112 protein-coding genes (2 of these 112 cut by a window edge) are annotated in these 113,037 nt (G+C 62.9%); 66 read left to right on the top strand and 46 right to left on the bottom strand.

Annotation, left to right across the window (positions count from 1 at the left end):
• The 13 genes from fliF to fliR form a co-directional block, all read left to right on the top strand.
• Nucleotides 1-552: the final stretch of a flagellar basal-body MS-ring/collar protein FliF gene (gene fliF / locus DOM56_RS12160; RefSeq protein ID WP_110709059.1), read on the top strand. 1,287 nt of this gene lie to the left of the window's left edge; 552 of the gene's 1,839 nt are visible here — the last part of the coding sequence; its start codon lies off the left edge, out of view; the stop codon is at nt 550-552.
• On the top strand, nt 549-1,547 hold the full coding sequence (gene fliG, locus DOM56_RS12165; RefSeq protein WP_110709061.1) for a flagellar motor switch protein FliG: 999 nt from the start codon (nt 549-551) through the stop codon (nt 1,545-1,547). Before fliF ends, fliG begins: the two co-directional genes overlap by 4 nt.
• Nucleotides 1,534-2,322 carry a flagellar assembly protein FliH gene (locus DOM56_RS12170; RefSeq protein WP_110709063.1) on the top strand — a complete coding sequence of 263 codons (789 nt, stop codon included), beginning with the start codon at nt 1,534-1,536 and terminating at the stop codon, nt 2,320-2,322. The genes fliG and DOM56_RS12170 overlap by 14 nt, the downstream gene beginning before the upstream one ends.
• Entirely contained in the window at nt 2,297-3,736 is a 1,440-nt protein-coding gene (gene fliI / locus DOM56_RS12175; protein ID WP_110709065.1) for a flagellar protein export ATPase FliI, read from the top strand. The genes DOM56_RS12170 and fliI overlap by 26 nt, the downstream gene beginning before the upstream one ends.
• A gap of 173 nt (nt 3,737-3,909) precedes the next feature.
• Nucleotides 3,910-4,365, top strand: coding sequence for a flagellar export protein FliJ (fliJ, locus tag DOM56_RS12180; RefSeq protein WP_232822285.1), 456 nt, complete (start codon nt 3,910-3,912; stop codon nt 4,363-4,365).
• Nucleotides 4,366-4,439: 74 nt separating this feature from the next.
• Nucleotides 4,440-5,852, top strand: coding sequence for a flagellar hook-length control protein FliK (locus DOM56_RS12185; protein ID WP_110709069.1), 1,413 nt, complete (start codon nt 4,440-4,442; stop codon nt 5,850-5,852).
• A 216-nt stretch (nt 5,853-6,068) separates the two neighbouring features.
• Nucleotides 6,069-6,539, top strand: coding sequence for a flagellar basal body-associated protein FliL (fliL, locus tag DOM56_RS12190; protein ID WP_110709071.1), 471 nt, complete (start codon nt 6,069-6,071; stop codon nt 6,537-6,539).
• Between the two features lie 18 nt (nt 6,540-6,557).
• Nucleotides 6,558-7,565, top strand: coding sequence for a flagellar motor switch protein FliM (gene fliM, locus DOM56_RS12195; RefSeq protein WP_110709073.1), 1,008 nt, complete (start codon nt 6,558-6,560; stop codon nt 7,563-7,565).
• Nucleotides 7,558-8,091: a flagellar motor switch protein FliN gene (gene fliN / locus DOM56_RS12200; protein WP_110709075.1), complete on the top strand. Its 534-nt coding sequence runs from the start codon at nt 7,558-7,560 to the stop codon at nt 8,089-8,091. The genes fliM and fliN overlap by 8 nt, the downstream gene beginning before the upstream one ends.
• Nucleotides 8,088-8,516: a flagellar biosynthetic protein FliO gene (gene fliO, locus DOM56_RS12205; RefSeq protein WP_110709077.1), complete on the top strand. Its 429-nt coding sequence runs from the start codon at nt 8,088-8,090 to the stop codon at nt 8,514-8,516. Before fliN ends, fliO begins: the two co-directional genes overlap by 4 nt.
• 62 nt (nt 8,517-8,578) lie before the next feature.
• Nucleotides 8,579-9,286 carry a flagellar type III secretion system pore protein FliP gene (fliP, locus tag DOM56_RS12210; protein ID WP_110709380.1) on the top strand — a complete coding sequence of 236 codons (708 nt, stop codon included), beginning with the start codon at nt 8,579-8,581 and terminating at the stop codon, nt 9,284-9,286.
• A gap of 57 nt (nt 9,287-9,343) precedes the next feature.
• The gene (fliQ, locus tag DOM56_RS12215; RefSeq protein WP_110599955.1) at nt 9,344-9,613 is read left to right on the top strand and encodes a flagellar biosynthesis protein FliQ; all 270 of its coding nucleotides are present in this window, start codon (nt 9,344-9,346) and stop codon (nt 9,611-9,613) included.
• Nucleotides 9,614-9,629: 16 nt separating this feature from the next.
• On the top strand, nt 9,630-10,421 hold the full coding sequence (gene fliR, locus DOM56_RS12220; protein WP_110709079.1) for a flagellar biosynthetic protein FliR: 792 nt from the start codon (nt 9,630-9,632) through the stop codon (nt 10,419-10,421).
• A gap of 166 nt (nt 10,422-10,587) precedes the next feature.
• Here the strand turns inward: fliR and flgL are convergent, their stop codons facing one another.
• The 11 genes from flgL to flgB all read right to left on the bottom strand — a co-directional run bounded on the left by flgL (nt 10,588) and on the right by flgB (nt 21,204).
• Nucleotides 10,588-11,799 (bottom strand): flagellar hook-associated protein FlgL, encoded by a 1,212-nt coding sequence (flgL, locus tag DOM56_RS12225; RefSeq protein ID WP_110709081.1) that lies wholly within the window; start codon nt 11,797-11,799, stop codon nt 10,588-10,590.
• An 85-nt stretch (nt 11,800-11,884) separates the two neighbouring features.
• On the bottom strand, nt 11,885-13,513 hold the full coding sequence (flgK, locus tag DOM56_RS12230) for a flagellar hook-associated protein FlgK (protein WP_110709084.1): 1,629 nt from the start codon (nt 13,511-13,513) through the stop codon (nt 11,885-11,887).
• A 146-nt stretch (nt 13,514-13,659) separates the two neighbouring features.
• Complete coding sequence (gene flgJ / locus DOM56_RS12235) at nt 13,660-14,751, bottom strand: flagellar assembly peptidoglycan hydrolase FlgJ (RefSeq protein ID WP_110709085.1); 1,092 nt, start codon at nt 14,749-14,751, stop codon at nt 13,660-13,662.
• Entirely contained in the window at nt 14,751-15,890 is a 1,140-nt protein-coding gene (locus DOM56_RS12240) for a flagellar basal body P-ring protein FlgI (protein WP_110709088.1), read from the bottom strand. The genes flgJ and DOM56_RS12240 overlap by 1 nt, the downstream gene beginning before the upstream one ends.
• Nucleotides 15,891-15,895: 5 nt before the next feature.
• Nucleotides 15,896-16,552, bottom strand: a complete 657-nt coding sequence (locus tag DOM56_RS12245) for a flagellar basal body L-ring protein FlgH (protein ID WP_110709090.1) — start codon at nt 16,550-16,552, stop codon at nt 15,896-15,898.
• A 56-nt stretch (nt 16,553-16,608) separates the two neighbouring features.
• Entirely contained in the window at nt 16,609-17,391 is a 783-nt protein-coding gene (flgG, locus tag DOM56_RS12250; protein WP_110599969.1) for a flagellar basal-body rod protein FlgG, read from the bottom strand.
• A 61-nt stretch (nt 17,392-17,452) separates the two neighbouring features.
• The gene (locus tag DOM56_RS12255) at nt 17,453-18,220 is read right to left on the bottom strand and encodes a flagellar basal body rod protein FlgF (RefSeq protein ID WP_110599971.1); all 768 of its coding nucleotides are present in this window, start codon (nt 18,218-18,220) and stop codon (nt 17,453-17,455) included.
• Between the two features lie 61 nt (nt 18,221-18,281).
• Nucleotides 18,282-19,574, bottom strand: a complete 1,293-nt coding sequence (gene flgE, locus DOM56_RS12260) for a flagellar hook protein FlgE (RefSeq protein WP_110709092.1) — start codon at nt 19,572-19,574, stop codon at nt 18,282-18,284.
• Nucleotides 19,575-19,638: 64 nt separating this feature from the next.
• Nucleotides 19,639-20,340 carry a flagellar hook assembly protein FlgD gene (locus DOM56_RS12265; protein WP_110709094.1) on the bottom strand — a complete coding sequence of 234 codons (702 nt, stop codon included), beginning with the start codon at nt 20,338-20,340 and terminating at the stop codon, nt 19,639-19,641.
• A 29-nt stretch (nt 20,341-20,369) separates the two neighbouring features.
• On the bottom strand, nt 20,370-20,780 hold the full coding sequence (gene flgC / locus DOM56_RS12270; RefSeq protein WP_110599977.1) for a flagellar basal body rod protein FlgC: 411 nt from the start codon (nt 20,778-20,780) through the stop codon (nt 20,370-20,372).
• A 4-nt stretch (nt 20,781-20,784) separates the two neighbouring features.
• A complete protein-coding gene (gene flgB, locus DOM56_RS12275; protein ID WP_110709096.1) occupies nt 20,785-21,204 on the bottom strand; it encodes a flagellar basal body rod protein FlgB in 420 nt (139 codons plus the stop codon).
• Between the two features lie 293 nt (nt 21,205-21,497).
• Between flgB and flgA the strand changes: the two genes are divergently transcribed.
• The 3 genes from flgA to DOM56_RS12290 all read left to right on the top strand — a co-directional run bounded on the left by flgA (nt 21,498) and on the right by DOM56_RS12290 (nt 23,070).
• The gene (gene flgA / locus DOM56_RS12280; protein ID WP_157958226.1) at nt 21,498-22,187 is read left to right on the top strand and encodes a flagellar basal body P-ring formation chaperone FlgA; all 690 of its coding nucleotides are present in this window, start codon (nt 21,498-21,500) and stop codon (nt 22,185-22,187) included.
• A gap of 115 nt (nt 22,188-22,302) precedes the next feature.
• Nucleotides 22,303-22,578: a flagellar biosynthesis anti-sigma factor FlgM gene (flgM, locus tag DOM56_RS12285; RefSeq protein WP_110709100.1), complete on the top strand. Its 276-nt coding sequence runs from the start codon at nt 22,303-22,305 to the stop codon at nt 22,576-22,578.
• Between the two features lie 39 nt (nt 22,579-22,617).
• The gene (locus DOM56_RS12290; RefSeq protein ID WP_110709102.1) at nt 22,618-23,070 is read left to right on the top strand and encodes a flagellar protein FlgN; all 453 of its coding nucleotides are present in this window, start codon (nt 22,618-22,620) and stop codon (nt 23,068-23,070) included.
• Between the two features lie 70 nt (nt 23,071-23,140).
• Here the strand turns inward: DOM56_RS12290 and DOM56_RS12295 are convergent, their stop codons facing one another.
• The gene (locus DOM56_RS12295; RefSeq protein ID WP_110709104.1) at nt 23,141-23,518 is read right to left on the bottom strand and encodes a histone-like nucleoid-structuring protein, MvaT/MvaU family; all 378 of its coding nucleotides are present in this window, start codon (nt 23,516-23,518) and stop codon (nt 23,141-23,143) included.
• 517 nt (nt 23,519-24,035) lie between these two features.
• Here DOM56_RS12295 and DOM56_RS12300 point away from each other — a divergent pair.
• The 4 genes from DOM56_RS12300 (at nt 24,036) to DOM56_RS12315 (ending at nt 27,459) form a co-directional block, all read left to right on the top strand.
• Nucleotides 24,036-24,977, top strand: a complete 942-nt coding sequence (locus DOM56_RS12300) for a sensor domain-containing diguanylate cyclase (RefSeq protein WP_157958227.1) — start codon at nt 24,036-24,038, stop codon at nt 24,975-24,977.
• 165 nt (nt 24,978-25,142) lie between these two features.
• Nucleotides 25,143-25,775 (top strand): hypothetical protein, encoded by a 633-nt coding sequence (locus DOM56_RS12305; RefSeq protein WP_110709108.1) that lies wholly within the window; start codon nt 25,143-25,145, stop codon nt 25,773-25,775.
• The gene (locus DOM56_RS12310; protein ID WP_110709110.1) at nt 25,772-26,518 is read left to right on the top strand and encodes a DUF3307 domain-containing protein; all 747 of its coding nucleotides are present in this window, start codon (nt 25,772-25,774) and stop codon (nt 26,516-26,518) included. Before DOM56_RS12305 ends, DOM56_RS12310 begins: the two co-directional genes overlap by 4 nt.
• Nucleotides 26,515-27,459 carry an N-acetylmuramoyl-L-alanine amidase gene (locus DOM56_RS12315; protein ID WP_110709112.1) on the top strand — a complete coding sequence of 315 codons (945 nt, stop codon included), beginning with the start codon at nt 26,515-26,517 and terminating at the stop codon, nt 27,457-27,459. Before DOM56_RS12310 ends, DOM56_RS12315 begins: the two co-directional genes overlap by 4 nt.
• Here DOM56_RS12315 and DOM56_RS12320 read toward each other — a convergent pair.
• Nucleotides 27,449-28,000, bottom strand: coding sequence for an XRE family transcriptional regulator (locus tag DOM56_RS12320; RefSeq protein WP_110709382.1), 552 nt, complete (start codon nt 27,998-28,000; stop codon nt 27,449-27,451). The two genes, DOM56_RS12315 and DOM56_RS12320, sit on opposite strands and share 11 nt — an antisense overlap.
• Before the next feature lie 157 nt (nt 28,001-28,157).
• On the opposite strand from DOM56_RS12320, the gene DOM56_RS12325 reads away from it, so the two are divergent.
• Nucleotides 28,158-29,351, top strand: coding sequence for a benzoate/H(+) symporter BenE family transporter (locus DOM56_RS12325; RefSeq protein WP_110709114.1), 1,194 nt, complete (start codon nt 28,158-28,160; stop codon nt 29,349-29,351).
• A gap of 2 nt (nt 29,352-29,353) precedes the next feature.
• On the opposite strand, the gene DOM56_RS12330 is transcribed toward DOM56_RS12325, so the two are convergent.
• The 3 genes from DOM56_RS12330 to DOM56_RS12340 form a co-directional block, all read right to left on the bottom strand.
• Complete coding sequence (locus DOM56_RS12330; protein ID WP_110709116.1) at nt 29,354-30,256, bottom strand: transglutaminase family protein; 903 nt, start codon at nt 30,254-30,256, stop codon at nt 29,354-29,356.
• A 28-nt stretch (nt 30,257-30,284) separates the two neighbouring features.
• The gene (locus tag DOM56_RS12335) at nt 30,285-32,813 is read right to left on the bottom strand and encodes a circularly permuted type 2 ATP-grasp protein (protein WP_110709118.1); all 2,529 of its coding nucleotides are present in this window, start codon (nt 32,811-32,813) and stop codon (nt 30,285-30,287) included.
• 175 nt (nt 32,814-32,988) lie between these two features.
• A complete protein-coding gene (locus tag DOM56_RS12340; RefSeq protein ID WP_110709120.1) occupies nt 32,989-36,363 on the bottom strand; it encodes a transglutaminase family protein in 3,375 nt (1,124 codons plus the stop codon).
• Nucleotides 36,364-36,582: 219 nt separating this feature from the next.
• On the opposite strand from DOM56_RS12340, the gene DOM56_RS12345 reads away from it, so the two are divergent.
• Nucleotides 36,583-38,037 carry a circularly permuted type 2 ATP-grasp protein gene (locus tag DOM56_RS12345; RefSeq protein ID WP_110709122.1) on the top strand — a complete coding sequence of 485 codons (1,455 nt, stop codon included), beginning with the start codon at nt 36,583-36,585 and terminating at the stop codon, nt 38,035-38,037.
• A gap of 4 nt (nt 38,038-38,041) precedes the next feature.
• Nucleotides 38,042-39,040 carry an alpha-E domain-containing protein gene (locus DOM56_RS12350; protein ID WP_110709125.1) on the top strand — a complete coding sequence of 333 codons (999 nt, stop codon included), beginning with the start codon at nt 38,042-38,044 and terminating at the stop codon, nt 39,038-39,040.
• 130 nt (nt 39,041-39,170) lie between these two features.
• Here DOM56_RS12350 and DOM56_RS12355 read toward each other — a convergent pair whose 3' ends face one another.
• The 3 genes from DOM56_RS12355 to DOM56_RS12365 all read right to left on the bottom strand — a co-directional run bounded on the left by DOM56_RS12355 (nt 39,171) and on the right by DOM56_RS12365 (nt 41,493).
• Nucleotides 39,171-40,238: a putative zinc-binding metallopeptidase gene (locus DOM56_RS12355; RefSeq protein ID WP_110709127.1), complete on the bottom strand. Its 1,068-nt coding sequence runs from the start codon at nt 40,236-40,238 to the stop codon at nt 39,171-39,173.
• An 88-nt stretch (nt 40,239-40,326) separates the two neighbouring features.
• Complete coding sequence (locus DOM56_RS12360; protein WP_110600009.1) at nt 40,327-40,746, bottom strand: hypothetical protein; 420 nt, start codon at nt 40,744-40,746, stop codon at nt 40,327-40,329.
• A gap of 141 nt (nt 40,747-40,887) precedes the next feature.
• The gene (locus DOM56_RS12365) at nt 40,888-41,493 is read right to left on the bottom strand and encodes a Yip1 family protein (protein ID WP_110709129.1); all 606 of its coding nucleotides are present in this window, start codon (nt 41,491-41,493) and stop codon (nt 40,888-40,890) included.
• Nucleotides 41,494-41,818: 325 nt separating this feature from the next.
• On the opposite strand from DOM56_RS12365, the gene DOM56_RS12370 reads away from it, so the two are divergent.
• Both DOM56_RS12370 and DOM56_RS12375 read left to right on the top strand, forming a co-directional pair.
• The gene (locus DOM56_RS12370; protein WP_110709130.1) at nt 41,819-43,528 is read left to right on the top strand and encodes a proline--tRNA ligase; all 1,710 of its coding nucleotides are present in this window, start codon (nt 41,819-41,821) and stop codon (nt 43,526-43,528) included.
• A gap of 146 nt (nt 43,529-43,674) precedes the next feature.
• Nucleotides 43,675-44,148 (top strand): transglycosylase SLT domain-containing protein, encoded by a 474-nt coding sequence (locus DOM56_RS12375; RefSeq protein ID WP_110709384.1) that lies wholly within the window; start codon nt 43,675-43,677, stop codon nt 44,146-44,148.
• 79 nt (nt 44,149-44,227) lie between these two features.
• On the opposite strand, the gene DOM56_RS12380 is transcribed toward DOM56_RS12375, so the two are convergent.
• Nucleotides 44,228-44,743, bottom strand: a complete 516-nt coding sequence (locus DOM56_RS12380) for a peptidylprolyl isomerase (RefSeq protein WP_110709386.1) — start codon at nt 44,741-44,743, stop codon at nt 44,228-44,230.
• 179 nt (nt 44,744-44,922) lie between these two features.
• Nucleotides 44,923-45,459: a transcription/translation regulatory transformer protein RfaH gene (gene rfaH / locus DOM56_RS12385; protein WP_110709132.1), complete on the bottom strand. Its 537-nt coding sequence runs from the start codon at nt 45,457-45,459 to the stop codon at nt 44,923-44,925.
• A 367-nt stretch (nt 45,460-45,826) separates the two neighbouring features.
• On the opposite strand from rfaH, the gene DOM56_RS12390 reads away from it, so the two are divergent.
• Complete coding sequence (locus DOM56_RS12390; RefSeq protein WP_110709134.1) at nt 45,827-47,281, top strand: MFS transporter; 1,455 nt, start codon at nt 45,827-45,829, stop codon at nt 47,279-47,281.
• A gap of 18 nt (nt 47,282-47,299) precedes the next feature.
• Here the strand turns inward: DOM56_RS12390 and DOM56_RS12395 are convergent, their stop codons facing one another.
• Nucleotides 47,300-49,120, bottom strand: coding sequence for an SEC-C domain-containing protein (locus DOM56_RS12395; RefSeq protein ID WP_110709136.1), 1,821 nt, complete (start codon nt 49,118-49,120; stop codon nt 47,300-47,302).
• Between the two features lie 120 nt (nt 49,121-49,240).
• Between DOM56_RS12395 and DOM56_RS12400 the strand changes: the two genes are divergently transcribed.
• From DOM56_RS12400 to DOM56_RS12410, 3 genes are all read left to right on the top strand, one after another.
• Nucleotides 49,241-51,154: a hypothetical protein gene (locus DOM56_RS12400; protein ID WP_110709138.1), complete on the top strand. Its 1,914-nt coding sequence runs from the start codon at nt 49,241-49,243 to the stop codon at nt 51,152-51,154.
• Between the two features lie 97 nt (nt 51,155-51,251).
• Nucleotides 51,252-53,264, top strand: coding sequence for a DNA topoisomerase III (locus DOM56_RS12405; protein WP_110709141.1), 2,013 nt, complete (start codon nt 51,252-51,254; stop codon nt 53,262-53,264).
• Nucleotides 53,261-54,214, top strand: a complete 954-nt coding sequence (locus DOM56_RS12410) for a 2-dehydropantoate 2-reductase (RefSeq protein WP_232822275.1) — start codon at nt 53,261-53,263, stop codon at nt 54,212-54,214. Before DOM56_RS12405 ends, DOM56_RS12410 begins: the two co-directional genes overlap by 4 nt.
• A gap of 74 nt (nt 54,215-54,288) precedes the next feature.
• On the opposite strand, the gene DOM56_RS12415 is transcribed toward DOM56_RS12410, so the two are convergent.
• The 9 genes from DOM56_RS12415 to cysM all read right to left on the bottom strand — a co-directional run bounded on the left by DOM56_RS12415 (nt 54,289) and on the right by cysM (nt 66,365).
• Complete coding sequence (locus DOM56_RS12415; RefSeq protein WP_110709145.1) at nt 54,289-55,719, bottom strand: sugar porter family MFS transporter; 1,431 nt, start codon at nt 55,717-55,719, stop codon at nt 54,289-54,291.
• A 69-nt stretch (nt 55,720-55,788) separates the two neighbouring features.
• Nucleotides 55,789-56,472: a nucleoside/nucleotide kinase family protein gene (locus DOM56_RS12420; protein WP_110709147.1), complete on the bottom strand. Its 684-nt coding sequence runs from the start codon at nt 56,470-56,472 to the stop codon at nt 55,789-55,791.
• 202 nt (nt 56,473-56,674) lie between these two features.
• The gene (locus DOM56_RS12425) at nt 56,675-56,980 is read right to left on the bottom strand and encodes a chaperone modulator CbpM (protein ID WP_110709148.1); all 306 of its coding nucleotides are present in this window, start codon (nt 56,978-56,980) and stop codon (nt 56,675-56,677) included.
• Nucleotides 56,977-57,966 (bottom strand): DnaJ C-terminal domain-containing protein, encoded by a 990-nt coding sequence (locus DOM56_RS12430; RefSeq protein WP_110709150.1) that lies wholly within the window; start codon nt 57,964-57,966, stop codon nt 56,977-56,979. Before DOM56_RS12430 ends, DOM56_RS12425 begins: the two co-directional genes overlap by 4 nt.
• A 92-nt stretch (nt 57,967-58,058) precedes the next feature.
• The gene (gene ppc, locus DOM56_RS12435; protein ID WP_110709152.1) at nt 58,059-60,722 is read right to left on the bottom strand and encodes a phosphoenolpyruvate carboxylase; all 2,664 of its coding nucleotides are present in this window, start codon (nt 60,720-60,722) and stop codon (nt 58,059-58,061) included.
• Nucleotides 60,723-60,870: 148 nt separating this feature from the next.
• Nucleotides 60,871-61,767: a nucleoside triphosphate pyrophosphohydrolase gene (gene mazG, locus DOM56_RS12440; protein WP_110709154.1), complete on the bottom strand. Its 897-nt coding sequence runs from the start codon at nt 61,765-61,767 to the stop codon at nt 60,871-60,873.
• Between the two features lie 8 nt (nt 61,768-61,775).
• Nucleotides 61,776-64,025 carry a GTP diphosphokinase gene (relA, locus tag DOM56_RS12445; RefSeq protein WP_110709156.1) on the bottom strand — a complete coding sequence of 750 codons (2,250 nt, stop codon included), beginning with the start codon at nt 64,023-64,025 and terminating at the stop codon, nt 61,776-61,778.
• A 1-nt stretch (nt 64,026) separates the two neighbouring features.
• Entirely contained in the window at nt 64,027-65,466 is a 1,440-nt protein-coding gene (gene rlmD / locus DOM56_RS12450) for a 23S rRNA (uracil(1939)-C(5))-methyltransferase RlmD (protein ID WP_110709158.1), read from the bottom strand.
• A gap of 2 nt (nt 65,467-65,468) precedes the next feature.
• Nucleotides 65,469-66,365, bottom strand: coding sequence for a cysteine synthase CysM (gene cysM / locus DOM56_RS12455; RefSeq protein WP_110600043.1), 897 nt, complete (start codon nt 66,363-66,365; stop codon nt 65,469-65,471).
• A 252-nt stretch (nt 66,366-66,617) separates the two neighbouring features.
• Here cysM and DOM56_RS12460 point away from each other — a divergent pair, with 252 nt between their 5' ends.
• Nucleotides 66,618-69,155: a response regulator gene (locus DOM56_RS12460; RefSeq protein WP_157958228.1), complete on the top strand. Its 2,538-nt coding sequence runs from the start codon at nt 66,618-66,620 to the stop codon at nt 69,153-69,155.
• 5 nt (nt 69,156-69,160) lie between these two features.
• On the opposite strand, the gene pdxJ is transcribed toward DOM56_RS12460, so the two are convergent.
• The 8 genes from pdxJ to DOM56_RS12505 all read right to left on the bottom strand — a co-directional run bounded on the left by pdxJ (nt 69,161) and on the right by DOM56_RS12505 (nt 78,929).
• A complete protein-coding gene (gene pdxJ / locus DOM56_RS12465) occupies nt 69,161-69,952 on the bottom strand; it encodes a pyridoxine 5'-phosphate synthase (protein WP_110709163.1) in 792 nt (263 codons plus the stop codon).
• An 84-nt stretch (nt 69,953-70,036) separates the two neighbouring features.
• Nucleotides 70,037-70,747, bottom strand: a complete 711-nt coding sequence (gene recO / locus DOM56_RS12470) for a DNA repair protein RecO (RefSeq protein WP_110709165.1) — start codon at nt 70,745-70,747, stop codon at nt 70,037-70,039.
• A gap of 70 nt (nt 70,748-70,817) precedes the next feature.
• Complete coding sequence (era, locus tag DOM56_RS12475; protein WP_110709167.1) at nt 70,818-71,717, bottom strand: GTPase Era; 900 nt, start codon at nt 71,715-71,717, stop codon at nt 70,818-70,820.
• On the bottom strand, nt 71,714-72,409 hold the full coding sequence (gene rnc / locus DOM56_RS12480) for a ribonuclease III (RefSeq protein ID WP_110600053.1): 696 nt from the start codon (nt 72,407-72,409) through the stop codon (nt 71,714-71,716). Before rnc ends, era begins: the two co-directional genes overlap by 4 nt.
• Before the next feature lie 168 nt (nt 72,410-72,577).
• Entirely contained in the window at nt 72,578-73,366 is a 789-nt protein-coding gene (gene lepB / locus DOM56_RS12485) for a signal peptidase I (RefSeq protein WP_110709170.1), read from the bottom strand.
• A gap of 12 nt (nt 73,367-73,378) precedes the next feature.
• Nucleotides 73,379-75,196: a translation elongation factor 4 gene (lepA, locus tag DOM56_RS12490; RefSeq protein ID WP_110709172.1), complete on the bottom strand. Its 1,818-nt coding sequence runs from the start codon at nt 75,194-75,196 to the stop codon at nt 73,379-73,381.
• Nucleotides 75,197-76,071: 875 nt separating this feature from the next.
• The gene (locus tag DOM56_RS12500) at nt 76,072-77,106 is read right to left on the bottom strand and encodes a phage portal protein (protein ID WP_110709176.1); all 1,035 of its coding nucleotides are present in this window, start codon (nt 77,104-77,106) and stop codon (nt 76,072-76,074) included.
• Complete coding sequence (locus DOM56_RS12505) at nt 77,103-78,929, bottom strand: terminase family protein (RefSeq protein ID WP_110709179.1); 1,827 nt, start codon at nt 78,927-78,929, stop codon at nt 77,103-77,105. The genes DOM56_RS12500 and DOM56_RS12505 overlap by 4 nt, the downstream gene beginning before the upstream one ends.
• A gap of 155 nt (nt 78,930-79,084) precedes the next feature.
• On the opposite strand from DOM56_RS12505, the gene DOM56_RS12510 reads away from it, so the two are divergent.
• The 16 genes from DOM56_RS12510 (at nt 79,085) to DOM56_RS12585 (ending at nt 90,011) form a co-directional block, all read left to right on the top strand.
• On the top strand, nt 79,085-79,903 hold the full coding sequence (locus DOM56_RS12510) for a GPO family capsid scaffolding protein (protein ID WP_110709181.1): 819 nt from the start codon (nt 79,085-79,087) through the stop codon (nt 79,901-79,903).
• A gap of 8 nt (nt 79,904-79,911) precedes the next feature.
• On the top strand, nt 79,912-80,916 hold the full coding sequence (locus DOM56_RS12515) for a phage major capsid protein, P2 family (protein WP_110709183.1): 1,005 nt from the start codon (nt 79,912-79,914) through the stop codon (nt 80,914-80,916).
• A 3-nt stretch (nt 80,917-80,919) separates the two neighbouring features.
• Nucleotides 80,920-81,642 carry a phage terminase small subunit gene (gene gpM, locus DOM56_RS12520; protein ID WP_110709185.1) on the top strand — a complete coding sequence of 241 codons (723 nt, stop codon included), beginning with the start codon at nt 80,920-80,922 and terminating at the stop codon, nt 81,640-81,642.
• Between the two features lie 135 nt (nt 81,643-81,777).
• A complete protein-coding gene (locus DOM56_RS12525) occupies nt 81,778-82,248 on the top strand; it encodes a head completion/stabilization protein (protein WP_110709187.1) in 471 nt (156 codons plus the stop codon).
• Nucleotides 82,249-82,321: 73 nt separating this feature from the next.
• Nucleotides 82,322-82,534, top strand: a complete 213-nt coding sequence (locus tag DOM56_RS12530) for a tail protein X (protein ID WP_110709189.1) — start codon at nt 82,322-82,324, stop codon at nt 82,532-82,534.
• 100 nt (nt 82,535-82,634) lie between these two features.
• A complete protein-coding gene (locus DOM56_RS12535) occupies nt 82,635-82,841 on the top strand; it encodes a hypothetical protein (RefSeq protein WP_157958229.1) in 207 nt (68 codons plus the stop codon).
• Nucleotides 82,838-83,341: a lysozyme gene (locus DOM56_RS12540; protein ID WP_110709193.1), complete on the top strand. Its 504-nt coding sequence runs from the start codon at nt 82,838-82,840 to the stop codon at nt 83,339-83,341. The genes DOM56_RS12535 and DOM56_RS12540 overlap by 4 nt, the downstream gene beginning before the upstream one ends.
• Nucleotides 83,338-83,712: a hypothetical protein gene (locus DOM56_RS12545; protein ID WP_110709195.1), complete on the top strand. Its 375-nt coding sequence runs from the start codon at nt 83,338-83,340 to the stop codon at nt 83,710-83,712. Before DOM56_RS12540 ends, DOM56_RS12545 begins: the two co-directional genes overlap by 4 nt.
• A 107-nt stretch (nt 83,713-83,819) precedes the next feature.
• Complete coding sequence (locus DOM56_RS12550) at nt 83,820-84,329, top strand: phage tail protein (protein ID WP_110709198.1); 510 nt, start codon at nt 83,820-83,822, stop codon at nt 84,327-84,329.
• Complete coding sequence (locus DOM56_RS12555) at nt 84,319-84,774, top strand: phage virion morphogenesis protein (protein WP_110709388.1); 456 nt, start codon at nt 84,319-84,321, stop codon at nt 84,772-84,774. Before DOM56_RS12550 ends, DOM56_RS12555 begins: the two co-directional genes overlap by 11 nt.
• Before the next feature lie 83 nt (nt 84,775-84,857).
• The gene (locus DOM56_RS12560) at nt 84,858-85,496 is read left to right on the top strand and encodes a phage baseplate assembly protein V (RefSeq protein ID WP_110709200.1); all 639 of its coding nucleotides are present in this window, start codon (nt 84,858-84,860) and stop codon (nt 85,494-85,496) included.
• Between the two features lie 8 nt (nt 85,497-85,504).
• The gene (locus tag DOM56_RS12565; protein WP_232822276.1) at nt 85,505-85,846 is read left to right on the top strand and encodes a GPW/gp25 family protein; all 342 of its coding nucleotides are present in this window, start codon (nt 85,505-85,507) and stop codon (nt 85,844-85,846) included.
• Nucleotide 85,847: 1 nt separating this feature from the next.
• Complete coding sequence (locus DOM56_RS12570) at nt 85,848-86,747, top strand: baseplate J/gp47 family protein (protein WP_110709204.1); 900 nt, start codon at nt 85,848-85,850, stop codon at nt 86,745-86,747.
• Nucleotides 86,740-87,303, top strand: a complete 564-nt coding sequence (locus DOM56_RS12575; protein ID WP_110709206.1) for a phage tail protein I — start codon at nt 86,740-86,742, stop codon at nt 87,301-87,303. The genes DOM56_RS12570 and DOM56_RS12575 overlap by 8 nt, the downstream gene beginning before the upstream one ends.
• A 9-nt stretch (nt 87,304-87,312) precedes the next feature.
• Nucleotides 87,313-89,418: a hypothetical protein gene (locus tag DOM56_RS12580; RefSeq protein WP_110709208.1), complete on the top strand. Its 2,106-nt coding sequence runs from the start codon at nt 87,313-87,315 to the stop codon at nt 89,416-89,418.
• Nucleotides 89,418-90,011, top strand: a complete 594-nt coding sequence (locus DOM56_RS12585) for a DUF4376 domain-containing protein (RefSeq protein ID WP_110709209.1) — start codon at nt 89,418-89,420, stop codon at nt 90,009-90,011. The genes DOM56_RS12580 and DOM56_RS12585 overlap by 1 nt, the downstream gene beginning before the upstream one ends.
• A 42-nt stretch (nt 90,012-90,053) precedes the next feature.
• On the opposite strand, the gene DOM56_RS12590 is transcribed toward DOM56_RS12585, so the two are convergent.
• Entirely contained in the window at nt 90,054-90,383 is a 330-nt protein-coding gene (locus DOM56_RS12590; protein WP_110709211.1) for a YegP family protein, read from the bottom strand.
• Between the two features lie 339 nt (nt 90,384-90,722).
• Nucleotides 90,723-91,538: a hypothetical protein gene (locus DOM56_RS19700; RefSeq protein ID WP_157958230.1), complete on the bottom strand. Its 816-nt coding sequence runs from the start codon at nt 91,536-91,538 to the stop codon at nt 90,723-90,725.
• A 144-nt stretch (nt 91,539-91,682) separates the two neighbouring features.
• Between DOM56_RS19700 and DOM56_RS12600 the strand changes: the two genes are divergently transcribed.
• The 9 genes from DOM56_RS12600 to DOM56_RS19705 all read left to right on the top strand — a co-directional run bounded on the left by DOM56_RS12600 (nt 91,683) and on the right by DOM56_RS19705 (nt 100,396).
• Nucleotides 91,683-92,867 carry a phage tail sheath protein gene (locus tag DOM56_RS12600; RefSeq protein ID WP_110709215.1) on the top strand — a complete coding sequence of 395 codons (1,185 nt, stop codon included), beginning with the start codon at nt 91,683-91,685 and terminating at the stop codon, nt 92,865-92,867.
• Between the two features lie 41 nt (nt 92,868-92,908).
• Entirely contained in the window at nt 92,909-93,421 is a 513-nt protein-coding gene (locus tag DOM56_RS12605; protein WP_110709217.1) for a phage major tail tube protein, read from the top strand.
• 139 nt (nt 93,422-93,560) lie between these two features.
• The gene (locus DOM56_RS12610; protein WP_110709219.1) at nt 93,561-93,863 is read left to right on the top strand and encodes a phage tail assembly protein; all 303 of its coding nucleotides are present in this window, start codon (nt 93,561-93,563) and stop codon (nt 93,861-93,863) included.
• 144 nt (nt 93,864-94,007) lie between these two features.
• Entirely contained in the window at nt 94,008-96,539 is a 2,532-nt protein-coding gene (locus DOM56_RS12620) for a phage tail tape measure protein (protein WP_110709224.1), read from the top strand.
• 442 nt (nt 96,540-96,981) lie between these two features.
• Nucleotides 96,982-97,425 (top strand): phage tail protein, encoded by a 444-nt coding sequence (locus DOM56_RS12625; protein WP_110709226.1) that lies wholly within the window; start codon nt 96,982-96,984, stop codon nt 97,423-97,425.
• Nucleotides 97,422-98,429 (top strand): contractile injection system protein, VgrG/Pvc8 family, encoded by a 1,008-nt coding sequence (locus DOM56_RS12630; RefSeq protein ID WP_110709228.1) that lies wholly within the window; start codon nt 97,422-97,424, stop codon nt 98,427-98,429. Before DOM56_RS12625 ends, DOM56_RS12630 begins: the two co-directional genes overlap by 4 nt.
• Before the next feature lie 115 nt (nt 98,430-98,544).
• The gene (locus DOM56_RS12635) at nt 98,545-98,778 is read left to right on the top strand and encodes a DUF2188 domain-containing protein (RefSeq protein ID WP_110709230.1); all 234 of its coding nucleotides are present in this window, start codon (nt 98,545-98,547) and stop codon (nt 98,776-98,778) included.
• A gap of 88 nt (nt 98,779-98,866) precedes the next feature.
• Nucleotides 98,867-99,745 (top strand): endonuclease, encoded by an 879-nt coding sequence (locus tag DOM56_RS12640; RefSeq protein ID WP_110709232.1) that lies wholly within the window; start codon nt 98,867-98,869, stop codon nt 99,743-99,745.
• Between the two features lie 30 nt (nt 99,746-99,775).
• Nucleotides 99,776-100,396 carry a hypothetical protein gene (locus DOM56_RS19705; RefSeq protein WP_157958231.1) on the top strand — a complete coding sequence of 207 codons (621 nt, stop codon included), beginning with the start codon at nt 99,776-99,778 and terminating at the stop codon, nt 100,394-100,396.
• Here the strand turns inward: DOM56_RS19705 and DOM56_RS12645 are convergent.
• On the bottom strand, nt 100,371-100,574 hold the full coding sequence (locus tag DOM56_RS12645) for a hypothetical protein (protein ID WP_110709235.1): 204 nt from the start codon (nt 100,572-100,574) through the stop codon (nt 100,371-100,373). The genes DOM56_RS19705 and DOM56_RS12645 overlap by 26 nt on opposite strands.
• A 306-nt stretch (nt 100,575-100,880) precedes the next feature.
• Between DOM56_RS12645 and DOM56_RS12650 the strand changes: the two genes are divergently transcribed.
• A complete protein-coding gene (locus tag DOM56_RS12650) occupies nt 100,881-101,648 on the top strand; it encodes an HNH endonuclease signature motif containing protein (RefSeq protein ID WP_110709237.1) in 768 nt (255 codons plus the stop codon).
• An 18-nt stretch (nt 101,649-101,666) separates the two neighbouring features.
• Here the strand turns inward: DOM56_RS12650 and DOM56_RS12655 are convergent, their stop codons facing one another.
• Nucleotides 101,667-102,017, bottom strand: coding sequence for a hypothetical protein (locus DOM56_RS12655; protein WP_110709239.1), 351 nt, complete (start codon nt 102,015-102,017; stop codon nt 101,667-101,669).
• A gap of 164 nt (nt 102,018-102,181) precedes the next feature.
• Here DOM56_RS12655 and umuD point away from each other — a divergent pair, with 164 nt between their 5' ends.
• From umuD to DOM56_RS12670, 3 genes are all read left to right on the top strand, one after another.
• Nucleotides 102,182-102,625 carry a translesion error-prone DNA polymerase V autoproteolytic subunit gene (gene umuD, locus DOM56_RS12660; RefSeq protein ID WP_110709242.1) on the top strand — a complete coding sequence of 148 codons (444 nt, stop codon included), beginning with the start codon at nt 102,182-102,184 and terminating at the stop codon, nt 102,623-102,625.
• The gene (locus DOM56_RS12665; protein WP_110709243.1) at nt 102,622-103,899 is read left to right on the top strand and encodes a Y-family DNA polymerase; all 1,278 of its coding nucleotides are present in this window, start codon (nt 102,622-102,624) and stop codon (nt 103,897-103,899) included. The genes umuD and DOM56_RS12665 overlap by 4 nt, the downstream gene beginning before the upstream one ends.
• Before the next feature lie 141 nt (nt 103,900-104,040).
• Entirely contained in the window at nt 104,041-105,117 is a 1,077-nt protein-coding gene (locus DOM56_RS12670) for a restriction endonuclease (RefSeq protein WP_110709245.1), read from the top strand.
• Nucleotides 105,118-105,243: 126 nt separating this feature from the next.
• On the opposite strand, the gene DOM56_RS12675 is transcribed toward DOM56_RS12670, so the two are convergent.
• The 3 genes from DOM56_RS12675 to DOM56_RS12685 all read right to left on the bottom strand — a co-directional run bounded on the left by DOM56_RS12675 (nt 105,244) and on the right by DOM56_RS12685 (nt 108,417).
• On the bottom strand, nt 105,244-105,903 hold the full coding sequence (locus tag DOM56_RS12675; RefSeq protein WP_110709248.1) for an SOS response-associated peptidase: 660 nt from the start codon (nt 105,901-105,903) through the stop codon (nt 105,244-105,246).
• 16 nt (nt 105,904-105,919) lie between these two features.
• The gene (locus DOM56_RS12680) at nt 105,920-107,596 is read right to left on the bottom strand and encodes an ATP-binding protein (protein WP_110709250.1); all 1,677 of its coding nucleotides are present in this window, start codon (nt 107,594-107,596) and stop codon (nt 105,920-105,922) included.
• Between the two features lie 170 nt (nt 107,597-107,766).
• Nucleotides 107,767-108,417, bottom strand: coding sequence for a S24 family peptidase (locus tag DOM56_RS12685; protein WP_198655759.1), 651 nt, complete (start codon nt 108,415-108,417; stop codon nt 107,767-107,769).
• Between the two features lie 85 nt (nt 108,418-108,502).
• Here DOM56_RS12685 and DOM56_RS12690 point away from each other — a divergent pair, with 85 nt between their 5' ends.
• The 7 genes from DOM56_RS12690 to DOM56_RS12715 all read left to right on the top strand — a co-directional run.
• Nucleotides 108,503-108,712 carry a hypothetical protein gene (locus DOM56_RS12690; RefSeq protein ID WP_110709253.1) on the top strand — a complete coding sequence of 70 codons (210 nt, stop codon included), beginning with the start codon at nt 108,503-108,505 and terminating at the stop codon, nt 108,710-108,712.
• 219 nt (nt 108,713-108,931) lie between these two features.
• Nucleotides 108,932-109,120 carry a hypothetical protein gene (locus tag DOM56_RS19710; RefSeq protein WP_157958232.1) on the top strand — a complete coding sequence of 63 codons (189 nt, stop codon included), beginning with the start codon at nt 108,932-108,934 and terminating at the stop codon, nt 109,118-109,120.
• Between the two features lie 18 nt (nt 109,121-109,138).
• Entirely contained in the window at nt 109,139-109,366 is a 228-nt protein-coding gene (locus tag DOM56_RS12695; RefSeq protein WP_110709255.1) for a hypothetical protein, read from the top strand.
• Nucleotides 109,367-109,406: 40 nt separating this feature from the next.
• A complete protein-coding gene (locus DOM56_RS12700; RefSeq protein WP_110709257.1) occupies nt 109,407-109,595 on the top strand; it encodes a hypothetical protein in 189 nt (62 codons plus the stop codon).
• Nucleotides 109,596-110,002: 407 nt separating this feature from the next.
• Nucleotides 110,003-110,389, top strand: a complete 387-nt coding sequence (locus DOM56_RS12705; RefSeq protein ID WP_110709259.1) for a hypothetical protein — start codon at nt 110,003-110,005, stop codon at nt 110,387-110,389.
• A 13-nt stretch (nt 110,390-110,402) separates the two neighbouring features.
• The gene (locus tag DOM56_RS12710) at nt 110,403-110,825 is read left to right on the top strand and encodes a hypothetical protein (protein ID WP_110709261.1); all 423 of its coding nucleotides are present in this window, start codon (nt 110,403-110,405) and stop codon (nt 110,823-110,825) included.
• On the top strand, nt 110,822-113,037 hold the 5' portion of the coding sequence (locus DOM56_RS12715) for a replication endonuclease (protein ID WP_110709263.1). The gene runs 124 nt beyond the window's last position; 2,216 of the gene's 2,340 nt are visible here — the first part of the coding sequence; its start codon is at nt 110,822-110,824; its stop codon lies beyond the right edge, outside the window. The genes DOM56_RS12710 and DOM56_RS12715 overlap by 4 nt, the downstream gene beginning before the upstream one ends.

Consider the following 113,037-nt stretch of genomic DNA (forward strand, 5'->3'; position numbering starts at 1 on the left):
GACGGCGTCGATGATGCCGGCAACCCGACCCGCGTCGCCCTGAGCGACACGGAGATGGACCAGATCCGTGGCCTCGTGCGACAGGCGATGGGCTTCTCGGAGGCACGTGGCGACGACCTCGCAGTCGTCAACAGCCCCTTCCAGGCCAATGCACCGGAGTTCGAGACGCAGCCGTGGTGGCAAACGCCGGAGATCTGGAGCCTCGCCAAGAGCGTGCTGAAGTACCTCGTCGTGGCGCTGGTCGCCCTGTTCCTGTGGTTCAAGCTGGTCAAGCCGCTGATTCGTCGCCAGACCCGCGAACCGGTTCCGGCCCAAGCGACTTCGCCGATGTCCGCCACCGATGCGGCGGCCGCGGCGGCAAGCTACCAGAGTGTCGGCGGGGGCGCCGGCGTCGACAGCTCGATCCGTGCCGGTGGTGCATCGCGTGGACGAGATCGCAATCGGCGTGGCGCCTCGAGTTACGAGCAGGATCTCAAGGACGTCCGTGAAATCGCCCAGGAAGACCCGCGCCTGGTCGCCATGGTCGTCAGAAGCTGGATGGACAAATCATGACGACGGCAATGACCGGCGCCCGACGTGGCGCCATCCTACTGCTCTCCTTGGACGAGGACAGCGCTGCCGAGGTATTCAAGTACCTCTCGAGCCGCGAGGTGCAGGACATCAGCCAGGAGATGGCCAAGTTGGGGCAGGTCTCCCACGAGGAGATGGCGCTCGTTCTGCGGGAGTTCCACGCCGAGACCGAGCAGTTCACCGCCATCAACCTACACTCCAACGACCATATCCGTGCGGTGCTGACCAAGGCGCTGGGCAGCGAGCGCGCCAGCAGTCTGATCGAGGACATTCTCGAGACCAGCAACACGGCATCGGGCATCGACTCTCTGAACCTGATGGAAGCGTCGATGGTCGCGGAGATGATTCGCGACGAGCACCCGCAGATCATCGCCACCATCCTGGTGCACCTGGAGCGCGGCCAGGCCGCCGACATCCTCGAGCTGTTCGACGAGAAACAGCGCGATGACGTCATGCTGCGCATCGCCACGTTCAGCGGCGTGCAGCCGGCGGCTCTGCAGGAGCTCACCGAAGTGCTCAGCTCGATGCTGGACGGCACCAACCTCAAGCGCAGCAAGATGGGCGGCGTGAGAACCGCGGCCGAAATTCTCAACCTGATGAATTCCGCCCAGGAAGAGCAGGTCATCAACGTGGTTCGCGCCCACAGCGAAGATCTGGCACAACGGATCATCGACGAGATGTTCCTGTTCGAAAACCTGCTGGATATCGACGATCGTGGCATCCAGCTGGTGCTACGCGAGATCGAGACCAACTCGCTGGTCATCGCGCTGCGAGGCGCGGAGGACGAGCTGATCGACAAGTTCACCCGCAACATGTCCCAGCGTGCGGCACAGCTGATGCGCGAAGACATGGAGAATCGTGGGCCGGTGCGCCTGTCCCAGGTGGAGAACGAACAGAAAGCGATCCTCGGCGTCGTGCGGCGACTGGCGGACTCCGGCGAAATCGCCCTGAGCGGTGGCGACGATGGCTACGTCTGATCGCGACGACCATTCCACGTCCGGCGATCGTGGCGAATGGCACCGGTGGCAGATGGAGGAACTGGGCTGCCCACCCGCTTCCGAGCCGTCCACCACGCATGCCGACGCCCGCCGGCGGCGCCAGCGTCAGGATGCGGAGGCCAAGGCGCGCCAGAGCATCGCCGAAAAGGCCCGGCTCGAGGGGCTCGAGCAGGGCTACCGCGAGGGACACGAGCAAGGCTATCAGGCTGGCTACAGCGAGGGCGTCAAGGAGGGTAACGCCGCTGCCGAGCTGGAGTTCAACAAGCGGCTGGACATGACGCTGGCCCCACTCGCCGGGCTGGCCGACAACTTTCGGCTGGCGCTGGCATCGCTCGACGCCGAGATCGCGGATCAGCTGGTCGAACTGGCGCTGATCGCCGGTCGCCAGCTGGCCGGCGAATCGCTGGCTGCCAAGCCCGAACACATCCTCAGCGTGGTGCGGGAACTGCTCGATGCCGACACCACGCTGAACGGCAAGCCTCGGCTCTGGCTGAACCCGCAGGATCTCGAACTGGTGAAGTCGACGATGAGCGACACGCTCGAGGCCAGCGGCTGGGAATGCCACGCCGATCCGACGCTGGAGCGTGGCGGCTGTCGTGCCACCAGCGCCGGCGGCGGCCTGGATGCGAGCCTCAGCACCCAGTGGAAGGCCATTCTCGATCAGCGCCGACGCTCGCGGACCGGTTCGGCCCCCGTGGAGTCAACGCCGCTGGCGAAGGGAAATGCCGATGACGGAGAAGCGCCCGGTGAGTGACATCGGCCAGTCGTCAGAGCCATCGGAGGTCGCCTCGCACCATCAACGCTGGCGCCTGGCGCTGGACAAGGTCACCCAGCGGGTCGAATCGCTTTCCCACTACCGTCACGAGGGGCGGGTCACCCGCGCCACCGGACTGGTGCTGGAGGCCGTCGGCATCCGTCTTCCCCTGGGCAGCGCCTGCCTGATAGAACTCTCTGCCGGCACGGGCAACGGCGATGGCGAACGGTTCGCCGAAGCCGAAGTCGTCGGTTTTTCCGGGGACAAGCTGTTTCTGATGCCGCTGGCCGACACCAGCGGCTTGCTCCCCGGCGCCCGCGTACTGGCACTCAGCGGCAATCGCCTCGACGTTGCCAGCGCGAGACGCTTTCCGCTCGGCGACGGGCTGCTCGGGCGCGTCGTCGACGGCAATGGCCGCCCTCTCGACGACCACGGCCCCCTCGAACAGCTGCCACACGCCCCGCTCGAGACGCCCCCCATCAATCCCCTGGCCCGAGCCCCCATCGATACCACCATCGACGTCGGGATTCGTGCCATCAACGGCCTGCTGACCGTGGGTCGCGGCCAGCGCATGGGCCTTTTCGCGGGCTCCGGGGTGGGCAAGAGCGTGCTGCTGGGCATGATGGCCCGCTACACCGACGCCGACGTCATCGTCGTCGGCCTGATCGGCGAGCGCGGGCGTGAAGTCCAGGATTTCATCGAGAACATCCTCGGCGAGGAGGGATTGGCCCGCGCCGTGGTGGTGGCGGCCCCCGCCGATACCTCGCCGCTGCAACGCATGCAGGGCGCCGCCTATGCCACGCGCCTGGCGGAGGATTTCCGCGACCAAGGCCGCAACGTGCTACTGATCATGGACTCGCTGACCCGATACGCCATGGCCGCTCGGGAGATCGCCCTGGCGATCGGCGAACCCCCGGCCACCAAGGGCTATCCCCCGTCGGTATTCGCCAAGTTGCCGGCGCTGGTCGAACGAGCCGGCAACGGCAAGCGCGGCGGCGGCTCGATCACCGCGTTCTATACCGTCTTGACGGAAGGCGACGACCAGCAGGATCCGATCGCCGATTCCGCCCGCGCCATCCTCGATGGCCATATCGTGCTCTCGCGGGCCCTGGCCGAGAGCGGCCACTATCCCGCGATCGATATCGAAGCCTCGATCAGCCGCGCCATGCCGGCAGTAGTCGACACCAGGCGCCTCCGTCAGGCCCAGGGATTCAAGCAGATGATCTCCCGCTATCAGCGCAATCGCGACCTGATCAATGTCGGCGCCTATGTCAGCGGACAGGATCCTCAACTCGACCGCGCCGTCGCCCTCTATCCGAGGCTGGAGACGTTCCTGCAGCAGCGGATGAACGAGACGGCGGGCATCGACCATACCCACACCGAACTCGACCGGCTCATCCCGATCGACGACTGAACCGTCACCCTGGCGCATTGCCCCCTATCCCCTGATCTCCAACGGGAATAGTGGCTTTTTTTGGCGCTTATCGAACCTTTGGGGTGGCATCGGCGCCGTCACAATGGGAGCCGTTGAATTCTCCCGTCGCCATGATGACGGACGAATGGATAGGAGGTAACGCTTTGGCCAACATGCAAGCCATGGAGATGCTTCGAGACCTGGCACAACGCAGCAGTGACAAGGCCGTGGAGAGTCTCGGCCAGTTACAGCGTCAGCAGCAGGAAGCCCAGACCCAGTTGGGTCAACTCCAGCGCTATCGGGAAGAGTACCAGCGCAAGCTGCACGACAGCCTGACGCAGGGCGTCTCCTCCAGCCAGTGGCGCGACTACCAGCAGTTCATCGGTTCTCTCGACAAGGCGATCGAACAGCAGCAGCGACGGCTCGGCGAGCATCAGACCCGGGTAGAAAGCGGAAGGCAGCATTGGCAAGGCGAACGCCGCAAGCTCAATGCCTACGAGACGCTGCATGCCCGTGGAGAGCGCGATGCCGCCTATCATCAGGCTCGCCAGGAGCAGCGTCACAGCGACGAGATGGCCGCGCAGCTGCTACGTCGCCAGCAAGACGCCCGACACTCGCAGCAAAGCTGAAATAGAGATTCGGCGCACCGAATCGAGGCCTGATCCGAAGCGTCACCCGACCACGAAACCGACGGCCCCCGCCCATGGAACTTTCTGCAATCACCGCCGTGACCTTGCCCCCGGATCGTAGCGCGAGTGCCAAAGGCAAGGCCTCCAGCGAGAGCGCCCCTTTCGCCGACTCCCTGCAGCGGGCGACGGCCGGAAACATAGCGCAACCGGCCGCACAGAACGGTACGACCGCCGCGAAGGCGCCGAATTCGGACGCCAATGGCCAGACCAGCAGTGAGCCAGCGAACGCCGTGGCGGCGCAACCGCCTGCCACCGATAGCGCCGAGGACGGCACCGGGCTTTCGGGCGCGCCAGCTGCTCCCGCTCTGCAGGCGCTCGACGAGGAAGACATGTCCAGTCTTCGGGCCATCCTGGCCAGCCTCTCGCCCGCCGCCGACGATCCATCAGGCACCCAAGCGGTCGGTGGGGAGTCGAGCTCCCTCGATGCCGACTCTCTCGCCGCCATGGTGGCCGGCTTGCCGCTCGCCATGGTGTCGCAACCCCCCAATGCCGCCAGCGGCACTGGCGCAAGCGCTGGCCCAGCCTTGTCGAACGTCGGGCAACGGGCACTGACGCAGCAGATCCTCAAGGCGACCGCCACGGCTCCGCCGGCCGATGGTGCCGCCGCGCTCGAGACATCACCCGCCGAAATCGATCAGGCCGGAACCCCGGAGCGCGCCAAGGCACCGGCCAGCCAGTCGGGATTCGGGGGGTTGCTGTCAGCCATCGATAGTCGACGCAGCGATGGCACCACGCCCGGGGCTAATTCCGGCATGACCGCCATGAATGGTCAAACGCCCGTCCTTCCCGGCGCTCCGGACAGCGCAGCCGTGACCGCGGCCAGCCAGATTGGCGATGCCGCATCGATCAGCCTGCCCGAGCGAAATGCGTCGGACGTCAGTTCCGTTCCGACGCCCCGCTCCGATATCGGCTCGTTGGCGACCGCCACCACGTCGCCGACCGGTGCGGCGGGCCCCGCATCGGCGGGTTCCTCGACGCCCGGTTTCATCAATGCCCCGGTACAGTCTCCCCAGTGGCCGGCCTCCTTCGGCCAGCAGGTACTGCAGATGCACCAGCGCGGCGACCAGCAGATGTCGCTTCGCCTCCATCCCCAGGAATTGGGACCGCTAAACGTCTCTCTGACGGTCCAGGATCAGCAGGCACAGCTCCAGATCCTGTCGGCGCACGCCCCGGTTCGCGCCGCCGTCGAGGCAGCGATCCCCCAACTGCGTCAGGCGTTGGCCGATAGCGGTATCGCGCTGGGCGAAGCGATGGTGAGCGATCAGGGCCATTTTCAGCAGGGGCACTCCTCCGGCGATGATCGTCCGCGCCACGGTGGCGGAACTGCCGGCTCCCTGTTGACGGCGACGGGCATCGAGCCGGTCGATGACGTCACGGCACGGAGCATCACGCTGACCGGCAATGGCAACATCAACCTTTACGCCTGACCGGCGCTGCCGATAACACGGATGACGGCTGGCTCACGCCAGCCGTGACACCACGTCGTGCGGCGAGTTGGCGACCGCAGCGTCACTTCTCGGTAGTAGCGTGACACGAAAGGGGAAGTTGACCGACCGGAAGGCGTCTTTTCCGTCGATCGCCAGGCCGCCCGCCACCGCATAATCCGCTGCAACTTCCAGAGATCACCCGTAATGGCAGAAGCAATGGCCGCACCCCGTAAAAGTCGATCCCTACTCGTGGTAGGGCTCTTGATCGTCCTGCTGGCGATCGCGAGTTCGATCGCCGTGTACTTCTTTCTCGATGCCCGTGGTGGTAGCGAGGCGACCGATGTCGTCGAGGAACAGCCGACCGAGCCCCCCGTGCCGATATTCGTGACCATCCAGCCGTTCACGGTCAACTTGCAGAGCGACTACGGCGACCGGCTGCTCTACGTGGGTCTGTCGCTGCGCGTCAACGACGATCAGACCCGTGAGTTTCTGACCCAGCACATGCCGGAAGTTCGCAGCCGTCTGCTGATGCTGCTGTCCGGCAAGAGCGCAGAAGAGCTGATCAAGCCCGAGGGCAAGATCAAGTTGAAGCAGCAGATTCTCGGTCTGTTCGACGACCCGATCACCACGCCACAGCCCACGTTAGCCATCAGTGACGTGCTGTTCTCCGACTTCATCGTGCAGTAAGCGGACGCCAGGCCAACCATGTCCCAAGACGACCTGTTATCGCAGGAAGAGATCGATGCCCTCCTCAACGGCGTCAGCGGCGATGACGACAAACCCGCCGACGATCCGAAAGGCGAGCGTCGCACCCGCCCCTTCGATCCGGCAAACCAGCATCGGGTCGTTCGCGAGCGCCTGCAGGCGCTGGATATCATCAACGAACGTTTCGCGCGCCTGTTTCGGGTCGCGCTATTCAACCTGATCCGGCGCAGTGCCGACATCACCGTCTCCGGCGTGCGCTACCAGAGCTACAGCGAATTCGCGCGCAACCTGCCGGTGCCGACCAACCTCAACCTGATCAGCCTCAAGCCGCTGAAGGGAACGGCCCTGCTGGTGTTCCCGCCGGGACTGGTCTTCATGGTGGTGGACAATCTGTTCGGCGGCGACGGGCGATTCCTGACCAAGTCGGACGGCCGCGAATTCACTGCCACCGAGCAGCGGATCATCCAGCGCCTGATGTCGTTGGCGCTGGAGGGCTACAGCGACGCCTGGAAATCGATCTACCCCCTGGAGATCGACTACATGCGCTCGGAGATGCAGGTACGTTTCGCCAACATCACCAATTCGCCGAACGAGATCGTCGTCAACAGCACGTTTCATCTCGAAGTCGGCAATCTGGCCAGTGACTTCAACATCTGCATACCGTTTTCCATGATCGAACCGATCCGGGACATTCTCTCCAGCCCGATCGGTACGCTCGACAGCGACGATACCCAGTGGGAATCGCGCATGGCCGGCGAGATCAAGCAGACCCAGGTCGAGCTGATCGCCGACTTCGTCAAGATCCCCTCGACCATTGGCGACGTGCTGTCGCTGGAGGTCGGGGACGTTCTTCCCATCGACATTCCCAAGGCCATCGACGTGCGCGTCGACGGTGTGCCGGTCATGACCTGCGAGTACGGTAACCGACAAGGCCAGCGCGCACTGCGGGTGAAACATCTCATCGACCATGGTACGTACTCCGCCATGAAGGACTTCGACAATGAGTGACGATCAAAAACCGGGATCCCAGAAGGGAGCCTCCGATACGGCCGGCGACAGCCAGCAGGAAGCCGAGGATCTGTGGGCCGCGGCGATGGCGGAACAGGGCGTGGAACCCGAGACCGAAGAGACTGAAGCGCAGGCCGCCGAGACAGAGCCTGCCCAGGCACCCGATATCGACGCCAAGGCGAAAGCGACGCCCGCGGCGGCGAGCTCGGTAGATGCCGGGATCTTCCAGTCCTTCGACCAAGGCGGAAGCGATACCCGCCAGCCCCGCGACCTGGGCGTGGTGATGGATATCCCGGTCAAGCTCTCGGTGGAGCTGGGCAGAACCCGCATCACCATCAAGCAGCTGCTGGAGCTTGCCCAGGGCTCGGTCGTGGAGCTGGACGGTCTCGCCGGCGAACCCATGGACATCCTGATCAACGGCTACCTCATCGCCCAGGGCGAAGTGGTGGTCGTGGATGACAAGTACGGGATTCGAATCACCGAGATCATCACGCCCTCCGAGCGCGTCCAGAAATTGAACCGATGAACGAAGCTACCCTACAGCAGGCTACCCAGGCCGGCGGCAGTGACAGCATCGGTCTGCTGATGATGGGCAAGACCGCGGTCTCCCTGCTGGTGGTCGTCGCGATCATCCTGGCCTGCGCCTGGCTGCTCAAGCGCCTCGGCCCCAATCGGCGGGCAGGCACCCAACACCTTCGGGTGGTGGCCAGCACGCCGGTGGGGCAGCGCGAGCGCGTGGTGATCGTCGCCGTCGCGGATCGTTGGCTGGTACTGGGTGTCGGTGGCGGACAGGTGACCAGGCTGGACACTCTCGAGCCACCGACGACGCCCGACGTCGAGCCGCCGGGATCAGCACCTGGCGGCTCCTTCGCCAGCCGCTTTGCCCAGGCGCTGAAGCAGAACGCCCGGGGCGCAGTCCGTGGCCGGCAGAACGGACGGGGCGGCAGCTAGTGGCGATGACGCTCCGACTCAACCCACGCCATGTCGCCGCCGGCCTGGTGGCGGTGCTGGCGATGACCGCAAGCCAGTGGGCGATGGCGCAGGCCCTGCCCGGCATCATCAGTGAGCCGATGCCCGACGGCGGCCAGCGCTGGTCCCTGAGCCTGCAGACTCTGCTGTTCCTGTCGTCGCTCGCCTTCCTGCCGGCGATGCTGCTGATGATGACCTGCTTCACCCGAATCATCATCGTCCTCGGGCTTCTGCGCACGGCCATGAGCACGCCGTCGGCGCCGCCGACCCAGGTTCTGCTGGGACTTGCGCTGTTTCTCACCTTCTTCGTCATGTCGCCGGTGCTCGACCGGGTCTACGACGAGGCCTGGCAGCCCTTCTCGGCCGAGCAGATTTCACTGGAGGAGGCACTCGATCGGGGTAGCCAGCCTTTCCGGGAATTCATGTTCGCGCAGACCCGCGAGGCCGACCTGGCGATGTTCGCCCGCATCGCCGACATCGGCGCAATGCAGGGCCCGGAGGACGTTCCGATGCGGATTCTGGTGCCCGCGTACGTCACCAGCGAGCTGAAGACGGCATTCCAGATCGGCTTCACGATCTTCATTCCGTTCCTGATCATCGATCTCGTCGTGGCCAGCGTGTTGATGGCGCTGGGGATGATGATGGTGCCGCCGGCGACGATCTCTCTGCCGTTCAAGTTGATGCTGTTCGTGCTGGTCGACGGCTGGCAGCTCCTGATCGGTTCGTTGACCCAGAGCTTCTATTTTTCCTGAGTTCCTGACATGAATTGCGTCCTGATGGCATGTCGCGGGACCACACGGAGGTGAGCAATGTCTCCCGAGATGGTAATGAGCCTCGCCTATCAGGGCATGAAGGTGACCCTGATGATGGCCGCGCCGCTACTGCTGACTGCGCTGCTGATCGGTCTGCTGGTGAGCCTGTTTCAGGCCGCGACGCAGATCAACGAGATGACCCTCTCCTTCATCCCCAAGATCCTCGGTGTCTTCGCCATGCTGATCGTGTCCGGCGCCTGGATCATCCAGCTGCTGGTCAACTTCACCCGGGAACTGCTGCAGAACATTCCCCAGATGGTCAGTTGAGACGCTGCCGCCGGCGATGATCGACATCACCTCCGACCAGTGGCTGGGCTGGCTGCAGCTGTTCTTCTGGCCCACCGTTCGCATCCTCGCGTTCTTCATGGCCTCTCCGCTATGGAGCCTGCCCAGCGTACCCACACCGGTCAAGGCCCTGTTCGGCGCCGCCATCGCCGTCGCTATCGCGCCGTCGCTGCCAGCGATGCCGGCGATCCCGCTGTTCTCGCTGGAAAGTTTCGGCATCCTGCTGCAGCAGATCCTGATTGGCATTGCCATGGGGCTGGTGCTGCGGATCATGATCGCCGTGGTGCAGACCGCCGGCGAATTCATCAGCATGCAGATGGGGCTGGGATTCGCGACGTTCTATCAGCCGGATGCCGGCACCAACACCATGGTGCTGTCGCGGATGCTGGAACTGCTGACGCTGTTGATGTTCCTGGCGATGAACGGACATCTGATCACCATCGAGATCCTGGCCTGGACCTTCGAGGTGCTGCCCATCGGCGCGACTTCGATCGATGCCAGCTTTGCCGAGACCCTGGCCCGCTGGGGAGGCACCATCTTCTCCTCGGGCCTGCTGATGGCCATCCCCATCGTCACTGCCCTGCTGCTGATCAACCTGTCGCTGGGCATCCTCAACCGAGCTTCTCCCCAGCTGTCGATCTTTTCCGTGGGTTTCCCGATGACGCTGACCGCCGGCCTGGTAATGATCACCGCCCTCATGCCGGATCTTGGCGGGTTCTGGAATGATCTGTTCACCCAGCAGCTGCGTTTCATGCAAGGCATGATCGAGCAGATGAGCGGCACGCCCTGAAACGGCGGGGTCGGCCCGAAAGTCCCTGCTCCCACAGGCACGATGCCACCGTCGGAGGGCACCAACGACAAGGGCGCACCCAATGGATGCGCCCTTCTTCCTGCTATCGCCCTGCCGCTCCCGCCTTCGACCGCTATCCCGGCTGGCCGCCGGAGCGCCATTACGTTCACATCATCTCGAACAACGACGTCCCCTGGAGGTCGACGAAGGCTTTCTGCGCCGCCTGCAGCCCCACCTGGCGCAGCACGTAATCGGAGATCGCGGTGGTGTAGTCGAGGTCGATCAAATCGCTTTGGGTCTGGGTGTAGGCGATCTTGCGATCGCTGCCCACGGTATCGAGCGTGTCCAGCTCGTTGAGGCGCGCGCCGACGGAAGCCCGCACGGTCAGCACGTTATCCAGCGCGTTATCCATCTCCCGACTGGAACTCGACAGCGTGTTGGCAAAGGCGGCCTTGTCGACATCCGAATCGAGCGGTTTCTCCAGCGCCGAGAGCATGTTCTCCAGCGTGGTGAATACGTCCGGATTCATGTTCTTGGCGGTGCCGACGTCCAGCGCATCGCCATCTGCCGGCGTCCCCTCCAGGGTGAGACGCACCCCGCCGAACTCCAGGGTAGCGCTGGTGCCGTCGTAGTTGCCGGTGGTGTCGCCATCCGGTCCGCTGATCGTGTAGTCGAAAGTACCATCGCCATTGGCACTGAACGAGATCGCGTAATCGTCACCGTATCCCGGCGCGGTGGTATCGGCGACTTGCGGACCGGTGAACGTCAGCGTGCCGGCGTTGTCGGCGTCGGCCCGGGCGAGGTAGCCGGCACCACCCGCCACGGTCTGGAACACGTCACGGCCGGTATTGCCCACTTCCATCAGACGCGAGGAGTCCACCTTCTGCTGGCGAACCTGATCGGAGCCGGCGTACTGGACTGCGCCGGTAGCATCCTTGACGAAAGGCTCGGCACCGTCCTGATAACCACCAAACAGATAGCTGCCGTTGCCGTCGGTCGAATTGGACTGGCCGAGAAGCGCTTCGTAGACACCGCGCATTTCGGTTGCCATCGACTGGCGATCCGCATCGCTCAAGGTGCCGTTACCGGCCTGGACCATGAGCTCCTTGGCCCGGGTCAGCGAGTCGGAGACACTGTTGAGAACGCTCTCTTCCTGGCTCAACGAGTTGCGTGCGGTGATCCGGCTGTCGCTCTGCTGGGCGTTGGACGCCAGCGACTGCGACACGCCGACCGCGCGCGAGGCGGCCTGGGGATCGTCGGAGGGACGCACCACGCGCTTGCCGGAGGCGATCTGTTCGCCCACCTGCATGAAGGCGCTCTGCTGGCGGTTCATCGAGCCGACACTGCGCTCGAACATCATCACGGTGCTGACACGCACGGCTCTCTCCTCGAAGGCGCCTCGACTCGGCGCACTCAATGGCTATTCAATAACGACGCGAGATCGGCTCTTTGCGATCCCCGGTTCAGGCCCGCAGGCCCAGGATCGTATCCAGGATGCTCGAACCCGCCTCGATGATCTTGGCGTTTGCCGAGTAGTATTGCTGGTACTTCAACAGGCTGGCGTACTCTTCATCCAAGTTCACGCCCGAATCGGCCTGCTGATAGGCGAAGAGCTGGTCGCTCAACCCCGTCTGCGTGGTGAGGTTGGCCTGGGTGATCGCGGCGCGATTACCGACATCGCTGACCAGCGAGGCGTAGCCTCCGCTGAATGTCTTGCTGCCGCCCACCAGCCTCTGATTCTGCAGGTCAAGCAGTGCCAAGGCGTTGCGGTTATCGCCGCTACCACCGCTGTCGGCATCCGCGGCGGCGATCTTGTCGGTATCGGTTACCGCAACTTCGAATATGCCCGCGGCGTTGCGCGTCGGCTGCAGCATGAAGACGTCGCCTTCGGCAGGCGTACCACTCGGTGTCAGGGTCACGCCACCGACGGATAGCGTGCCATCCCCCGCCGGCGATACCGACCGGGTCTCGCCGCTGCCGAGGTTCTCGACCGAATAGCTGCCGTCCGCCTGATAGGTGAGCCGGTAGTCGTCCGCCGTCAACTCGCCGACATCACCGTACTCGGCGGCCAGCGAACCGGTTCCGTTGTTGACCGCGCTGCTGACGACGGTCGGGCTACCGATGGCGAAGAACGCCTCGCCGGCATCCCCGTTCAGATCCACCCCGGCTTCATGCTGGGCGTTGAAGCTTCGCGCCAGCGTCACCGCCAACTGGCCGAGCTGGTTCTGCGTGCTATCGAGGGTCTCGCTGCGGAAACTGAGCAACCCGCCCAGCTCGCCTCCCTTGACGACGGACTCCTTGAGCGCAGAGCGCGTTCCGCCACCATCTTCATAACCGAGCGTGATGGACGAGGGATCTTCATTGCCCTTCATCGCCACCAGATCGAACGACTTGTTGCCCGCGACCAGCGGCATGCCGTTGGAGAGCGATACCTGGTAGGTGGACCCGTCCTGCACCTGGACATTGACGTCGACCAGATCGCCGAGATCGCTGACCAGCTTGTCGCGCTGATCGAGCAGGGCATTGGGCTCTTCACCGCTGCGGGCCCGGGCCAGCGTCACCTGCTTGTTGAGATCGGCGATCTGGTCGCTGAGGTTGTTGACCTGGGTGACCACGTCGCCGATCTGACCGTTGATGCCCTCGCGCATGTCGCTGAGATAGCCGTCATAGGCACGGAACTGCGCCGTCATGCTGCGAGACGTGCCCAGCACACCTTCCCGCGCCGCCGCGTCCGCTGGCGAACCGGTCAGATCCTCCACGCTGGAGAAAAAACCCTGCATCAGCGTCGTCAGGCCGGAGTCGCTGTCCGCCAGCAGATCGTTGATCTGACTGACCTGACTCTGGTAAGTCTCCAGCGCCGACTGCCGGCTGTTGACCTGGTTGAGCTGCGAGCTGATATAGCTGTTGTACTGGCGTTGGATACCGTCGACGCTGACGCCGGATCCGGCGCCGCCGCCACTGGCATTCTGGCCCAGTAGCGTCAGCTGCCGACTATAGCCATCGGTATAGACATTGCTGATGTTGTTGCTGGTGGTGGACAGCGCGTTCTGTGCCGCGCTCAACCCACTGAGACCAATCGAAAACAGGCTCATATCGCTATCCCGTGAAACGCCATCCAGAGTCCGGCGCGGATCCATGCAAAGTTATGATTTCTATCGGCTGTATCCGCCATTTCTTGAATCCCGGCCGGGGTGATTTCGCAACGTTTTGTTACTGCCCACCGCCATTCGGACAGGCCCTAGAAAATCGCGGAAGGTAGCGTATCCGGACCGAAGGGGTTGTCGTCATCGCTGGTAGCGGACGCCAGCAGCCCGCGGTCAGGAATCGCGTCCAATCCGCCCAACTGCGCCATGATCGCCTGGAGCTTGGTGGCATATCGCGGATCCGTGGCGTAGCCGCCCTGCTGCAACGCCCGGGCCGCCTCATCGGGCGACGAAGCCGCCACCACCCCTTGGTAGCGGGGATTGTCCCCGATCAACCTGGCGTAGTCGGCGAACGCCTCCGTATACGAGTCATAGACGCGGAACCGGTCGGCCATCTTGATCGGCCGGTCATTCACGTATTCGGTGGTGGTGATTTCCGTGGTGGTGCCCTGCCAGGACTGGCCGGCCTTGATACCGAACAGGTTGTGACTGTTCCCCCCTCCTGCCGTGGGGATCTCGCGCTGCCCCCAACCGGTCTCGAGCGCGGCCTGGGCAAGGATCAGTTCGGCAGGCACGCCAGAGGACTGCTCGGCACGTTGGGCCGGCCCAGCCAACTGCTCGAGGAAAGCGCGAACGTGGGCCGGTCGGTCGCCGAAATCGGCGCCCGACAGCCCTGTCGTCCCTGCGTCAGCCGACTCGCCGGCGGTCGTACCGCTGGCGGACGGCCCGGACATCGCCAGACCATGCCGGGAGACGTCCGGCGCGAATCCGGGGGTGCGCAGGCCACCATGCAGCAGCCGCGGCGTGCCACGGGGGATCCCGGCAATCAAGGTCGAGGTGTCCTCACTCTCGCTGGCAGCCGGTAGTGCCGATGTCCCGGATAGACCGCTGCCCTCGAGTTGCTGCACGAGCTGATCGGCCAGGCCCAGCCCCTTTCCCGCCAACTGCTGGGCCCACTGCTGATCCTGCATCGAGCGCATCATGTCCATCTGATGGCTCTGCAGCAGCCCGGACTTGGGACTGGCATCGCGCATGCTCTTGAGCATCATCTGCAGAAACACGGCCTCGAACTGGCGCGAAGCTTCCTTGAGGCTGCCCTGCGGCGAGTTCGCCGCGCTGTACTTGAGCCGCTGGACGCTCTGGACGTCGAGCGCGAACTGGCCGGAGAGATCGTTACCCAGTGCCATCAGATGATATCCAGTTCAGCGTTGAGCGAGCCTGCGGACTTCAGCGCCTGCAGGATCGACATCAGATCCTGTGGCGAGGCCCCCAGGGCATTCAGTGCGTTGACGACATCCATCAGGTCGGCGCTGGTCTGGACCACCTGCAGTGCACCGCCTTCCTGCTGCACGCTGATATCGGCATTCGGCACCACCACCGTGTCGCCGCCGGCCAGCGCGTTGGGCTGGCTGACCTGGGGGTTGGAGTCGATGACGATCGACAGGTTGCCGTGGGCGACCGCCGCGCGATTCAACGTGACGGTATCCGACAGCACCACGGAGCCGGTGCGGGCATTGACGATCACCTTGGCCGGGCCGCGCTCGGTGGTGACGTCGACACCCTGTACCCGGGCCAGGAAGGTGACGCGATCGTTGCTGTTGGCCGGCAGCTTGAGCTGCACCGTCCGCCCATCGAGCGCGGCCGCCACCGGCGCACCGAACTCCTGGTTGATGGCCGCCACCATCCGGCGCGCATTCTCGAAATCGGACTGCTTGAGGAACAGGTCCAGGGTGCCGCTGGCGTCGCCCAGGCGCATCGGCACCTCCTGCTCGACCAGCCCGCCTCCGGGAATTCGACCCGCCGCCAGGTGGTTGACGGACACACTGCTGCCGGCCGCCTGGGCGCCGGCGCCCCCCACGTAGACGTTGCCCTGGGCCAGGGCGTAGACACGGCCGTCCGCGCCCTTGAGCGGCGTCATCAACAGCGTGCCGCCCCGCAGGCTGTCGGCGTTGCCGACGGAAGAGACGGTGACGTCGATCTCTTGCCCCTGGCGCGAGAACGGTGGCAACTTCGCGGTCACCATGACCGCGGCCACATTGCGCAGCTGCATGTTGGTGCCAGCCGGGATCGTCACCCCCAGTTGCGACAGCAGGTTGGTAATGCTCTGGCCGGTGAATGGCGCCTGGGTGGTCTGGTCTCCCGTGCCGTCGAGGCCGACCACCAGTCCATAGCCGACCAGCGGGTTGTCACGTACGCCCGAGAAGTTGGCGAGATCCTGGATGCGTTGGGCCTGCGCACCGAGGCTGAACAGCAGCATCGTCACCAGCGCCAGTGTTTGTACCAGCGACAGGCGGCACGACCGGATCGAACGGAACAGGCGGATCATAGGCATCAGAAAGGCGAGACGTTGAGGAAGAAGCGCTGCAGCCAACCCATGTTCTGCGCTTCGTTGATGTAGCCGTCACCGATGTACTCGATGCGAGCATCGGCGACCTGGGTCGACTGCACGGTATTGGCGCCGGTAATCGCCCGGGGATTGACCACGCCGGAGAACCGGATGTATTCGGTGCCCTGGTTTATCGCGATCTGTTTCTCACCCCGCACCTTGAGGTTGCCGTTGGCCAGCAGGTCGTAAACGGTCACGGTGATCGTCCCGGTGAAGGTATTATTGGCGTTCGCCCCCCCGGAACCGTTGAACACGTTCTCGCCCGCCAGATCCGTACCGTACTTCTCGAGGAAGTCGATCGGGTTGGGTACCACCCCCGGTGTAAAGGTGGTGGAGCCGTTGCGAGTGGCGTTCGCGGCGGAGTTCTTGCTGGCGCTGACCTGCTCGTCGAGCACGATGGTGATGATGTCGCCGACCTGGCGCGGACGCCGATCCTCGAACAGCGGCTGGAAACCGAAGCGCGCCTGATAGATGGAGCCGTTGGCCTGGGCCGGCGGCGTCGAGGGGATTTCCACTGGTGCGGAATTCTCGACCACGGAGTGCCTGGGAATCTGCGCACAGCCCGTCACGACCAGCGCCAGCCCCAGGCCGATCAGCATCATCACTCTGCGCCACGTCGTGGCTAGTTCTGCGGTCAGCAACACGCGACTTCCCCGGTTTATAGCTGCGTCAGACGCTGAAGCATCTGATCGGACGTTTCGACGGCCTTGCTGTTGATCTCGTAGGCACGCTGCGTCTCGATCATGCTGACCATCTCCTCGACCACATTGACGTTGGAGGTCTCGACATAGCCCTGGTAGAGCTTGCCGGCACCATCCAGCCCCGGGTTGAGATCGGTACGCGGACCCGAGGCATCGGTCTCCAGGTACAGGTTCTGGCCGATGCTCTGAAGTCCTGTCGGGTTGATGAAGGTTGAGAGCATGATCTGCCCCACCGCATTGCTCTGGGACGTTCCCGGCTGGGTGACCGATACGGCACCGTCCTGGCTGACGGTGATCGAGAGCGCGTTCTGCGGGATCACGATCGGCGGATCGACGGGATAGCCACTGGCGGTGACCAACTGGCCGTTCTCGTTGACCTGAAAACTGCCGTCGCGAGTGTAGCCGGTGGTGCCGTCCGGCATCTGTACGGCAAAGAACCCCTTGCCGTTGATCGCCAGATCGCGGGAGTTCTCGGTATTCTGCAAGCCGCCCTGCGTATGCAGTCGTTCGGTCGCCACGGGGCGAACACCGGTACCCACCTGCATGCCGGAAGGCAAGTTATCGACCACCGACGACTGAGCGCCGGGCTGACGCACGTTCTGGTAGAGCAGATCCTCGAACACCGCGCGGGATCGCTTGAAGCCGTTGGTCGAGACGTTGGCCAGGTTGTTGGAGATCACATCCAGTTTGACCTGTTGCGACTCCAGACCGGTCTTGGCCGTCCATAGAGATTTGATCATGACAGGAACCTCACTATCGGTGCGCTCGCGCTGTGGCTGGCACCGCTGGTCGAAATTGGCATCAGCTGGTCAGTGAAAGCAGACTGTTGGCGCGCTGCTCGTTCTCATCCGCGCTTTCGATCACTTTCATATGCATGTCGTAGCGCCGGGCGCTGTCGATCATCGAGATCATCGCGTCGGTCGGAGTGACGTTGCTGCCCTCGAGCGCGCCGGGAACCAGTCGCCGGGTGTCATCGGCCGGCAACGGGGCCGCGACGTCCTCGCCTTCCGCCGGCACTCTGCGGAATAGGCCATCTTCCCCGCGCACCAGATTGTCGTTGCCCGGAACCACCATCTTCAGACGCGCCAGCGGCGCCACGGCGTCGGGATTCTGGCCCGGCTCCAGCACGCTGATCGAACCGTCCGCTGCGATCGTCACGTCGCCCCCGAGCGGTACCACGATCGCCTGGCCGTTGTCGGAAAGAACCGGATTGCCGAGCGACGTCAGCAGGCCGGTGGCGTCGACCTGGAGATCACCGCGCCGCGTGTAGGCCTCCCCGCCGTCCGGCGACTGCAACGCCAGCCAGGTGTCGTCGCCCTGCAGCGCGACGTCGAGGCTGCGCCCGGTGGTACTGATGGTGCCCGGCGTGAAATCGGCGCCGGGCGTGGTCATCATCGAAGCGATGCGCGTCGGCAGGCGCGCGTCGCCCTCCACCGGCACCGCGCGAAAAGCCATCAGCTCGCCACGAAACCCGGGGGTACTGACGTTGGCCAGGTTGTTGTTGACCACCGACTGCTGAGCCATGGTCTGGCTTGCGCCACCCCCGGCGGTATAAAGAATCCGGTCCATGCTGAAACCCTTTGGAAGCGAGGTGGCTGCCGGTCACGACTTGACCGGCAGCGTGCCGTTGTCAGCGCAGCTGGGCGATCTGATCCATGACTTCGGACTGCGTACGGATCGAGTTGGTATTGGCCTGATAGTTGCGTTGCGCAATGATCAGGTTGACCAGTTCCTGGGTCAGGTCGACGTTGGAAGCTTCCAGCGTCTCGGCCTCGATCGATCCCAGCGTGCCCGTCCCGGCAATGCCCAGCAGCTCGTTGCCGGAGGTGGCGGTCGCCGCGAACAGGTTGCCGCCGGAGGGCGACAGCCCTTCGGGGTTGCGGAAGGTGGCCAGCGCGATCTGTCCGAGATCGATGGTTTTCTCGTTCGAGTAGCTGCCGACGACGGAGCCGTCATCAGCGAAGCTGACGCCCACCAGGGCGCCGGACGCATAACCATCCTGCGCCAGGCTCTTGACCGTGGAGTCGTTGGAGAACTGGGTACTGCCCGCCATGTTGAAGGTCGCACTGATCGGATCGACGCCGTCGCCCAGTTCGTTGTCGGTGAACGCCAGGTTCGGCCAGTTGACCGGATTGGCGGTGGCGTCTTCACCGTCGATGGTGGCCAGCTTGCCGGCGCTATCGAAGGTCGCGGTGAGCGTCTGATCGGTAAGCACGCCGTCCAGCGCCGTACGGGCGCTCCAGGCATTGTCGCCGGTCTTCTGGAAGTACAGCGTGGCATTGTGCTGCGCGCCCTGCGAGTCGTAGACCGTGAAGCTGGTGGAGTAGTTGTAGGCGACGTTCGTCTGCTGGGTAGTGTCTCCCGCCGTCTTGGCCGCAAGATTGTCATAGAGCACGGCGGTCGAGGAGTCGTCGGCCACGGTAGAGGCATCCAGGTTGAGCTGAATGTTGATCCCCGTTCCGGTGGCACCGGTAGCACTGGCCGGCATGTCCGCCGCCGGCACGTTGAGCACCTGCGGCTGGCCGCCGACGACGACACCGGAGTTGACGTTGGTGGCATCCGCCAGGCCGTAGCCCATCAGTCGGGCGCCCTGGGCGTTTTCCAGAAATCCGTCGGCGGTCAGCGTCAACTGGCCGTTGCGCGAGTAGCCGACCTCGCCCTCCTGCTGGAAGCGCAGGAAGCCATCGCCGCTGATGGCGATGTCCAGATTGCGTCCGGTAGCTTCCAGGCTGCCATTGCTGAAGTCCTGGAGTACGCCGGAGACCCGGGTACCCAGGCCCACGGCGCTATTGGCGAATACGTCCGAGAACTGGACCGATCCGCTCTTGAACCCCTTGGTCTGGGAGTTTGAAATATTGTTGCCGATTACATCCAACTGCTGGGAAGCGGCGTTGACGCCACTCAATGCCTGCGAAAAGCCCATGACTGATCCCCTACGTTTATCGGTTGCGTCCGCTAGAACGGTTGATGTCGTTGCTGAATCTCACTCAGAGAATCTGACGTACTTCCGAGAGCGCCACGGGATCCTGAGCGTATCCCAAGTCGAGCTGGGCGCCGTTCGCCCCCTGAATCACCCCGTTGACCAGGGCGTAGTTCAGCGCAGCCGGCGCGTAGGTTTCATCCCCTACGGTGCCGGTCAGGGAAGCCGTGTAGGTGCTGTCGACGGCAGCGTTGGAGCCATCGGCCAGCTTGCCATCCCAGGTAAAGCTGTGGACGCCTGCGGACAAGGGCCCGGTGGAGAAGCTGTCGATGATCTCGCCGCTGGCACCGCGAATATCGATCTGCAGATCCTCGACGGCACTATCCAGCTCCACACCGATAGGCGTGGTGACCACACCGTTGGCGTCATCGGAAGTTCCCACCAGGATTCTGTTGCCCGGCACCATCACGCCCTGACCGATCAACGCCGTGGCCTGTAACGCCTGGCCCGCGTCGATCTGGTCGGTGATCGCGGACAGACTGTCGTTGAGCTTCTCGATACCGCTGACGGTGTTGATCTGAGCCAGTTGCGCCGTCATGTCCGAGTTTTCCATCGGGCTGGTCGGGTCCTGGTTCTTCAACTGCGTCACCAGCAGCGTCATGAAACGCTCGTTGAGCTCGCTGCCGGAGTCGACTCCCGTGGTAGAGCTCTTGGCGGCCGCGCCATTGATGTTGGCCAGGGTACTGTTGCCGATCACCGGACTGGACATGACATCTCCTCGCTATGGACCGACACCGATCAGCCTTCGCCGATGGTGAGTGTTTTCGTCATCAGCGTCTTGGCGGTGTTCATGACCTCGACGTTGGCTTGGTAAGAGCGTGAGGCGGCGATCATGTCCACCATCTCGTTGACCGGGTCGACATTGGGCATCGTCACGTAGCCCTCGTCGTTCGCCAACGGGTGCCCCGGCCGATACTCCATTCGCATTGGCGTGGTGTTGTCCTCGATCACACCGTTGACGCGAACACCGCCTGCGCTGCCGCCCTGCTGGCTCATCGCCTGGAACATCACCTGCCTGGCGTGATAAGGCTGCCCGTCAGGACCGGCGACACTGTCCGCATTGGCCAGATTGCTGGCCGTCACGTTCATCCGCTGTGAATTGGCGGACAGCGCCGAGCCGGAAATTTCGAATACGCTGAACATCGACATCGTGTTACTCCGATTGCATGGCTTTCTTCAGCCCTTGGATCTTGCGACTGACGAAAGTGACATCCGCCTGATAACGCAGCGAATTGTCGGCAAAGGCCGAACGCTCCCGATCCATGTCGACCGTATTGCCATCGAGACTGGGCTGATCCGGCACCCGATAGAGCAGATCCCGTACGCCCGTCCCGCCACCGGCCTGCCCGGGAATGTGCCGGGCCGAGGTCCGCGCCAGTGACAGCCCACCGGAAGCCTCGCTGCGACCCTGCTCCATCACCCGGTTCAACTCGGCGCGAAAATCGAAATCCCGGGCCTTGAAGTTGGGCGTATCGGCATTGGCGATGTTATTGGCCAGAACCTGCTGGCGCTCCGCACGCAGATTGATGGCCTCCTGCTGGAAGCGCACCGCGTTATCCAACTTGTCGAACATGCCGTGCACCTCGAATGGCGTTCGCTGGAAAATTGACAGAGTGGAGAATAGCGGCGGGATGTTCGTGGCAAACGTGTAAACAGACCCGTAATTGCGCGCCATTTTTATCAATGCCTGGCTGCGGGTCCGTTTAAAATCGCTTCCACTATGGGGAATTCCGTCGATCGACGCGGTACACCGCGAGCCTGCCAGCCACCGAGGTCCACGACATGCGAGCAGATCCGCCCGACACGTTTCAGCGCGCCAGGTCGAAGTGCCGCCCCGGTCTGCGACGGGTCGCCTGGACCGGAGCCATGACGCTGATGGCGTTGCTGTTCGCGCTGTCGCTGTTACCGATACCTTCGATATCGCAAGCGGATACCGAGATTCCGACGGACGATGCGATCAGCGCGAGCGTCACGCGCTTTCTTCAGCAGCAGACCGCTTCACTCGGGGATCAGGTCAAGATAGCGGTTCAGGATCGTGCAGCCGATCTCGGGGATTGTCCGACACCCCAACCTTTCCTGCCTCGACCGGGGGTTCCCCAAGGCCGGGTGACCGTGGGCGTGCACTGCGGCAACGACAGCAGCCGCACCCGCTACGTGCAGGCAACGGTTTCCGCGGTCGTCCGTCATCTGGTGGCCAGCCAGCCAATCGAGCCGGGGCAGAGGATCGATGCGAGGACGCTGGACTGGCAGCAGACGGACATTTCCCGACTCCGCCGTGGCTATCTGGACGATCCCGCCCAGGTGGACGGCATGGTTGCCACCCGGCGTATTCCGCCGGGCACCACCCTGACCGAGAGCATGGTGCGCAAGCCCTGGATGGTAAAACGTGGCGACACGGTGGTACTCACCGCCGTTGGCCAGGGCTTTCGTGTCAGTCGCAACGTCGAGGCGCTGGACAACGGTGGGCTGGGGAGTACGATTCGACTCAAGACGGAGAACAACCAGATCCTTCAAGGGAGAGTGACAGGACAGGATCGACTGCGGGTGGACTTCTAGCCCACTCGGATAAATTTCTTAACAAAACTCTTCCTTAATTGCTTTCAGCTTCCGCGGGCGCTGCCGATAACGTAGGAAACCCCGTCATCGTGCATCCAGCCATGAGGTAACGACTTTGAAAATCGACCAGACACAGCCGCTGACTCGTCCTACGCAGAACGAAGCCGCCGAGCAGCGCAAGAGTGTTGAATCGCTGGGAAACGCCAAGACGGCGGCCGGTTCGACCACGACGTTGAGCCAGATATCGACCGCTGACGATAGTGGCGACATCGACACTGCTCGCGTCAACGACATTCGCCAGGCCATCTCCGAGGGCCGGCTCGAACTCGATACCGGCAAGATCGCCGACGGCCTGATCCAGAGCGTCCGCGACATGCTGGGTGAGCGTTAATCATCTGACTGACTTCAGGTCCGGATTCAGGAATCTTCCATGACGCCAGCCGAATTGCTCCGCGAACAACAGGCCCTGCTGCAAGCTTTCGCCGAAACGCTGGATGCCGAGGCCAATTGCCTTGGCTCGGGTAATGCCGATGGAGAGCGTCTCAGCACGCTGGCGGCGTCGAAACAAAAGCAACTGAGCGAGCTTGATCGACTCGAAGGTCTACGCAGGGAGCATCAACGGTCGCAGGGATTTGGCGTCGGCAGCCAAGGCGCGGCCCAGTTCGCCAATGCCACCGGCATGGAGGAGACCTGGCAGCGTATTCGCCGGTTGGCGGAACAGGTTCGTCAAACCAACCGTCTCAACGGCCACATTATCTCCCAGCGGCTGGAGCATAACCAACAGGCTATCGATTTTCTGAATCGTGCCATTGGTGGCAGCGTCTACGGGCCAAGCGGTCAATCCCGACATGGCGGCTTCGGCGGGATCAGTTCCAAGGCTTGAAAAGCAAAACCCTCCGCCAAAACGATGGCAGAGGGCTCTTTCGACCAAGCGAAGTAACAGTAGTAAATGCTCAGTCTTCCGTTCTGACGACCCAAGATTCGACGGTATCGCCGCCGTGCTCGTCTTTCCAGGCCTTCAAGGTCTTGTGATTGCCGCCACGCGTCTCGACGACTTCACCAGTCTTGGGGTTCTTGTAGATTTTCAGCTTGCGCTTGCGGCGTCCTCCAGCGGAGCTCGCCGGCGCTGCCGAGGCCTGGGAGCCCTCAGCCGGACTCAACAATTCCATGACGTCCCGCGTCGTCTTACCGTATTCCGCCATCAGTGCCTCGAGCTTCTCCTTGAACTCGAGTTCGGATTTCAGGCGCTGATCACCCTCCATGCGCTTCAGCTCTTCTTCAAGCTGCTTCAGGAGCTGTTCTTTCTTGACATAATCGCTGAGTAGAGACATTCGTCGTTCCGTTGCGGATTGGTTTAAGCGAAGACATTATTGCCGATATTTACAGAGTTGCAAGGCTTGTCGGGATGATTTTTTTAAAGCATACCAATTACCGCTATTTATTAACTCACGATCCCTTTCACTTCATATTCGCGAACCGGCTCCAAGCGATGACCGCCCGACATTTGCCACAGGGGCAAACCGCCATCGCCGAACTGAGAGCAATGTTCGTCTCGGCAAAAAAACAGCACCAAGGATAGTCCGATGCCGATTTGATTGTTAAGACTTTATTCGAACAGGCGGCCTTTAAGATTATCAGTCTGCAAAATCTGGATAAGCGCACGCTAAATCAATGACATCTAATTACTTATGGTTCCGACGATAGCGCTACAGTTCGCCCACGGAACGTCGATATTGAACTGGAGACCACGCGTATCCCCGTCTCGGCACGAATGGGTACGCGTTCCACTCATCCGACGACGGACTGCGGTCTTCGGCAACCAGGACATCGGTTCAAGACATGCCGAAAATGAAAAATTACTTGTCGGCCCGGACGCTGGGGGTCCTCGCCGGAATCTGGATAGGCAGCTCGCTGGCGATACTGACGGCGGCCTGGCTCGTGGTAATCGCTGGCGGTACCTTGGTGACGGTCATACTGGCCGGTCTGCCTATCGGACTCGCGGGGCTCGCAGCCACGCTGTGGCTGATAAACCGGCAACTACTGGTGCCAGTCAGACGCATGGCCGATCACGTCCGCCTCGAACATGACTTCAGTACCACGCCTCGTGAAATGCCCTTCGATCTCTCCAGCCGTGCCGATGCCGTCGGTTTACTGGCACGGCAACTCCAGCGGTTGATCGAGGAGTCCAGAAGCCACCACGCCGCGCTACTGGAGCAGACCCTCAACGACCCGCTGACGGGACTCGGTAATCGCCGAATGCTGGAAAAGCGCCTGGATATTCTGGTCCCGCTGAGTCGCCGGCTGAGCTGTACGGTATCGGCAATGATGATCGACGTGGATCATTTCAAGGCATACAACGACAACTATGGCCATCCGGCCGGCGACAGCTGTCTCGTGGATATCGCCGGGGTGTTGAGGGATACGTTCCGTCGAGACACCGATGTCGTGGTGCGACTCGGTGGTGAAGAGTTTCTCGTGCTGCTGATCAATACTGGCAATGAGGAAGCCCGGGCCCTGGCAGACGCGATGCGAGGCATGATCCAGGCGCTTGGGCTGCCGCATGAGTACTCTCCCGTCGCCCCAGTCGTCACCGTCAGCGTTGGCGTGGTAACGAGCCCCAACGGCCTGTTGATCGATATCGACGAAATGATCAACCACGCGGATCAGGCACTTTACGACTGCAAGGAACACGGCCGAAATCGGGTAGCGGTGAGACTGATCGGGGCCGACAACACGCCAGCAGCGCATACCACTGTCGTTGAGTCGGTCACCCGGACATCATCCGGATAACAAAATTTACAAGCATGAACTGGATGGATATCCAGTACTCGTTTACCTTCATCTTATCGATATCTTCAGCGCCCTGCCTTAATAGCTTTTTTTATGCATAAGCGTAAAAATAGCCTTTTTGTTCTATAATCCAGCTGTTTCATTTGGATATCGATAAGGAGTCTCATGAGATTGATCGGCGTGCTCAGTGGAGACATCGTTGCCTCCCGCGATATTGCCGACAAACGCAAGTTGCGCGGCGCGATCGATACCGGCATCGAACGTCTCGGCCAGACGCTGGATGCCGTGGGCACGCGGTTCCGTGGTGACGCCTTCCAGTTGGCCGTTCCCAGGATCGAGGACACTATCGTCGCGGCTGTCCTCATGCGTGCCAGCCTGCTCGAGCACTCTCCTTCTCGACGCCAGAGCTGGGACGCCCGAATCGCCATCGGGATCGGCGAGGGCGAAGTGCCCGCGCCGGAAGACTTCATCAATGCGGATGGGGAGGCATTCGTGCGCTCCGGTCAAGGCCTGGACGCATTGGGCCAAGGCCATCAACGCTTGGGCCTGTTCCTCCCGTCTCCCCAACCGGATCTGAATCTGCTGATTCAGTTCGCCGATGACATCATCAGCCACTGGAGCCACAACGCTGCGGAAGTGGTTCGACTGAGCCTTACCTCCGATCACTCCCAAAGTGAACTGGCCAAACGCCTGGAACGCTCGCAACCGACCATCAATCGCCGCCTGGGCGCGGCGCGCTGGTCGCTGATTCACGCCTTTCTCGAATTCACACGAGAACGCCTGGAGGCCATGAAATGAGCGAAACCGGCCTGTCGCTGCTCCTGGCGCTGCTGCTGTCGCACACGGTCGCCGATTTCATCCTGCAGAGCGACGCCTGGGCGCGCCAGAAGCAGCAACACCATTTCCGCGCGCGCTCGCTCTACTGGCATGTCGGCATTCACATGCTGCTGTGCCTGGCCATCCTGATCGCTTTTGGCATTCCCTTGCGCGAGGCCTTGATCGGCACGGGCGTCGTGGGTTTGACTCACTGGATGATCGACACGCTGAAAAGCTACATGCCGGCCCAGCGTGTCAGTTTTTTCGTCGTCGACCAACTTCTCCATCTACTGGTTCTGATCGTCGTCTGGTGGTGGGTGATCGATGGCAGCGCCCTGCCCCTCGCCATCGATGTCAGCCTGCTGTGGCAACCTCGGACGCTGCTGATCGCCCTGGCGTATCTGCTGGTCCTGCGCCCGGCTTCGGTCCTGATCGCGCTGATCATGCGTCGCTGGAGCAAAGGCGTCGATACCCGCGGTACCCTGGCCGACGCGGGCGCCCGAATCGGCATGCTGGAACGTTTTCTCATCCTGACATTCGTGCTGAGCAACCAGATGGCCGCGATCGGCTTTCTCCTGACCGCCAAGTCGGTGCTGCGTTTCGGCGACCTCTACGAAGATCGCGACCGGAAACTCACCGAATACGTGCTGCTGGGCACGATGTTGAGCTTCTCGATCACCCTTACGCTAGGACTACTGACACGTTATCTGCTGAGTGTGCTATGAAGCTCTCTTTCCCGCGGTCACTGCACCAACTCGTCGCCCTGCTAGCGGTGGCAGCGTTGGCCGGCTGCGCCGGTTCATCGAACATGGAGACCCGGCCGGGTTACGTGGCGGACCACACCTACCAGTCGCAGGCCTACAATCACCGCGTCCGCTACCTGGTCCTGCACTACACCGATTCCGAAGCGCCTCGAGCCCTTCGCACGCTGCTTGGCCCCCATGTCAGCTCGCACTACCTGGTGGTTCGGGACCCGAGGGCCGAAGGCGGCGCCCCCCGAGTGTGGCAGTTGGTCGACGAGAACGAGCGGGCCTGGCACGCCGGTCTCAGCGCCTGGGAGGACCGCACTCAGCTCAACGACACCTCCATCGGTGTCGAGATCGTCAATCGCGGACCTAGCGAAACGGCTTCGGGTAGACAGTGGCAGCCCTATCCGGCCCCGCAGATCGAGGCCGTCATCGCGTTGGCGAGAGATATCATCCAGCGCTATGACCTTCCGCCGACCTCGATTCTGGGCCATTCGGACATCGCGCCCTCGCGCAAGATCGACCCGGGCCCGCGCTTTCCGTGGAAAAGGCTTTACGAAGCCGGCGTGGGAGCCTGGCCCGACGAGGGAGACACCGACACCTATCGGCGTCGTTTCGCGCACTGCTCGCCAACCATGGCGCAATACCAACACGCGCTGAGCGCCTACGGTTATCGACTCGCGACGACGGGCATCCTTGACGAGGAGACCCGTGACGTCACCAGAGCATTCCAGATGCATTTTCGACCCGCCAACTACGCCGGCCAGCCGGACGACGAGACCGCCGCCATTCTCTGGGCACTGCTGGCCCGCTATCGGCCACAGACGCTGGTAGAGTCCGATCTGGCAGCGCCGAGGGGCTGTCTCGAGCCAAAGCAAGAGACAGTCGGCAGCACTGGACTACAACGAGTCACGCGCTGAAAGGATAGTGAATCAGATCGTGAACCTTCGCTGGCGCCGGCCCCCGGTTGCGATACCCGTGCGGCTGGTCCGCCGCGAAGCGCAGCACTTCCCCTGCCACCAGCGTTTGCCACTCCCCCTCGACGAAAAGCTCCATCTCGCCGTCCAGCACGACCACATGCTCGATCACCCCCGGAGCATGCGGCGATGACTCGCTCAGGCAGCCCTGAAGCAGCTCGATCGCGAACATCTCGAACCCCAGCACCGGATCGAACGCGAACAGCGGCGTAACGATCATGCCCGAGGCGTCTCGGTGCCTGGGAGGTGACGTCGGTCGATGCACCACACCGCTTTCACCGACCAGAAAACGCGACAACGGCGCCTGCAGGCCGCTGGCGATCTTCCATAGCGTCGCGATGGTCGGCGTCGACTCGCCACGCTCGATCTGACCCAGCATCGCCTTGCTGACACCGCAGAGCCCGGCGACCCGATCAAGGCTCAGGCCGCGCTCAGCACGGAACTGCTTCATGCGCTGCCCGATAGCCGCAAGATCTGGACTCATCATCCCTCCCAATGCTGACACTCCTGGCGCCAGGTATAGACCCACCCCGGACCGATTTCGTTGCGACACTCCGCCAGTATCGTGCGCGACAGCGGAGATTGTCGAAACCCGTAATGTGCGTTATAACGCACACTCCACTTCCATTTCGAGCATCGACATGGCACGCCTCCCGGCCGAGCGCCGACCCACTCCGCCTCTATTCACCGCCTCGTACATCACGGCGGGATTCGTCGCCGTGCTGGTTGGCTACACCAGCTCCGCGGTGATCATCTTCCAGGCAGCCGCTGCAGCAGGTGCGTCACCGGCGCAGATCGGTGGCTGGCTGAGCGCGCTCGGCCTCGCCATGGGACTCACCTCGATCGGCCTCTCCCTGCACTTTCGGCAACCGATCCTGACGGCCTGGTCAACGCCGGGCGCGGCCCTGCTGGCCACCAGCCTGCCCGGCCTGCCACTGAGCGAGGCCATCGGCATCTTCCTGTTCAGCGCCGCACTCGTCGTCGTGTGCGGCGTCACCGGGTGGTTTGCCAGGCTGATGCAGATCATCCCCCAGTCCATCGCCGCCGCCATGCTGGCAGGTGTTCTACTGCGCTTCGGCCTCGACGCCTTTGCGTCGATGGAGACCGACTTCATCCTGGTGTTGTCGATGTTTCTGACCTACCTCGCCGCCCGGCGTTGGCTGCGACGGTACGCCATTCTACTCGTGCTGGCGGTGGCGCTCGGCGTCGCCGCCCTGCTGGGCGAGATCGACGCAGCGGAAACCCGCCTGATCCTCACTCTGCCGCAACCCATCTGGCCGACGTTCTCGCTGTCCAGCCTGGTCGGCGTGGGCATTCCACTCTTCGTGGTGACGATGGCCTCTCAGAACGCGCCCGGCGTGGCGACGCTGCGAGCGGCCGGCTACGATACGCCGATATCACCCTTGATGATCTGGACCGGGCTGACAACGCTCCTGCTGGCGCCGTTCGGCGCATTCAGCGTGTGCCTGGCAGCCATCACTGCAGCCATCTGCATGGGACCGGACGTCCACCCGGAGGCCGACAAACGTTATCCCGCGGCCGTGTGGGCAGGCGGATTCTACCTGCTGGCAGGTCTCTTCGGCGGCTCGATAGGGACGCTCTTCGACGCCTTGCCCCAGGGGCTCGTACTGGCGATAGCCGGACTCGCGCTTCTACCGACCATCGGCAGCAGCCTTCATCGCGCGCTACTGGAGGCCCACCAGCGTGAGGCCGCCCTGGTGACCTTCCTGGTCACCGGTTCCGGCGTCACGCTGTTCGGCGTGGGTGCCGCGTTCTGGGGGCTCGTGGCCGGCATGCTGATGCTGATCACCGCCTCCCCGCGGCATCCGAACTGATCTCAGATACCGCTCAAGGCCCCTTGCCGGAAGCCATCCCCGGGGCCTTCGATCGGCTCGACATCCACCGCCACCTCGAGTTCGTGGGCACCGCCACCGTTCATGACCCCTTTGAGCGGTGGCACATCCCCGTAGTCCCGTCCCCACCCCAGCACGAGGTGGCGCTCGCCCGGCACACTGCCGTTGGTGGGATCGTACTCTAGCCACCCCCAGTTCGGGATGTGCACCGCCACCCAGGCATGCGAGGCATCGGCGCCGACCAGGCGCGGTTGTCCGGGCGGCGGCAGCGTCTCGAGGTAACCGCTGACGTAGCGTGCCGACAGTCCCAGAGAGCGCAGGCATCCGATCATCAGGTGGGCGAAGTCCTGGCAGACGCCACGTCGCGCTTCCAGCACCGTCAATACCGGAGTCGCCAGAGACGAGAATTCGGGATCGTAGGTGAAACTCTCGAAAATCCTGCGATTGAGATCGTCGACACCGTCTCTCAGCGACCGACCCGCTGGAAAGCTGGGCGCGGCGAATGCGCGCAGCGCCGTCTCCCGGGACACGAATGGAGAATCGAGCTGGAATTGCCGCAGTTCCGGCGTACGGCTGGCATGACGCGCCGCGGATTGCCAGTCACCGTCGACCTCTGCCGGCGGCAGCGGCCGTCCCAGTGTCTCCAGGCAGGTGGTGGCCGTGACCGACAGCGCCATATGAATCTCCTGGACGCTGAAGAAGTTCACCCGATTGCCGAAGAAGTCGACCCGCTGGTGGCTGACCGCGGGCCGCGGCACGATATCGAGCGCGGTGTCATCGACCCGCTGCCAGGAGAGCGCTCGAGGCACCACGCGTGCCTCGTTGTGACACAGCGATACCGGCGCGGCGTAATCGTAACGGGTCGAGTGACGGACACGGTAACGCATGACGAAATCCTGTGACGGTAGAGACGACCTATGGCGCCTGCATGGGGACCAGCTGACGGGGCGTTTCGACGTGGCTGAAATGGCTGTGCTCGATGGCGAGCGAAAGGCTGCCGAGCGGCTCGGCCAGCGCATCCAGCAGTACCGCCAGGGCCTGCCTGGCATCGTCGTCGTCATCCAGTCTCGAGAGCCGTTCCAGATCGGCCAGGTGCAGCGCCGACCGCGCCTGGATCAGCAGGCGGGCCTCTTCACTCCGATAAGGAGTATTGCTGGGCTGCGGCAGGCGTCCGATCTGGCGCTCCAGGCGCTTGAACATGTAGCCCACCGAGCGCGGGTTGGCCTCGTCGAACAGCAGCAGGTCGAGAATGGCCGCGGGATGAAGCTCGCTCCGATACCGTCGCCGGTAGGCTGTCGCGTTATCGGTCGTGGCCAGGACCACGTCCCACAGCGACTCGCCGGCATGAGCCGAATCGATCAACGCCAGCCGCAACAGGGTCAAGGTCGCCAGAGAGCGCTCGAGGAAACGCCCGATATCCATGAAACGCCAGCCGAAATGGTGAGGCATGGTCTCGTTGCACAGCCCGAAGAAGGCGGCGAGTTGTGTGATCACCGTTTCTACCGATCGACGTCCCTGATCGATGCCTGCCAGGGGTAGGCGGCCCGACTCCTGCCGCAGTTGATTGAAGACCCGCCAGGCATCGTCGCCGAGATGATCGCGTACCGCGCGGCAGTTGTTGGCCATGCGCGAGACGAGCGTCGGCAGGCTGCCGTCCCGATCCTGCTGGAACAGCGCCAGCAGACGCTCGCGATACGCGGAGAAGCGCTCCTCCGTCATCTCGTCGGGCGAGAGTGCCTCCGGCTCCATCAGGTGCAGGATATCGGCCAGCGTTTCATCCGCGAGCCCTTCCTGGTCCTGCTCGAACAGTCGGTAGAGCGCCTCGCGCAGCAGCCGGGAACGGACATCGAGACGCTCGCCATAACGCCCCACCCAGAACAGACTATCGGCAACGCGACTGGGGAGATCGGCACCGTCACGCGTCACCACCAGAGGCTGTCGCGAACGTCGCAACCGGCTGACATGGGGCTGCGGTTCGTAGGCGGTAACCCAGACGTCCTTGACGCACTGGCTGGATCGCATGGCGGTTTCCGGCGAGCCCTGCCAGGCCACACCACCGGGCATCACCTCGTAGTCGCTGAAGCGGTAGTCCGCGTCGAAGACTGCCTGGCTGAAGCAACGAACATTGAATGTCGAAGGCGTCAGGCGGCCGCAGTCGCGACTGAAAAACGGCGCGGTGGCGGCGACCAGCGGCCGCTGGGCCACATACCGGTCCGGCTGGGCGATGATCGACTGGCGCAGCCGTCCGGCCGCCTCTTCGCTGAGATCGGCGGGAGAGACCCGATTCCGATCTCCGTCGAGGCGCTGGAAGTCCAGCGTCTCGAAACCCGCCATCGCCCAGGCGAGCCCTTCCGGTTGCCCGCACCAGTGGCGTTCGGGGCTACCGATCTGCAACGTCTCGCCGAGCAGCCGCTCGCACAGTGACGGCAGGTAGGCAGCGATCAGGGGGTGCTCCAGCGCCCCGACCCCCGGAGGGTTGGCCACCCCGACGCCGCCTGCCCGTATCGCCTCCAGCAGGCCCGGCACGCCGATCAGCGAGTCACCACGCAGTTCCAGCGGATCGACCCAACCGTCGCCGATATGACGCAACAGCACGTCGACGGGCTGGAGGCCACCCAGCGTGCGCATCCAGAGCCGTGAATCCCGCACCACCAGATCCCCGCCCTCCACCAGTGCCAGATTGAGATAGTTGGCCAGATAGGCGTGTTCGAAATAACTGTCGTGGCCAGGCCCCGGCGCCAGTAGCGCAATGGTGGGATGATCGAGATTGAATCGTGACAGCGACGACAGCGAATGGTGTTGCGTGGCGAGAAATCCAGCCAGTCGCTTCAGCGGTGCGTTGCGATAGAGGTCCGGCAGCGCGCGGGCCATGGCGATACGATTTTCGAGAGCAAACCCCATCCCCGAGGGGGACTGGACACGGTCGGCCAGCACCTGCCACTGGCCTTCGGCATTCCGGGTCAGGTCCACGCCGTGCAACAGCAATCCCGAGTCATCGTCACTGAAAAGTTGATCGCATGGCAGCAGAAAGGCGGGGTTGGCATACAGGGCATCGGCCGGCAGGATGCCCTCCGCCAGCATCCGACGGGGGCCGTACATGTCCTTGAGCACGGCAGCCAGCAGCCGGCTGCGTTGACGCAGGCCCTGCTCGAGGCGTTTCCATTCCCGTGGAGAGATCACCAGAGGCAGCGGATCCAACCACCACTGCCGGCGACTGCCCGTTTCATCATTGGGCAGGTTGTAAGTCACGCCATTCTCGTGCAACAGGTGCTGCACTTCCTCCGCTCGCTGAACCAGCGACTCACGCCCCAGTCGTTCCAACTGGTGGAGCAGCGGCAGCCAGCGCCGACGCACCGAGCCATCGGAAGCGACCAGCGCATCGTGAACATCGCCGGAGGTGTAGGTCTCCAGCCAGGAAGGGCGAAGCGTCTCGGTTACTACCATCGTCTGTTATCTAAGTATGCGCCGGGACTCCTTCCCAGCGGCCGTTCATCACCGGGCTCCTGCCGGTGTCGTGGGACCGGCCAGATCGCCGCCCCCTCTCTCGACTGTAAAGCGCTGGGCTCCCAACGCTCGACTGAAAAACGTGCGCCCAACGAACGGCGCACCGGAACCGAACCTAGCCAATCCCTGTCGTCCGCTCGCGTAGGTCCAGGGTATACGGGTAATCGTCACTGATCGATGCGTCGGGCACGTCGTGGGTGCCCTGCCGATGTCCATGAGGCTGAAACCGCGCCAGGCGACGCGCCTCAGCCTCATTGGCATTGACCGGGAAGGTCTCGAAGTTGCGCCCAGCCGGATGCGAGACATGATAGCGGCAGCCGCCGATCGAGCGCCGGTTCCAGGTGTCGACGATGTCGAACACCAACGGCGCGTGAACCGGGATCAGCGGGTGGAGCGCCGACGGCGGCTGCCAGGCGCGGTAGCGTACCCCGGCCACGGCCTCGCCATTGCGCTCCGTGGCCCGCAACGGCACGCGGTGGCCATTGCAGGTCACCGCGTAGCGATCACCGCTCATCCCGGCCACCTTCACCTGCAGCCGCTCCACCGAGGAGTCCACGTAGCGCGAGGTGCCACCACCGGCGGCCTCCTCGCCAAGCACGTGCCACGGCTCGATCGCCTGACGCAGCTCCAGTTCGACGCCCTGATACTGCACGCGCCCGAGGATCGGGCAACGAAATTCCAGGAACGGGGCGAACCACTCCGGTTCGAAGACCATCCCATCGTTGCCGAGTTCGACCAGTATCTCCTCCAGGTCGCGCCAGAGATAGTGCGGCAACATCCAGCGATCGTGCAGCGCCGTTCCCCACCGGACCAGGTTGCCGTATGCCGGGCGGTCCCAGAAGCGCGCGACCAGCGCACGGATCAGCAGGCCCTGCATCAGGCTCAGGCGAGGGTGCGGCGGCATCTCGAACCCGCGTAACTCGAGCAGCCCCAACCTGCCGGTGTCGCTATCCGGCGAGTAGAGCTTGTCGATGCAGAATTCGGCACGGTGGGTATTGCCGGTGAGGTCGGTCAGCAGATGGCGGAAGAGCCGGTCTACCAGCCAGGGCTGCGCGGCCTCCTCCCGACTCAACTGGCCCAGCGCGATCTCGAGCTCGTGAAGCGACTCGTGCCGTGCCTCGTCTACCCGCGGGGCCTGACTGGTCGGGCCGACGAACAATCCCGAAAAGAGGTAGGAGAGCACCGGATGTCGCTGCCAGTAGCTGACCAGGCTACCCAGCAGCGCCGGCCGACGCAGGAACGGTGAATCCGCCGGTGTCGCCCCGCCCAGGGTGACGTGATTCCCGCCACCGGTGCCGGTGTGGCGGCCGTCGAGCATGAACTTTTCGGCCCCCAGGCGCGTCTGCCTGGCCTCCTCGTAGAGGATCTCGGTCTGGGCGACCAGTGCCCCCCAGCTCGGCGCCGGCATGATATTGACCTCGATCACCCCGGGGTCCGGGGTGATCATGAATTGCTTGAGGCGCGCATCGGCGGGCGGCGGATAGCCCTCGACGAACACCGGCATCTCGAGCTCAGCGGCCGTGTGCTCGATCGCCGCGATCAACGCCAGATAGTGTTCGATCTCCGTCACCGGCGGCACGAAGATGTAGAGCTGACCGTCGCGCGTTTCCAGGCACAGGCTGGTACCGATGACGTCGGGCTGGTCGTTGGTCGCAGCGGCTTCGGTATCCCCGCCAGCGCGGCGGCTACCGCTCAACGCGTTGTAAGGCAGACTTTCGGCGCTCTCCAACTGCGCGTCGGTTCCCGCCTCCGGCCTCGCCACGGCATGCCTCACCGCGTGGTAACGGCGCGTCACGCCGACGTGCGGGTCGGCCATGGCCGCTGGCGGCGCCCACAGCGACCGTGGCTGGTCGACACCTCGGAACGCCGACTGGGGTAGCGACGACAGCGGCAACCGCAGCCCCATGGGGGAATCGCCCGGAATCAGGTAGAGGTGATCGCGTCGCAGCGGCCACTCACCGCTCTGCCAGCCACCCAGCCTCGGGGAATAGCGCAGCGGTAGCGCATACCCCGTCACGGTGCCGAGCCCCCTTTCCAGCAACCGGGCCAGCCGGCGGCGCTCTTCGTCGTCGTCGAGATCGTGCTCGCGGGGATCCACATCCACCGCCAGCGTCTGCTCGCGCCACAGATAGTAGATGGCATCCTCGTAGCCCGGCAGCAGATGGCCAGCGTCGACTCCCAGATGCGCTGCAAGCGCCTCGCCGAAGCGTAACGCATCCGCGGTGGCGTAACCGGGGTCGGCGGTTTCATCCGCCAGCCAACGATCGTCACGCCATACCGGCACCCCGTCCTCGCGCCAGTAGCAGGCCAGCGCCCAGCGCGGCAACGGCTCGCCCGGATACCACTTGCCCTGGCGATAATGCAGTAGGCCCCCAGGCGCGAACGCCCGACGCAGGCGCTTGAGCAACTGGCCGGAGAGCTTGCGCTTGGTCTCTCCTTGAGCCGCGGTGTTCCACTCGTCGGCCTCCATGTCGTCGACGGACACGAACGTCGGCTCGCCCCCCATGGTCAGCCGTACGTCGCCGGCCGCCAGCCGTTGATCCACCTGCGCTCCGAGCCGGTCGATCGATCGCCACTGTTCATCGCTGTAGGGTCGGGTGACGCGGGGATCCTCGTGAATTCGCTCGATGCTCATGGCGAAATCGAACGTCACCTCGCACTCGTCGGAATAGCCGACGATGGGCGAGGCGCTGGTGGGTTCCGGTGTCGCGGCCAGCGGAATGTGGCCTTCGCCTGCCAGCAGCCCGGAGGTCGGGTCGAGCCCGATCCAGCCGGCGCCGGGCACGAAGATCTCCGTCCATGCGTGCAAATCGGTGAAGTCGGTTTCGGTGCCGGAAGGACCATCGATCGACTTGACGTCCGCCGTCAGTTGGATGAGGTAACCGGACACGAAACGCGCCGCCAGGCCGAGGTGGCGCGCAATCTGGACCAGCAGCCAGGCGGAATCCCGGCACGAGCCGCGGGCTTTCTCCAGGGTCTCTTCCGCGCTCTGGACACCTGGCTCCATTCTCACCAAGTATTGGATGTCCTGCTGCAGGCGCTGGTTGAGCTGCACCAGAAAATCGGCGATGGCGAAGTCACCCTTGGGCACCCCGGCCAACCATTTCGCCAACCGCGGCCCGCGCTCGCGAACTTCCAGATAGGGCGCCAGCTCCTTGCGCAGCGCCTTCGGATAATCGAACGGGTAGTGTTCGGCATAGCCCTCGACGAAGAAGTCGAACGGATTGATCACCGTCATCGGCGCGATCACCTCGACCGATACGTCGAGACGCGTCAATGGCTCCGGGAACACCACGCGAGCGATGAAGTTGCCGAAAGGATCCTGTTGCCAGTTGAGGAAGTGCGGCTTGGCCGAGATGTTCAGTGAATAGGCTTCGATCGGCGTGCGGCAGTGCGGCGCCGGCCGCAATCGAATCAGATGCGCGGAGAGGCCGACCGGGCGATCGAACACGTAAGAGGTACGGTGAGACAACGCAACACGTAAGGTCATGGCGATCTCTTGGTCGAGTGAGGGTCTCGTCGTGGACTTCGTGACACAAGATTGAGCAAATTCAGGCTAACAGGGTAGGCATTTAGCGTGACAGCGACATGGGCCTCTCACTATGCTTGATCGTGCATGCCGTCTCTTTATATACACGGTTTTGCCACAATGGGCGACGCGATAACACTCAACAACTGCGTCCTCGACCCCGCCGACAGGAGTCTTCCCATGGCCAATGTGGATTGGACGCATTATTCGAACCAGCACTTCTACGACGAGCTTCTAAGCACCAACGGCATTCCCCGGGAAGCGGCCAAGCCACTCTGCGACATCCTCGCCAGCTTCACCTCCAAGGAACTCAACGAACGCAAGATCGCCGCGGAAGTGGCCATCCGTACCATGGGTATCACCTTTACCGTCTACTCCGAGGGCAGCACCATCGATCGGGCATGGCCCTTCGATATCGTGCCTCGCATCATCCCGGCCAAGGAGTGGCGAATCGTCGAGGCCGGGCTAAAGCAGCGCGTCGATGCGCTGAACCTGTTCATCGACGACCTCTATCATGACCAGCAGGTCGTCAAGGATGGGGTGCTGCCCGGAGAGGTCCTGGCCCAGTCGGTCAACTTTCGCCCCCAGTGCATGGGCATCGACCCGCCCCATGGCGTCTGGGCCCACATCTGCGGTTCCGATCTGGTTCGCGACAGCGACGGGACCCTCTACGTCCTCGAGGACAACCTGCGGGTGCCCTCCGGTGTCTCCTACATGCTGGAGAATCGCAACGTCACCAAGCGGGTATTGCCCGAGCTGTTCGAGACCGGCCGTATTCTGCCGGTCGACGATTATCCCGCCCAGCTCTACGACATGCTGGCCAGCATGTCGCCGCGTCCCAGCGATGAGCCACAGATCGTGGTACTGACCCCCGGCATCTACAACTCGGCTTACTATGAACACGCCTATCTCGCTCAGCAGATGGGGGTCGAGCTGGTCCAGGGATCCGACCTGATCGTGGACGATGACGATATCGTGCACATGCATACCGTCGATGGTCTTAAGCGTGTCGACGTGATCTATCGGCGCGTCGACGACCTTTTCCTGGACCCGGAGGCTTTCCACCCGGACTCCCTGCTCGGCACGCCGGGACTGATTCGGGCCTGGCGCTCGGGTAAGGTGGCGCTGGCCAACGCCCCCGGTGCCGGTGTCGCCGACGACAAGGTGGTCTACGCCTTCGTGCCCAAGCTGATCAAGTACTATCTCGATCAGGAACCGACCATCCCCAACGTACCCAGCTATCTCTGCATGCTCGAGGACGATCGCCGCTACGTGCTCGATCACCTCGACGAGCTGGTGGTCAAGCCGGCCAACGAGTCGGGTGGCTATGGCATGCTGATCGGCCCACGGGCGACCGAACAGGAGCGTCGGGAGTTCGCCAGGCGGATCGAGGCCGACCCGCGCAACTACATGGCACAGCCCACCCTTGCCCTGTCCACCGCGCCAACGCTGTTCGAAGGTGCTCCGGAACCCCGCCATGTCGACTTGCGACCCTTCATCCTGTCCGGCCCCGAAACGCACGTCACCATGGGTGGACTGACGCGCGTGGCCCTGGTCAAGGACTCGCTGGTCGTCAACTCTTCCCAGGGTGGTGGCAGCAAGGACACCTGGATCGTCGAAACCGAGGGGGAGTGAGACCATGCTGTCACGAGTTGCCGAAAATCTTTACTGGCTGGCGCGCTATGTCGAACGCGCGGAGGACACGGCCCGACTGATCAGTGTCAACAGCAACCTGCTTCTCGACATGCCCGGCAAGGCAGCGCTGAGCTGGTCGACGCTGATCGATATCACCGGTAGTGGCGAGGTCTTCGACACGCTGTTCGATGAGCGCAACGAGCGCAATGTGGTGGATTTTCTCTGCCTGTCACGCGAGCACGACAGCTCGATCCTGTCGTCATTGGGCAACGCACGGGAGAACCTGCGCACCACCCGCGATGTGGTACCGAGGGAAATCTGGGAGGAGGTCAATCACTGCTACCTCGAGATCAGCGAGCAGACCCAGAGCGGCATGAAACCGCGCCAGCGCGATGGGTTTCTGAAGAGCGTGACCCGGGCGTGCCAGACGTTGACCGGCTTGATCGAGGGCACCTTGAGTCACACCGAAGCCCGCACCTTCCTCTCGCTGGGGCGTCATCTCGAGCGCGCCGACATGACGACGCGGATCATCGATGTGCGCTCCGGCAACTTGCTCCCCCGCAACCCGGAAGAGCTGATCCCGTTCGAACACCTGCAATGGATGAGCGTGCTCAAGTCACTGACGGCCTACCAGATGTACCGCCAGAATGTGAGATTGCGGGTAAGGGGGCCGGACGTCCTGCGCTTCTTGCTGCAGAACCGCGCCCTGCCCCGATCCGTGCTGCGCAGCCTCGATGAGGTCAGTTGGGAGCTGCAGTCGCTGCCCAACCATGATCGCCCCCTGGCGGTTGCCGCCCTGGTCCGCGCGGAGGTCGCCGAAGCGGACGTCCAGTCGCTGGCGCGCGCCCCGGATCAGTTGCACCAGTTGATCGATGAGTTCCAGATCGGCTTCAACAATCTTCACGAGGCGATCGCCAGCGCCTATTTCGCGGTGAGCGAACGACCGGTCAAGTCGTCGCAAAGCCAGGAGCAGGCGACGCTGGACCACGACGATGACGATTGACGGAAACCCTCACGGGTTCCGGAACGCGGCGTCGGAAGGGCTGCCATCGGGAGGGTCGTGACTGCGGGCCAAGGCCTGACCCGATGCGCCTCTGCTCATCGGGTCCGTCAGTTTCGCCCCTGCCCGCGTTTCAGGTAGCCGCCGCCGCGCCTCGCACCACCACTTGATGAACGTAGTGGAGCTTGTCACGAATCGGTGGCGTGATGATCAGCGGCACGATGTCCAGCAGCCCCATCTCGCGATTGAGCTCGTTCAAGGCCAGGCCAATCTGCTGATAGGCCAGGATCATGTCATCGATACCGCCGTCGTGCTCGGCCCGGCGCATACCCAGGCTGGCGGCCGTATCGAGCACGGCGACGATGTCCTGATAGGCGGCGAAGGTCTCGGCGAAATCTTCCCAGGCATGCATGGTCGCGTAGGCCGACACATGGGATGCCTGCCAGTCCGGTGCAGGGCCCTGCTCGTAGTAGCGCTCCAGCGCCTCGGCATAGGTCGGGGAGTCGTGATCTCCGAAGACGGCCCGGCTCCCCTCCTCGTCCTGCCCCTTGATCAGCAGATCCCAGTAGTAGTGGCCGATCTCGTGACGGAAGTGGCCGATCAGGGTCCGGTGGGACTCGTTCATGTCGACGCGCAGGCGCTCCCGCTCGGCGTCGTCGGTCTCCTTCAGATTGATCGTGATCAACCCCTGAGCATGGCCGGTATAGACCTTCTCGCCACTGCCGGTCGATCGCCAGAGGCCGGCGTCCGGCATGGCATCGGCCATGAACGCGAAGCTGAGCGGCAGTGGCGATCCGTCTTGGGGAGCGGGATGCGGCAAGCCGATCAGGTCCAGGGTGTAGAAGAGCCGCCGCTTGGCAGCTTCCAACGCTGCCCAGCGTGCCCGGTGGCCCTCGACCGAGAGATCGGGAATCACCGCGTTGTGTCGACAGCAGTCACATAGACCACCGTACGTCGCGTGGTCTTCCGCGGTCTGCATTCGATTGCAGACGCCCTCGCTGGCGAAGTTGAAGCACTTGACCAGAGCCTGGCCACACCCAGGGTTGGCACAACGGTAGCCGACCTCGCTGTCCGGGATCATCGCCGCGATGGCCTGGCACGACGGGCACCAGCCGACTTCGGCATCACAAACGATGCACTGGGTGTTATCGAAGAAGAGCCGACTCGGCGGGTTGCAGTGATGGCATTCGAACGTACGCATGACCAATCTCCCTATCAGTGGCGCAGCGAGGCTGGCGGCGAAAATGATTCCACACGCCAGACAAGAAGATTAGCAAAATGCGGAGGACTCAGGAGTCCATCGCGTCGCGACGATCGAATTCAATTCTGGAGAGGGCCTGATCCAGGGTTTCCACGCGTTCGACCACCGGGGCTTCCCCGGCTTCGATATCGCGCCCGGTACGGGTCTCGATCAGCGCGGCGAGCGACGCACCGTCCAGGTCGCCGTCGTAATGGACGCTGTCGACCGAGGCATCGCCGGAACCCGGCAGATAGATCGTGTTGTTGGAAAAGTCCACCGCGTAGGCGATCACGCCGGGAATGATGAACAGCAGCAGCCCCAACCCGTCGGCGATTGCCACACCGGGATCGATGCGACCCTGGAGTTGCCCCTTGCGCTCGGGATAAAAGAGCGTGCCACAGCCGGCAAGCGAGAGGACGAGCCCGGACATGACCGCGCCCACCACGAGACGTCGCAACAGTGAAAGCATCGAAGGATTCCAGTGACAGTTGGTGACGCAAGGTAACCTAATCCATCACCCACTGCCCGTCCAGCCATCGTAACTGGCCGAAGACCATCGAAAGTGGCGCCCGAGCTCCGGCCGGGCGCCTGACGAACGCCGGTCGCCGGCTCAGACCAGCGACGCGCCGTAGCCCCACAGCAGTACTGTGATGGCCAGCAACGCCTCCAGTACCAGTACGCCGATGGCGAGTGCAGCACTCGAGGCCCGCATCCCCTCGTGGTGATCGATACCCAGGAACGACGGCAATCCCGCGTAGACGAGGTAGACCGTGTAACAGAGCCCGGCGATGCCGGCCAGCAGGCACAGCCATACCAGCGGATAGAGGGCCACCACGCCACTCAGGAACATGGGGGTCGCCATGTAGCCCGCGAACACGACGCAGTGGTTCAGATCCGGGCGCTCGGAGTAGCGACGCGCCAGCCAGTGGATGACATTACCCATCAGCCACACGGCCCCGAGGATCAGCGCATAGAAGATGATGGCCAGCAGCACCGCCGTCGATGGCGACACGCTCACCGTCTTCGCCATCCCGGTCTCCGTGGTGCCGAAGTGCCAACCCACCACGGTCGTGCCGATGAAGGCGCAGACCACCGGGATCGCGGCCATCAGCAGCACATGGGATCCATAGAAGTGCGACACGGTCTCGTTCTCGCCACGAATCTGTTGCCATTCGCGATTGGGATGCGTGAGCAGCCCCCAGACGTGATGAATCATGAAACACCTCCTTCCGACGCGGGCCGCCAACGACGGATTTTCAATGGTGTCCTGTTCCGCTCGCCTCCCCGACGATGCCGGATGCGGCCCTGTCTCTCACTATAGGAAAGATCGTCGAAGTGAACAGTCGAATCTCCAACGAAATATGAGTCAGCGAGACGGTGCGAGCGGAGTGCGGCTCCGGCGGGGAGTTTTTGCCGGCCACCCTTTCCCGCCTGCTGCTCCCCTCTCTATACTGGCCGCCCGATGATTGACTGCAGATCTCGCCATATCGAGCATATGCCGCGTTCCGCTTGACGCTGATGAATACAGGAAAGAACACCCCATGCGTGCCAGCCAACTACAGATCTCGACCCTCAAGGAAACACCGGCGGACGCCGAGATCGTCAGCCACCAACTGATGTTGCGAGCCGGCATGATCCGGCGCCTGACGGCAGGGCTCTACACCTGGCTGCCAGTCGGTGTGAGGACGTTGCGCAAGGTCGAGCGCATCGTTCGCGAGGAGATGGATCGGGCCGGTGCGCAGGAGGTGCTGATGCCAGCGGTTCAGCCCGCGGAGCTATGGCAGGAGTCCGGCCGCTGGGAGGAATATGGCCCTGAACTGCTGCGCCTCAAGGATCGCCATCAGCGTGACTACTGCGTGGGTCCGACCCATGAAGAGGTGATCACCGACCTGGTGCGGCGCGAGATCGGCAGCTACAAGCAGTTGCCGACCAACTTCTACCAGATCCAGACCAAGTTTCGCGACGAGATCCGCCCGCGCTTCGGCGTCATGCGCTCCCGCGAGTTCATCATGAAGGATGCCTACTCGTTCGATACCGACGAAGCCGGGCTCAAGGCTTCCTATCAGCGCATGTACGACGCCTATGTCCGGATCTTCACCCGCCTGGGCCTCGATTTCCGTCCGGTGCTGGCCGATAACGGCTCCATCGGCGGTACCGGCTCGCACGAATTCCACGTGCTGGCCGATTCCGGCGAGGATGCCGTGGTCTTTTCCACCGGCTCGGACTACGCCGCCAATATCGAAAAGGCCGAAGCGCTGCCGCCTGCGGGCGCCGAGCGCGCTGCCCCGCAGGAGACCATGCGCCAGGTGCCCACCCCCGGCGTCCGCACGATCGCGGCACTGGTCGAAGGCTTCGATCTTCCGATAGAGAAGACCGTAAAGACGCTGATCGTGCATGCCGCCGATGGCGGTTTGATCGCGCTGATGGTGCGTGGCGATCATCAGCTCAACGAGATCAAGGCCGAGAATCTCGACCTCGTCGCGGCGCCGTTGACCATGGCCAGCGAGGAGGAGATTCGGGGCGCCATCGGCGCAGGCCCCGGCTCCCTGGGGCCGGTCGATCTGCCGCTGCGGCTGATCGTCGACCACAGCGTCGCCCTGATGAGCGATTTCGGTGCGGGTGCCAACGTCGACGATCACCACCTGTTCGGGATCAACTGGGAGCGGGACCTGCCGCTGCCGGACGTCGCCGATCTGCGTAATGTGGTCGAAGGCGACCCATCGCCGGATGGCAAGGGCACGCTGTCGATCACCCGGGGCATCGAGGTCGGCCACGTGTTCCAGCTCGGTCAGAAGTACTCGCGGGCCATGAACGCCACCGTTCTCGATGACACCGGTCAACCGGCGACCGTATGGATGGGCTGCTACGGCATTGGCATCACCCGCGTGGTAGCGGCGGCCATCGAACAGAATCACGACGCCGGCGGCATCATCTGGCCCGACGCCATCGCGCCCTTCCAGCTGGCGATCGTGCCGATGAACGCCCACAAGTCGGACCGGGTTCGCGACACCGCCGACAGGCTCTATCAGGAACTGACCGCTGCCGGCATCGACGTGCTGCTGGATGATCGCGACCTGCGCCCCGGGGTGAAGTTCGCCGATCAGGAGTTGATGGGCATCCCGCACCGCCTGGTGGTCGGCGATCGCGGACTCGACAAGGGCGAGCTGGAGTACAAGGGGCGTCGCGACAGCGATGTCACCATGGTGGCGCTGGACGACCTCCGCCACTTCCTCGACGCCAGGTTCGCCTGATCACGCGCCAGCTCGTGACACGGTCTCTTCTCGTGCTGGCGACGACGACCTGGCTCGTCGCCGCCAGCGCGCATGCCGGGGAGCAGACCGCAAGCGGAGTCGACGAGCCGCCCTCCCGGGCGCTGCTCGATGCCCTGTCGCGGGTCATGGCGGCGCCCGACGGGTTCGAGGATCTCTTCGACGCTCAGGTATGGCTACTGGACATGCAGTCGCGGCTGGCCAGACGACAGCCCAAGGCTTACCCCTCCCGGCCTCGGCGGCTGGCACTGCTCGAACGTGTGCATGCTGAAGCCCGGCGTGCCGGTCTGCCGCCCGAGCTGGTCCTGGCGCTGATCGACGTGGAGAGCCGCTTTCAGCCCGCGGCAGTTTCGTCGGCTGGGGCGCTGGGGTTGATGCAGGTGATGCCGTTCTGGAAAGCCGAGATCGGCCGTCCGCAGGATGATCTCCACGATATCGATACCAACCTTCGCTACGGCTGCACCATTCTCGCGCACTATCTCCAGCGCGAGCGGGGAGACTGGACCCGTGCCCTGGCTCGCTACAACGGCAGCCTGGGCCGCACGATCTACCCGGAGCAGGTGATGCAGGCCTGGTTCACCCGATGGTGGGTCGATCGCTGACTCCAGCTTTGGCGACAGCTACGGCATGTACGAAAAGTCGGCGAGCGATTGCCGAGCGCAGACAGTTTTCGTACAGAGCCTAGCGTTTGCGATCCTCGACTTCGGTATGTGACGTCCCCGGCGGCAGCGGATGCCCCTTGGCCAGCTCGGCCCGTGTCGCCTCGCGCACTGCCAGGATCTCGATGTCGTAGGTCAGCGTCTCCCCCGCCAGCGGATGGTTGGCGTCAACGGTCACCTGAGCATCGTCGGTCGCGACCACCGTGACCGTGCGCGGCCCGTCCGGCCCCTGAGCCTGGAACCGCTGGCCGGCCTTTAACTCTTGATCCCGCGGGAAAGCCGAGCGCGAGCTCACGCCGACCAGCGCTTCGTCGCGCTCGCCATAGGTTTCGTCAGGCGCCAGTGTGACGCTCAGCCGCTCGCCGGAACGCCTTGCGGCCAGCGCGCTCTCCAGTGCCGGGAACAGATTGCCGTGGCCATGAAGATATTCGAGTGGTTGTTGACGCGCCCGGGAATCGTCCAGGGTGCGACCTCGCTCGTCCGCGAGGACGTAGTGCAGGGTCGCGACGTGGGACGTGTCGATGGCGAGCTGACTCATGATGACTCCGGAGTTGGAGGTGGAAGTTGTGACGATGGATCGACGGCCGGCGCCGGACCCGAGAAATATCTGCGCGCCCACCCGCACGGCGTTTCCCATTGGCGGGAGGGCAAGCCCGATCCATTTTCGCCGGTCTTGCGCTTCGTCCTGCTGCCGCTCGTCGATGCCTAGGAGCATGCTCAGGAGGAGTGCTTGCGCAGCGCCTTCACGGGTACCTCGAGACGCTGGGTTTGCTGCAACAGGTTGAGCAGCACGATGGCCCGCTCCTCGCCCTTCTGCGCATCGAAAACGGCCTGAAGCGCGCGAAAAGGCCCGTCGGTGATCTCGACGATATCGCCCTGGCGATAGTAGACATTGGCGCGGTCACGACGGCTGTCGGCGCTGATGCGGTCACGGAGCGTCTCGACCAGTGCATCCTGGACGAATACCGGTTCGTTACCGAAACTGACCAGCCGCAGCACACCGCGGGTGGAACGGATCGGCCGCCAATTGCTGGCCATTCGATCGAGACGAATGAACAAGTAGTGAGGGAACAGCGGCTCGGCCACCCAGGCCAGCTTGCCACGGCGGCGCTTCTGGACCTCGAGCACCGGGTGGAACACCTCGTAGCCCTGGTTGTCGAGATGTTCGCTGGCACGAAACGACTCGCCACCCTTGCATTGGATCACGTACCAGCGGGGTAGCGACTCGCCGTCCTGCGTCGGCTCATCGGTCATCGCACTATCCTTCCTGATCACAGCCACTAAAGAGACAATCCCTGTCGTCTGGCCCGCTGTCGGGGCAATATCACCTGTTATCGCGGGATAGCCAGCGCGCCATTCGGACCAGACGCGACAAGCCATCTAGCGTACCATTTTCGATCCGACTCGTCCGCCCGCGGCGGGTCGACCCGGTTTCTTGGAAACACTGAACAAATCGGCGAGCAGGATGAAGTGGGCGGCATTCCGTCGCAAGGCGCACGGAGCGCAGCAACCGAAGCCTATGGGGTATAGGTTAGGATGCGACCGGGCTGGCGCTCCAGCATCGCGCAACGCAGCGATTCACCTGCGCAGACATTTGGGCAGCGTTTCCTTTGGAGGTTGCATGCAACACGAGCCACGTGACTGGCTGACATCCTTGCGCGTCTATCTGCGGGCCCCGGTCGTGACCTTGCTGTTTCTGGGGTTTTCCGCCGGTCTACCCTACCTGCTGGTGTTCTCGACGCTCACCGCCTGGCTCGAGGACAGCGGCGTCGAAGTGGCCGCCATCGGCTTTTTCAGTTGGGTGGGACTGCTCTATTCGATCAAGTTGTTCTGGGCGCCGATCGTCGACCGCGTCAGGCTGCCGCTGATCGGGCGCTGGCTGGGCCAGCGCCGCAGCTGGATGCTGCTGGGCCAGTGCCTGATCGGCGGTGGCCTGCTCGGCCTCTCCGGGTTGGACCCCGTCGGTCACCTGCCACTGGTGGCGGCATTCGCCCTGGTCACCGCCTTCGGCGCCGCGACCCAGGATATCGTCATCGATGCCTATCGTATCGAGTCCGGCGAGGCGGCCATCCAGGCGGCCATGGCATCGACCTACATCATCGGCTATCGCATCGGTATCGTGATGGCCGGCGCGGGTGCGCTCTATATCGCCGATGCCGCTTCCTGGGCGGTGGCCTACCTGAGCATGGCCGCGCTGGTGGCGGTGGGCATGATAACCGTGCTGGTTCGGCCGGAGCCGCCTCGTCCGCAGAGCCTCTCGGTGGTGCTGTTCCATCCGCGGGTGAAGCGTTTCCTGCGCCAGCGTCGACAGCGGCCCGGTTGGCAACGTCAGGCCGGTGTCTGGCTGATCGCCGCGGTGGTCTGCCCGATCAGCGACTTTTTCCAGCGCTACGGCCGGCTGGCGCTGTGGCTTCTGCTCTTCATCGGCATCTACCGGATCAGCGACATCTCGATGGCGGCGATGGCCAATCCGCTCTACCTGAGCCTGGGCTTCACCAAGAGCGACATCGCCAGTGTCACCAAGGTCTTCGGCGTGCTGATGACCATCGGCGGTGGAGTGCTGGGCGGCCTGCTGGTGGTCCGCTATGGACTTGGTCGGATGCTGATCGTGGGGGCGCTCGCCGTGGCGCTGACCAATCTGCTGTTCGCCTTGCTCGCCACCGGCGGCAACAGTCTGCCGCTGCTGGTCGTCGCCATTACCGGGGACAACCTGGCCAATGGACTCGCCAGCACGGTTTTCATCGCCTTCCTGTCGAGCCTGACCTCGCGCACCTATACCGCAACCCAGTATGCGCTGTTCTCGTCGTTGATGACCCTGCCCGGCAAGTTCATCGGCGGCTTCTCCGGCCTGGTGGTGGCCGATCTCGGCTACGCCAGTTTCTTCGGCATCGTCTGCCTGCTGGGTCTGCCGGCCGTGGCCCTCGCCTGGTGGCTCAGTCGCCGCCTGCCGACACTCGATGGCGAGGAGATCGAGAACGGCAGGACGGCTGGGGATCCGGCACCGGCGTTTCAGGAGAGAGAGGCGCGCCCGCCGATGGGTACCGACGGGCGCCAAGGAGAGCAGTCGGGCCGCTGAGCGGCCCGCCGAAAGCCATCAACCGAGGGAGGTTCTTTGCCGCGAGAGCCACTCCAGCGCGCCATCGGATGCCACCCACTGGTCGCGCATCAGCTGGCGATACTGCCACGCCTCCGCCCGCGTCCCCGGCTCCGGCATGTCCTCGCCGAGCCGCGCGGGGCGGGGCCTGTCCTCGCACAGGATGGTGAGGATATAGGGATTGGAAGCGTAGACGTCCCGCAGTACGGCAAGCGCATCGTCGTGCCGGGTCAGGCGATAGAGCGCCAGCACCCTGCCCATCTGCACCCCCAGCATCTCGGCGCCTTCCGGCCCCTGCTCGCTCACCGCCAGCGCCTGCTCGTCACGCCCCTCGCGCAGCAGTTGGTCGATCACCAGCTCGCGCAGGCCTAGGCTGTCCTCCTCGTCCAGTGCCAGTAGCCGCTGGGCGAGTCGGCGCGCCTCCTGGCCGGCGCCTCGCTCCATGCCGATGACCAGCGCCAGGCCGGTCCGCAGCAGCGTGGCATTGTCCGCGTCGTGCCAGGAGAAGGTTCCACCGGCGTCCTCGAGCTGGCTCAGCCAGAAGCCGTAACGCTCGGCCAGCGGCGTGAAGAAGGTGTCGACCATCCACGGCAGGCTACCGAAGCGACTGGCCAGCGCCAGCGTCAGCGCCTGCATCACGCGGGGCGCGTCGAGCCATTCCGGATTCGAGCACAGCGCCTGCAGCCACTGCGGTGCGGTCACCCAGGGATCGCCCAGAAACCCGAGCGCTGCATCCTCGTCGATCTCGACCTCGCAGGCCTCGGCCCAGCCCCGGTAGAGCGACTCCTCGCGGGCGCTGGGCTCGTACAGCAGCGCACCGTCATCGGCATGGCTCAACGCGAGGCGTGGCGGCCGTTGCTGGGTGTGCAGCAACGCCTGCAGCGCCGTCAGTGGACCGGATAACGCCTCTTCGGAATGAATCACCTGCTCCGCCAGCGCCGCCTGAGGATCGTCAGCCAGCTCGGCAATGAATTCGAGCTGATCCGGGTCCAGGTGATGCTGGCGCGACAGCCGCCGCCACCAGAAGGCCGCCCGCTGCCGCGCCTTGCCGACATTACCCTCGTGCAGCAGCACCATGGCTTCGATATAGGCCAGGGACGGCGAGTCCGGCAGGGTTCGTTGTGCACTCTGGAACGCCTCCCGGGCGCTGGCGAGATCCCCGCTATCCAGGTGCATCAGGCAGAGCCGCTCCAGCGCCGCGCCGCGCAGGAAGTCGGGGCCCTCCGCCATCACCCGCTCCAGCAGGGCACCCCGCTTGCGATGAAAACCACGCTCCTGATAGAGGTCGACCAGGATCTCGAACGCCGGCTCGATCTGCTCTTTCAACGCCTCCCAGTCCCGGTTGCCGGCGAACAGCGACTCCAGGATCTGCTGCGCCCGGCCGTTGTTGCCGCTCTCCGCCGACACGATGCCAGCCTCCAGCAGCGCCTGCGCCGGCGCCTTGCGGCTTTCCAGGGCCGCCTTCAGCGTCTCGCCCCGCCACTCGCGTAGCGACAACATCCACATGAGATGCCCAGGTATCACGCTGGGCATCTCGACGCGGGCGCAACAGTCGCGGTAGAGCCGGCCCGAATCGCACCAGCACGGCTCGTCGCGCTGGGGCTCGGCCAGCGGTTCGGTATCGAAGTCACGCCGCTTGAGCGGCGTCTGGTTCCAGATCAAGGGGGCAAGCGCCTGAGCCAGGTCGAGGCTGCCGCCGCAGTGTTCGACCCCCTCACTGCGGGCCCATGCCATCATCGTCGGGTAGTGTTCATTGGCGCGAATCGCCTCGAGGGCACCGCTGGCAAAGCCCAGCAGTTGTTCGACCCAAGCTGTCAGCATGGCATTCCTCCATTTTCTGGCTCCATCCTAGCACGCCGGGCAAGAGCGCTGGCGAGTGCCGCCACGGGGTGATAATTTAGCCGCCGCCAACCCCGTCGTCGCTGCCAAAGAGGAGCGCCCGTGCTCTTGCCGAACCCGTTTCGTCGTCCTCCGCAGTCGACGGACAGCGATGCGCCTCAGGTTCGACTGGAACGTGAAGGCCGCAATGAAATCCGGCGGATCACCGCGGCGGTGGAGAAAGTGCCGTGGACCGTCAGTCTGCTCCAGATCCTGTGGACCGCCGGGCCCGTCACACTGCTGGGTGCCTGGGGTGGCTACCTGCTGGGGTACGGCAAGGCGCCGACGCTGGAAAACTACATCTTCTTCATCTCGTTCACGGTCATCACCGGCGCGGCGGGGATCATCGCCAACCTGCTGCATCACCTCACCGGCGGGCGACGGCTGGAGCGAACCTCGAACCGCATCGAGCGCGTCATCAAGACGCTGCCGGAGCTGCTGCTGGCCACGCGCAACCTGATCGTCGAAAGCCTGGAAGGCGATGCGCGACGTCGCGAGGCCGCTGCCATGCTGCTGCGCAAGCAGGACCTTTCGCCCGAGGGCGTCGAACTGGCGGCGCTCGAGCTGCTGGACGACCGCGAAAGCGCGCGCCTGATCGGCCAGATCGACGTCTACCGCCGGGTCGGGCTCCATGCCCGCGTCAGCGACCTGGTCGAGATCTACCGTGACGAGATCGAACCCCGCTTCACCGAACTCTACGACCTGGCACCGGCGGCGATCACGCTGCTCAGGGAGCGCTTCGAAGGCCACGCGCCGGACCCACGCTACGGCGTCCCCCGGGATGAGCACTTCATCGAGCGCGTCATGGCCGCGATCGAGAATGACAACGATCTGCTGATGACACTGCAGGACGTCGAGGAGATGGTGATCCTGGCATTCGAGCTGATCAGCGGTCGCCAGATACCGGTGCTGTCGTTCGAATACCGGGGTCGCTGGAAGCTGGCCCGGGCGTTCGACGGCCTCGAGGAGGCGCGGGCCCGGCACCGTATCGCCCAGGCCACCGGCCTCTCCCGCCTGAAGGCCCTGAACACCTACCTCGTCGAGCATTCGGTGACCCCGCTCGCCGAGAGCGTCGCCGGGCAGCGTGCCGATGCGCTGCTGACCCACAGCGTGGCCGCCATCGACGAACTGAGCGAGAGAATCCAGTCACTGGCCTACGCCATTCATACCGGACGCAGCGACGATCGCCAGACCCTGCGCCATCAGGCGGAAGTACTGACCAACGCGATCAAGCTCTACAAGAGCGTCTCCAGTGCCTACAACGAGGTGGGCCGCAGTCATGCACATCGGCTGCGAATGGCCCAGCGCTGGGACACGGTCAGCGCCGATCTCTCCGACAACTCGACCCGTCTGCGACTCGGCCCGGGTCGTCGAGGCTTGCGCATCCGCGAAAGCACGATCACCCTCGACGACGAAGCCAAGGCCGTCGTCTGCAAACAGCTCGGCCGCTATCTCGAGAAGGCCAACATCGGTACCCTGCGGGAGCGGCTGCGGCAAGCCGAGCGAGACACCCAGCTCAGCGTGGGCGTCGAAAGCGCCAAGCGCGTCGCGGTCGAGATATTCCTGGCCCTGGAGCCTCACGTGCATCTGTCGCGCCCAGCCGTGCAGCGTGCCATCAACAGCACCAACGCGGCAGACTTCGGCCAGCTCGAGCCCAATCTCTCGGTGGCGGCGAAAGCGGCGATGGGATCGGCAATGGTTCGCGAGATCGAGACCGACCTGTCGCGCACGGCAGAATCGCTGGCGCTGGCCCTGGTCAAGCATTACCGAGTCGCTCTGGAACCGGAGGCAATGGCGTTCCTGCAGCGCCAGTACGGTGCCCGGGAGAGCACGCTACAGATGCTGACCAACGTCAACCTGGAGCGTGGCGAGACGCCCAATATCAGCTATTTGAGCATGGCGCCGCCGGCGGTGGGAACGCCCCACCGTCACTGGTATCGCGCCCTGGTGCGCGCGCGCCGCCACCTTGAGAAGTAAGCCGCCACCGACCGCAATCTCTCGAGCCGGGGCGTTTCCCGCAACGCCAAGTCACGGCAGAATCCAGCCTTGACCCCAAGTATCATCGGAGCGCGACATGCGTTTGATCATCGCCGAAAAACCGAGTCTCGCCCGCGCCATCGCGGATGCCCTGCCGGTCAAGGCGACGCGTCGCGAGGGCTATCTCGAAGCTGGTGATACCGTGGTGAGCTGGTGTCTCGGCCATCTGCTGGAGCAGGCCGCGCCCGAGCGCTACGACCCCAGGTACAAGCAGTGGCGACTCGACGACCTGCCGATCGTTCCCGAGCGCTGGCAGTTGGTGCCCAGAAGCCAGGCACGAAGCCAGCTGGCCGTCCTGCGTAAGCTGGTCAAGGGGGCCGACAGCGTGGTGCATGCCGGCGACCCCGACCGCGAGGGGCAACTACTGGTTCAGGAAGTCCTCAATCACCTGGGCTGGAGCCGGCCGACACAGCGCCTGCTGGTGCAGGACCTCAACCGACACGCGGTGGCCAGGGCGCTCGCCAGCCTCGAGGACAACCAGCGCTACCAGCCGCTCTACGCCGCCGCCGAGGCCCGCTCCCGCGCCGACTGGCTCTACGGCATCAATCTGACCCGGGCCTGGACGCTGATCGGGCGCCAGGCCGGGTTCGACGGACTGCTGTCGGTGGGTCGGGTCCAGACGCCCGTGCTGGGGCTGGTGGTACGCCGCGATCGCGATATCGCCGCCTTCGAGCCCAAGCCATTCTATCTGCTGTGGGCCGACCTGAAGGTCGCGGGTGGCGCGCTGAGGGCCTGGTGGCAACCCGGCGAACACCATCCGCTGGACGACCAGGGTCGCCTGCTCGATCCAGGTCCGGCCGAGGCGCTGGCGCAGCGCCTCGCGGGTACTCAGGGTCATCTCGCCGAGCTCGACCAGAAACGCAAGCGTCAGGCTGCCCCGCTGCCCTATTCACTGTCGTCACTGCAGATCGATGCTGCGCGCCGCCACGGCCTGTCGGCGAAGCGGGTCCTCGACGTCTGCCAGACACTCTACGAGCGCCACCAACTGATCACCTACCCGCGCTCCGACTGCCGTTACCTGCCCGCCGCGCATCACCGGGAGGCTGCCAGGACCCTGACCGACGCCTGTCGCCTCGATGGCCAGTTGCGGGAGTGGGCCGAGCGGGCGAACTTCGGCCTGCGTTCCAAGGCATGGGACGACGCCAAGGTCGGTGCCCACCACGCGCTGGCACCCACGGGTCGCCCGGCCGACCTGAACAAGCTGAGCCGCGACGAGGCCAACCTGTTCCGGTTGATCGCCCGAAACGTGCTGGCCCAGTTCTACCCGGCCCTCGAGACCTACGAGACCCGGGCCGTCTTCGACCTCCTCGGCGAGCGCTTCCAGGCCCAGGGGCGGGAGATTCTGGAGCCGGGGTGGAAGCCGCTGTTCACGACGCGGGACGACGTGCCGGCCCTGCCGCCGCTGACCAGAGGCGAAACGGCCAGCGTGACCGAGGCCGGCTGCGAGGCTCGCGAGACCCGGCCGCCGGAACCCTTCACCGATGCCAGCCTGATCAAGGCGATGATGAACATCGCGCGCTACGTCGAGGACCCCGCGGTCAAACGCACGCTGCGCGACTCCGATGGCCTCGGCACCGAGGCGACCCGTGCCGGCATCATCGAAACGCTGCTGACGCGGGGCTATCTGATCCGCGATGGAAAAGCGATCAGGGCCACGCGCACCGGCCATGCGCTGATCGACTCGCTGCCACCGGCCGCGACGCGTCCCGAGCGCACCGCCCTGTGGGAGCAACGGCTCTCGGCGATCGCCGAAAGCCAGGACGCGCCAGCCCCGTTTCTGACCGCCCTGATCGAAGACCTCCAGGCGCTGCTGGCCCAGGCGGACGCCGGGCGCCTCAACCAGGCGCTTGCGGCCTCGGCCCGGAGCACGGCGCCGGTCGCACCGCCACCCAAGCGTGGCAAGCGGTCTGCCTCGGGGCGTAGAACGGGAGCGCGCCGCTCCCGGGGCAACGCCTCATCGAGTAGCGGTCGATCGACATCCGGTTCGTCCAACACCACCCCCAAAGGCAAGCCGACCCGGGCTCGGCGTGCACGGAAGCCCGACGCATGACGTCGCGATCTCGAGAGACCCGCACGATGCCGTCGACCGACGACGGGAGCTGGTTGATCGTCGGCGCCGGTGCCCTGGGCCAGCTTTTCGCGGCATCACTGGCCCGACGGTTCCCCGTCGTCCTGCTCGGCAGGCAGGCGGCCCAGCCTCGCATCCATCTGCGCGGACCCGACGGCGAAGCGTCGAGGATCGCGGTTGCGCGCCAACCGACGACAGCTTGGGCGGCCGATCGAACCGGCACCGCCGCCCCGGCGCTGGTGGTGCTGGCGACCAAGTCCCACGATGCGATGGCCGCGCTGAATGCCCTGGCACCGCGGCTCGCACCGGCCACCCCGCTGCTGCTACTGCAGAACGGATTCCGGGCACAACCCGCTATCAGCGAGCGCTGGACTGGGCCGGTGCTCTGCGCCTCGACCACCGAAGCCGCCTATCGCCCGCCACCCGGCCCTCATTCGCCGGACGTGGTGCATGCCGCCACGGGGACGACCTGGATCGGCGATCTCGACGACCGCCACTTCGCGCTGGCGACCAGCGTCGCCCACCGGCTTGGACAGGCGGGCATTGCCGCGACCCCCTGCCGAGACATTCGGTGCCGCCTGTGGCACAAGCTCGCGGTCAATGCGGTGATCAACCCGCTGACCGCGTATCACCGCGTTCCCAACGGCGCCCTGGCCCGGCCGGCGTTTCGACCACGCGTCACGGCGCTGGTGACCGAGATCGAACGTATCATGCAGGCCGAGGGCGTCTCGCCACCGTCGCAGGGCTGGCAAGCCCTGGTCGATGGCGTGATTCAAGCCACGTCCTCCAATCACTCATCGATGCTCCAGGATGTGCTCGCCAATCGCCCCACGGAGCACGACGCGATCCTCGGGCCGCTGGTCGAGGCAAGCCTTCGCCATCGCCTCGACACCCCCGAACTCCAGGCGCTCTGGCGCGCGGCATCTGAATAGACCCAAGAGGCGTAAGCGACGGGGCCGGTCATCGCGACCGGCCCCGTTGGCTATCCGAGCGTGGCGCGGCACTGTCACTCGACGGCGCTCGTCGCCTCGACCGATGATCGCTTCGAATCGCCCCGGGACTTGTCCGCCGGAAAGAAGACGCCCGCCTTGAGATCGCTTTCGATCTCCTCCAGCGAACGCCCCATCGTCTCGGGCACGTAGCGGACGATGAAGACGAGCGCGATCGTGGTGATCACCGCATAGAGCCAGAAGGTGCCGGAAGTGCCGAGCGCGCTGATCAGCGACAGCGTCGTCAGTGTCACCAGCAGGTTGAAGACCCAGTGGCTCAACGCCCCCATGCTGGCCCCCTTGCCGCGGACGAACAGCGGGTATACCTCGGCGTTGATCAGCCACAGGCAGACGCCGAAACTGCAGTTGAGCGCCATGTAGATTGCCAGGCAGGCCACCAGGGCGTACTGGCTGAAAGCATCCTCGGGCGCACCACCCACGAACAGTATCCCCATGATCACCAGCGCCACCGCCGATCCGGGGACCATCCACAACAGAAAGCGTTTCCGCCCGATCCGATCGACCAGGAAAATGCCCAGGATGGTCGCCAGATTGATCAGCACCGCGCCGCCGATCGCCGCCAGCACCGAGGCACTGTCGCCAAAACCGGCCTGGCTCAGGATGGTCGGCGCGTAGTAGATCAGGGCGTTGTTGCCGGTGATCTGGGAGAACATCGCGATCCCCACCCCGGCCACCAGCGCCGGACGAATCCACGGCTGGAACAGATCGCGCCAGGAGCCCTCGGGACGCGCCGACACCTCCTTGATTTCGGCCATCTCCGACTGCGCCCCCTCGCGGCTGGCACGCACCCGTTCGAGGATACCCAGCGCCTCGGATTCACGCCCCTTGCTTACCAACCAGCGCGGGCTCTCCGGCAGTACCAGCATGCCCAGCATCAGAATCACCGCCGGGATAATGCCAAGGCCGAACATCCAGCGCCACTGCTCGCCCAGGCCATAGCCCACCAGATAGGCGACGAGAATGCCGAACACCACCATGAACTGGAACATGACCACTAGCTTGCCGCGGTGCTCCGGCGGCGTCACCTCGGCGATATAGACCGGGATGATCTGCGTCGCGCTGCCGGCGGAGAGCCCGAGGATGAATCGCGCCGCGATCAGCATGCCGACACTGGTCGAGGCCGCCGACAGGATTGAGCCGGCAATGAACACCGCGCCGACCAGCACGATCGTCCAGCGGCGCCCCAGCCGGTCGGAGAGCCGCCCGGTACCCACGCAGCCAAAGATGGCACCGAGGATGATCGCACCGGTGACGAGCTGCTTGAGCGTGTCGTCCAGCGCGAACTGCTTGGACAACCCGAGCAGCGCCACGCCGATGATGCCGGTGTCATAGCCGAACAGCAGGCCACCGAGTGCGGCCACGACCGACACCATCACGACCAGCCCCTTGCGTTTCGGGCCGCGACCGGCGGCAGCGATTGCATTCATGCTTCTCTCCTTGAAATCGGGCGTCCTGGAGGTTGAGTCGCCCAGCTCGAATGGTGACGGCAGGTATTGCTACACGTCCTTGAATCGAATCCGGCTGCCGCTCCACCACAGCTGGCGGTCGGCGTTGCCGGCCACGGCCTCGATGCGCGCGGCATTGGGCGCGTCGGTCGCACGAACCCACTCCAGCGCCTGCCGCTCGGTGCGCCCGAACTGGCGGTGGCGGGCGATCAGGCGGGACTCGCGCAGGTCACGATCGACATCGAGGAACCACACTTCGTCCAGCATCTCCCGCACCTGCGGCCACGGCTCTTCCTCGAGCAACAGATAGTTACCCTCGGTAATGATCAGCGAGGTGGGTGGCGCCACCGCGATACTGGCAGCGATCGGTTCCTCGATCTCCCGGTAGAAGCCCGGCGCGTAGATTGTCTCTTCGCCGAAACTGGCGCGAAGGCGCTTGAGCAGGTCGCGATAACCGAACGCATCGAACGTGTCCGGCGCGCCCTTCCGCCCGGCCCGGTCCAGTACCGCCAGCTGTCGATTGGAGAGATGGAAGCCGTCCATGGGGACGATCTGGGTCTGATCGCCGAGCGCGGCGAAAAGCGCCTCGGAGAGCGTGCTCTTGCCCGAGCCAGGCGCTCCCACGAGGCCGAGAATTCGGCGTTGGGATGAATCGATTAAGCAACGGGCGGCCTCGAGAATGGGCGGGTCGATATCGATCGATAGCGTCCGCGTCTCGGTGGTGGTGATACGCATTGGAGAATCGCAGGAGAGCCGGAAGTGGCGACAAGCGTAGCACGCTCATTTTGATGATGAGAGTCGTCTATCGGCGACACAACCAAAGTCGTAAACTTACCGACATCAGGCGTCGGACGACGAAACGACACTCACCGGATTCATCCCGGCGAATGTCGCGAGGTGCCGTCGCGGCTTCGAGTCGCGGCACCCAGTCGAAGGGTCACTCGCCGGCTAGCCGACGCAATCGCGCGACCTCGTCCATCAGTTCCAGCGCCAGTGCCGCGCCGGCCAGATTGACTCCCAGATCGCGCTGCAGGCGCTGGACGACCCTGACGCGATGCAGGGTCGCACCATAAAAACGCCACTGTTCGCGTTGGCGACCGTGGGGAACGATGACGCCCTCGTCGACCAGCTCGATGACCCATTCGGCATGTACCGTACAGGTTCGGCACAGGTCGCCCAGCGTCAGGACCGGCGTCTCGTCGAGATTGTCGGCCGGGACCCGGGTGAGATCGTGGATGGTCATGGTGTCTCCTCCGCCGTCGCCCTGGGATTGAAGTTCGCCACCGCTTCCAACTGGCGATAGGCCGCCTTGACATCGTCACTCGTCGCGGGCGGCAGTACGATCTTCAAGGCCACGTAGCAGTCGCCCGGTGGCTCGCCTGGAATGCCCCGGCCCTTGAGCCGCAGGCGCCGCCCATCCTGGGAATCCGCCGGGACTTTCAGCTCCACCGAGCCCTCGGGTAGCGCCACCGCGATCGTCGCGCCCAGCGCCGCTTCCCAGGGCGCCACGGGCAGGATCAGGGTGACGTCGCGCCCCTCCACCTGGTAGCGCCGGTGCGACTCGAACTCGATCTCCAGATAGAGATCGCCCGCCGGACCGCCGCCCATGCCGGGCTCCCCCTGGCCGGCCAGGCGAATTCGCTGGCCCTGTTTCACGCCCTTCGGAATCCGGACTTTCAAGGTCCGCTGGCGCGGTCGGACTCGTCCCTGCTCGTCGAGCTCGCCACTCTGCAGTGTGAGGGTGCGAACGGCACCGCGATAGGCATCCTCGAGCGCGATCGACACCTTGGCATGATGATCCTCCCCGCGCGCACGATACCGCCTGCCGCCGGGGTCGCCGCTCGAGCCCGTGAACCCCGGGCCCGGCCCTCGACGTTGACCGAACAGTGATTCGAAGAAATCGCTGAAGGCGGCGTGCTGCTCCTGGGAGTAGCCCTCCTGGGTATAACCGCCACCCCGAAACTCGAACCCGGCATCCCAGTCCGGTGGCGGGCTGAAGTCCTCGCCGGCCCGCTGGCCCTGGCCGACCCGATCGTAGGCAAGACGTTTCTCGGGATCCTTCAACACCTCGTAGGCTTCGCCGAGCTCCTTGAAGCGGGCATCGGCATCGGCTTCCTGACTGACGTCGGGGTGATACTTCCGCGCCAGTCTGCGATAGGCGCGCTTGATCTCGTCCTGGGCGGCGTCCCGCTCTACGCCCAGTACCGCATAGTAATCCTTGAACTCCATGCCGCACTCCCGGGAAACAGGTCGATGATCGGCCGCGTCTACATGCCGGCCGGTCACTACCGTTATAGCAGGATTCGCCGCCTCTCAGGCCTCTAGCCAGTATTACGCAAGCCGGCCGCGATACCCGCCATGGTCACCATCAGCGCCCGGGAAAGCTCCGGGGTGATCTCGCCCCGAGCATCCCGGTTGCGCTGCAGCAGCTCGGCCTGCAGACCATGGAGCGGATCGATATACGGGTTGCGCACCTCGATCGCCTGACGAATCAGCGGGGTATTCTCGAGCAGCTCACCCTGATCGAGTATCCGCAGCAGTACGGCCTCGAGATCGACCAGTCGCTGGCGCAGCGACTCGCCCAACCGGGTCAAGGCGGGGTCATCGACCAGACGCTTCTCGTAGTAGGCGGCGATGAGCGGATCCGACTTGGCCAGTAGCATCTCGAGCATGTCCAGGTAGGTGCCGAAGAACGGCCACTGCTCGCGCATCTCGCGCAGCCGGTCGAGCCCGCCCTGCTCCTCGAGCCGCTTCGCGAATGCCTCGCCGCTGCCGAGCCAGGCCGGAAGCATCAGCCGGGTCTGGGTCCAGGCGAAGATCCACGGGATCGCCCGCAGCGTTTCGATGCCGCCTTCCTGGCGTCGCTTGGCAGGGCGCGACCCCAGCGGCAGACGACCCAGCGCGCCCTCCGGCGTCACCGCGCGGAAATAGGGCACGAAATCCGGGTCCTCCCGCACGACGCCCACATAGGCACCGTGGGCAATGGCGGCCAGACGATCCATCTCCTCGCGCCACACTGGCCGAGGCGCGGGCGGCGGCAACAGCGTCGCCTCCAGCACCGCGCAGACATAGATCTCCATCGACCGCAGCGCGATATCGGGCTGACCGAACTTGAAACGGATCATTTCGCCCTGCTCGGTCACCCGCAGGCTGCCGTTCACCGACCCCGGCGGCTGCGACAGGATCGCGGCGTGGGCCGGACCGCCACCACGCCCGACGGTGCCACCGCGGCCATGGAACAGCGTCAACTCGACGCCGCCGTCGCGACACACCTCGACCAGCCGCTCCTGCGCCCGATACTGGGCCCAGGCCGCCGCCAGCTGACCGGCATCCTTGGCCGAATCCGAGTAGCCGATCATCACTTCCTGGTAATCGCCGGCGACCTCCCGATATCCCGGCAGTGCCAGCAGACGTTCGATCACGTCACCGGCCCGGTCCAGATCGTCCAGGGTCTCGAACAGCGGCGCGATGGGCAGGCGCACGCCGTTGCCGGCTTCCTTCATCAGCAGCGCCACCGCCAGCACGTCGGAGGGCTGCTGCGCCATCGAGATGATGTAGGTCCCAAGCGCCTGGCGATGCTCGCGTCCGATGACCGCGAAGGTGTCGAGCACCTCCCGCGTTTCGGCGGAGCACGCCCAGCGCGGCGGGATCAGCGGCCGCGGCGAGGTCAGCTCCTCGAGCAGGAACGCCTGACGGCGCTCTTCGTCCCACTCCCGATAGTTGCCGAGGTCGAGATATTGGGTCAGCTCCTCGAATACCTGGGCGTGGCGGGCGCCATCCTGGCGCACGTCGAGCTTGGCCAGGTTGACGCCGAATACCGCCACCCGTCGCAACGTATCCAGCAGCACGCCGTTGGCGATGGTCTCCAGGCCCACATCGCACAGCGAGCGGTGGCAGGCCAGCAGCGGCGCGAACAGTTGATCCCGCGTCTCGATGATCGCCGCTTCGGCGGGAACCTCCCCATCGAGCCGCGCTCGCGCCCACGCCCGGGTCGCCTCCAGCCGGGTCGACAACCGCTTCAGCAGTGCCCGATAAGGCTCCGGATCGTCGCCGACCTCGGCATGGAGCGCATCGTTCGCCTTCCACATCGACAGCTCGGCCTTGAGCTGCTCGAGATCGCGAAGATAGAGATCGGCCGCCATCCAGCGCCCCAGCAGCAGCACCTCCTCGGTCACGCTGGCGGTGACGTTGGGGTTGCCGTCGCGATCGCCCCCCATCCAGGAAGCGAAGCGGATCGGAGACGCCTCCAGCGGCAATCGCTCGCCGGCCTTCTCCATCAGCAGCGCATCCAGGTCGCGATGGAAGGTCGGCACCGCCTCCCACAGCGAATTCTCGATGACCGCGAACCCCCACTTCGCCTCGTCGACGGGGGTGGGGCGTTCATGCCGGATCTCGTCGGTGTGCCAGGACTGGGCGATCAGCTCCTCGAGCCTCCCCTGCGCACGCTGGAGTACTTCCGGCTCGTCGCCACTGTCCTCGATGATCTGCAGGCAGTGGTCGATGGCGTCGTATTTCTGAATCAGCGTGCGTCGAATGACTTCGGTGGGATGCGCGGTCAGCACCAGATCGATGCGCATGCCGGCAATCGCGTCCACCAGTTGACGGGGGGACTGGCCGGCGGACGTCGCACGTTGCAGCAGTTCGCCCAGATCGGGCTGGGTCCCGGGCTTGTAATCCTCGACGCGTCGAAAGCGTGCCCGGTAGTGCTGCTCGGCGATGTTGGATAAATTGAGAAACTGGTTGAAGGCGCGAGTCACCGGCAGCAATTCGCCCTCGGGCAGCGCCCGGAGGTAGTCGATCAGCTCGCGGCGGTCCGCCTCCTCGGCGCTCTGCCGCCCCTTCTTGGCCAAGGCACGGATTCGTTCGATCCGATCCACGAACTCGTCGCCCAGATCCTTGGCAATGGTCCTGCCCAGGCTATCTCCCAGCAGCCGGACATTGTCCCGCAACGATTCGTGCAGCGACGTTTCCTGTTCTGAACGCATGGTTTCCCTCCCGGAGTTGGCCGAACCGGCACGCCGACCGTCATGCGGATTGCCGGCGGTCCGACGGCGAAGATAGACCGCTCACTGCGTCAGCATAACGATCTGGAGGAAAGAATCGACCGGAACGGAAGCGACATTGGTCGTAAATTTACGACATGGACGAAATGCCTGTGCTGGCCTCTTCCTGTTTCGCCGCCTGCCAGTGGCGCTCCATCTCCTCCAGCGTGGCATCACCGGGGGCGGTGCCATCCCGTGCCAGCGCGTCCTCGACATGGCGGAAACGCCGCTCGAACTTGGCATTGGTACGGCGCAGTTGCTGCTCCGGATCGCACCCGAGCCGCCGGGCCAGATTGACGACGGCGAACAGCAGATCGCCGACCTCTTCCCGGGCGTGCGCCCGGTCGTCGTCGGCCAGCGCCGACTCGACCTCCGCCAGCTCCTCTCGGATCTTGTCGATGACGCCACGCTCGTCAGGCCAGTCGAAGCCTTCGCCGGCAGCTCGCTTGCTCAATTTGGCGGCACGGCTCAGCGCGGGCAGCGCCGTGGGGATGTCGTCCAGTGCCGAGAGCGGTTGCGAGGCGGCAGCAACGCGCGCCTCGCGCTCCTCGGCCTTGAGCGCTTCCCAGCGAGCCTTGACCCGGCTCTCGGCCACCGGCGGGGTCTTGCCGTCGCCCGCTTGGCGACGGGAATTCAGCGTGCCGTCCGGGAAGACATGGGGGTGACGTCGCAGCATCTTCGCCGTCAGGGTATGCACGATATCGTCGAAATCGAAGCGCCCTTCTTCTCTGGCGAACTGGCTGTAGTAGACCACCTGAAAAAGCAGGTCGCCCAGTTCGCCGGGAAGTTCGTCGAACGCTCGACGCTCGATGGCGTCGGCGACCTCGTAGGCCTCCTCCAGCGTATGGGGGACGATGGTGTCCCACGCCTGCTTGATATCCCAGGGACAACCGTGACGCGGATCCCTCAATACCGCCATCAACGTCAGCAGGTCATCGAGCGAGTGGCGGTCATCGTTCGGCGGTGTCGGGGCGTTGCTGTCCTGCATATTGGTTCCTATGCCTGTCCGTGGCCTTGCCGCAGCCGTTTGACGTCGATCACGTTGGGCAGCTGCTGGATACGCGAGAAAATGCGCTCGAGCGCTTCCAGCCCCTCGATCTCCAGCGTGATCCGCATCCGCGCGATGTTGTCGAGCTTGTCGGTCACGGTGTTGACGGAGGTCACGTTGACCCGATCGCTGGAGAGCACGTGAGTCACGTCGCGCAGCAGTCCGGAGCGATCCCACGCTTCGATCTCGATATCCACCGGATACTGGGTGCGCTCTTTCTGTCCCCATTCGACATCGACGATGCGCCTGGGCTCCTCGCTGCGGAGCTGGAGTACGTTGGGGCAGTCCTGACGATGGACGGTGACCCCGCGACCCTGGGTGATGTAGCCGATGATCTGATCGCCGGGCACTGGGTGGCAGCAATTGGCCATGGCCGTCTTGAGATTGCCGACGCCCAGCACGGTGATGCCATCGCTGGGTTCCTTGCCCTGATGCCGACGAGGCTTGGTCAGCAGACGATCGAGCTGCTCCTGGTCGTCGCTCTCGCCGAACAGCTGCTGGGCCTGATGCAGCACCTGGCCGATACGCAGGTCGCCGGCGCCGATGGCGGCGTACATGTCCTCCACCGAGGTGTAGTTGACCGCCCCCGCCAGCCGCTCGAGATCGACCCCGTCGATGTCGAGGCGACGAAATTCACGGTCGAAGATCGCCTTGCCCTCGTCGAGATTCTGCTCCCGCGCCTGCAGTTTGAACCAGGCCTGGATCTTGGATCGGGCGCGCGACGTGCGGACATAGCCGAGGTTGGGGTTGATCCAGTCCCGGCTCGGTGCGCTCTTCGTCGCGGTCAGGATCTCGACCTGCTGGCCGGTCTTGAGCAGATAGGTCAGCGGTACGATGCGGCCATCGACCTTGGCACCGCGGCAACGGTGGCCGATCTCGGTATGCACGCGATAGGCGAAATCGATCGGCGTCGCGACCTGCGGCATGTCGATGACATGGCCATCCGGGGTGAATACGTAGATCCGGTCCGGCGCCACGTCGCTCGCCAGCCCCTCCCGGAAATCGCCCACGTCGCCCACCTCCTCCTGCCACTCGAGCACCTGGCGAAGCCAGGCGATCTTCTCCTCGTACCCCCGGCTCTTGGCGTTGGTATCCATTCCCTTGTAACGCCAGTGCGCGCAGACGCCGAGTTCCGCCTCCTCGTGCATGGCGAAGGTGCGCACCTGGATCTCGAGCACCTTGTTCTCGGGGCCGATGACGGCCGTATGCAGCGACTGATAGCCGTTCTTCTTGGGGTTGGCGATGTAGTCGTCGAATTCGTTGGGGACGTGGTGCCAGCGTGAATGGACCACGCCGAGCGTGGTGTAGCAGTCGGCGATCTCGGGCACCAGGATACGCACCGCACGGACATCGTAGACCTGGGAAAAGTCGATGCGTTTGCGCTGCATCTTGCGCCAGATCGAATAGATGTGCTTTGCCCGGCCGTCGACCTGGTAGCGCAGGATTCCCTGGCGTTCGAGCAGCGTTTCGAGGGTTTCCACCACCTCGTGGATATAGCGGTCGCGATCGAGGCGCTTCTCCGCCAGTTGCTTCGCGATCGACTTGTATTCGGTTTCGTGCAGGTAGCGAAAGGCCAGGTCCTCGAGTTCCCACTTGACCTGACCAATGCCGAGCCGATGTGCCAGCGGCGCATAGATATCGAAGACCTCGCGCGCGACGCGCAGGCGCTTCTCCCGCGAGGCATCCTTGACCTGCCGCAACATGCAGGTGCGCTCGGCGATCTTGATCAGCGCGACGCGAACGTCGTCGACCATGGTCACCAGCATCTTGCGCAGGTTGTCCTGCTGGTTGTGCTGTGACAGCCCGTGCTTGGGGGCCTGCAGTTGACTGATCGCGGCCATGCTGAGCACGCCCTCGATCAGCTTGGCGACCTCCTCCCCCATCTGCTTGGCAACGCTCTCCAGGCTCAGCAGACCACGGCGGACGCCGCGATAGAGAATCGCGGCCTCCAGCGTCTGCTGGTCCAGCTTGAGCTGGCTGAGGATGTCGGCCATTTCCAGGCCGGTCAACAGCGTCTGGTCGGCGAGCGCCTCGTTACCCTGGATGTCCCGCTCGCTGGCCCGCAGGGCCAGTTGGCAGGCCTGAAGGATACGCCCGGGATCTCGCAGTTCGACCTCTTGCTGCAGCCGCTTCACCCACAGATCCAGATCGACACTGCCATCATCGACCAGCGGTTCGCTTTCTCGCACCTTCACCATGCTAGTGCCTGCCTCCCGAAGCTGGAGTGTCGTGGTCTTCGTTTCGACGCCTTGGCCGCCCGGAACGGGCTGGCCGTTCGAACAACGCGAGTGATTCCAGATGTGCCGTGTGGGGGAACATGTCGGCCATCGCCAGGCGCGACAGCACGAAACCGCCGGCCAGCAAGAGAGCCGCGTCCCGCGCCAGCGACGCTGGGTCGCAGGAGACGTAAGCCACCCGCATCACGCCACTCTCCGCCAATCGTCGGCAGATCGCGCTGGCTCCCTCGCGCGGCGGATCCAGCAGCACCGTGTCGTGCTCGGCGATCAAGGTGTCCACCGCCTCGCCGGGATCACTGAGATCGGCCTGCAAGGCATCGACATCGAGACCGTTCAGTCTGGCATTGTCCCGCAGGCGTTCGACCATCGCATTGCTACCTTCGACAGCGGTGATCCTGGCAGCGTCCTCGGCCAGGGCCAGCGAGAAGTTGCCGATGCCGGCGAACAGGTCGAGCAGGGAGTCGTCATGCGCCAGCGCCAGCCAGTCCCGAAGGGTGTCGATCAGCCGCTGGTTGATGTGGGCATTGACCTGCAGGAAGTCCCCCGGCGCCAGCGCCAGCGATATGGGCCGGCGAGACCCGAACACGGTCGTGACCAGTCGCGGCTGGTCGCTCAGCCAGACCAGTTCGGTCGCCTTCCGCCCCCGGCGAACGGCACAGGCCAACGCCTCGCGCTCCGCGAACGCGCGCCAGCGGTGCTCGTCCTCCGGTACATGGCGCAGCTGACGGATGACCAAGGTGACGACCTCGGCATCGGTCAGCAGCAGCTCGAGATGGCCGACGTGACGCGGCGCCTCGAGCGTCTCGAGCTGAGCCCGCAGTCGCGGCAGCAGTCTCGCCAGGGCAGGCGCCAGCACGTGGCAGCTGTCGATGTCGACCAGCTGTTCGCTGCCCCGCGCGCGAAAGCCGAGATGGACTCGGCCCTGGGCGTCGCATTTGACCCCGAGCCTGGCCCGGCGCCGGTAGCCGGCGTCGTCGCCCTGCAATATCGCCACGTCCTCCGGGGCATCGATTCCCTGGCGTCCGAGCAGATCGATCAGCACCTCGCGCTTGTGCTCGCGCTGCCCGGCAACGCTCAAGTGCTGGAGATCGCACCCGCCGCAGCGTGTCGCATGGATGCAGGGCGGTTCGACGCGCGTCGCGGCATCGCTGAGTCGCTCGCGGACATGCGCCTCGTCATAGCGCTTGCGCTGGCGGTGTATCGCCACCTCGACCCGCTCTCCCGGCAGCGCGGCATCGACGAATACCGTCTTGCCTTCCCCGTCGCGCGCGACGCCACGCCCGTCGTGGGCCAGCCGCTCGATCACCAGCGTGCCCGCTTCCGCAGCCACCGCGGGAGCGGGTGACGGCGCCTGACGCTCCCGGCGCACGGCCGGCGTTCGCCTCTTTCCCAGCATCGCCATGGTCAGGCTTCCGGCGCGTAGAGGCCGGTGGACAGATAACGGTCGCCGCGGTCACACACGATGAACACGATGACGGCGTTGTCGACTCGCTCGGCGACCCGCAATGCGCCCGCCAGGGCACCGCCGGAGGAGACGCCAGCGAGAATGCCCTCTTCCCGCGCCAGCCGGCGCATGTGTTCCTCGGCCTCCTGCTGGCCGATATCGAGTACGCTGTCGACCCGCTGCGGTTCGAAGATGTCGGGGAGGTAGGCTTCCGGCCAGCGTCGAATGCCGGCAATGCTGGCGCCATCGGCCGGCTGCAGGCCAACGATCTGGATCGAGGGATTGCGCTCCTTCAGATAGCGCGAGGTGCCCATGATGGTACCGGTGGTGCCCATGGCACTGACGAAGTGCGTGATACGCCCCGCGGTCTGCTCCCACAATTCAGGGCCTGTGGTGCGGTAGTGCGCCAGAGGGTTGTCGGGGTTGGCGAACTGGTTGAGCGGCTTGCCTTCTCCCCGGGCGATCATCTCGTCTGCCAGGTCCCGGGCGCCCTCCATGCCCGCCTCCTTGCTGACGCCGATCAGCCTGGCACCGTAGGCCGCCATGGCCTGCTTGCGCTCGCTCGAGGCGTTGTCCGGCATGATCAGGACCATTTGGTAACCCATCACCGCCGCCGCCATGGCCAGTGCAATGCCGGTATTGCCGGAGGTCGCCTCGATCAGCGTGTCGCCCGGAGAGATGTCGCCGCGGGCCTCCGCCTCGCGGAGCATGGACAGCGCCGGTCGATCCTTGACCGAGCCAGCGGGGTTGTTGCCTTCCAGCTTGGCCAGAATCGTGTTGTCGCGTCCGGCGGAGATACGCGCGAGTCGGACCAGCGGCGTATTGCCGACGGTCTGCGCAAGCGTGGGGAATGCCATAGTGAGTGTCCTAGAGCCAGAGCCTGAACGTTTTCGGTCCGCAAACCGATGAGAGAGAGTGACGACAGTATATCGAAGCCGGCGGGGGACATGACAGCACTCCCCATCTGGTCATCGCGGCTTCGGCAATGCTATGACACGATGTCGAAGCCATTTTTTACACCATGATCGACTGAGGTTACGACAGACGCTACGGTTTTGACCGTGTTCGCCGATAGAATCGATTGGGAACGCAAAGGCTTCGGAATACTCATGGCTTCACGCTGGCTGATCACTCTCTCGCTGCTGCTATCGGCGCTGCTGCTCGGCATCACCGGGTGGCACGCGTGGGACTGGCATCGGGCCAATGACCAGATGCTCTCTCGACGCCTGCAGAGCATCAATCGTGTGTTCACGCCGTCGCTGGCCGAAGCCGCGCAGAATGAAGACATCGCGCGGGTCCACCAACTGCTGGATCGCCTGACCGATGATCCGGCGATCGTCAACGCCACCTTGCGGGATGACAGCGGCGCCTCGCGAGACTTCACCGGCTCCGCGCCTCCCGCGCCGCTGGCGACGCTTCCGGCGACCCCGATGTCCTGGCACGAGAATGGCATGCAACGATGGATACAACCGCTGGGCGACTTCCTGGCGCAACCATCTTCACGCAGTTACTGGCTGGACCTGACCCTCGACCCTTCCAGAGCCAGCAAGTATTCGCAAAGCCCTCTGCCCACCTTGATGCCGATGCTGTCGCTGCTGCTGCTGATACCCGCGGCACTGGCCTGGCGGCGCTCGTCACGCGCAGCGAGACACGCCCGAAGCATCCCGGAATCCGACCAGGCGACGTCAGCCGACAATGCCGAGCCTCTCCCGAAAGCCCGCGAGGAGAGCGACCTGACCTACATGAGTCATGAGCTGCGCGCGCCACTCTCCGGTCTGCTCGGCTTTTGTCGTCTGCTGGAAAACAGTCCTCTCGACGCGCAGCAGCGCGAATGGCTGCGCCATATTCACCTGGCATCCAATGGTCTGCTGGACACCGTCGACCATGTACTGGGAGATCCCCGCCGCTGTCGGACCAACAACGTGTTCGATATCGCCGAGGTGCTGTGGGAAGTCCTCTGCCTCCAGACACCGCTGGCGCAGGCCAGGCGAATCACCCTTCTCGCCATCGTCTATGACGATGTTCCGCCCCGGCTCGTCGGTGCCGACGTCGCCGTGCGTCAACTGCTGACCAACCTGGTCAACAACGCCATCAAGTATGGCGGCGAAGGTGACGTCGTCACGCGCATCGTGCTCGAGAGCCGAGAAGGCAGCGCCGTGAGACTACGACTGAGCGTAAGCGATGGCGGCAACGCCGCCCCCGCCCACCGTGAGCGGCTGCGCCGGCTGATCGCGCAAGGCGAAACTCGCTCCGCCAACGCCGAGGATGGCGTGGGTCTCGCCATCTGCCATCGTCTGGCGGGGGAGCTGGACGGCTCTCTGGCGCTGGGTGAGCGCCGGGGCGGGAGCCAGACGATCGTTTCCCGACTCGGGTTTGAGGCCTGCGAACCCTACGTTCGACCGGCAGAGTTCGATCTCGGAGGCGCCAGGATCGGTATTTGGCAACCTCACACGCGCCTGGCCCATCTGCTGGACTACGCCCTGAGACGCTGGCACGCACTGCCGAGCGCCATTGCCACGGCGGACGCCTTGTCGTCCGCGGGTGACACGAGTCAGCTGCTCATCGTCGGCATCGACGAAAGCGCACTCGCCGCCGCCACCCGGGACCTCTGGCAACAACGCTTCGACGCCATTTCCCAACCCTGCCTGGTGATCGCCAATCTGGCGCCGACGCAGGCCCTGGACTGGCGACTCCCGAAGGGAAGCGTCGTGCTCAGACTGCCGATCTCCCGCTACATGCTGGGCCGCACCCTGGCCAAGATGCTCGCGGAAAGTCGCCAGCAAGCCATGCCATCCCGTCCTCGCGTGCTGGTCGTCGACGACGACGAGGTCTCGCAGCACTACCTCGACGCGGTGCTGCCGATCATTGGCGCCAATGTGGTAGTGGCCGGCACCGCGGCAGAGGCCGTCGCCATCGCCTCGGAAACCTCGATCGACCTGGTGCTGATGGATCTTCATCTGCCGGACGCCAGCGGCTACGAGGCCGCGGACCGCCTGCGGCGCTTGAGCGCGGCCTGGGCCCGCACGCCCGTCGTCGCCATGACAGCCGGCCGAGACGCCCATGGCCACGACGTGGTTGCGAACGACGGAGTCACCGAGGTGCTGACCAAGCCGCTGGACGAACGCCTGCTGCGGGAGGTACTGGCGAGGTATCTGCCCCTTACCGAATCGTCGAATACTGACCCGCAACCGGACACGGACACGGACACGGCGAAAATCACGCCCGGTATTGCCGATCCGGAACAGGCGGGGGAAGCTGCCGGCTTACCGGCTCCGAATTCCCTGTCTCATGCCGGCGACCTACCGGTCGTCGACAAGGCACAGGCCCGGGAGCGCAGCGGCGGTCGCGAGGCGCTCGTCATGGAAATGATGGCCTTGCTGATCGCGGAGCTGCCAAGGCACTGCCAGGAACTGCACGCAGCCTGGCAAGGGCGTGATGTCGCCCTGCTGCGGGAGCGAGTCCATCAGCTCGGAGGCGGCTGTCGCTACTGCGGCGTCCCGCAACTCGCGGCGGCTTGCGACGAATTGGAGCAGCGCTGTCGTCATGGCGCCATTGAGGAATGCGAAGAGGCGTTTCGTGAATTGATAGCGGCTTGCGATCGCCTGATCCTGTGGGCCGAGGACCAGGCATTCACCGACATCAGCTGACAGCGCTATCCATGGTCGTGGTCGTGGTCTTGATCGAAAGATTCGATCTGGGCGATTAGCCCCGATTCCTGGCCCGCCACCATCAGCCGCTTCATCTCCCCCACGGCCTCCTTGAGCCCGACGAACAGCGCGCGGGCGATGATCGCGTGGCCGATGTTGAGCTCGTGAATGCCAGGAATCGCCGCGACGGTTTCGACGTTGTGATAATGAAGCCCATGTCCGGCGTTCACCACCAAGCCCAGTTCACTCGCGAACTCTGCCGCCGCCGTCAGCCGCGCGTACTCGAGACGACGTGCATCGCCTGTCGCCTCCGCGTAGGCTCCGGTGTGCAACTCGACCACGGGCGCGCCCACCTCGAACGACGCCTGAATCTGCGCAGGCTCGGGGTCGATGAACAGCGACACCTGGCAGCCCGCCGCCCGCAACCGCTCGCAGGCGCTGGCGACCGTATCGCGATTGGCTACCACATCCAGCCCACCCTCGGTCGTCAGCTCTTCCCGCTTTTCCGGCACCAGGCAGACATCCGCCGGCTTCAATCGCTCGGCGAGCGCGACCATCTCTTCGGTGACGGCCATCTCCAGGTTCATGCGGGTGTTGAGAACTGCCGAGATCAGTTCGACATCCCGCTCCTGGATATGGCGTCTGTCCTCGCGCAGATGCAGGGTGATACCGTCAGCACCGGCCTCCTCGGCCAGCAGCGCCGCCTGGACCGGATCGGGATAGCGGGTGCCGCGAACCTGACGTAACGTCGCGACATGGTCGATGTTGACCCCCAGTTGAATACGAGTAGCGATCATGAACTGGAACTCCTTGAAGCGGTAAAGAGAGGATAAGAGGACCCAGGTCGAGGACACTATTCACGTCCCGGCGATACCCAGGGGTCAGGTACGCCCCTGACGACGGCGCTCACTGAGTCGCTGCATCAGTTCCCGGGAACGTAATGGCTGATGACCGATCAGCGGCGCCAGCGCCGCCCGGGTCAGCGCCTTGCTCAGGCCAGCCAGTCCGGGTGCCTCCCAGTCGCCACGGGCCAGCAGTTTGAGACTGCGGCCGTCCCAACCGGGCTGTTGCCCGCCAACGGGGGTGAAACGGCGACTCTCGGCGATATAGGTATAACGCGTAGAGGGGTCGAGCGGGCTGTCGTCCATCTCGAGAAAGATCGGTTCGGCGTCCAGTGTCTCGAGCAGCGTGATCTCGAGACGCCTGAGGCTGGTGGCACGCTCGGCCGGCCGGGTGAGCCGTTCGATCGTCCAGGCGTAGATGGCGAAGAGATCGCTCGTCGGCAACCCGACCGGCAGCGCTCGCATCAGCAGTTCATTGGCGTAGAGTCCGCAGAGCAAGCCTTCACCGGCCAGCAACACGGCGCTCTGGGTGGTCTCCATCATCCGCAGACGCTTGAGATCGCTGTCGCCGACCCAGGTCAGATGCAGCGGCGCGAACGGCTGCAGCTTGGCGCGGGACTTGCTCCCCGCCCGCTGTACTCCCTGGGCGACGGCGCGAACGTGACCGTGCTCCAGAGTAATGACATCCACCAGGGCGCTGGTTTCCCGATAGGGCCGCTTGTGCAGCAGATAAGCCGGCTGGGGCGTCATTGCCAAGGCCTCTTGAGAGGAGAGCGCAAATCCCTGCTCGAGTCAGTTCGTCGATCGAGAGATCGACGGGTCAGTCGAGATTGTAGCCAAGGCTCTTCAGCGCCCGGTCATCGTCCGACCAGCCGCGCTTGACCTTGACCCACAGGTTGAGCATGACCTTGCTGTCGAAAGCCCGCTCCATCTCCTGGCGCGCCTCGATACCGATCTTCTTGATCCGCTCCCCCTTGTCGCCGATCAGAATCTTCTTCTGACCCTGGCGTTCGACCAGCATCAACGCGCTGATGTGGATGACCTTGCCCTCATCACGGAACTCCTCGATCTCGACGGTCATCTGATAGGGCAGTTCGTCTCCCAACTGGCGCATGACCTTCTCGCGAACCAGTTCGGCGGCAAGAAACCGCTGACTCTTGTCGGTGATCTGGTCGTCCGGGAAGTAGTGCACTCCTTCCGGCAGACGCTTGGCGACCTCGCCCTCGAGTTCCGGCACGTTGGTACCGTGCTTGGCCGAGATCGGCAGGATAGCGGCAAACTCGCGCCTGGCGGAGAGCGACTCCAGCCACGGCAGCAATGTCGTCTTGTCCTCGAGCCAATCGACCTTGTTGACCGCCAGGATCACCGGCGCTTCCACGTGGGTGAGCTTGTCGAGGACGACCTGGTCCTCTTCCGTCCAGCGGGTACGATCGACCAGGAAGACCACGCAATCGACATCGCGCAGTGCCTGGGTGGCCGCCTGGTTCATGAACCGGTTGATCGCCTTGTTGCGATCGCGGGTCTGCAGATGGATACCGGGAGTGTCGACGTAGATGAACTGCGCCTCATCTATCGTCTTGATGCCCATGACCTGATGGCGCGTGGTTTGCGGACGCCGGGAGGTGATGGAGATCTTCTGCCCCAGGATGCGGTTCATCAGCGTCGATTTACCCACGTTGGGCCGCCCGACGATGGCGACGAAACCACAGCTCTGTGTCATTGGCGCTTGCCCTTTGATGGTTCGAGTCTGGACAACGCAAGCTCGGCGGCTTGCTGTTCGGCGATTCGCCGGCTGGAGCCTTCACCCAGCGTCGGCGACTCGGCGAGCATGGAGACATGGCATTCGACGCTGAACGTCTGGGCATGTGCCTCGCCCTCCACCGAAATCACCTCGTATCGGGGTAGCGCCTGTTGGCGAGACTGCAGGAACTCCTGAAGCCGGGTCTTGGGATCTTTCTGGGTATTGTGCAGATCGATCGCTTCCAGCCGGGTCCCGAACCAGGCCAGCACCCGGCTACGGGCCACGTCCATGCCGGCATCGAGATAGATCGCACCGATCACCCCTTCCAGCGCATCGGCCAGGATGGAGTCGCGCCGATGGCCGCCGCTCTTCATCTCTCCCGATCCCAGCCGCAGGCACTCCCCCAGCTCGAACTCACGCGCCACTACCGCGAGGGTCTGGCCTTTGACCAGCCCGGCTCGCAGGCGCGACAGTTGACCTTCACGCGCCGCCGGAAAGCGCTTGAACAGCGCCTCGCCGATCACGAAATTGACGATCGAGTCGCCCAGAAACTCGAGCCGCTCATTGTTGGCGCCACCCACGCTACGATGCGTCAGCGCCAGTTCCAGCAGCGTCGGATCACGGAAATCGTGGCCGATACGACGACTGAAGCCTTGCAGAGGATCACTCACGTCATTCCCATTGAGTCGTTGTCTTTGAAACGAAGAGCCGCTGTATCCGCAGCAAGGCGGGCGCGGGAACGCCCCGTCGCCCGCCGTGCGGATCCTGCCGCCGACCAGCAAGCCCAAAGCCGGGCTTCAAGCGGCCCGGCCCGAGATCGATGGCAAGTTATATAAGAATCAGTTTATCTGGCGTACCGTACTGAAGCTAGGCAATCCGCCATCCCAGTGCATCCAGACCGCAAACGCCTTGCCGACGATATTCTTCTCCGGCACGAAACCCCAGTAGCGGCTGTCATTGGAGTGATCGCGGTTGTCGCCCATCATGAAATATTCATGGTCGGGCACCACGATTTCCCGCATCTGCGGGCCGGGGCTCTGCGGGTTGTTGAAGATACGGTGGTCGACATCGCCGAGATGCTCTTCGAACAGCTCCTCCCCAGGCGCCTCGGCGGGATCGGAGTCGGTCAACGACTTGGGCACCGGCTTGCCGTTGATGTAGAGCTGCTTGTTCTCGTAACGAATACGATCGCCGGGCAGACCGATGACCCGCTTGATGAAGTTGACCGAGGGATCCTCGGGGAACCGGAACACCATGACATCACCGCGCTGGGGCTCTCCGACATCCGCGATTTCGGTATTGACGACCGGCAGGCGCAGACCGTAGGCGAACTTGTTGACCAGGATGAAATCACCGATTTCCAGGGTCGGGCGCATGGAACCGGAAGGAATCTGGAAGGGCTCGATGACGAAGCTACGCACTACCAGGACGATCAGCAGCACCGGGAAGAAGGAGCGGGCGTAGTCGACCGGCCAGGGGTCCTTGTAGCCTGCCGACTTCTCATTACCCTGCGCTTCGGCGGCCGCCTGCTGGCGCTGGCGACGGGAACGACGCCAAAACAGGCTGTCCAACAGCCAGACGAGCCCCGTGATGGCGACAGCCAACACCAGTAACAACGAAAAATCCATGAAATGTTTTTCCTACTCGTTCACTTTGAGAACGGCGAGGAACGCATCCTGGGGGATTTCGACCCGACCCACCTGCTTCATGCGTTTCTTGCCGGCTTTCTGCTTCTCCAGCAGTTTCTTCTTGCGCGTGGTGTCACCGCCATAGCATTTGGCGGTCACGTTCTTGCGCAGCGCCTTGACCGTGGATCGCGCGACGACGCTGCCGCCGATCGTCGCCTGAACCGCCACGTCGAACATCTGGCGGGGAATCAGCTCCTTCATCTTGTCGACCAGAATGCGGCCGCGAGAATGGGCGTGATCGCGGTGGATGATCACCGCCAGCGCATCGACGCGCTCCCCATTGATGAGAATATCCAGGCGCACCAGTTTGGCCGCGTCGAATCGCTCGAAGCTGTAATCGAGCGAGGCGTAGCCCTTGGAGATCGACTTGAGTCGATCGAAGAAGTCCATGACGACCTCAGCCATCGGCAGTTCGTAGACGAGCTGCATCTGGCTGCCGAGCACCTGCATGTCGAGCTGGACCCCACGGCGGTTGACGCATTCCGAGATGACGTTGCCCACGTACTCCTGCGGGACCAGAATGGTGGCGCGCACGATCGGCTCGCGCATCTCCGACACGTTGGCCATGTCCGGCAGTTTCGACGGGTTGGAAATGGTCACCAGGTCGCCGTTGTCCATCAGGATTTCGTAATTGACCGTGGGCGCCGTGGTCAGCAGGTCGATGTCGTATTCGCGCTCCAGGCGCTCCTGGACGATCTCCATGTGCAGCGTGCCCAGGAAGCCGACGCGGAACCCGAACCCGAGCGCATCGGAGTTCTCCGGCACGTAGTCGAGCGAGGCATCGTTGAGGGCCAGCTTCTCGAGCGCGTCACGAAAGTCCTCGTAGTCGTCGGAGCTGACAGGGAACATGCCGGCGTAGACCTGCGGCTTCACTTTCTGGAAACCGGGCAGGCGTGGCACGTCCTTGGTCTTGGTGTGGGTAATGGTATCGCCGACCGGGGCGCCCTGGATGTCCTTGATCCCGGCGATGACGAACCCCACCTCTCCTGCCCGCAGAATGCCGGTGGAGTTCTGCTTGGGGGTGAAGTAACCGATATCGGTCACCTCCCAGTCCCGGCCGGTCGACTTCATCTGGATCTTGTCGCCCTTCTTCAGCGTGCCGTCGAACAGACGTACCAGCGACACGACGCCCTGATAGTTGTCGAACCAGGAGTCGATGATCAGTGCCTGCAGATGCCCCTCGCGATCTCCCTTGGGAGGCGGAATGTCCCGAACCAGGCGCTCGAGCAACAGATCGATGTTGAGGCCGCTCTTGGCCGAGACGCGCACGGCGTCATGCGCCTCGAGGCCGATGATCTCCTCGATCTCGTGGGCGACTTTATCCGGGTCGGCCTGGGGCAGGTCCATCTTGTTGAGCACCGGGAGCACTTCGAGATTCTGCTCGATGGCGGTGTAGCAGTTGGCGACCGATTGGGCCTCGACGCCCTGGGCGGCATCGACCACCAGCAGCGCCCCTTCACAGGCGTAGAGCGAACGCGACACCTCGTAGGAGAAGTCGACATGGCCCGGCGTGTCGATGAAGTTGAGCTGGTAGGTATTACCGTCCTGGGCGTGATAGTCGAGCGTGACCGACTGCGCCTTGATGGTAATGCCGCGCTCGCGCTCGAGATCCATCGAGTCGAGCACCTGCTCCTTCAACTCACGCTCCGTCAACCCGCCGCAGAACTGGATGATGCGGTCGGCGAGCGTGGACTTGCCGTGATCGATGTGGGCGATGATCGAAAAATTCCGTATGTACTTGAGATCAGTCGAGTTTTCGTCTTTTGACATCAAATGAAACCTAGGGTGTGTACGCAGCCCTGTACATAGAATTTTTCTTGCCGGCGAGCTGGTAGGAAAACGATGGCCGGCATTGTAGCGCGCCGACGCATCAATGTCGTCAAACGCCAGTACACGGCTATCAACCAGCCATACCCTCCATGCGGGCGAAGTTCTTTTTGAACCCATGTAGCGAACTGGGATGGCGAGGTTTGGTTCATTGCCGCGCGACGCAGATCGCAGACGGTCATCGCCACAGCCTCACCCCGCTACGGTGCAAAACGCACCATTCCGCATCAAAAAGTTTCGTTGTAAAACCGTGAAAAGCCTCAGCAACGGCGCGGCCTGCCACCATGTGCATCACTGCAACAAAACCGACCCATTTAGCGCGCAGGCGGGGCGGGGAGTCGACGGCGCGGCAGCGGCGCTGGCCAAGGTCAGCAAGCGTCGATAACAGCGCGGGGATGGGATACGTTCAATTTGAATTTCAATGTGTATGGAGCGTGTGATGAAAACCAGAGCGTGGTCGAACGGTAGGAATGGATATGGGATTCGTGTCGGTATGTCGAATCGCCGGGAATACTTCGACCCGGCATGGAAGGAGATCATCGTCGAGGTCGGCGGAGATTCCCACACCTTCGCATTGACCGAGGGCTTCTGGCATAAGTGCCCAGAGTTCCGTGATCGAGGCAAACCAGTCCTTCGCGATTGGCTTCATCAGCAGCGAGCTATCCCCTGGCCGTCCGGGCGACCTCCAGCCTTTGAACTCTCGCCATTGCACGGGAACCGCTTCGCTCTTAGGCGGATCACCGAGTAATAAAAAAAGCCACCCGGATGGGCGGCTTGGCTTGATCTGACAGGCTGGGCGTCAGACCAGCGGTGGCGACTCATTCGCTGGCGCCCAGCTCATACGGTCGGAACCGCACCACCTCCTGTCCCACGATGTCGTTGATCCCGAGGAACACCGCCTGGAGTGGTTCGAGTTCATTGACGTTGAACACACGCGCCGCTTTTTCCGCGTCGCCGAACCCGCCGACGTTGTTCGGCATCACGCCCATCAGTTGCGGCGGTACCCTGTGTCCGGCCAGCGTGTCGTCGCGCGTCACGTTCTTGATGCCGGCGAACTCGTCTTTCGCCGCGACCTCGCTGATCGGGATCAGCTGCACCCCGTCCTTCTTACCGCCCGGCGTGTACAGGAACAGGTTTCGGAAGTTGCCCGGGCCCTTCGACGACTTCAGCGCCTCGCGCATCGCATCGATGTCTTCCTGGTTCATCGCCTCGTCGGTGACGTTGAGGATGAAGCCGGCGTGGCTGCCGTTGAGGTAATACTTGCGCCGAAACAGCGTGGCGTTCTCGTTGAGCAGGATCGACTGCATCGCGCCCAGATAGTCCGGCACGCCGTAGATCTCCTGGTTGATGTCCGGCTCGAGCAGATGAATGACCGAGCCCCGCTCGAACTCCACCGGCTGACGCCAGTCGCACGTCCACCAATACTGCCCCGGCTCGACGCCCCGCCGGACGTACCGCGCCTGTGCCGGGCGCAGCTCCAGCAGCCGGCCCAGCCGACCGAACACCTGCTCTGGGTAGGCGTTGCCGAACACCAGGTAATCGGTCACCAGCGAGCGGAACGCCTGCCGGCTCAGCAGCGGATGCGGGATAAACGACCGCGACAGAATGTTTCGCTTCACCTGCAGGCTGCTGCCATGGTGTGCCGTCGCCCGATACGTCCGGGCCAGCGCCGGCAGGTCGACCGGTGGCTCGTACCACCGCGCGCCCAGAATCCAGCAACCGGTGTAGAGAAAGTCGTGCATGTCGATGACCGGTACCGGGTCGCCGAACGTGAAAGATTCCGCCCGCGCCGGCGTCGACTCGGTCAGCGTCGCGGGCACGCGAACGCGCGGTTTGTCGGCGGTTGCTGTCATCCGTAGATCTCCATCATGGATTTACCGCGCTCGCCTTCGGCCAGCACGTCGATCGGTTCGTTATGAAGGGCATGCATGGTTGCCCATGCCAGATCCGCGTGGCCGGTCTGATTGTTCCGGCCCGCGGCGTAGGTGAATTGGCGGCCACTCGCGGTCAGCTCGCGACGGATCGACGAGAACGACTGCGCGATGATCACGTCCCGTGCGTCGAACTCCAGCCGCCCTTTGTCGATGATGTGCTGTGCCTGGCGCACCAGCGCCGCCTTGCTATCCGGCGTGTAGCGGTAGCGCGTCACGCGCGGGAAGAACTTCGCGACCAGCTGCGCCACCGCCTCGCCCATGCCATTGGTATCGATGCCGATGAACTGGACGTTGTAGCGTTGCGTGATCTGACGGATGAATTCTGCTTGGGCTTCGTAGTCCTGCCCCTTGATGCGGTGCTTCTCCAGGATCCGATGACGGTCGTTGCGATTCTTCGCCGGGGCCAGCACGACCAGCCCCGCGCCATCACTGCCCTCTCCGTCGCCCGCCGGGTCGTAGCCGATCCACACCGGCGCCTGGCCGAATGGCCGCGCCGCGAACGGTTTCCAGTCGCGCCACAGATCCCAGCTATCTACCATGCACCGTTGCATGGTCATCATCGGGAATGCCGACTGGCTGTCGTCGACGAACTCGCACATCAGCAGGTTCGCGAACTCGTCGTCGCTGTACTCGAGCCGGAGCTGATCGATGTCGAACAGATCACACCCGCCGGCGATGGCGTCCTGAATCGTCACGATCTGACGCCATTGACCGTCGCCGCAGTGCGCCCCGCTGGCCAGCGCCGAGTGGCTCACGTCGATTTCAATGCGGTCGGCTTTTGCCCGGCGCTTGTTGAAGCGCTCGCCCGTCCAGAACGGGTAAGCCTCGTGGGCCACGGATGAAGGCGTGCTGAAATAGGTCTGCTTCCACTTCTTGTGCATCGCCATGCCGGACGTGACTTTCCGGAACTGCTCGAATCCGTTGATCCAGAAATATTCGTCGAGGTAGGTATCGCCGTGGTAGCCCTGGGCGGTTTTTGCGTTCGTGCCGAGGAAATGCAGCTCCGCGCCGTTGGCCAGCACGATGGGATCGCCCTTGAGCTCCACGCCCGTCGTCTCCTTCACGAACTGGACGATGTAGTTGCGGAAAATGTGGGCCTGCGCCTTGCTCGCCGACATGAATATCTTGTTCTTGCCCGTCTCCAGGGCGTCGGCGATCGCTTCCCGGGCGAAATACCAGGTCGCGCCGATCTGGCGCGACTTGAGCAGGTTACGGATCCGCTCGTGCTGGCCGGCGCGGTACCAGTGCCGCTGGTAGAGAAACAGCGATGCCTCGAATGCCTCGACGATCTGGATGACGCCCTGGTCGCCGACATCGTTGCGCTTCGGCTTGCGCTTCTCGCCAGCGTTGCGCCGCTCGATGTTCGGATTGAGGTCGCTCTCCTTCCCGCTCGACTCGTACTTGTGGACCCGCGCCAGACGCTCGATCTGCCGGCCAAGTAGATCGATCTCCTTGAAGTCCCGCCCATCCTTTTCGGGCTTGCAGATCAACTGAACCAGCCGCGCCTCGAGCGCACCCTCGACCCGCTGCATCGGGCTGGCGTCGTCCCACTTTTCACGCTGTTTCCAGCTCGCCACCGTGGCCCGTGGCTCATCGAGAAACTCCGCAATACGGGAAATACGCCACCCCGACCAATACAGGTGGCGAGCGCTCAGGCGGTTGCTATCGAGGGCGTCGAGCGACGCATCGAGTTCCGCGGGTTCGGGTGGCAGCGGCGCCGCTGCAGTCGGCGGTAGTTTCATGCGGCCAGCGTACCGACGCGGCCGAAACCGTTATCTCTCAACGGTTTGTCACCCGCCATTCTACAACGCCAATTCGTTGAGACTCACCGCCGGGACGCGGAACCTGACGCCCATACAGTAGTTCTGCCTGCCCGTTCGCTCCCGGAGACCGCTACATGCCCTGGCACCGCATCGCCACCGAAGGCGCCACCACCGACGGCCGCAAGATCAGCGCCGACTGGCTCAACCAGATGGCCGCCAATTTCGACCCCGACACGTACGGTTGCCGGGTGAACCTCGAGCACATCAAGGGCGTACTCCCGGATAGCCCGTTCAAGGCTTATGGCGACGTCACCGCGCTCAAGACCGAGAAAAATGCCAAGGGCAAAGTCCAGCTACTCGCCGAAATCGATCCGACCGATGAGCTGAAGGCGCTGAACGAGAAGCGCCAGAAGGTCTACACCAGCATGGAAGTCGACCCCGAATTCGCCGATACCGGCGAGGCCTATCTCGTTGGCCTCGCTGTCACCGATACCCCTGCCTCGCTCGGTACTTCGATGCTGCAGTTCAGCGCGCAGCAGGCGAAAGATGGCGGCGAGTCCCCGCTGGCCAGCCGCAAACAGCGGCCCGAAAACCTGTTCTCCGCCGCCATGGAAACCGAATTCGACTTCTCCGAAGAGCCGGAAAAAGGTCCGTCCCTCACCGAGCGGTTCAAGGCGCTGTTCGCCAAGCATGACGCCAAGACCGAAGCCGGGTTCGCTGCCTTCCGCGCCGAACTCGAGGACACCCTCGGCCTGTTCGTGAAGCGTCACCAGGCGCTGGCCGACGATCTCGCCGCGCGCCCCACCGCCGCCGCGTTCACCGGGCTGCAGGAAGCGCATGACGATCTGAAAACCCGGTTCGACGAGCTTTATACCCAGCTCGACACGACGCCCCGACACCAACGCCGCCAAGAGTCCACTGGCGGTAACGACTCAATCGAAACGGACTGCTGAGAGAGACCATGCGCAACCAAACCCGAAGACTCTTCAACGCCTACGCCGCGCGGCTCGCTCAGCTCAACGGCGCCGAGAATGCCTATGCCGCGTTCGAGGTCGATCCGTCGGTCCAGCAGACGCTCGAGACCAAGATTCAGGAATCGAGCGAATTCCTGAGCCGGGTCAACATCACTGGCGTTCGCGACCTCAAGGGCCAGAAGCTCGGCCTCGGCATCACCGGCCCAATCGCTGGCCGCACCGATGTCAGCCAGCGTGACCGCGTACCCGTCGACCCCACCAACCTCGAGCCGCAGGACTACGAGTGCCACTCGACCGAGTTCGACACCTTCATCACCTGGGCCAAGCTCGACGCCTGGTCCAAGTTCCCGGATTTCCAGGCCCGCGTGCGCGACGCCATCCTTCGTCAGCAGGCGCTCGATCGCATCATGATCGGGTTCCACGGCAAGACGGCCGCCAAGCAGACCGATCGCACCGCAAATCCGATGCTCGAGGACGTCAACATCGGTTGGCTGCAGCAGTACCGCAATAACGCCAGCGCTCGCGTTATCAATGGTGTGCAGATCGGCAAAGGGCAGGAGTTCCAGAACCTCGACGCGCTGGTATTCGAAGCGGTCAACTCGCTGGTCGAGCCTTGGTATCGCGAGAACACCGATCTCGTCGCCCTGGTTGGGCGCTCGATGATGACCGAGAAGTATCTGCCCAAGATCAACGAGTGGGAGCAGCCCACCGAGGCCCGCGCCCTCGACCTGATCATGGCCGCCAAGCGCATGGGCGGACAGAACGCCATCCAGGTGCCGTTCATGCCGGAAAACGCGATCTTCATCACATCGACCGACAACCTCTCGATCTACTGGCAAGAAGGCTCGCGTCGCCGCCACCTGATCGAGAAGCCCGAGCGCAAGCGCATCGTCAACTACGAGTCCAGCAATGACGCCTACGTCATCGAGGACTACGGGTTCGGCTGCCTCCTTGAAGGCATCGAATTCGCCGACGCTGCGGCCGGGGAGTAACCCATGGTCAGCTCCATCCGCAGACACTACGAGCGCGTCACCGCCGCGAAAGCGGCGGCTGACGCCGGCGATCAGCCGATGCACGGCGAAGCCTTCGAGCTGATGAAGGCGCAACTGTTCGAGGACTACCGCCGGCTGAAGTCGATCCAGTCAGTCGAGCGCAAGATCGAGGTCAAGCGCGAGATCCTGCCGAACTACGCCGAGTACGTTGCCGGCGTGCTGGAATCCGGCCAGGGCGCGCAGGACGAAGTGCTGATGCGCGTCATGCTCTGGCGCATCGACGTCGGTGACATCGACGGCGCTCTGGAAATCGCCCGCTACGCGATCACCCATGAACTCGATCCCGGCGAGCAATTCCAGCGCTCTACTGCCGCCCTCCTCGTCGAGGAATCCGCCGACCAGGCGCTCACCCTCGCCGACGATGACGACTCGCTACTCGATGCCCTGCGTGAGATCGACACGCTGATCAATGGCGCCGACATGCACGACCAGATCCGCGCCAAGCTCCACAAGGCGCTGGGCAACGGCCACCGCGCCCGCGGCGAGCCGGCCGAAGCCATCGCCGAATACCAACGCGCCCGGGAGCTCAATGATCGAGTCGGCGTAAAGCGCGATATCGAGACGCTCGAGCGCGAACTCAAGAAAGCCCCGCAGGACGGACCGTCGCCCGAGCCAACCAAGGCAACGGCCGACGATCAGCAACCCAACACCAGCCCTACGGGCTGACACAGAGTCGACCGCCGACGCCAGGGGGCACGACGGTGACGGAAAGCCCAGGCTCTCCCGAAACCGTCGTCCACCCCCTGATTTATCAAACGCGCCCGCCGACGCGCGAGTGCTCACCATGCCGGAGGGTTTGAGATGTCCAGTTTCGTCGCCGCCGGCAATGCCAGCGCCGCCCCCGCGGCACCGATCGCAAACGCCGTGTTCTATCCCGACATCGACCCGGCTGAGTTCCGCGATTCGCACCGCATCGACGGCACCATCACGCCCCAGCGCATTACCGATGTCCTGCTGACAGCGATCGCCACGACCAATCGGATTTTGCGCGAGTGGATGGCCGCCCAGGTCGAGGCTGGGTATCTCACGATCGACAGCGTCCCCACCCCGCACTGGCAGCCACCGGAAATCTACCCCGCGCTCTACCAGCGCGCCGTGTTCGCCGAGGCCCACGCCCAGCTCCTCGAGCGTTACCGCGACTACGACGCCACCGCTGCCAGCCGCGACCGGGGGGACCTGCACGACCAGACCGCCGACAACTACCGCCGCGACGCGCGCTGGGCCGTCGCCGAGATCGTCGGTCGCTCCCACGTCACGGTCGAGCTGATATGAACGACATCCCTGTCGTTCACCCTACGGGCCAGCGCTGCGCGCTGTTCCAATCCTCTCCCGGAGGATTGGTCTGATGCCGCGCACGATTCGCAGCCTCCAGGGCGACACCCTCGACCGTATTTGTTACCGCGTCTACGGACAGACAGCGGACGTCACTGAGCGAGTGCTACAGGCCAACCCTGGTCTGGCAGATCTCGGCCCGGTACTCCCCAGCGCGACCCTCGTCACGCTGCCGGAGATCGCAACCCAGTCGCCCAGCACCGCAACCGTCCAAATCTGGGACTGATGCCATGCGACCGACTCGACACCACAGCAGGAATCACAACCACACGCCCGATCCCATGATCGTGCTGATAACGCTACTCATCGCAAACGCAGGGACGACCATGGCCCAGCAGCTCAGCATCACCACCGAAGCCATCAAGACCACGCCACCGGCCATCGTCTCGCTGCTTCACGCCGGCGGCATGACGCCATCGGACTGGATCACCATTATGACGCTCGCCTACCTCAGCCTGCAGATCGGCCTGCTCGTGCCCAAGTATCTCGAGCGATTCCGGGAGTGGCGCGACAACCGAGGGAAACGCTCATGAAAAACCTCGGCCGCTGGATCGGCGGTGGTGCGATCGGAGGCGCCTGTGGCATCGCGCTCTCGCTGTCGATCAACGTCGTCAAACACTACGAGGGCACCGAGCTGGAGGCGTATCCCGACCCCGCCGGCATCCCCACGATCTGCACCGGCCACACCGGCCCGACGGTCGCGCTCAACCAGACGCGCACTCAGCAGGAGTGCGATGACCTGCTGGCCGGCGACCTCGGTACCGCGTTCGACGCCATCGACCAAAACGTGTCGCCGGAAATCAACGCCACCATGCCGCCGACGCGCCGGGCCGCACTGGCCTCGTTCGTGTTCAACGTCGGCGTGGGCGCATTCCAACGCTCGACACTGCTCGAACAGCTCAACGCCGGCAACACTCGCGCCGCCTGCGATCAGCTCAACCGATGGGTCTACGCCAGCGGCCGAAAACTCCCCGGCCTGGTCAAGCGCCGAGCGACCGAGCACGAGCTATGCCTGGCGGGGCTGGATGAATGAGAACGCGGATCCTGGCGGGCCTGTTCGCCCTGGCCATCTCGGTCGCAGGCACCGCCGGCTGGCTCACTCGTGGCTGGCTCGAGGATAGCCACCGGCTGACCGCGATCGAGGCCGCCCGCGAAACGGCCAGCCAGGCACTGGCCCGCGAGTCCGTCATCGCCGGCGTCGTCGAGGCCCGGCTCTCAACGCTCGACGCCAACGAACGCATCATCGACCGGGGAATCGTCCGTGAGATCCAGAAACCAATTTATCGCAACGTCTGTCTCGGCGCTGATGCTCTCCGCCTGCTCAACGACGCCGCCGCCGGCCGCGTCCCCGATTCAACAGACACTGCTGACCCGCTGCCCGCAGACGCTCCCGCCGCTGACTGACGGCACCGGCCGCGATGTCGTGCTCACGATGCGCGAATGGGCCGGCCAGTATCAGCGCTGCGCCACACGTCATAACGGACTCGTCGACGCCCTGACCGGAGCAGACCGTGAAAAAGCTCAACGCCCTACGCCAGTACCTGATTGACGCCGTCCCGAGTCTCGCCCGCGATCCCGGCAACCTGCTCACGTTCGTCGAGGACGGATCGATCGAGTTCGCCCGCGGCCCCAACCTCAGCCACGGCTACACCTACACGGCGCAGCTCGTGCTGACGGACTACGCCGCCGACATAGACGCGGTCATGATCCCGCTGCTCGACTGGCTCTCTATCTACCAGCCGGATCTCGATCCGAATCAGGCCGTGTCATTCGAGGCCGAGATTCTCAGCAACAGCGCCGTCGACCTGGCGCTGCGCGTCCAGCTCACCGAACGCGTCGTCGCCAAGCGCGACTGTGCCACCGGTCAGATTCACGCCGAGCACCGAATGCCCCGGTTCGAGCGCGAGGAGTGCCCCGCCGAGCACTGGCAGTTGCTCATCCGCAATGCTTACATCGACGGCGACTATGAGCTGATTGCGGAGTGGGATGGGCCGCGGGAGCAAGGCGCCGATGGCCTCTGACGATCTCAGCCAGCTCGATGACTGGCTGGCCCCACTGCTCGCCCGGCTGCAAGCGCACGAACGTCGCCGCCTCGCCCGCCTGGTCGCCACCGATCTACGCCGCAGCCAGCGCGAGCGCATCAAACGCCAAGAGAATCCGGACGGATCGGCATTCGCCTCGCGCCGCTCGCGGGATCGCCAGGGCCAGATCCGTCGAGATGCCATGTTCTCGAAGATCCGCACCGCCAAATACCTGCAGACCCGGTCGAGCCCCAACGGCGCCACCGTTGGATTTTTCGGCCGCATTGCCAGCATCGCCCGCACCCATCAATACGGCCTACGCGACCGCGTAACCGAGAACGGCCCCCGCGTGAAATACGCCGAACGCGAGCTGCTCGGGTTCAGCGAGGCAGATCGTCAGCGCGTGAGCGACGGCATCCTCGACTATCTCGACGGCGAGCTGTAACAGCCCGTTCTACAACGCGCGCCGCTCGCCAGCCGCCGCCACGCTGCGGACGATAGCCGCATAGTCACTCAGCCCGGTACGCCATGAATTCCGTCGAACTCGCACGATTACTACAGAACGTGATCCGCATCGGCACGGTCGCCCAGGTCGACCACGCCACCGCGTGCATCCGCGTGCGCACCGGGGAGCTACTGACCGACTGGATCCCGTGGCTCGTCGGTCGTGCCGGTCAAGCCCGCACCTGGAACCCGCCGACTACCGGCGAACAGGTCGTGCTGGTCTCGCCCGGCGGCGAGCTGCGCGCCGCCATTGCGCTGCCGGCGATCTATGCCAACGCCAACCCCGCGCCGGTCAACGCCCCAAACCTGACCCACTGGCTGATGCCGGATGGTGCCGTGATCGAATATGACCACGAAGCAAGCCACCTGCGCGCCACGCTGCCCGGATCGGCATCGGTCGACGCCCAGGCCGACGTCACCGTCACTACCGCCGCCGCTCTGACCGCCACGGCCGCCGGCGGCGCGACCATCAACGCCAACGTCGTCATCAATGGCAACGTCACGTTGAACGGCAATCTAAGCCAGCCCAGCGGCAAGACCGCGACCATGTCTGGCGCGGTTCATTTCAAGGGCGCGGTGACAAGCAACGGCAAGGACATCAGCTCGAGCCACACCCATGACGGCGTGCAACGCGGCGGCGACAAGACCAACGGGGTGACCTGATGCCAGGCATGAACCGCACGACCGGCCAGCCCCTCGACGGCGTCGATCACATTCGCCAATCCATCGCCGACATCCTGACAACGCCGATCGGCTCCCGCGTCATGCGCCGGGACTACGGCTCTCTGCTGCCCGAACTCATCGACCAGCCGTTGAACGGTGCCACCGCCCTGCGCGCCTACTCGGCCACCGTTGTCGCGCTCATGCGCTGGGAACCGCGGATCCGCGTGAAGCAGATCACGCGCACCGTCTCGACCACCCGCCCTGGTCGGCTCGATCTCAGCATCACCGCACGCCGTACCGACACCGGCGACGACGTCACCCTCGACGTCGCGCTGACGGGGAGCAACTGACATGGCCGGAGGATTCACCGCCGTCGACCTCTCGCGCCTGCCCGCGCCGGCCGTCGTCGAGGAAATCGAGTTCGAAGTCATCTTAGAAGCGATGCTGGCCGACCTGCGCGAGCGCGATCCGAGCTTTGACGTCACCGTCGAATCCGACCCGGCCTACAAGGTGCTACAGGTCGCCGCGTACCGCGAAATGCTGCTGCGCCAGCGCATCAACGAGGCCGCCAAGGGCGTCATGCTGGCCTACGCCATCGGCTCGGATCTCGACCACCTCGGCGCGCTCTACGGCGTCGAGCGCCAGACCCTGACCACCGGTGATCCCGATGCCATACCGCCGGTCGAACCGACGTTCGAAAGCGACGCCGATTTTCGCCGCCGTATCCAGCTCTCACTCGAAGGGTTCAGCACAGCCGGCCCCGAGGGTGCCTATGTGTTTCACGCGCTGTCGGCCGATGGCGCCGTGCTGGATGCCAGCGCGACCAGCCCATCGCCCGGTGAAGTCGTCGTCACCGTGCTCTCACGGAATGACAACGGCAACGCGCCGGCGTCGCTGCTCGAGGTCGTCAACAGAACGCTATCCGCCGAGGATGTTCGACCGCTGACCGACCACGTCACCGTGCAAACCGCCCAGATCATCGAGTACCACATCGACGCGACGCTCTATTTCTACGCCGGGCCGGATCGCGAGGTGGTCATGCGCCAGGCACAAAAGCAGGCCGCGACGTACGCCGAGCAACAGCACCGCCTCGGGCTCGACGTCACGCTCTCCGGCCTCTACGCCGCGCTCCATCAGCCCGGCGTGCAGCGCGTCGAACTCACGTCACCGGGGGCGAGCATCGTTGTCGACCGCACCCAGGCGACCTACTGCTCCGGAATCGATCTGACCGACGGAGGTCTCGATGAGTGATTCAGACGCCCGAGGCCGCGCCGTCAGCCTACTGCCGCCCAACGCCACCGAAGCCGAGCGGGCGCTCGAGGCCACCACCGCCACGGCCAGCGACCTACCGGTACCACTGCGGACGCTCTGGAACCCCGACACCTGCCCCGCGGATCTGCTGCCGTGGCTCGCCTGGGCGATGTCGCTGGATTCCTGGCAGCCGTATTGGCCGGAGCGCATCAAGCGCCAGCGCATCCGCGACGCCATCGAGATCCAGCGCCGCAAGGGCACCGCCAAAAGCGTGCGAGACGTCGTCCGTTCCTTCGGCGGCAGCCTGGCGCTGCGCGAGTGGTGGCAGAAGGCAGACAGGGGCGAGCCCCACACCTTCGAGGTGGTGCTGACGCTCGGCTCGGACGTCCCCAATAACGCCGAGTTTCAACAGGACATCGTCGACGAGATCAGCCGCACCAAGCCGGTCCGCTCGCATTTCACTTTCACCGCCGGGCTGAGTGGAGCCGGCGGGGTCGGCATCGCAGGGGCAGCACGCCCGTTCATCTACCGCCGGCTATCGGCCACCGCTGAATAGAGGATCCCCATGGCCATTGTCTTCACCATCACCGACGCCGGCCGCGCCGCGCTGGTCGACCCCGACAATAACGGCACCAACGCCGTGGTCATCGCCGAGGTCGGGCTGGGATCCGGGCGTTATGCGCCGACGAAGGATCAGACCGAGCTGGAAGCGCCGATCAAGCGCGTGGACACCATCGCCGGCCAGGCGGTCTCCGACGATACGCTTCACGTCACCGTCCAGGACGAAACCGCCGACGCCTACCAGGTCGGCGAGATCGGCCTGTTCACCGATGCCGGCGTGCTGTTCGCGGTCTACTCGCAAAGCGACTGGATCATCGAGAAAGCGGCGCCCGCGACACTGCTGCTCGCCACCGACCTGGTGGTGGAATCGCTCGATGTCTCGAGCATCACCTTCGGCGATGCCGCGTTCCTCAATCCCCCGGCATCCACCACCGTCAAAGGCGTGCTCGAACTCGCCACCCAGGAGGAAGTCGACGCCGGCACCGACAGGCTACGCGCAGTCGTCCCCCGCACGCTGAAAGCGTTCATCGACAGAGTGCTCGCCGCCTACGCCACGGTAAAGCAGCTCACCGATCACGCAGCCAGCCGCGACCACCCCGCCGCCAATACCAACAATCAGGGAATGGTCGAACTCGCGACCTATCAGGAAACCAAGGATGGCGCGGACAACACCCGCGCAGTCACGCCAGCGGCCAATAAAGCCGCGCTGGACCAGCACCGTCAGGAAACCGGCGCCCACGCTGGGGACCGTATCAGCCTGGGGGCCCTGGCTAAGCTCGGCAACCCGAAGACGGTGCAAGCCGCACTCGCCACCTTGGGAACGGCGGCCGTTCGTGACGAAGGCTCGGGCAAAGGGCTGGATGCGGATAAGCTGGATGGGCTGGAATCGGAAAAGTTCATGCGCAGCGATGTCGCGAATGCCGTTTTGTTGCTCGGCAATCGAGAAGCGGGTGATGTGAAAGAAGACGGCGCCGTTATCTTCGATCACAGCCACGGCATTTTCGTTTACATGGATTCGCCGCCTATCGGCACGGAAGGCCCGTACGCTGTCATGACGGCGGCGACAACTCAGGCTGGCAACAACATCGAGATAACCGGCGGCAAAGGCAAAGACAGCATTCCCACGATTTCCGTCAAGCAAGGGTCTGGGTCGGGTCTGGACGCGGACAAACTAGACGGACTCCAGGCAAGCCAGTTCATTCGAAGCGACGCCAAGAGTCAGCTCAAGGGAGAGTTACAAGTCGATTCCGACCAAGGACTTATCATCGTCTACAGAAGCGCCGGTGGGCTGCGTCTATCCGGGTTCGCAAACGGAGAGACTCATTTCATTCATGGCCCCGAAGGCAACGGGGATGACATTTTCAGAATCACCAGGCGTGGAAAAAGAAGCTACGAGATATCAGTCGGTAATGGCGGCGGTTTTTCTGAACTATGGCATGCCAATAACCTTAATCCAATAAAGGTCGGTGCCGCTAACCAAACGGTAGGCGATGGGTTTCATGTAAACGGCAATAAGTTTTACTTCGGCACTGATGGCAACAAAGAGCATAACTTGTTCGATAACGACGGCGCTGGCAACGCCGGCTTACAGTTCGGCATGGACAAGGACAAATCGACAGCCGTCGGCGGCGCTGTCGAGTTCCAAGCGGATATCGACAATAGCGATAATTCCGCGTGGAGGATTAGCCTCGACAGTCGGAAGCGAAACAAGGGAGATTCAATAAATTTCGATCAGGAGCTTTTGGGAAGCCGAAGCGGCCTTCAATGGAACGGCAACAATATCTGGCATGAGGGCGATGCAGCGCGCAGCCGAGGAACCAGCGGATACGTCAAAAATCCCGATGGCACCATCATTCAATGGGGTGAAGTGAACAACCGGTCGGGTGGTAATTCCGGTGGCGCATACGATACATGGAAGATCGGCTTTCCCATCACGTTCCCTAACGCGTGTCGCCAGGTTATCCCATCGTTCGGGAATCTCCAGTTCGGCGGATCATCACGCGCCATGCTTTGTGCCGAGCAGCTTGAGAACAACCGTTTCCAGCTCGCGATCGGTGCGGAACAACCGTACTCGGGACAAACCGTTCGTTACATCGCCGTGGGGTACTGATGATGCATTACAGCGCAACGCAGAACGCGTTCTACCCATCCGAAATGCAGGCCGATTACATCGCTGCCGGCACCTGGCCAGATGATGCCGTCAACGTTGACGACGAGACGTTCCAGATTTTTGGTCTGGGTGAGCCGCCCGCTGGCATGACTCGCGGTAGCGATTCGGCGGGCCAGCCGTGCTGGCAACCGTCCCCAGCAGAACCCATCGGGTCGGTCGCCGCGCGTCAGCGTGCCCTCATCGAATCAGCCCTCTCCGCCACTCTCGCCGCCGGCATGCCCTACACCCTGCCCGACGGCACGGATGACGTGATCCAGACCCGCCCGGACGAAGACGAAGCCAACCTGCTCGGCCTGGCCATCGAAGCGCGAGATCTCCGTGCCGCTGGCGAAACCGGCGCCGTCATGTCACTGCGCGCCAGGTCGAACACCGTCTACGCGCTCACGCCAGAGCAGATGATCGCGCTTACCGACGCCGCGAAAGCGTTCAAGCAGCGGCTGCTGGCCAAGTCGTGGGAGTTGAAGGACGCCGTCAGCGCGGCCATGGAGGCCGGGGATCGAGAAGCCATCGAGACCGTGACGTGGGAGGAGTGACAAAAACCGGCCCAGCCGCCACTGGGCCGGTTAGACGGAGCTTCAGGTCTTGTCTTTCGTCGGGCCCTTGCCATTCGTCTTGCAGGACTCGATGCCGTTGTCACGCGCCGACGCCGAGCTGTACATCTCGCTGGTGCCAATAATCTCGCCGTTCCCGGCCTTCAGCACGAAATAGGGACTGTCGTCCTTGGCGACCTTGCGCTCGTAGCGCGCGTCCTCCTGCGTGTTCTTGCGGCAGGACTCTATCCCGTTCTCCGCGCCGCTCTTCGTCGTATAAACCTGGCTGCTCAGGATCTTCTCGTGATTGCCCGCTTTCAGGTTGAAGTGGTACTTGCCACTGTCGTTCTGGGTCAGTTCGTAGTAACCGGCCATGCTCGACTCCTTGTGTGTCGCATAGGGATCAGCGCGAAGAATTAGCGATCACTCATACTTCCCGCCGAGTTCCACCCATACCCCCTTTAAGTGTCATAGAGCAACACTGTACGGGAGGAGGTAGCCGATAGTTGTACGGGCCGGGTACCGGCTTTGCGACGCCCTCGCCGCCCGTCAGTGCCTGCCGCGGCCAGCCTTCACGGCCACGTGATGAACGGTGCCTTGATCGCCTCGCGCTGTGGGCCGGGGTCGGAGTTGAGTGGGCACGGATCCGCGCAACGAAAAAACCCGCCGAGTGGCGGGCTCTTCTATCGCTCGACATCAAACACATTCTAATGTTTATAGAACCTTGAAGGTCTCGGTATTCAAATCAGGGAGAACGAGCCCATACCTATTGAAATCAGCGAATGCTGCGGGATTAATTTCGCCTCTTGCTTCCGCTTTCTCAAGCAGGGCAGTCAACTCTTCATCACTTCCTTCGGCTTTTATAAAATACTTAACATACTGCGCTTCAGCAGAGTCAAAGAAAGCTGCCACCTCACCATATCCTTTCAAGCTTAGGTGAGTAATTCTAGCAACCTCAAGAAACGGGATACATTGCGGAGCTCGCATTTTAATATTCTCGAAAGCGTGCTTTCTAAGCTCTGTACCCCAGACCATTATCTCCCCATCCACTATAGTTTCCCAAATTGGTGCTTCTTTGGGGCAAGGCTTACCGCCCCAATAATTCCTAGCTATGTCAGTTGCATCCCCACCCTCCCCAATCAGCTTTCGGTAATAATGAAACCAGTTGGAATCAACTCGGACTTCACTGACTGCGCTCACACCAATATCAGTTATAAACTCTTCGCAGAAATGACACCCCCAAGGATCTTCATCCAAAATTCTTACGGCGCTCTCCATATCCTCCAGCACAAAAAAACCACGCATCCTAGATGGCGCGCCAGGACGCTCAGCTTGTCTGACACGTTCAAATACAGACTCAATTTCAAACCGCCGCATATCTTTTAGCAAGAATGCCATCCAGCTAGATACAGCTAACCCCTTTGGCTTAGTTAGCCCCGCGTCAGCTGAATGTATACAGCCAATATAGGTGTTCCACGCACATGCAAAGTTATCGATATTCAGGAATAAAAACCCTTCGAAATTACGCATAGTTGCCGACTCCACATCATCTGAACGATCTAAGATTGTTACCCGCCGTTCTACAACGCCAACTGCTCGCCCCAGCCTACCAGCCCTCACACCATGGATGCCCTGAACTGCCTAAAAAGCCCCGTTCCCTGATCAGGATCCATCATGGCACTCGACCAATACCACCACGGCGTGCGCGTCTCCGAAGTGAACGACGGCACGCGCGTCATTCGCACCATCTCCAGCGCCGTTATCGGTATCGTGGCCACGGCATCCGATGCGGACGCGGCAACGTTCCCGCTCAACCAGCCGGCGCTGGTGACCAACGTGGCCACCGCCATCGGCCAGGCCGGCGACAGCGGCACGTTGAAAGATGCGCTGACCGCCATTGGCTACCAGGCCAAGCCGATCATCGTCGTGGTCCGCGTCGCCGAGGGCGAAGACGAAGCCGACACCAGCGCCAATGTCATCGGCAGTACGCTCGAAAACGGCCAGCGCACCGGCCTGCAGGCGCTGATGACGGCCAAGCAGAAGCTCGGCGTCACGCCCCGGATTATCGGCTGTCCGGACCTCGACACTCAGGAAGTCGCCACCGCCATGGTCTCGGTGCTGCAGTCGCTGCGTGCCTTCGGCTACGTCTACGCCCACGGCTGCGAGACGATCACCGATGCCACGACGTACCGCGACCAGTTCGGCGCGCGGGAGCTGATGGTGATCTGGCCGCAGTTCGAGGCGTTCGACACCGATGGTGCCGAAACCGTCTCGACCAGCCCCGTCGCCGTCGCCCTGGGCATGCGCGCCAAGCTCGATGAAACCGTCGGCTGGCACAAGACCATCTCCAACGTCGTGGTTAACGGCGTGACCGGCATCGATCGCGATGTCTTCTGGGATCTACAGAGCCCGAACACCGACGCCGGCATCCTCAACGCCGCTGACGTCACCACGCTCATCAACCAGTCCGGTTACCGCTTCTGGGGCTCCCGCACCTGCGCCGGCCCGGAATCCCTGTTCCCGTTCGAGAACTACACCCGCACGGCGCAGATCCTCGCCGACACCATCGCCGAGGCGCACCTGTGGGCGGTGGACAAGTCGCTGCACGCCTCGCTGGCCCGCGACATCATCGAAGGTATCAACGCCAAGTTCGCCGAACTCAAGGCCCTGGGGCTGATCGTTGACGGCAACGCCTGGCTGAATGAAGACCTCAACACCGCGGGAAGCCTCAAGGCCGGCAAGCTGCGCATCGATTACGACTACACGCCGGTGCCGCCGCTCGAGGATCTCGGGTTCCAGCAGCGCATCACCGACACCTACCTCGCCGACTTCGCCGATCGCGTCGCCGCGACCGCCTGACAGCCGGCTCGGTACCGGGAATCTTTTAGGAGCATTGACCGATGGCACTCCCCAAGAAACTCAAGGATCTCAACCTGTTCGGCAACGGTGATTCGTACCAGGGCCAGATCCAATCCGTCACGCTGCCCACGCTGACGCGCAAGATCGAAGAATGGCGCGGCGGCGGCATGGACGGCACCGTCGGCATTGATATGGGCATGGATGGCCTGATGACCTGCCAGTGGACCGTCGGCGGCCTCGTCGAAAGCATCTTCGACAACTTCGGCTCGAGCCGGATCGACGCCGATCTGCTGCGCATGACTGGCAGCTACGAACGCGACGACGTCGACGAAGTCGTGGCCGTCGAGGTGGTCATGCGCGGCCGCCACACCGAAATCGACATGGGCGACGCCCAGTCCGGCGAGAACACCGAGCACCAGGTCACCACCACGCTCAGCTATTACAAGCTGGTCATCGACGGCTCGACAAAGATCGAGGTCGATATCCCGAACTATGTCTTCAAGGTCAACGGCGAAGACCGCCTCGCCAAGCGGCGCCAGGCGCTCGGTATCTAGCAGATGCTGCTGCTGGTCCTGATCTGCTGGGTGGCCGTGCTCGAGCGCGAGCGGCCATCCAGTAGCCACCAACCCGGGCGCGTGGGTGCCAATCGACACCGACGAAAATCACCGCCCAAGCCACCGAAAAGGTAACGAGATGACCGAGAAGACCACCACCACCACCGCCACCGTCGAACTCGACACACCGGTCGTACGCGGCGAGACCATCATCGAATCGATCACCCTGCGAAAGCCCACCGCTGGCGAACTGCGCGGCGTCAATCTCGCCGACGTGCTGCAGATGCAGACCGACGCGCTGATCAAGCTGATCCCGCGCCTCTCCAATCCGTCGCTCACCGACCACGAGGCGCGCCAGATGGACCCGGCCGATCTGGTCCAGTGCGGCGGCGAGATCGCCAGTTTTTTGCTCTCGAAGCGGGCACGGGGCGAGACCGCGTAAACCTTCCCGCCTCGGTGGAAGACGCGATGGCGGATCTCGCCATCGTCTTCCACTGGACCCCCACCGACTGCGCGGAATTCACCCTCCGCGAACTGATGGACTGGCGCGAGCGCGCCCGCAAACGCTCATCCTCCGAGGACTCCCATGGCGCGCGATCTCAAACTCCAGGTCATTCTCGACGCCGTCGATAAGGCGACCGGTCCGCTAAGGAAGATCACCCAGGGCAGCGGCAAGACCGCCGACGCCCTGCGCGCCAGCAAGGACGAGCTTCGCAAGCTGGAGCGACAGCAGCGTGACCTCGGCTCCTTCCGGAAACTCCGTGAGGCCACCCGTGAGAACGGCGAAGCTCTCGCCGCCGCGCAGGAACGGCTGCGCCAGATGCGCGGCGAACTCAAGCGCACCGATGCCCCCACCGATAAATTCCAGCGCCATTTCAAGCAGACCAGCGACGAAGTCGACCGCCTGACCGGCAAGCTCGGCGACCAGCGCCGCCGCCTGGGAGAATTGCGCGGCAGTCTTCGCCAGGGCGGCGTCGGTACCGACAACCTCGGGCGCAGCGAAAGCCAGCTCGCCCATCGGATCCGCGAAGCCAACCAGGCCTTTGCCACCCAGAAGGCTCGCATGGGCGAGGTGGCGCGCAAGCAGAAGCAACTCGCCCAGGCCCAGCAGCGCTACCATCGCTCCATCGGCCGCGCCAACAACATGACCGGCGCAGGGTTCACCGCGGCCGCAACCGGTGGCGCCGCGCTCTACGGTGCCGGGCGGCTGCTATCGCCCGGTGTCGAGTACGGCGAGACCATGAGCCGGGTGCAGGCGCTGACCCGGCTGGACAAGGAAGACCCGCGCTTTGCCGCGCTCAAGGAGCAATCCCGCGACCTGGGCGCCAGTACGGCTTTCAGCGCATCCGATGTCGGCCGTGGCCAGGCCTTTCTCGCCATGGCCGGCTTCACCCCGGAATCGATCGGCCAGGCGATTCCGGACATGCTCAACCTGGCGCTGGCCAACAACACCGATCTCGGCCGCACCGCCGATATCAGCTCCAACATTCTGTCGGGCTTCGGGCTCGATCCCGACCAGATGGGACGCGTCGCCGACGTACTGACCGCAACGACCACACGCGCCAACGTCGATCTCGAGATGCTCGGCGACTCGATGAAGTACGTCGCGCCCCAGGCCAAGGCGATGGGCCTTTCGCTCGAGCAGGCCGCAGCCATGGCTGGGCTGCTGGGCAACGTGGGGATCCAGGGCAGCCAGGCCGGCACCACGCTGCGCGCCATGATGACCCGGCTTGCCGCCCCCACCGGTGCTGCTGCCGCCGCGCTCCAGACGCTGGGCGTCAGCGCCAAGGATGCCAAAGGCGACATGCGCGACGTGCCGAAAATCCTTGCCGACGTGGCCAAGGCGACCGAGAACATGGGCAACGCCGATCGCGCCAAATATCTGAAGCAGATCTTCGGTGAGGAACCCGGCGCCGGCATGGCCGAGCTGATCGCCCAGCAAGGCGCCGCCGGCATCGAGAAGTTCGTCGAGATGTACAAGGACGCCACCGGCGAAAGCGCCCGTGTCGCCAGCACCATGGCCGACAACATCGGCGGTGACCTCAAAGGGCTGAAATCGGCGTGGGAAGAAGTCGGCATCTCGATCACCGACACCAACGAGGGCCCGCTGCGAGATCTGATCCAGAACGTGACCGCCATCACTCGCGGCATTGGCAACTGGATCAAGGCCAATCCGGAGCTGGCCGGCGTGCTCGCCCGCGTCGCGGCCGTGCTGGCCGTCGTCGTCGCTGTCGGCGGCGCGCTGACCGTCATGCTGACCTCGATCCTCGGCCCGATTGCCGCCGTGCGCTACGCCCTGACCTTGCTTTCGCTCAATCCGGCATCACTGACCATCATGGCCATCGTCGCCGCAGTAGCCGCGCTCGCCGGCGTCGCGTACCTGGTCTACCGGAACTGGGGATCGATCAGCGGATGGTTTGCCCAGCGCTGGCAAGACGTGAAGACCGCCTTCAATGGCGGGATCGGCAGCATCGCCAAACTGCTGATGGACTGGTCGCCGTTCGGTCTGATCTACCGCGCCATCACCGCCGCGCTCGAAAAGCTCGGCGTCGAGATCCCGGACAAGTTCAAGTCCCTGGGCGGCTTCATCGTGGACGGCCTGATCGGCGGGCTGACGGGCAAGCTCGGCGCACTGAAAGAGAAGGTGTCGGATATCGCCGGCGACGTGAAAGGCTGGTTCGCCGACAAGCTCGGTATTCACTCACCGAGCCGCGTATTCGCTCAGCTCGGCGGCTACACCGTTGACGGCCTCAACGTCGGCCTCGATCGGCAGCGAGACGAGCCGGTGAAGCGCGTCGCCGAGATCGCTAAGCGCGTCAGCCAGGCCGGTGCCGGTATCGCCCTGGGCGCCGCCACCCTGCCCGCTGCAGCCATGCCGACGATCGACGCCAGTGCCGAGCCGATCCGCTTCGACACGCGACCGCCGATCAATACCGGTGGTGGCCAGCAGCACATCGACAACAGCATTCAGCTCGGCGATATCAATGTCACCGCGAGTCCAGGGATGGATGAGAGAGCGTTGGCTCAGTACGTGGCGCGTGAGGTTCAGCGGGCGCTCGAGCAGGCGCAGCGCGAGCAGGCGGCGCGGGGGCGTTCTTCGATGTGGGATAGGAAGTAGCTTCACCTTCGCCCTCAAAGATATGAGCTCTTGAAGTCATCACCAATGTCAAAGCGGAAAGAATGAATCCCCAGAGCCAAAGCACCGGGAGCACAATAGTAACTGCCCCTGGGAGCTGCGGAACTGTCGGGTCGGTTTGGGCGGGAGAGATCACGATGAACATCAAGCAAATCAGAGAAATGACGTAGGACCCAACGCTGGTAGATGGCCATCGCCGATTGCTTGCGTGAATGATCTTGATACTGCCCACGATCCCGCTCGCCAGCATTAGTGGGCCAATCAATCCCGCTTTCTGCTGAATGACATCAAAAAGCCCTGATGTTCCCCAAAGTCGCCAATAACCAAACCAGCATGCGTAAGCGAGAACCGAAACCACAGTGATAAATAGCAGTGGTTTCCCCCCTTGAGCGACAACCTCTGATCTCTTGCGAGGAGAATTCATATGCTAATGGCCCTTGGAATGTTCGTGTTCGAGACGCGATCGGTACCTTACCAGCAACTCCAACGCGCCACCGAGTGGCGCCATTCGTCACAGTCACGCGTTGGGGATCGACCGGCATACCAGTTTATCGGCCCGGGTGCGGATACCATTACCCTGACCGGCACCCTACTGCCCGAATTCACCGGCGGCCGGCTGGATCTGGACGACATCCGCGACATGGCCGACCAAGGCAAGGCCTGGCCGCTGGTCGAGGGCACCGGTAGGCAGTACGGATTGTGGGTCATCACCAAGGTCGACGAGACTTCAAGCGAGCTGTTCCGCGACGGCGCCGCCGGCAAGATCGAATTCACGCTCTCGCTCGAGCACGTCGACGATGATCGAACCGACCTGCTCGGCGATCTCAGCACCTCATCGCTCGCCCGCCTCGCCGGGGCCTACGCATGAGCGCCGCCAACGGCTACCACCGCCCGGGCTATCGCATCACGTTGAACGGCCAGGACATCACGCCGCGCATCAACGGCCGGCTGATCAACCTGCGCATCACCAGCCAGCGCGGTGGTGAAGCGGATCAGCTCGATCTCAGCCTGACTGACCATGACGGCCGCCTGGCGCTGCCACCCCACGGCGCCCCGCTGAGCGTGGCCATCGGCTGGCAGGACGAGGGTCTGGTCGATCGCGGCGTGTTCATCGTCGACGAGGTCGAACACAGCGGTTCACCGGATCGCGTGACCATCCGCGCCCGAGCCGCCGACATGCGCAACCTTCTGCCCGGCAAGCGCTCACAGTCCTGGCACGGCGTTACCATCGCAGACATCATCGAGACCATCGCCAAGCGCCACGACCTCACTCCGGTCATCGGCGATACGCTCGCCGGCATCCGCGTTGGCCACATCGACCAGACCGACGAGTCCGACCTCAATTTCATCACCCGCCTGGGCCAGCGGTTCGACGCCATCGCCGCGGTGAAATCCGAACGCATGCTGTTCACGCTCGCCGGCGAGGCGCTCACGGCCAGCGGCCTCGCCCTGCCCCGCGTCTCGCTCACCCGCCGAGATGGGGACCAGCACCGCTACAGCCGCACCGATCGCGACAGCTACACCGGCGTCCGCGCCTATTGGAACGACACGGCCGGCAGCCAGCGCCAGGCCGCCATCGCCGGCACCGCCGACAAGCTCAAGGACCTGCGCGACACCTTCGCCAACGAAGGCGACGCCCTCGACGCCGCCAAGGCCGAGCTCCGGCGAATCCAGCGCGGCAAAGCCACGTTCGAACTGACCCTGGCCCACGGCCGTGCCGACCTTACGCCGGAAACGCCACTCACCCTCACCGGCTGGAAAGCCGACATCGACGACGCCGACTGGCTTGCCACCGACGTCGAAGACAGCCTCGACTACAGCGGTTACATCTCCCGCATACGATGTGAGATAGAGCAACCAGCTCAACGCTGACGAGCATCTCAACGTGTTGTGCAAGCGCATTTTGCCATATATGGTATTGGTTGGCGCATCAGACACAACATGGTGTGCATCGTTCTAACGCCGATACTGGTGTGAGGTGAGCGTAATGACTAGGAAAGAACATCATGTCGTCCCAAACCCTAATGGCGGCTGGGATGTAAAGCGAGACGGGGCGAAGCGGGCCAGCGGCCATTTCGCTACCAAAGACGAGGCCATGGACTACGGTCGGGGGGTCAGCCGCAACCAAGGTACGGAATTCATACCTCATCGCAAGGATGGGAGGATTCAGAACCCCGACAGCCACGGCAGAGATCCCAACCCGCCCAAAGACAAAAACTGAGACTTCTCATCAGGCCCCTGTGAAGGGGTCTGATGCTTTATCCACTATCTCCCCCTACAATCCGCGCCTGCTGAATATGGAGCCCGGCATGCGCTTTATCATCACTTTGCTAGTACTTGTCACCTTCCCCGCGCTCGGGGCGCCTCCCACCTCCTTTTCCGCCGCTAAGCGGATCGCCCAGAACCAGGTCTACTACGATCAGGACCAGACGTTCTACTGCGGTTGCGAGTTTGATTTCGATGCAGGGCCGAATCTCGCGAGTTGCGGCTACGAGATCCGCAAACAGCCCAAGCGCGCCGCGCGGATCGAGTGGGAGCACGTCATGCCCGCTTATGATTTCGGTCGACAGCGCCAGTGCTGGCAGGACGGCGGGCGGCGTAACTGCCGCGCCAACGATCCCGTGTTCCGGCAGGCCGAGGCGGATCTGGTGAATCTCGTGCCATCGGTTGGCGAGGTGAACGGTGATCGCTCCAACATGCGTTACGGGATGATCGCCAGCGGCGACGCTTACCAGTATGGCCAGTGCCAAGCAAAGGTCAGTTTCCCCGAGCGCACCTTCGAGCCGCCGGCGGACGTGCGCGGTGACGTCGCGCGCACCTACTGGTACATGCGCGACACCTACAGCATCCAGGTCAGCCGGCAGCAACAACAGCTGTTTCAGGCGTGGGCCAACTCCGATCCGGTGAGCGACTGGGAGCGGGAGCGAAACCGGCGTATCGCCGCGATCCAAGGCAGCGGCAACCCTTATGTCGACAAAACAGCGCCGACGATCCAACAGGTGGCCGAGCCCCCGCGCCCGGAGTCACTTCAGTCAGCGAGCGACGAAGATTTAAGCTGCGCGACGCGCAATACCTGCGGGCAGATGCGGTCCTGCGCCGAGGCGCGGTTTCACCTTGAGCAGTGCGGCAATGGTAGGCTGGACGGCAACAACGACGGCACGCCGTGCGAAGCTATCTGCAAGTACTAGCCATACATTAATGTTGCGGAGATACTTTAAGTGAAAAAACCTATAGACCAAAAACCGCCCTCAACCAACGTTGCATATCTTCAAAAGTCTTTGGGAGAAACGGTTATATTATTCCAAACCATCGATGTAAATATTGGGCGTATCATATTCAGCTGCATGACATCGAGTTTTCGCCAAATAGAAATAATACTTAGCGAAATATCATTCCGCACGAAAATAGATATTATGGGCTCTCTATTAAAATTTTTGCACACAGATAGCGATACCTTTAGTGACGGAACGCCAGTTCTCGTCACTCTAAAAGAACTGATTAAGGAGTGTGAAGAATGCGAGCGCTTCAGAAACACCATGCTTCATACTTTTTGGGTTACAGAATTCAGAAAAGCTCCTGATCTTGTGCTAGGCATGAAAAGCAAAGCCAAGCACAAACAGGGCTACCGATACTCAGTCACTGATGTTTCAGAAAACTCTTTGGAGCTTGAAATTGAAAAGCTAAAAAATCTCAACGAGAAGCTAAGTAGTTTTAGAGAAAAGCTAGCTTACCAATTCGAAAGAATGCACGGAATTTTAGGTTTAGAAAGTATTATAAAACATAACGAGGTCAACGCTTTTATTCAAGATAGCTTTATTCAAAGAAGCCAGAATAAATAGATTCCACATACTGCCGCGCTTGGCTGACCACGACGCCCAGCAGGATCTCCTCTCGCGCAAAGAGTGACTTCCGGCCGTATAGCGGAGCCAACCGCACCCGGCCGCCGATGCGCCAGGCTCTCGCCAGCAGGTGCTCCCCCTCTACCTTCGCGACGGTGAGATCCTCGTTGTCGATCATAGAACTTTCATCTTCGATACGCTGTAGCATTGACCGGCTGGAAATCCGACATCGACGGCGCCGGCTGGCTGATTACGGAGGTCGAGGACTCTCTCGAGGAAAACGCCTAAGGAACGTGAGTTCAGTTGCTCGACACGAAAGGCCAGCTTACAGATGCACTCCTGCGCCGAGACACGCAACCACCTCACTCAGGGCAGTAAAGGCCGGTTGGATGGCGACAATGATGGCACTCTGTGCGAAGCTGTCTGTAACAGCTAGTCACACCGACCCAAATTGCGACACAATCGTTGTCTAAAAAGGTTAAAGATGAAGAACCTTAAAGACTTTAAGTACGAACAATCATTTGGATTCGCCGACATCATAAGAACGCAAATAAAAACAGGCGACGGCCCATTTGACACCCATCACTTCTTCAATAACATGGGTGATGTTTTTTTAAACAAAGCTTTAAAACCAAATAAGAAAACACTACTTCACGAGTTTATTGAAGAGAGCATTTTTCAGCAAGTTGAAGCAGCCGCAAAAATGGATTTTGAAGCATTTCGCCCTGAGCTTATTGAGTTAATCGCTTGTCACCAAGAAGGCTCAAATATAACCACACCTATACAAGATACTAATCCGGAAAACTATAGCAGAGACTACCTTATGGGTGCTTTTGAAAACCAAGCCCTTAAGTCTCTCACAAAAGAAGTTTTTAATTTGCTCTTTAGCGACCGCAGAATTATGCAGGAATTTAATTCTGCAGCTGCCGAAAAAATATTAAAAATGAAAAAAGAGCACTATCCGAATTATTTACAAAAAGACGGCATGATGATTAGATACTCGCGATGGCCGGGTTGGCTTAGGAGAGGATTAGGTTTTAGAGATAAAATGAGATGCGTCGAATGTCACGCTGACCTCAGCCAAAGTTTAACAACCAACTCGAGAGATGCAATCGACCATGTAGTGCCTCTAGCTAAAGGAGGCATTAACGATCCAACTAATTTACAGATACTGTGTAATAGCTGTAACAGCAAAAAAGGGGGCGTAAATTCAAGCACTACAGGATCGAACGATCTTTACTGGGATTATTAATCATTGTTTCACGCACTCTTAAACCACATACCGCCGCGCCTGGCTGACCACCACGCCCAGCAGCATTTCCTCCCGCGCGAAGAGAGACTCCCGCCCCTGCAGCGGTATCAGCCGCACCCGGCCGCCAATGCGCCAGGCTCTCGCCAGCAGATGCTCCCCCTCTACCTTCGCGACGGTGAGATCCTCGTGCCCGATCATCCGGCTTTCGTCCGCGATCAGCACGTCGCCCTCGATCAGCGGGCCATCGACGCCGGCGCCCTCCTTCAGCTCCACGGCGAAGCAACTCGGCGGAAAGCTCCCCAGGTCGTAGCCCATCAACGCTGGATGCCCCAGCCCCATCATCAGTGGTCCCAAGTACTGAACCTGCATCGTTTCCCCACGTATGCATTTTTTTCATGATCGTCAGGAGCCGCGCCGTTGCCCGCCCCGTGCCGTTATCGTCCACCGGGCCCCCAAAGAATCATTTGCCCGGGGCTCGCCTTCCGTTAAATACTGTATACCCATACAGCGCTTTAAAGGAAGGCGGATGCACCATGTCCAACGTCAAACTGATCGGCCCCATGCGGCCGGACTGCACGCGGCTTGAGATCCCATACCCGGACGTGCTCGCTCGCTGCGGCATTGCCGGGTTCGCCAGCCCCGCCGAGGATTACGCCGGTCGCGCGCTCGATCTGAACGAAAAGTTTGTGAAGCACAAGGCCGCGACGTTCCTGTTCCAGGCCGTGGGCGACTCCATGGAGGAGTACCGCATCCAGGAAGGCGACTACCTGATCGTCGATCGCTCCATCACGGCCCGCGCCGGGCATATCGTACTGGCCCTGGTGGAAGGCGAATTCACGGTCAAGAAATGGATCGAGCGAGGGCAATGGCAACTGCTCTGCTCCGGCGGCAACCGGTACCCGCCGATTCCGCTGAACGGCGTCGAGTCGCAGATCTGGGGCGTCGTGCGCTCGAACCACATCGAGTTCCCCGTATGATCGCGATCGTCGATTGCAACTCGTTCTACGTCAGTTGCGAACGGCTGTTCAAACCGCACCTGAACGGGCAACCCGTCGGCGTCATGAGCAACAACGACGGCTGCGTCATCGCCCTCAGCAACGAGCTGAAAGCGCTTGGCGTAAAGATGGGCACCCCGGCCCACTACCTGAAGGAACAGGTCGCCCGCGACGAGATCACCCTATTCTCGAGCAACTACGAGCTCTATGGCGATATCAGCAGCCGCGTCCAGGCGGTCCTCGAAGAATTCAGCGCCGGCATCGATCCCTACTCCATCGACGAGTGCTGGGTGAATTTCGACGGCTTCGCCCCCGGCCAGCTCGAGGACCACGCCCGCGAACTCCGCCGCCAAGTGAAGCAATACACCGGCATCCCCGTGTCGATCGGCGTCGCTCCCACGCGCACCCTAGCCAAAGTGGCCAACCGCGCCGCCAAGAAAGTCGCCGGGTTTGATGGCGTCTGCGTGCTCTACCCCGACAGCCCCCAGACAAAGGGCCTGCTCCAGCGCTTCGAGCTGGGCGACGTCTGGGGCGTCGGCCGCCGCTTGGCCGAGAAGCTCGGCAACCTGGGCATCAACACCGCTTGGGATCTGCGCAACCAGAACGCCAAGGAGATCCGTCGGCGCTTCTCCGTCACGCTCGAACGCACCGTGCTCGAGCTACAGGAAGTCGACGCCATCGAGATGATGGGAATGGACTTCGCGCGCGAGCGCATCATGACCAGCCGATCGTTCGGCCGGCTCACCAACGACAAGGGCGAGATCCGCGAAGCGATCCGACAGCACGCCCAGCGCAGCGCCGAGAAGCTGCGCAAGCAAGGCTCACTCTGCCGGGCCGTGCTCGTCTTCCTGCGCACCAACCCCCACCGGCAGGATCTCGCCCAGCACAACCCCAGCATGATCATCGAACTGGACAACCCCACCGACGACAGCCGCGAGATCGTTACCGCCGCCATCCAGGTACTCGAACGTCTACACGCGCCGAACAAGCGCTACATGAAAGGCGGCGTGATGCTGATGGAGATCTGCGACCGTGGCACTGAGCAGCTCTCACTTCTGGGCACGCAGCAAAGCGACGCCGAGCGTCAGCGCAGCGAAAAGCTCATGGGCGTGATGGACGAACTGAATCAGAGAATGGGGCGCGGCACCGTCAGGATCGGCACACCCAGTGCCGGCGCGGCCTGGCACCTGCGCTGCGCGCATCGGTCGCCGCGATATACGACGAGGTGGGAAGAAATTGCAATTGCACGTACTTGAATCATGACATTATTATTAACACGGATTTAAGAAAGTCACTCATCACACCTAATGACACGTACAGACAACATACACATGCAATGAATTCGGTAGTCACATATAAGCCGATAGATATTAAAAACCAATTAAACAGAGGTGGAAATGGATTCGTATCCAGATTTGGAAAGAGATTGGGAGTCAGAGGTTCTTAATAGAGCAGGTAATGTGTACAGTGCAGCAGGTGTAAACAAACTCCTGGTGGCAACCTGTCACTACAATGAATCAGCATCACTGACTAAAGATATAAGCAATGAATACCTAGCATTGAGTAAGGTAAGCAGCACTTGCTTTTACTACACAGACAGCGAAATGCAAGCTAAAGGTGCTAGGATTGACGGAGTGGACCAATTCTGCACTCAGTTGACGGGCAGCTTCGAGACAAAATCCGACATTACACTAGAAAAATTAAATCAAATTGCAGAAGCTTGTGTTGCAAAAGCTATTCTTTTCGAGAAAAATCTTAACCATTATCTAACCGAAGAAGGAAGGGGTATTCTAAATAAAGCAAACAAGGCTAGAGCATCGTCAAACCAAAAAAACAAAGAAGATCGAAAGTTAGAAGTACTGGCATACCTTAAGGTCATATTTGTTCTTGTAAGCGCAGTGGAAGACATCAAACGTTTGCATGAAGCACACATGCCATTCATTCCGCATTGGAGGCCTTTGCTTTCAACGAGAAAAATAAAATTCGCGACGGGCGAATACGATCGAAGAAAAATCGCTCAAATCTATAAAAAAGAACTTGGGTACGAGACAGACTTCAAGGACGGATTTTACGAAAAAAAACCAACATCATTTGAATTGCTAACCTTATGGCTGGAAAAACATCTAGTCGAAAAATCGTCCATGGCCGGAATGTCAAAACAAATAAAAAACGACGGATCTCAACTAGAACAAAATATTTTATCGCTATACAAAAAACTAGGCTATGCTGTATCAGAGACACCGACCAGTGGTGATTTCGGTATAGATATAATAGCCGAATCAAGTGCAATAAAAATTGGAATTCAGTGCAAGGACTACCAAAAAGAAGTCGGTGTAGATGCAATCATGCAAGCCCACTCCGGTGCCAAATACTACGACTGCGATCACGCTATCGTGATTGCGAAAAATGGTTTCACCAAGGCTGCCCAAGAAATGGGTACGAAGCTCAACATAGAGCTGTTGATACCCGAATAGCGTAAAAATCAAACAAGTAACCAAGTGGGAGGATTGAATCTAAAGTAGGTAAGCATCATTCATGCTTTTAACCCGCTGCGAAGGAAGCTAGTTCACCAAAGCCCTAACCTAAAGCGACGATTACTATCACACTGGAGTCAAATACACTTCGCCTATATCCCCCTCGCCCGGCTTATTCACGCGGGTCGAGACGGCCCAATGCGTGAACGCCTCTGCCGGCACGTGCTTCACGAATCGGCGGATGGTCTCGCGATCGGTCAGCGCCGGGTCGAGCCAGGGCTCGATACTCTCGTCGGTGAGGATCAAAGGCATGCGGTCGTGAACGTCCACCGCTGAGCCGCGGGCGGGTTCGGTCAGTATCGCGACGCCCGGCTTGCCATCGACGCGCTCGGTCCAGATGCCGGCGAAGAAGAACGGCTCCCGATCCTCTCGGCACAGAAAGTGCGGCTGCTTCGGTTTGGTACCGGGCAGCCACTCGAACCAGCCATCGGCCGGGATCAGGCACCGGTGGCGCTGAAACGCCGCCTGGTAGAAATTGGAGGTGGCCACCGTCTCGACACGGGCATTGATCGGCTGCGGCGCCGTCTCCCCTGCCCATTTCGGCTTGTAGCCCCACCACACGCTATCGAACGTCAGCTGCGGGTCATCCGCCTGCCGACGAATCGACGAGATCCATGTACCCGGCGCCACGTTGTAGCGCGGCGTCGGCGGCTCATCGACGCGAAGCTCACCAATACGGTGAGCGAATCGCTGGTAGGTGCTATAGAGAGAGAAGCGGCTACACATCAATCAACCCAAACATCTAAATAGTGGCCAAGAACTGCTCAAACTCAGTTTTGAGGCGCTCACTTGGAATGGAATATACGTTTAATCTTGACCTTTCCACTCCTCGTTGTCGAAGAGCAGCAGTAAACTTTTCGTTTATCACGCCTAAAAACTTTTTCCCATAAATAAAGTCTTCTTGAATTCCATCATTCTCGTCCCAAAGATCCCGTGTGGTAGGTGAACCGCCATCGGGCCAATATTTTTTTACAGCATCTCTTCGTTTCTCACGAAACTTGCCATATAGAGCTGTGTGGTTATCAGCAAGAAGCTCACGCACTATTCCGCGACTAAGCTCAGGCTCAACCTCATAAACGGCACTTAAATGCTCGGGAGTGCAATAATAAGATTCAATATCACAAAGACGGGGACAGAATATTGCCATACCCCTATTTTCGAATGGCTCAGCCCAAGCATGCAATTCGTCTTCGACAAGAAAATCTCTATCCCTATGTATTATTAACCGGGGCTTGTTATTAAGAAGCTCCGCCATTCGTTCGATTATTATTGACGAGGAGGCATTAGCGATACCATTATACGATATTGTTTTTATGGAGCTACCCGGAATAGCATTACTGATACTGTCGCCGAGAGGTTTGGCACCTTTGTCTTCAGTACAAACCAACACATCTGCCCCATTTGCATCGATTTGATCAAGGGCACCGAGATCCATTAAAATCGATGCAAGTTCCGTATTTTCCTGAGCTTCTGGAGATCCATCCTTCATCCAAACCAGTTTCGATTCAGGAGAGCAAGAACTGATCAAATGTCGACTATGGGTAGAAATTAAAATCTTGCAACCGTAATTTTCAGCAATTGCCTTAAACACACTATCAAGTTGCGATTGCTTTGATGGGTGAAGGTGGCTATCAGGCTCATCAATCAAAAGCAACTTAGGTTCAAACAAAATAACATAGGCAATTATTTGCGTGATCTGGATCGCCCCAGTGCCAGCCAGGTCCACTGGGATGAAACCTGCACCCAAGTTCACTTTAACATCTACATACAGGTCTCTATCTTCATTAAAAGTTACTTTGTATTCACACTCCCCCAATATACTAGCCAAGACTAGATGTAGCTCATCCAACTTATTTTTTTCTTTTAGCAATCTCAATATATTACGAAAAACCAAATTAGCCTCACCACCTGCCGCCTTCTTCATTACAGAGGCATAACTTAGCATCTCTTCATGATGAGGAATTCCAGAAAGACCGGGGACGTATACACTGAAAAGTTTTTGGGTGTCGCATATATTGACGCCAAAGTTAATAGCAACACCTCTACGGTCGACGCCTACATTATGGTAATTTCTGGCTTTATAAATCTCGATAGTATAACTTGCCGAATTTTGATCTGAGGTTTCTCCAAAGAAGACAACTTTACCTCTAGACCCCTTTTCTCTATTATTTTCATATGGTCTAGAGTTACCTAAAAACTGAAAATCACCAGTAGGTACATATTGCAAGCTAGATTCCGCTATTGCAGCTTGCTTTGTTTCCAAAGATTTTCTGCCACACATGACCGCCATGTGTATCGCTTGGAGAAAGCTACTTTTACCCGAGTTATTACCTCCAACCAAATATGTAATATCACCCAGCGCCACCCGAGCACTCGTTATCCTTTTAAAGTTTGCAACTTGTATCTCGAAGAGTTTCATGATTTACCGCCCAATAGCTCTGGATAAAAAACATGGGCATCAACAGCACAAAAGTATGTAAAAATCACTTGCGACCTCGCGTACTCGGGTCTTCGCCCGATAATCAGTTTATGGTTTGTCGTTTCGCTGCAGATCCATAAATCTGTTTTTATGTAAATACAGATGGCGGGTCAAAAAACCCTGCCCACCTTCCGCCATGCCTGGCCGATGATCTCCACCCCGCCAAGATCCTCCGGCTTGATCAGTTCCCGCTCGTAGGCCGGGTTATCGCTAATCAGTACCCACGCCCCGCCGGCGACGCGCTGCACGCGCTTGAGCCGTAACTCGCCGTCCATACGCAGCAGGAACACGCCATCCGGGGTGCGCTGGGCGCGGTTGACCAGCACCTGCTCGCGGTCGCGAATCGTGTCGCCCATGGAATCGCCGCGCGCGGTCACGCCGACGACCTGGGCAGGATCCACGCCCTCAGCCTCGAAAAGCTCCACCGGCAGGTAAAACGTCGACTGGATCGTCTCGGCATCGAAGAGGCGTCCCGCCCCCGCTGCCGCCTCGATGTCGTACATCGGCACGGGAAGAGCATTCTCGAAGCCCACCATTTCCAGCGATTCCGAATCGGCGCCTCCAGTCCGACGTCCGGTCAGTACGTAGTAGGTGTCGACCCCAACCGCATCGAGCGCCAAAAGGTATCCGGTATCAGGATTGCGGTTGTTCTTCTCGTAGTTGATCTGAGTGGTTTTGCCCACTCCACCGATCTCAGCCAAGGCCGTCTGAGTCATTCCCAGACGCTCGCGCTCTTTTCTCAGGCGCTCACCAACATTCATTTTTTTGGACCTCGACATTGACTGGTTCAATTTTTTGAACCATGATCCGATTCACAGTCTTTAAGCCGCCAAGGAAGTCACTGCCATGACTACCCCGACAGAAGCCCAAGGAACCCAACTCGGCCCGGTCCAGCGCAAGGCAGCAGAGCAGGCATTCCTAGAAGCGATGGCCTCAACCGCGCCTAAATTCGTTAACTCGAACACGTTGGACGAGTACGCCACCGAGCTGGCTGAAGCGTTGGTTAAAGGACTGAATCGGATTGACCAGTCTTCAGCCCCCGGTAGTGCTCAGTGAGCCGCTTATGCGCGGCAACGACCGCCTCGGCTAGACGCTCGCCGTCCTCCTTACTCGTCGCTGGTTTGCCGTTAACGGAGGCAAAGGCACCACTGCCGCAGAGTTCAAGAACGATGTCGTGCGCGGCTTGCTCGGGGTAACTCCTCGGATTCGTCGAATGCTCGCTCATCACTGCCTCGCTATTTAGTCAGTCTTTCAAAGTCTTTAGGAGCTTATCACATGACCCAAACCCGTCGCCGCCAATCCCCCCATGGTTGTAACTGCCCAATCATGACGATCGTGACCAAGGAAGAACGCGCCAAGGTCGAGGCGCTCGCCGAGCGTGATCTGCGCTCGCTTTCCGGCACCGTGCGCATGCTGATGCTCAAGGGGCTGGAACAAGAACAAGCCCCCGAAGCCGTCCACTGACCGAAAAGGAGATTCGCCATGTATCAAGACAACCGTCGCCGCAGGAACAACCGGATCGGCATCAACCTCGACGAGTACGAGGACGGCCTGATCGAAGCACTGGCCGCGTACACCGGCGTCGAGAAAGCGGCACTGGTACGCGAAATGGTCATGCGGAGTGCGATGGACATGCTGGGCGTCTCCAGTCAGCAGGAATTCGATGCCATCAGCATGACGGAGTTCCAGCCGATTGCGAGGCTCCATTGAGGAACATCGGGAGACCCTTTCAGGACCTCACGAGGTACCCATGAAGAGACGATACGCAGAGATGTTCGCGAGTGAGGATGACCGCCGAGTACTCGAGGCCATTCGCCAACAACAGGGGCTCGAGACGCTGGAGGACGCCGCCGAGGTCGCGTTGCGCAGCGGGCTCAGAAAAGGCGTGGCGAAGATCGCCATACCCCGTGGGCCGCGCCTGGTGAGCCAACGCTCATGACTCACCGCCGCAAATGTGAGGTATGCGGTAGCCCGACTCGCCGCGTACCCAGCGACCTACCCGAAGAAAAGGGCGACGTTTACTACGACAAATGCACCGCACCACGCTGCACGTGGATCGGTCAGGGCATAGCGAGGTTAACGGAACGTGTGGACGTGCAAAGCCTGCAACTCACGCTGCCGGATCCGGACGAGTAAGAGCGACCACAAGCGATTCACGGTTGTGTACGCGAACTGCCTCAATCCGCAGTGCGGCGCACGCTGGAAAGGCTACTACCAGATCAAGTCTGGAACGGAAGTACCAATCGCACCGCGTCCACGCGGACCGGAAGACGAGAACGATTTTCCCTATCAGCTCAACGCCCCGCCGGGTAGAGCCGGGCAAGTACCCAACCAGAGGTAAACACCATGACCATCGCAACCGCTCCCGCTGGCTTCAAAGCCGGCCGGGCCCCTCAGCTCGACTCTGAAAACGCTGCCATCGGCTATTTGCTACGCCATTGCCGTGATCTGGAACGTGCCGAAGCCATTGAGCACTGCGCCGTTTTCCTGATGAGCGAGCACGCCATGACGGAAGCCCGCGCCGAGATCGTCGCGATTCAAACCTTCGCTGAGTTGGAGTCGCTCAACCAGGTCGCCTGGATCGATACCGGCGCCACCACGCCCAGCGTCGTGGTGCTGCGGACTGCCGGCGGCGCGCCGGTGGCGTTCACCGTCGGCGATCTGCTCGCCGCCCGTGAGCTGGCCCGCGACCGGGGCACTCTACGCACCGTCAACCAGCGTCCACTCCAGTAAGCGGGAGGCAACCATGACTGCGACCCAACACGTCACCACCACCCAATCGCATCTGTCGGTCGTTCAGCCGGACGGCCGTGCCGGCTTCGGCGAACTGCGCGCCGAGCTGCACGCCCGCAGCGCCGACCGTGACCTCGTCGCGCTCTGGTCGCGCCTGAAATACGCCGAGCGCCGTGCGGTGATCGCCAGTGCCGGTATGCAGCCCCAGGACACCACGCGCGACATCGGCCGCATGAGCCAGACCGAGCGCAACGCCATTCGCGCCGCCATCGGGCGCATGAGCCGCTACGCCCAGACCCTCAACGACCAGCTCGGTACCGATCGGCACGACCACCCCAGCCGGGCGCTGGCCGCCATGGCCCGCCGCGCGCTGGACGCCGGCGACAGCCGCGGCGCCAAGCACTGGCTGGAACTGATCGAGCGAGGCGCGAAGTGAGCGCGCTCGAGCAATCACGCCAGTTCGGCACACCGGATTGCCTCAAGTGGCGTCAGGCCTTCTTCGATCGCCTGCCGTCACTGGCCGAGGATCTGGCCGCCGGGTTCGTCCACGTCGCCAGCCGCCACGGCAATGCGGCAGGCAACACTTGGCTTCGTCGGCATGAGAACCGCTTCATTGACCCGGAGCGCGTATTCCATCGCTTCGAGCTGCTCGCCAACGACCTTCGCCGAGCGTTTGTCGAGATCCGCCGTCAGGGTTCAAGCACGACAGGCCTATTGGCCGCGTGCGACTGGCTGGCCGATGTCGAGAAGCGCTTGATGGTAGGCACGCTCAACACGACCCAGGACGATGATGCGCTGTGCGACTACGCCAGGGCCCAGGCGGTCGGCGTCGAGGATGTGCGCAACAAGTTGATCGGCAGCATTGCGAGCCATAACCGACGCCTGCGTCTCGGTCTACTGGCCCCTCCCCGCCGGCTACGGGGGATCGAGGGTCAATCTACCTCGGCTCGCGCGCGTCATGTCGCCCGGATGATCGCGGCATCACGCAACGCCCTGACGCCGCTGGCGCCGAGTGTGCCGTTGATGGCCGTTTTTCAGTGGGAACGCGCCCCGGTGATGAGCATCGCCGTGGCCGACGAGATGGCATTGACACAAGCGCGGGACCGAGCACGCCGCCACAGCATCACCCCGCCAAGCCCCAAGATGAAGCGGGCCGAACAGTTGGCCAGGCTGGGCTGCGAGAAGTGGTGGCGCCGGCAGTTACGCCGAATCGCCGGCCGCCGCATCGAGCAGGTCATGCGCGGGGCCCGCCGTGTCCACAAGCGGGCGGGCATCTACTGCAGCAATTTGACGATCACCCGTCGACGCTCGCAGAAGATCCGCACCCGTTCCTTGCTGGAGATGTTCGAGGCGATCAACCAGGACGGCCAGACCTATACGCTCGCCGAACTGGCAGAACTAGGGCTGGCGAACCCGGATCACCGCCGCGCGGAACTGATGTTGAGAATCAGTGATACCGAAGCCGAGGCCAATCGCCTCGGGCATGTCGGGCTGTTCTACACCATCACCACGCCGTCGCGTTTCCATCCGGTAATGGAGCACAGCTCACGACGCAATCCGAAGTACGACGGCAGCACCCCGCGCGAGGCGCAACATCACCTGCAGAAGCTCTGGGCCCAAGCCCGCGCGTCACTCGCTCGCGATGGGCTGGCGATCTACGGCATACGTGTCGTCGAGCCACACCACGATGGCACCCCACACTGGCACCTACTCGTCTGGGCGAAGCCGGACCATGTCGAGGCCGTCACCGAGACGCTACGCAGCTACGCCGAAGCGGAATCGCCGAATGAGCTGTTCGACCGCTTCGGCCAGAGGACCACGGCGCGATTCAAGCTCGAGATCATCGATCGCGAGAAAGGCACCGCCGCTGGCTATATCGCCAAATACATCTCCAAAAACATCAACGGCCAGCAGTTCGCCCGCGATGGCGTCGAAGGCGACCACCTCGACAACTATGGCCACGACCTCGCCGACGTGGCGCCGCGAATTGAGTCGTGGGCCGCGTGCTGGGGCATTCGTCAGTTCCAGTTCCTCGGCCTGCCCAGTGTCACCGTCTGGCGCGAAGTCCGCCGGCTGACCGAACAGCAGCAGGACGAGCTGCAGGCGTGGGAAGACGCCACCCAGCCGCGCGCCTCCATCGCGCGGGTTCTGCACCAGATCCGTGATGCCGCACTGGGCGGCCATTGGGATCAGTTCGTCCGCCTGATGGGCGGCCCGAACACGCCCCGCAAGGATCAACCGATCAAGCCCTGGTCGATCCCCGCCTTCCGAACCGGTGCCGTCGATGACGAGTTCAGCCACGCCACCGGCGAGGTGACCAAGAGCATCGTCGAGCGCGGCCGCTACGGCGACGAGATCAAGGTGCCCAAGGGCTTGGTGGTGAAGGACCACAAGGGCCGCACCGCCGAATACCTCACCCGCCTGTATCGCTGGGACGTTCGGCCCAAGCGCGGGTTTTCAGGGGTTGGGGGTTCCGATCGCGGCGAAGCCGGATCGGCTTGGACTTGTGTCACTAACTGTACGGACCCCGGCACGGGGGCCGGCCAAAGCCTTGTTCCCAGGGGGCTTCTGACCCCGAAAGAACTCACCCCGGAGGAGTTGGAGGCCCAACTCCAACGCTATCGAGCGTGGCGCGCCAGCGAAAACGT

The organism is Salinicola sp. CR57 (assembly GCF_003206585.1).
In the GTDB taxonomy this organism is placed as follows: Bacteria; Pseudomonadota; Gammaproteobacteria; order Pseudomonadales; family Halomonadaceae; genus Salinicola; species Salinicola lusitanus.

Bases quoted from the DNA above. Each gene is read 5' to 3' on its own strand.
- fliJ (WP_232822285.1), top strand. From the start codon at position 3,910: ATGCAAGCCATGGAGATGCTTCGAGACCTGGCACAACGCAGCAGTGAC.
- ppc (WP_110709152.1), bottom strand. From the start codon at position 60,722: ATGCGTTCAGAACAGGAAACGTCGCTGCACGAATCGTTGCGGGACAAT.
- DOM56_RS12685 (WP_198655759.1), bottom strand. From the start codon at position 108,417: ATGAATGTTGGTGAGCGCCTGAGAAAAGAGCGCGAGCGTCTGGGAATG.
- fliM (WP_110709073.1), top strand. From the start codon at position 6,558: ATGTCCCAAGACGACCTGTTATCGCAGGAAGAGATCGATGCCCTCCTC.
- DOM56_RS12335 (WP_110709118.1), bottom strand. From the start codon at position 32,813: ATGGTAGTAACCGAGACGCTTCGCCCTTCCTGGCTGGAGACCTACACC.
- DOM56_RS12560 (WP_110709200.1), top strand. From the start codon at position 84,858: ATGAATTCCGTCGAACTCGCACGATTACTACAGAACGTGATCCGCATC.
- lepB (WP_110709170.1), bottom strand. From the start codon at position 73,366: ATGGATTTTTCGTTGTTACTGGTGTTGGCTGTCGCCATCACGGGGCTC.
- DOM56_RS12650 (WP_110709237.1), top strand. From the start codon at position 100,881: ATGAAGAACCTTAAAGACTTTAAGTACGAACAATCATTTGGATTCGCC.
- DOM56_RS12320 (WP_110709382.1), bottom strand. From the start codon at position 28,000: ATGAGTCCAGATCTTGCGGCTATCGGGCAGCGCATGAAGCAGTTCCGT.
- era (WP_110709167.1), bottom strand. From the start codon at position 71,717: ATGACACAGAGCTGTGGTTTCGTCGCCATCGTCGGGCGGCCCAACGTG.
- rlmD (WP_110709158.1), bottom strand. From the start codon at position 65,466: ATGGCGATGCTGGGAAAGAGGCGAACGCCGGCCGTGCGCCGGGAGCGT.
- DOM56_RS12245 (WP_110709090.1), bottom strand. From the start codon at position 16,552: ATGATGCTGATCGGCCTGGGGCTGGCGCTGGTCGTGACGGGCTGTGCG.
- DOM56_RS12690 (WP_110709253.1), top strand. From the start codon at position 108,503: ATGACTACCCCGACAGAAGCCCAAGGAACCCAACTCGGCCCGGTCCAG.
- DOM56_RS12305 (WP_110709108.1), top strand. From the start codon at position 25,143: ATGAGATTGATCGGCGTGCTCAGTGGAGACATCGTTGCCTCCCGCGAT.
- DOM56_RS12415 (WP_110709145.1), bottom strand. From the start codon at position 55,719: ATGAATGCAATCGCTGCCGCCGGTCGCGGCCCGAAACGCAAGGGGCTG.
- DOM56_RS12375 (WP_110709384.1), top strand. From the start codon at position 43,675: ATGGCGGCGCCCGACGGGTTCGAGGATCTCTTCGACGCTCAGGTATGG.
- lepA (WP_110709172.1), bottom strand. From the start codon at position 75,196: ATGTCAAAAGACGAAAACTCGACTGATCTCAAGTACATACGGAATTTT.
- recO (WP_110709165.1), bottom strand. From the start codon at position 70,747: ATGACGCCCCAGCCGGCTTATCTGCTGCACAAGCGGCCCTATCGGGAA.
- DOM56_RS12420 (WP_110709147.1), bottom strand. From the start codon at position 56,472: ATGCGTATCACCACCACCGAGACGCGGACGCTATCGATCGATATCGAC.
- DOM56_RS19700 (WP_157958230.1), bottom strand. From the start codon at position 91,538: ATGCGTAATTTCGAAGGGTTTTTATTCCTGAATATCGATAACTTTGCA.
- DOM56_RS12365 (WP_110709129.1), bottom strand. From the start codon at position 41,493: ATGATTCATCACGTCTGGGGGCTGCTCACGCATCCCAATCGCGAATGG.
- cysM (WP_110600043.1), bottom strand. From the start codon at position 66,365: ATGGCATTCCCCACGCTTGCGCAGACCGTCGGCAATACGCCGCTGGTC.
- DOM56_RS12620 (WP_110709224.1), top strand. From the start codon at position 94,008: ATGGCGCGCGATCTCAAACTCCAGGTCATTCTCGACGCCGTCGATAAG.
- DOM56_RS12540 (WP_110709193.1), top strand. From the start codon at position 82,838: ATGAAAAACCTCGGCCGCTGGATCGGCGGTGGTGCGATCGGAGGCGCC.
- DOM56_RS12610 (WP_110709219.1), top strand. From the start codon at position 93,561: ATGACCGAGAAGACCACCACCACCACCGCCACCGTCGAACTCGACACA.
- DOM56_RS12640 (WP_110709232.1), top strand. From the start codon at position 98,867: ATGCGCTTTATCATCACTTTGCTAGTACTTGTCACCTTCCCCGCGCTC.
- DOM56_RS12360 (WP_110600009.1), bottom strand. From the start codon at position 40,746: ATGCTTTCACTGTTGCGACGTCTCGTGGTGGGCGCGGTCATGTCCGGG.
- fliI (WP_110709065.1), top strand. From the start codon at position 2,297: ATGACGGAGAAGCGCCCGGTGAGTGACATCGGCCAGTCGTCAGAGCCA.
- DOM56_RS12670 (WP_110709245.1), top strand. From the start codon at position 104,041: ATGGATTCGTATCCAGATTTGGAAAGAGATTGGGAGTCAGAGGTTCTT.
- DOM56_RS19710 (WP_157958232.1), top strand. From the start codon at position 108,932: ATGACCCAAACCCGTCGCCGCCAATCCCCCCATGGTTGTAACTGCCCA.
- DOM56_RS12700 (WP_110709257.1), top strand. From the start codon at position 109,407: ATGAAGAGACGATACGCAGAGATGTTCGCGAGTGAGGATGACCGCCGA.
- flgJ (WP_110709085.1), bottom strand. From the start codon at position 14,751: ATGGCACTGGGTAACGATCTCTCCGGCCAGTTCGCGCTCGACGTCCAG.
- DOM56_RS12625 (WP_110709226.1), top strand. From the start codon at position 96,982: ATGCTAATGGCCCTTGGAATGTTCGTGTTCGAGACGCGATCGGTACCT.
- DOM56_RS12425 (WP_110709148.1), bottom strand. From the start codon at position 56,980: ATGACCATCCACGATCTCACCCGGGTCCCGGCCGACAATCTCGACGAG.
- DOM56_RS12575 (WP_110709206.1), top strand. From the start codon at position 86,740: ATGAGTGATTCAGACGCCCGAGGCCGCGCCGTCAGCCTACTGCCGCCC.
- umuD (WP_110709242.1), top strand. From the start codon at position 102,182: ATGTCCAACGTCAAACTGATCGGCCCCATGCGGCCGGACTGCACGCGG.
- fliQ (WP_110599955.1), top strand. From the start codon at position 9,344: ATGTCTCCCGAGATGGTAATGAGCCTCGCCTATCAGGGCATGAAGGTG.
- fliN (WP_110709075.1), top strand. From the start codon at position 7,558: ATGAGTGACGATCAAAAACCGGGATCCCAGAAGGGAGCCTCCGATACG.
- fliR (WP_110709079.1), top strand. From the start codon at position 9,630: ATGATCGACATCACCTCCGACCAGTGGCTGGGCTGGCTGCAGCTGTTC.
- fliG (WP_110709061.1), top strand. From the start codon at position 549: ATGACGACGGCAATGACCGGCGCCCGACGTGGCGCCATCCTACTGCTC.
- DOM56_RS12565 (WP_232822276.1), top strand. From the start codon at position 85,505: ATGAACCGCACGACCGGCCAGCCCCTCGACGGCGTCGATCACATTCGC.
- DOM56_RS12545 (WP_110709195.1), top strand. From the start codon at position 83,338: ATGAGAACGCGGATCCTGGCGGGCCTGTTCGCCCTGGCCATCTCGGTC.
- DOM56_RS12630 (WP_110709228.1), top strand. From the start codon at position 97,422: ATGAGCGCCGCCAACGGCTACCACCGCCCGGGCTATCGCATCACGTTG.
- DOM56_RS12315 (WP_110709112.1), top strand. From the start codon at position 26,515: ATGAAGCTCTCTTTCCCGCGGTCACTGCACCAACTCGTCGCCCTGCTA.
- fliO (WP_110709077.1), top strand. From the start codon at position 8,088: ATGAACGAAGCTACCCTACAGCAGGCTACCCAGGCCGGCGGCAGTGAC.
- DOM56_RS12460 (WP_157958228.1), top strand. From the start codon at position 66,618: ATGGCTTCACGCTGGCTGATCACTCTCTCGCTGCTGCTATCGGCGCTG.
- DOM56_RS12255 (WP_110599971.1), bottom strand. From the start codon at position 18,220: ATGGACCGGATTCTTTATACCGCCGGGGGTGGCGCAAGCCAGACCATG.
- flgK (WP_110709084.1), bottom strand. From the start codon at position 13,513: ATGAGCCTGTTTTCGATTGGTCTCAGTGGGTTGAGCGCGGCACAGAAC.
- DOM56_RS12585 (WP_110709209.1), top strand. From the start codon at position 89,418: ATGATGCATTACAGCGCAACGCAGAACGCGTTCTACCCATCCGAAATG.
- DOM56_RS12605 (WP_110709217.1), top strand. From the start codon at position 92,909: ATGGCACTCCCCAAGAAACTCAAGGATCTCAACCTGTTCGGCAACGGT.
- DOM56_RS12340 (WP_110709120.1), bottom strand. From the start codon at position 36,363: ATGACCTTACGTGTTGCGTTGTCTCACCGTACCTCTTACGTGTTCGAT.
- DOM56_RS12395 (WP_110709136.1), bottom strand. From the start codon at position 49,120: ATGCTGACAGCTTGGGTCGAACAACTGCTGGGCTTTGCCAGCGGTGCC.
- DOM56_RS12530 (WP_110709189.1), top strand. From the start codon at position 82,322: ATGCCGCGCACGATTCGCAGCCTCCAGGGCGACACCCTCGACCGTATT.
- DOM56_RS12370 (WP_110709130.1), top strand. From the start codon at position 41,819: ATGCGTGCCAGCCAACTACAGATCTCGACCCTCAAGGAAACACCGGCG.
- DOM56_RS12705 (WP_110709259.1), top strand. From the start codon at position 110,003: ATGACCATCGCAACCGCTCCCGCTGGCTTCAAAGCCGGCCGGGCCCCT.
- DOM56_RS12580 (WP_110709208.1), top strand. From the start codon at position 87,313: ATGGCCATTGTCTTCACCATCACCGACGCCGGCCGCGCCGCGCTGGTC.
- DOM56_RS12390 (WP_110709134.1), top strand. From the start codon at position 45,827: ATGCAACACGAGCCACGTGACTGGCTGACATCCTTGCGCGTCTATCTG.
- DOM56_RS12570 (WP_110709204.1), top strand. From the start codon at position 85,848: ATGGCCGGAGGATTCACCGCCGTCGACCTCTCGCGCCTGCCCGCGCCG.
- DOM56_RS12350 (WP_110709125.1), top strand. From the start codon at position 38,042: ATGCTGTCACGAGTTGCCGAAAATCTTTACTGGCTGGCGCGCTATGTC.
- DOM56_RS12330 (WP_110709116.1), bottom strand. From the start codon at position 30,256: ATGCGTTACCGTGTCCGTCACTCGACCCGTTACGATTACGCCGCGCCG.
- DOM56_RS12325 (WP_110709114.1), top strand. From the start codon at position 28,158: ATGGCACGCCTCCCGGCCGAGCGCCGACCCACTCCGCCTCTATTCACC.
- DOM56_RS12655 (WP_110709239.1), bottom strand. From the start codon at position 102,017: ATGCAGGTTCAGTACTTGGGACCACTGATGATGGGGCTGGGGCATCCA.
- DOM56_RS12170 (WP_110709063.1), top strand. From the start codon at position 1,534: ATGGCTACGTCTGATCGCGACGACCATTCCACGTCCGGCGATCGTGGC.
- DOM56_RS12405 (WP_110709141.1), top strand. From the start codon at position 51,252: ATGCGTTTGATCATCGCCGAAAAACCGAGTCTCGCCCGCGCCATCGCG.
- DOM56_RS12515 (WP_110709183.1), top strand. From the start codon at position 79,912: ATGCGCAACCAAACCCGAAGACTCTTCAACGCCTACGCCGCGCGGCTC.
- relA (WP_110709156.1), bottom strand. From the start codon at position 64,025: ATGGTGAAGGTGCGAGAAAGCGAACCGCTGGTCGATGATGGCAGTGTC.
- fliP (WP_110709380.1), top strand. From the start codon at position 8,579: ATGACCGCAAGCCAGTGGGCGATGGCGCAGGCCCTGCCCGGCATCATC.
- DOM56_RS12430 (WP_110709150.1), bottom strand. From the start codon at position 57,966: ATGGAGTTCAAGGATTACTATGCGGTACTGGGCGTAGAGCGGGACGCC.
- DOM56_RS12240 (WP_110709088.1), bottom strand. From the start codon at position 15,890: ATGATCCGCCTGTTCCGTTCGATCCGGTCGTGCCGCCTGTCGCTGGTA.
- DOM56_RS12500 (WP_110709176.1), bottom strand. From the start codon at position 77,106: ATGACAGCAACCGCCGACAAACCGCGCGTTCGCGTGCCCGCGACGCTG.
- DOM56_RS12510 (WP_110709181.1), top strand. From the start codon at position 79,085: ATGCCCTGGCACCGCATCGCCACCGAAGGCGCCACCACCGACGGCCGC.
- DOM56_RS12645 (WP_110709235.1), bottom strand. From the start codon at position 100,574: ATGATCGACAACGAGGATCTCACCGTCGCGAAGGTAGAGGGGGAGCAC.
- flgG (WP_110599969.1), bottom strand. From the start codon at position 17,391: ATGATCAAATCTCTATGGACGGCCAAGACCGGTCTGGAGTCGCAACAG.
- gpM (WP_110709185.1), top strand. From the start codon at position 80,920: ATGGTCAGCTCCATCCGCAGACACTACGAGCGCGTCACCGCCGCGAAA.
- rfaH (WP_110709132.1), bottom strand. From the start codon at position 45,459: ATGACCGATGAGCCGACGCAGGACGGCGAGTCGCTACCCCGCTGGTAC.
- DOM56_RS12265 (WP_110709094.1), bottom strand. From the start codon at position 20,340: ATGTCCAGTCCGGTGATCGGCAACAGTACCCTGGCCAACATCAATGGC.
- fliL (WP_110709071.1), top strand. From the start codon at position 6,069: ATGGCCGCACCCCGTAAAAGTCGATCCCTACTCGTGGTAGGGCTCTTG.
- DOM56_RS12600 (WP_110709215.1), top strand. From the start codon at position 91,683: ATGGCACTCGACCAATACCACCACGGCGTGCGCGTCTCCGAAGTGAAC.
- DOM56_RS12680 (WP_110709250.1), bottom strand. From the start codon at position 107,596: ATGAAACTCTTCGAGATACAAGTTGCAAACTTTAAAAGGATAACGAGT.
- flgC (WP_110599977.1), bottom strand. From the start codon at position 20,780: ATGTCGATGTTCAGCGTATTCGAAATTTCCGGCTCGGCGCTGTCCGCC.
- mazG (WP_110709154.1), bottom strand. From the start codon at position 61,767: ATGCAGGACAGCAACGCCCCGACACCGCCGAACGATGACCGCCACTCG.
- flgE (WP_110709092.1), bottom strand. From the start codon at position 19,574: ATGGGCTTTTCGCAGGCATTGAGTGGCGTCAACGCCGCTTCCCAGCAG.
- flgA (WP_157958226.1), top strand. From the start codon at position 21,498: ATGACGCTGATGGCGTTGCTGTTCGCGCTGTCGCTGTTACCGATACCT.
- DOM56_RS12675 (WP_110709248.1), bottom strand. From the start codon at position 105,903: ATGTGTAGCCGCTTCTCTCTCTATAGCACCTACCAGCGATTCGCTCAC.
- DOM56_RS12535 (WP_157958229.1), top strand. From the start codon at position 82,635: ATGGCCCAGCAGCTCAGCATCACCACCGAAGCCATCAAGACCACGCCA.
- DOM56_RS12380 (WP_110709386.1), bottom strand. From the start codon at position 44,743: ATGAGTCAGCTCGCCATCGACACGTCCCACGTCGCGACCCTGCACTAC.
- DOM56_RS12695 (WP_110709255.1), top strand. From the start codon at position 109,139: ATGTATCAAGACAACCGTCGCCGCAGGAACAACCGGATCGGCATCAAC.
- DOM56_RS12185 (WP_110709069.1), top strand. From the start codon at position 4,440: ATGGAACTTTCTGCAATCACCGCCGTGACCTTGCCCCCGGATCGTAGC.
- DOM56_RS12505 (WP_110709179.1), bottom strand. From the start codon at position 78,929: ATGAAACTACCGCCGACTGCAGCGGCGCCGCTGCCACCCGAACCCGCG.
- DOM56_RS12590 (WP_110709211.1), bottom strand. From the start codon at position 90,383: ATGGCCGGTTACTACGAACTGACCCAGAACGACAGTGGCAAGTACCAC.
- DOM56_RS12710 (WP_110709261.1), top strand. From the start codon at position 110,403: ATGACTGCGACCCAACACGTCACCACCACCCAATCGCATCTGTCGGTC.
- DOM56_RS12355 (WP_110709127.1), bottom strand. From the start codon at position 40,238: ATGCGTACGTTCGAATGCCATCACTGCAACCCGCCGAGTCGGCTCTTC.
- DOM56_RS12525 (WP_110709187.1), top strand. From the start codon at position 81,778: ATGTCCAGTTTCGTCGCCGCCGGCAATGCCAGCGCCGCCCCCGCGGCA.
- DOM56_RS12295 (WP_110709104.1), bottom strand. From the start codon at position 23,518: ATGTCTCTACTCAGCGATTATGTCAAGAAAGAACAGCTCCTGAAGCAG.
- DOM56_RS12555 (WP_110709388.1), top strand. From the start codon at position 84,319: ATGGCCTCTGACGATCTCAGCCAGCTCGATGACTGGCTGGCCCCACTG.
- DOM56_RS12290 (WP_110709102.1), top strand. From the start codon at position 22,618: ATGACGCCAGCCGAATTGCTCCGCGAACAACAGGCCCTGCTGCAAGCT.
- pdxJ (WP_110709163.1), bottom strand. From the start codon at position 69,952: ATGATCGCTACTCGTATTCAACTGGGGGTCAACATCGACCATGTCGCG.
- DOM56_RS12635 (WP_110709230.1), top strand. From the start codon at position 98,545: ATGACTAGGAAAGAACATCATGTCGTCCCAAACCCTAATGGCGGCTGG.
- DOM56_RS12310 (WP_110709110.1), top strand. From the start codon at position 25,772: ATGAGCGAAACCGGCCTGTCGCTGCTCCTGGCGCTGCTGCTGTCGCAC.
- DOM56_RS12300 (WP_157958227.1), top strand. From the start codon at position 24,036: ATGAAAAATTACTTGTCGGCCCGGACGCTGGGGGTCCTCGCCGGAATC.
- DOM56_RS12665 (WP_110709243.1), top strand. From the start codon at position 102,622: ATGATCGCGATCGTCGATTGCAACTCGTTCTACGTCAGTTGCGAACGG.
- flgB (WP_110709096.1), bottom strand. From the start codon at position 21,204: ATGTTCGACAAGTTGGATAACGCGGTGCGCTTCCAGCAGGAGGCCATC.
- DOM56_RS12410 (WP_232822275.1), top strand. From the start codon at position 53,261: ATGACGTCGCGATCTCGAGAGACCCGCACGATGCCGTCGACCGACGAC.
- DOM56_RS12345 (WP_110709122.1), top strand. From the start codon at position 36,583: ATGGCCAATGTGGATTGGACGCATTATTCGAACCAGCACTTCTACGAC.